At 41.4% G+C, this 103,231-nt stretch carries 108 protein-coding genes and 2 pseudogenes (1 of these 110 running past the window's edge); 74 read left to right on the top strand and 36 right to left on the bottom strand.

Annotated elements, in window-relative coordinates:
- The 9 genes from DWZ33_RS07975 to DWZ33_RS07935 all read left to right on the top strand — a co-directional run.
- Window positions 1–1,090 (top strand): IS200/IS605 family accessory protein TnpB-related protein (locus DWZ33_RS07975; RefSeq protein ID WP_147352876.1); only part of this gene is annotated, 1,090 nt, incomplete at its 5' end.
- Between the two features lie 455 nt (window positions 1,091–1,545).
- Window positions 1,546–2,163 carry an RDD family protein gene (locus tag DWZ33_RS07970; RefSeq protein WP_118454424.1) on the top strand — a complete coding sequence of 206 codons (618 nt, stop codon included), beginning with the start codon at window positions 1,546–1,548 and terminating at the stop codon, window positions 2,161–2,163.
- A 176-nt stretch (window positions 2,164–2,339) separates the two neighbouring features.
- The gene (locus DWZ33_RS07965) at window positions 2,340–2,666 is read left to right on the top strand and encodes a PTS sugar transporter subunit IIB (protein WP_022939273.1); all 327 of its coding nucleotides are present in this window, start codon (window positions 2,340–2,342) and stop codon (window positions 2,664–2,666) included.
- A complete protein-coding gene (locus DWZ33_RS07960) occupies window positions 2,667–4,010 on the top strand; it encodes a PTS sugar transporter subunit IIC (RefSeq protein WP_118454423.1) in 1,344 nt (447 codons plus the stop codon).
- 1 nt (window position 4,011) lies between these two features.
- Window positions 4,012–4,536 carry a GrdB-related putative oxidoreductase gene (locus DWZ33_RS07955; protein ID WP_182425582.1) on the top strand — a complete coding sequence of 175 codons (525 nt, stop codon included), beginning with the start codon at window positions 4,012–4,014 and terminating at the stop codon, window positions 4,534–4,536.
- A gap of 49 nt (window positions 4,537–4,585) precedes the next feature.
- Window positions 4,586–5,629 carry a zinc-binding metallopeptidase family protein gene (locus DWZ33_RS07950; RefSeq protein WP_182425580.1) on the top strand — a complete coding sequence of 348 codons (1,044 nt, stop codon included), beginning with the start codon at window positions 4,586–4,588 and terminating at the stop codon, window positions 5,627–5,629.
- Window positions 5,622–6,683 carry a M42 family metallopeptidase gene (locus DWZ33_RS07945; RefSeq protein ID WP_182425578.1) on the top strand — a complete coding sequence of 354 codons (1,062 nt, stop codon included), beginning with the start codon at window positions 5,622–5,624 and terminating at the stop codon, window positions 6,681–6,683. The genes DWZ33_RS07950 and DWZ33_RS07945 overlap by 8 nt, the downstream gene beginning before the upstream one ends.
- Before the next feature lie 10 nt (window positions 6,684–6,693).
- Window positions 6,694–7,812 (top strand): Sapep family Mn(2+)-dependent dipeptidase, encoded by a 1,119-nt coding sequence (locus DWZ33_RS07940; protein ID WP_118454420.1) that lies wholly within the window; start codon window positions 6,694–6,696, stop codon window positions 7,810–7,812.
- 147 nt (window positions 7,813–7,959) lie between these two features.
- Window positions 7,960–8,604 carry an HAD family hydrolase gene (locus DWZ33_RS07935; protein ID WP_118454419.1) on the top strand — a complete coding sequence of 215 codons (645 nt, stop codon included), beginning with the start codon at window positions 7,960–7,962 and terminating at the stop codon, window positions 8,602–8,604.
- Between the two features lie 57 nt (window positions 8,605–8,661).
- Here the strand turns inward: DWZ33_RS07935 and DWZ33_RS07930 are convergent, their stop codons facing one another.
- A complete protein-coding gene (locus DWZ33_RS07930; protein ID WP_022939266.1) occupies window positions 8,662–10,569 on the bottom strand; it encodes a BglG family transcription antiterminator in 1,908 nt (635 codons plus the stop codon).
- A gap of 190 nt (window positions 10,570–10,759) precedes the next feature.
- On the opposite strand from DWZ33_RS07930, the gene DWZ33_RS07925 reads away from it, so the two are divergent.
- The 16 genes and pseudogenes from DWZ33_RS07925 to DWZ33_RS07850 form a co-directional block, all read left to right on the top strand.
- Window positions 10,760–11,641: a YitT family protein gene (locus DWZ33_RS07925; RefSeq protein ID WP_022939265.1), complete on the top strand. Its 882-nt coding sequence runs from the start codon at window positions 10,760–10,762 to the stop codon at window positions 11,639–11,641.
- A gap of 95 nt (window positions 11,642–11,736) precedes the next feature.
- Entirely contained in the window at window positions 11,737–12,687 is a 951-nt protein-coding gene (locus tag DWZ33_RS07920; protein WP_118454418.1) for a glycosylasparaginase, read from the top strand.
- Between the two features lies 1 nt (window position 12,688).
- Entirely contained in the window at window positions 12,689–13,456 is a 768-nt protein-coding gene (locus DWZ33_RS07915) for a copper homeostasis protein CutC (protein WP_118454417.1), read from the top strand.
- Window positions 13,444–14,532, top strand: a complete 1,089-nt coding sequence (locus tag DWZ33_RS07910; RefSeq protein WP_118454416.1) for a DUF871 domain-containing protein — start codon at window positions 13,444–13,446, stop codon at window positions 14,530–14,532. Before DWZ33_RS07915 ends, DWZ33_RS07910 begins: the two co-directional genes overlap by 13 nt.
- A gap of 14 nt (window positions 14,533–14,546) precedes the next feature.
- Window positions 14,547–14,858 (top strand): PTS sugar transporter subunit IIA, encoded by a 312-nt coding sequence (locus DWZ33_RS07905; RefSeq protein ID WP_022939261.1) that lies wholly within the window; start codon window positions 14,547–14,549, stop codon window positions 14,856–14,858.
- Between the two features lie 168 nt (window positions 14,859–15,026).
- On the top strand, window positions 15,027–15,689 hold the full coding sequence (locus tag DWZ33_RS07900) for a suppressor of fused domain protein (protein ID WP_118454415.1): 663 nt from the start codon (window positions 15,027–15,029) through the stop codon (window positions 15,687–15,689).
- Window positions 15,686–16,876: a DUF4272 domain-containing protein gene (locus tag DWZ33_RS07895; RefSeq protein ID WP_118454414.1), complete on the top strand. Its 1,191-nt coding sequence runs from the start codon at window positions 15,686–15,688 to the stop codon at window positions 16,874–16,876. Before DWZ33_RS07900 ends, DWZ33_RS07895 begins: the two co-directional genes overlap by 4 nt.
- A gap of 93 nt (window positions 16,877–16,969) precedes the next feature.
- Complete coding sequence (locus DWZ33_RS07890) at window positions 16,970–19,036, top strand: ADP-ribosylglycohydrolase family protein (protein ID WP_118454413.1); 2,067 nt, start codon at window positions 16,970–16,972, stop codon at window positions 19,034–19,036.
- 25 nt (window positions 19,037–19,061) lie between these two features.
- A complete protein-coding gene (locus DWZ33_RS07885) occupies window positions 19,062–20,156 on the top strand; it encodes a BMP family lipoprotein (RefSeq protein ID WP_118454412.1) in 1,095 nt (364 codons plus the stop codon).
- A 77-nt stretch (window positions 20,157–20,233) separates the two neighbouring features.
- Window positions 20,234–21,790, top strand: a complete 1,557-nt coding sequence (locus DWZ33_RS07880) for an ABC transporter ATP-binding protein (RefSeq protein ID WP_118454411.1) — start codon at window positions 20,234–20,236, stop codon at window positions 21,788–21,790.
- On the top strand, window positions 21,783–22,898 hold the full coding sequence (locus tag DWZ33_RS07875) for an ABC transporter permease (RefSeq protein WP_022939255.1): 1,116 nt from the start codon (window positions 21,783–21,785) through the stop codon (window positions 22,896–22,898). Before DWZ33_RS07880 ends, DWZ33_RS07875 begins: the two co-directional genes overlap by 8 nt.
- Window positions 22,891–23,811, top strand: coding sequence for an ABC transporter permease (locus DWZ33_RS07870; RefSeq protein ID WP_022939254.1), 921 nt, complete (start codon window positions 22,891–22,893; stop codon window positions 23,809–23,811). The genes DWZ33_RS07875 and DWZ33_RS07870 overlap by 8 nt, the downstream gene beginning before the upstream one ends.
- Window positions 23,812–23,818: 7 nt before the next feature.
- The gene (locus tag DWZ33_RS07865) at window positions 23,819–24,751 is read left to right on the top strand and encodes a nucleoside hydrolase (RefSeq protein ID WP_118454410.1); all 933 of its coding nucleotides are present in this window, start codon (window positions 23,819–23,821) and stop codon (window positions 24,749–24,751) included.
- 45 nt (window positions 24,752–24,796) lie between these two features.
- Window positions 24,797–26,074 (top strand): amidohydrolase, encoded by a 1,278-nt coding sequence (locus DWZ33_RS07860; RefSeq protein ID WP_118454409.1) that lies wholly within the window; start codon window positions 24,797–24,799, stop codon window positions 26,072–26,074.
- On the top strand, window positions 26,055–27,374 hold the full coding sequence (locus DWZ33_RS07855) for an alpha-L-fucosidase (RefSeq protein ID WP_118454408.1): 1,320 nt from the start codon (window positions 26,055–26,057) through the stop codon (window positions 27,372–27,374). Before DWZ33_RS07860 ends, DWZ33_RS07855 begins: the two co-directional genes overlap by 20 nt.
- Window positions 27,375–27,492: 118 nt before the next feature.
- Window positions 27,493–27,768, top strand: a pseudogene (locus DWZ33_RS07850) (GNAT family N-acetyltransferase); the annotation flags it as partial.
- A gap of 209 nt (window positions 27,769–27,977) precedes the next feature.
- Here DWZ33_RS07850 and DWZ33_RS07845 read toward each other — a convergent pair.
- Window positions 27,978–28,808: a histidinol-phosphatase HisJ family protein gene (locus DWZ33_RS07845; protein ID WP_022939249.1), complete on the bottom strand. Its 831-nt coding sequence runs from the start codon at window positions 28,806–28,808 to the stop codon at window positions 27,978–27,980.
- A 111-nt stretch (window positions 28,809–28,919) separates the two neighbouring features.
- Here DWZ33_RS07845 and DWZ33_RS07840 point away from each other — a divergent pair, with 111 nt between their 5' ends.
- From DWZ33_RS07840 to DWZ33_RS17965, 4 genes and pseudogenes are all read left to right on the top strand, one after another.
- Entirely contained in the window at window positions 28,920–29,810 is an 891-nt protein-coding gene (locus tag DWZ33_RS07840; RefSeq protein WP_118454406.1) for an AraC family transcriptional regulator, read from the top strand.
- Between the two features lie 41 nt (window positions 29,811–29,851).
- The gene (gene yabP / locus DWZ33_RS07835) at window positions 29,852–30,151 is read left to right on the top strand and encodes a sporulation protein YabP (RefSeq protein WP_022939247.1); all 300 of its coding nucleotides are present in this window, start codon (window positions 29,852–29,854) and stop codon (window positions 30,149–30,151) included.
- Window positions 30,151–30,393 (top strand): annotated as a pseudogene (gene yabQ, locus DWZ33_RS18520) (spore cortex biosynthesis protein YabQ); the annotation flags it as partial. The gene yabP and the pseudogene yabQ, both read left to right, overlap by 1 nt.
- Window positions 30,394–30,540: 147 nt before the next feature.
- Window positions 30,541–30,858, top strand: coding sequence for an FtsB family cell division protein (locus DWZ33_RS17965; RefSeq protein ID WP_060694836.1), 318 nt, complete (start codon window positions 30,541–30,543; stop codon window positions 30,856–30,858).
- Window positions 30,859–30,885: 27 nt separating this feature from the next.
- On the opposite strand, the gene DWZ33_RS07825 is transcribed toward DWZ33_RS17965, so the two are convergent.
- A complete protein-coding gene (locus tag DWZ33_RS07825) occupies window positions 30,886–31,923 on the bottom strand; it encodes an HNH endonuclease (RefSeq protein ID WP_118454405.1) in 1,038 nt (345 codons plus the stop codon).
- Window positions 31,924–32,049: 126 nt separating this feature from the next.
- Here DWZ33_RS07825 and DWZ33_RS07820 point away from each other — a divergent pair, with 126 nt between their 5' ends.
- A complete protein-coding gene (locus DWZ33_RS07820; protein ID WP_022939244.1) occupies window positions 32,050–32,736 on the top strand; it encodes a hypothetical protein in 687 nt (228 codons plus the stop codon).
- Window positions 32,737–32,812: 76 nt separating this feature from the next.
- On the top strand, window positions 32,813–33,430 hold the full coding sequence (locus DWZ33_RS07815) for a manganese efflux pump (RefSeq protein ID WP_022939243.1): 618 nt from the start codon (window positions 32,813–32,815) through the stop codon (window positions 33,428–33,430).
- A gap of 28 nt (window positions 33,431–33,458) precedes the next feature.
- Here the strand turns inward: DWZ33_RS07815 and DWZ33_RS07810 are convergent, their stop codons facing one another.
- A complete protein-coding gene (locus DWZ33_RS07810; protein ID WP_118454440.1) occupies window positions 33,459–34,814 on the bottom strand; it encodes an MATE family efflux transporter in 1,356 nt (451 codons plus the stop codon).
- A 136-nt stretch (window positions 34,815–34,950) separates the two neighbouring features.
- On the opposite strand from DWZ33_RS07810, the gene DWZ33_RS07805 reads away from it, so the two are divergent.
- Complete coding sequence (locus tag DWZ33_RS07805; RefSeq protein WP_118454404.1) at window positions 34,951–35,844, top strand: LysR family transcriptional regulator; 894 nt, start codon at window positions 34,951–34,953, stop codon at window positions 35,842–35,844.
- A 37-nt stretch (window positions 35,845–35,881) separates the two neighbouring features.
- On the opposite strand, the gene DWZ33_RS07800 is transcribed toward DWZ33_RS07805, so the two are convergent.
- A complete protein-coding gene (locus DWZ33_RS07800) occupies window positions 35,882–37,876 on the bottom strand; it encodes an alpha/beta hydrolase family protein (RefSeq protein ID WP_118454403.1) in 1,995 nt (664 codons plus the stop codon).
- 178 nt (window positions 37,877–38,054) lie between these two features.
- Between DWZ33_RS07800 and DWZ33_RS07795 the strand changes: the two genes are divergently transcribed.
- The 3 genes from DWZ33_RS07795 to DWZ33_RS07785 all read left to right on the top strand — a co-directional run bounded on the left by DWZ33_RS07795 (window position 38,055) and on the right by DWZ33_RS07785 (window position 40,916).
- Window positions 38,055–38,624: an HD domain-containing protein gene (locus DWZ33_RS07795; protein ID WP_118454402.1), complete on the top strand. Its 570-nt coding sequence runs from the start codon at window positions 38,055–38,057 to the stop codon at window positions 38,622–38,624.
- A complete protein-coding gene (locus tag DWZ33_RS07790; RefSeq protein WP_118454401.1) occupies window positions 38,621–39,697 on the top strand; it encodes a PucR family transcriptional regulator in 1,077 nt (358 codons plus the stop codon). Before DWZ33_RS07795 ends, DWZ33_RS07790 begins: the two co-directional genes overlap by 4 nt.
- A gap of 97 nt (window positions 39,698–39,794) precedes the next feature.
- Window positions 39,795–40,916 carry an aminotransferase gene (locus DWZ33_RS07785; protein ID WP_118454400.1) on the top strand — a complete coding sequence of 374 codons (1,122 nt, stop codon included), beginning with the start codon at window positions 39,795–39,797 and terminating at the stop codon, window positions 40,914–40,916.
- A 61-nt stretch (window positions 40,917–40,977) separates the two neighbouring features.
- On the opposite strand, the gene DWZ33_RS07780 is transcribed toward DWZ33_RS07785, so the two are convergent.
- Complete coding sequence (locus DWZ33_RS07780; protein ID WP_118454399.1) at window positions 40,978–41,613, bottom strand: hypothetical protein; 636 nt, start codon at window positions 41,611–41,613, stop codon at window positions 40,978–40,980.
- A 52-nt stretch (window positions 41,614–41,665) separates the two neighbouring features.
- The gene (gene asnB / locus DWZ33_RS07775) at window positions 41,666–43,501 is read right to left on the bottom strand and encodes an asparagine synthase (glutamine-hydrolyzing) (RefSeq protein ID WP_118454398.1); all 1,836 of its coding nucleotides are present in this window, start codon (window positions 43,499–43,501) and stop codon (window positions 41,666–41,668) included.
- Between the two features lie 168 nt (window positions 43,502–43,669).
- On the opposite strand from asnB, the gene gpmI reads away from it, so the two are divergent.
- The 10 genes from gpmI (at window position 43,670) to DWZ33_RS07725 (ending at window position 54,378) form a co-directional block, all read left to right on the top strand.
- Window positions 43,670–45,241, top strand: a complete 1,572-nt coding sequence (gene gpmI, locus DWZ33_RS07770) for a 2,3-bisphosphoglycerate-independent phosphoglycerate mutase (RefSeq protein WP_118454397.1) — start codon at window positions 43,670–43,672, stop codon at window positions 45,239–45,241.
- A 121-nt stretch (window positions 45,242–45,362) separates the two neighbouring features.
- The gene (locus DWZ33_RS07765) at window positions 45,363–46,706 is read left to right on the top strand and encodes an MATE family efflux transporter (RefSeq protein ID WP_182425576.1); all 1,344 of its coding nucleotides are present in this window, start codon (window positions 45,363–45,365) and stop codon (window positions 46,704–46,706) included.
- Between the two features lie 91 nt (window positions 46,707–46,797).
- Complete coding sequence (locus DWZ33_RS07760) at window positions 46,798–48,804, top strand: BglG family transcription antiterminator (RefSeq protein WP_118454396.1); 2,007 nt, start codon at window positions 46,798–46,800, stop codon at window positions 48,802–48,804.
- A 218-nt stretch (window positions 48,805–49,022) separates the two neighbouring features.
- Complete coding sequence (locus DWZ33_RS07755) at window positions 49,023–49,430, top strand: PTS sugar transporter subunit IIA (protein ID WP_022939230.1); 408 nt, start codon at window positions 49,023–49,025, stop codon at window positions 49,428–49,430.
- Window positions 49,431–49,444: 14 nt separating this feature from the next.
- Window positions 49,445–49,939, top strand: a complete 495-nt coding sequence (locus tag DWZ33_RS07750) for a PTS sugar transporter subunit IIB (RefSeq protein ID WP_022939229.1) — start codon at window positions 49,445–49,447, stop codon at window positions 49,937–49,939.
- Between the two features lie 22 nt (window positions 49,940–49,961).
- Window positions 49,962–50,759 carry a PTS mannose/fructose/sorbose/N-acetylgalactosamine transporter subunit IIC gene (locus DWZ33_RS07745; protein ID WP_022939228.1) on the top strand — a complete coding sequence of 266 codons (798 nt, stop codon included), beginning with the start codon at window positions 49,962–49,964 and terminating at the stop codon, window positions 50,757–50,759.
- On the top strand, window positions 50,759–51,577 hold the full coding sequence (locus tag DWZ33_RS07740) for a PTS system mannose/fructose/sorbose family transporter subunit IID (protein WP_022939227.1): 819 nt from the start codon (window positions 50,759–50,761) through the stop codon (window positions 51,575–51,577). The genes DWZ33_RS07745 and DWZ33_RS07740 overlap by 1 nt, the downstream gene beginning before the upstream one ends.
- Window positions 51,578–51,642: 65 nt before the next feature.
- Window positions 51,643–52,443, top strand: coding sequence for a ChbG/HpnK family deacetylase (locus DWZ33_RS07735; RefSeq protein ID WP_118454395.1), 801 nt, complete (start codon window positions 51,643–51,645; stop codon window positions 52,441–52,443).
- Window position 52,444: 1 nt separating this feature from the next.
- Window positions 52,445–53,626, top strand: coding sequence for an N-acetylglucosamine-6-phosphate deacetylase (locus DWZ33_RS07730; protein ID WP_118454394.1), 1,182 nt, complete (start codon window positions 52,445–52,447; stop codon window positions 53,624–53,626).
- Complete coding sequence (locus DWZ33_RS07725) at window positions 53,623–54,378, top strand: HAD-IIB family hydrolase (RefSeq protein WP_118454393.1); 756 nt, start codon at window positions 53,623–53,625, stop codon at window positions 54,376–54,378. The genes DWZ33_RS07730 and DWZ33_RS07725 overlap by 4 nt, the downstream gene beginning before the upstream one ends.
- A gap of 12 nt (window positions 54,379–54,390) precedes the next feature.
- Here the strand turns inward: DWZ33_RS07725 and DWZ33_RS07720 are convergent, their stop codons facing one another.
- The 4 genes from DWZ33_RS07720 to DWZ33_RS07705 all read right to left on the bottom strand — a co-directional run bounded on the left by DWZ33_RS07720 (window position 54,391) and on the right by DWZ33_RS07705 (window position 57,306).
- A complete protein-coding gene (locus DWZ33_RS07720) occupies window positions 54,391–54,993 on the bottom strand; it encodes a hypothetical protein (RefSeq protein WP_118454392.1) in 603 nt (200 codons plus the stop codon).
- Between the two features lie 18 nt (window positions 54,994–55,011).
- On the bottom strand, window positions 55,012–55,614 hold the full coding sequence (locus DWZ33_RS07715; protein ID WP_118454391.1) for a VanZ family protein: 603 nt from the start codon (window positions 55,612–55,614) through the stop codon (window positions 55,012–55,014).
- A gap of 76 nt (window positions 55,615–55,690) precedes the next feature.
- Window positions 55,691–56,599: a carbohydrate kinase family protein gene (locus tag DWZ33_RS07710; RefSeq protein WP_182425574.1), complete on the bottom strand. Its 909-nt coding sequence runs from the start codon at window positions 56,597–56,599 to the stop codon at window positions 55,691–55,693.
- 158 nt (window positions 56,600–56,757) lie between these two features.
- A complete protein-coding gene (locus DWZ33_RS07705) occupies window positions 56,758–57,306 on the bottom strand; it encodes a GNAT family N-acetyltransferase (protein ID WP_118454389.1) in 549 nt (182 codons plus the stop codon).
- 249 nt (window positions 57,307–57,555) lie between these two features.
- On the opposite strand from DWZ33_RS07705, the gene DWZ33_RS07700 reads away from it, so the two are divergent.
- Complete coding sequence (locus tag DWZ33_RS07700; RefSeq protein ID WP_118454388.1) at window positions 57,556–58,929, top strand: sodium-dependent transporter; 1,374 nt, start codon at window positions 57,556–57,558, stop codon at window positions 58,927–58,929.
- Window positions 58,930–58,965: 36 nt separating this feature from the next.
- Here the strand turns inward: DWZ33_RS07700 and DWZ33_RS07695 are convergent, their stop codons facing one another.
- On the bottom strand, window positions 58,966–59,706 hold the full coding sequence (locus tag DWZ33_RS07695) for a DeoR/GlpR family DNA-binding transcription regulator (protein ID WP_022939218.1): 741 nt from the start codon (window positions 59,704–59,706) through the stop codon (window positions 58,966–58,968).
- 233 nt (window positions 59,707–59,939) lie between these two features.
- Here DWZ33_RS07695 and DWZ33_RS07690 point away from each other — a divergent pair, with 233 nt between their 5' ends.
- The 5 genes from DWZ33_RS07690 to DWZ33_RS07670 are packed head-to-tail and all read left to right on the top strand — an operon-like array spanning window position 59,940 to window position 63,912.
- Window positions 59,940–60,434 carry a PTS sugar transporter subunit IIB gene (locus DWZ33_RS07690; RefSeq protein ID WP_022939217.1) on the top strand — a complete coding sequence of 165 codons (495 nt, stop codon included), beginning with the start codon at window positions 59,940–59,942 and terminating at the stop codon, window positions 60,432–60,434.
- Between the two features lie 29 nt (window positions 60,435–60,463).
- Window positions 60,464–61,231 (top strand): PTS mannose/fructose/sorbose/N-acetylgalactosamine transporter subunit IIC, encoded by a 768-nt coding sequence (locus DWZ33_RS07685; protein WP_022939216.1) that lies wholly within the window; start codon window positions 60,464–60,466, stop codon window positions 61,229–61,231.
- Entirely contained in the window at window positions 61,224–62,030 is an 807-nt protein-coding gene (locus DWZ33_RS07680) for a PTS system mannose/fructose/sorbose family transporter subunit IID (RefSeq protein WP_118454386.1), read from the top strand. Before DWZ33_RS07685 ends, DWZ33_RS07680 begins: the two co-directional genes overlap by 8 nt.
- 1 nt (window position 62,031) lies before the next feature.
- Window positions 62,032–62,436, top strand: coding sequence for a PTS sugar transporter subunit IIA (locus DWZ33_RS07675; protein WP_022939214.1), 405 nt, complete (start codon window positions 62,032–62,034; stop codon window positions 62,434–62,436).
- Window positions 62,437–62,448: 12 nt separating this feature from the next.
- A complete protein-coding gene (locus DWZ33_RS07670; protein ID WP_118454385.1) occupies window positions 62,449–63,912 on the top strand; it encodes a sulfatase in 1,464 nt (487 codons plus the stop codon).
- Window positions 63,913–63,943: 31 nt separating this feature from the next.
- On the opposite strand, the gene DWZ33_RS07665 is transcribed toward DWZ33_RS07670, so the two are convergent.
- From DWZ33_RS07665 to DWZ33_RS07655, 4 genes are all read right to left on the bottom strand, one after another.
- Window positions 63,944–64,348, bottom strand: a complete 405-nt coding sequence (locus tag DWZ33_RS07665) for an HTH domain-containing protein (RefSeq protein ID WP_220452410.1) — start codon at window positions 64,346–64,348, stop codon at window positions 63,944–63,946.
- Between the two features lie 12 nt (window positions 64,349–64,360).
- On the bottom strand, window positions 64,361–64,453 hold the full coding sequence (locus DWZ33_RS18130) for a Fic family protein (protein WP_276330532.1): 93 nt from the start codon (window positions 64,451–64,453) through the stop codon (window positions 64,361–64,363).
- Window positions 64,454–64,701: 248 nt separating this feature from the next.
- Window positions 64,702–64,899 carry a hypothetical protein gene (locus DWZ33_RS07660; RefSeq protein WP_147352875.1) on the bottom strand — a complete coding sequence of 66 codons (198 nt, stop codon included), beginning with the start codon at window positions 64,897–64,899 and terminating at the stop codon, window positions 64,702–64,704.
- Between the two features lie 314 nt (window positions 64,900–65,213).
- A complete protein-coding gene (locus tag DWZ33_RS07655; RefSeq protein WP_022939210.1) occupies window positions 65,214–66,086 on the bottom strand; it encodes a DMT family transporter in 873 nt (290 codons plus the stop codon).
- Between the two features lie 119 nt (window positions 66,087–66,205).
- On the opposite strand from DWZ33_RS07655, the gene DWZ33_RS07650 reads away from it, so the two are divergent.
- The 5 genes from DWZ33_RS07650 to DWZ33_RS07630 are packed head-to-tail and all read left to right on the top strand — an operon-like array spanning window position 66,206 to window position 69,535.
- The gene (locus DWZ33_RS07650) at window positions 66,206–66,556 is read left to right on the top strand and encodes a hypothetical protein (protein ID WP_118454383.1); all 351 of its coding nucleotides are present in this window, start codon (window positions 66,206–66,208) and stop codon (window positions 66,554–66,556) included.
- On the top strand, window positions 66,528–67,448 hold the full coding sequence (locus tag DWZ33_RS07645) for an ABC transporter ATP-binding protein (protein ID WP_118454382.1): 921 nt from the start codon (window positions 66,528–66,530) through the stop codon (window positions 67,446–67,448). The genes DWZ33_RS07650 and DWZ33_RS07645 overlap by 29 nt, the downstream gene beginning before the upstream one ends.
- The gene (locus tag DWZ33_RS07640; protein WP_022939207.1) at window positions 67,432–68,709 is read left to right on the top strand and encodes an ABC transporter permease; all 1,278 of its coding nucleotides are present in this window, start codon (window positions 67,432–67,434) and stop codon (window positions 68,707–68,709) included. The genes DWZ33_RS07645 and DWZ33_RS07640 overlap by 17 nt, the downstream gene beginning before the upstream one ends.
- A complete protein-coding gene (locus DWZ33_RS07635) occupies window positions 68,706–69,167 on the top strand; it encodes a hypothetical protein (protein WP_118454381.1) in 462 nt (153 codons plus the stop codon). Before DWZ33_RS07640 ends, DWZ33_RS07635 begins: the two co-directional genes overlap by 4 nt.
- A 41-nt stretch (window positions 69,168–69,208) precedes the next feature.
- The gene (locus DWZ33_RS07630; protein WP_022939205.1) at window positions 69,209–69,535 is read left to right on the top strand and encodes a hypothetical protein; all 327 of its coding nucleotides are present in this window, start codon (window positions 69,209–69,211) and stop codon (window positions 69,533–69,535) included.
- A gap of 34 nt (window positions 69,536–69,569) precedes the next feature.
- On the opposite strand, the gene DWZ33_RS07625 is transcribed toward DWZ33_RS07630, so the two are convergent.
- The 10 genes from DWZ33_RS07625 to DWZ33_RS07580 are packed head-to-tail and all read right to left on the bottom strand — an operon-like array spanning window position 69,570 to window position 76,951.
- Complete coding sequence (locus tag DWZ33_RS07625) at window positions 69,570–70,550, bottom strand: NAD(P)-dependent oxidoreductase (RefSeq protein ID WP_118454380.1); 981 nt, start codon at window positions 70,548–70,550, stop codon at window positions 69,570–69,572.
- The gene (locus DWZ33_RS07620; RefSeq protein ID WP_118454379.1) at window positions 70,550–71,005 is read right to left on the bottom strand and encodes a heme-binding protein; all 456 of its coding nucleotides are present in this window, start codon (window positions 71,003–71,005) and stop codon (window positions 70,550–70,552) included. Before DWZ33_RS07620 ends, DWZ33_RS07625 begins: the two co-directional genes overlap by 1 nt.
- Complete coding sequence (locus tag DWZ33_RS07615; protein WP_022939202.1) at window positions 70,998–71,606, bottom strand: YitT family protein; 609 nt, start codon at window positions 71,604–71,606, stop codon at window positions 70,998–71,000. Before DWZ33_RS07615 ends, DWZ33_RS07620 begins: the two co-directional genes overlap by 8 nt.
- A 1-nt stretch (window position 71,607) precedes the next feature.
- A complete protein-coding gene (locus tag DWZ33_RS07610) occupies window positions 71,608–72,744 on the bottom strand; it encodes an iron-containing alcohol dehydrogenase (protein WP_118454378.1) in 1,137 nt (378 codons plus the stop codon).
- 47 nt (window positions 72,745–72,791) lie between these two features.
- Window positions 72,792–73,592, bottom strand: coding sequence for an HAD-IIB family hydrolase (locus tag DWZ33_RS07605; RefSeq protein ID WP_118454377.1), 801 nt, complete (start codon window positions 73,590–73,592; stop codon window positions 72,792–72,794).
- Window positions 73,561–74,283, bottom strand: coding sequence for a ribulose-phosphate 3-epimerase (locus DWZ33_RS07600; protein WP_022939199.1), 723 nt, complete (start codon window positions 74,281–74,283; stop codon window positions 73,561–73,563). The genes DWZ33_RS07605 and DWZ33_RS07600 overlap by 32 nt, the downstream gene beginning before the upstream one ends.
- A 12-nt stretch (window positions 74,284–74,295) precedes the next feature.
- On the bottom strand, window positions 74,296–74,616 hold the full coding sequence (locus tag DWZ33_RS07595; RefSeq protein WP_022939198.1) for a PTS fructose transporter subunit IIB: 321 nt from the start codon (window positions 74,614–74,616) through the stop codon (window positions 74,296–74,298).
- An 11-nt stretch (window positions 74,617–74,627) separates the two neighbouring features.
- On the bottom strand, window positions 74,628–75,749 hold the full coding sequence (locus DWZ33_RS07590) for a PTS fructose transporter subunit IIC (RefSeq protein ID WP_022939197.1): 1,122 nt from the start codon (window positions 75,747–75,749) through the stop codon (window positions 74,628–74,630).
- A 2-nt stretch (window positions 75,750–75,751) separates the two neighbouring features.
- Window positions 75,752–76,225 (bottom strand): PTS sugar transporter subunit IIA, encoded by a 474-nt coding sequence (locus tag DWZ33_RS07585; RefSeq protein WP_022939196.1) that lies wholly within the window; start codon window positions 76,223–76,225, stop codon window positions 75,752–75,754.
- 3 nt (window positions 76,226–76,228) lie between these two features.
- Window positions 76,229–76,951, bottom strand: a complete 723-nt coding sequence (locus tag DWZ33_RS07580; protein WP_022939195.1) for a ribulose-phosphate 3-epimerase — start codon at window positions 76,949–76,951, stop codon at window positions 76,229–76,231.
- Between the two features lie 136 nt (window positions 76,952–77,087).
- Between DWZ33_RS07580 and DWZ33_RS07575 the strand changes: the two genes are divergently transcribed.
- The gene (locus DWZ33_RS07575) at window positions 77,088–78,641 is read left to right on the top strand and encodes a BglG family transcription antiterminator (protein ID WP_022939194.1); all 1,554 of its coding nucleotides are present in this window, start codon (window positions 77,088–77,090) and stop codon (window positions 78,639–78,641) included.
- Between the two features lie 88 nt (window positions 78,642–78,729).
- Window positions 78,730–79,845 (top strand): helix-turn-helix domain-containing protein, encoded by a 1,116-nt coding sequence (locus DWZ33_RS07570; RefSeq protein ID WP_182425572.1) that lies wholly within the window; start codon window positions 78,730–78,732, stop codon window positions 79,843–79,845.
- Between the two features lie 24 nt (window positions 79,846–79,869).
- Here the strand turns inward: DWZ33_RS07570 and DWZ33_RS07565 are convergent, their stop codons facing one another.
- Window positions 79,870–81,129, bottom strand: coding sequence for a replication-associated recombination protein A (locus DWZ33_RS07565; RefSeq protein WP_118454375.1), 1,260 nt, complete (start codon window positions 81,127–81,129; stop codon window positions 79,870–79,872).
- Window positions 81,130–81,149: 20 nt separating this feature from the next.
- A complete protein-coding gene (locus tag DWZ33_RS07560; RefSeq protein WP_022939188.1) occupies window positions 81,150–81,698 on the bottom strand; it encodes a manganese efflux pump MntP in 549 nt (182 codons plus the stop codon).
- 66 nt (window positions 81,699–81,764) lie between these two features.
- Between DWZ33_RS07560 and dtd the strand changes: the two genes are divergently transcribed.
- The 7 genes from dtd (at window position 81,765) to DWZ33_RS07525 (ending at window position 86,503) form a co-directional block, all read left to right on the top strand.
- Entirely contained in the window at window positions 81,765–82,217 is a 453-nt protein-coding gene (gene dtd, locus DWZ33_RS07555) for a D-aminoacyl-tRNA deacylase (RefSeq protein ID WP_118454374.1), read from the top strand.
- Between the two features lie 8 nt (window positions 82,218–82,225).
- Window positions 82,226–83,092: a bifunctional 5,10-methylenetetrahydrofolate dehydrogenase/5,10-methenyltetrahydrofolate cyclohydrolase gene (locus DWZ33_RS07550; RefSeq protein WP_118454373.1), complete on the top strand. Its 867-nt coding sequence runs from the start codon at window positions 82,226–82,228 to the stop codon at window positions 83,090–83,092.
- On the top strand, window positions 83,089–84,051 hold the full coding sequence (locus tag DWZ33_RS07545) for a nucleoside hydrolase (RefSeq protein WP_118454372.1): 963 nt from the start codon (window positions 83,089–83,091) through the stop codon (window positions 84,049–84,051). The genes DWZ33_RS07550 and DWZ33_RS07545 overlap by 4 nt, the downstream gene beginning before the upstream one ends.
- On the top strand, window positions 84,036–84,233 hold the full coding sequence (locus DWZ33_RS07540; RefSeq protein WP_118454371.1) for a DUF951 domain-containing protein: 198 nt from the start codon (window positions 84,036–84,038) through the stop codon (window positions 84,231–84,233). The genes DWZ33_RS07545 and DWZ33_RS07540 overlap by 16 nt, the downstream gene beginning before the upstream one ends.
- A 61-nt stretch (window positions 84,234–84,294) precedes the next feature.
- Window positions 84,295–85,398 carry a redox-regulated ATPase YchF gene (ychF, locus tag DWZ33_RS07535; RefSeq protein ID WP_118454370.1) on the top strand — a complete coding sequence of 368 codons (1,104 nt, stop codon included), beginning with the start codon at window positions 84,295–84,297 and terminating at the stop codon, window positions 85,396–85,398.
- Between the two features lie 48 nt (window positions 85,399–85,446).
- Complete coding sequence (locus DWZ33_RS07530) at window positions 85,447–85,905, top strand: hypothetical protein (protein WP_118454369.1); 459 nt, start codon at window positions 85,447–85,449, stop codon at window positions 85,903–85,905.
- Window positions 85,906–86,071: 166 nt separating this feature from the next.
- Window positions 86,072–86,503: a Dps family protein gene (locus DWZ33_RS07525; protein WP_022939181.1), complete on the top strand. Its 432-nt coding sequence runs from the start codon at window positions 86,072–86,074 to the stop codon at window positions 86,501–86,503.
- Window positions 86,504–86,542: 39 nt separating this feature from the next.
- On the opposite strand, the gene DWZ33_RS07520 is transcribed toward DWZ33_RS07525, so the two are convergent.
- The 5 genes from DWZ33_RS07520 to DWZ33_RS07500 form a co-directional block, all read right to left on the bottom strand.
- Window positions 86,543–87,979, bottom strand: coding sequence for a TrkH family potassium uptake protein (locus DWZ33_RS07520; RefSeq protein WP_118454368.1), 1,437 nt, complete (start codon window positions 87,977–87,979; stop codon window positions 86,543–86,545).
- Window positions 87,980–87,987: 8 nt separating this feature from the next.
- Complete coding sequence (trkA, locus tag DWZ33_RS07515) at window positions 87,988–89,343, bottom strand: Trk system potassium transporter TrkA (protein WP_022939179.1); 1,356 nt, start codon at window positions 89,341–89,343, stop codon at window positions 87,988–87,990.
- A gap of 119 nt (window positions 89,344–89,462) precedes the next feature.
- Window positions 89,463–90,095 (bottom strand): ABC-2 transporter permease, encoded by a 633-nt coding sequence (locus DWZ33_RS07510; protein ID WP_022939178.1) that lies wholly within the window; start codon window positions 90,093–90,095, stop codon window positions 89,463–89,465.
- Window positions 90,092–90,937 (bottom strand): ABC transporter ATP-binding protein, encoded by an 846-nt coding sequence (locus tag DWZ33_RS07505; RefSeq protein WP_118454367.1) that lies wholly within the window; start codon window positions 90,935–90,937, stop codon window positions 90,092–90,094. Before DWZ33_RS07505 ends, DWZ33_RS07510 begins: the two co-directional genes overlap by 4 nt.
- Window positions 90,937–91,314, bottom strand: a complete 378-nt coding sequence (locus DWZ33_RS07500; RefSeq protein ID WP_022939176.1) for a GntR family transcriptional regulator — start codon at window positions 91,312–91,314, stop codon at window positions 90,937–90,939. The genes DWZ33_RS07505 and DWZ33_RS07500 overlap by 1 nt, the downstream gene beginning before the upstream one ends.
- Window positions 91,315–91,474: 160 nt before the next feature.
- Here DWZ33_RS07500 and DWZ33_RS07495 point away from each other — a divergent pair, with 160 nt between their 5' ends.
- From DWZ33_RS07495 to DWZ33_RS07485, 3 genes are all read left to right on the top strand, one after another.
- The gene (locus DWZ33_RS07495) at window positions 91,475–91,798 is read left to right on the top strand and encodes a cyclic-di-AMP receptor (protein WP_022939175.1); all 324 of its coding nucleotides are present in this window, start codon (window positions 91,475–91,477) and stop codon (window positions 91,796–91,798) included.
- Between the two features lie 43 nt (window positions 91,799–91,841).
- On the top strand, window positions 91,842–92,975 hold the full coding sequence (locus DWZ33_RS07490; RefSeq protein ID WP_118454366.1) for a M20/M25/M40 family metallo-hydrolase: 1,134 nt from the start codon (window positions 91,842–91,844) through the stop codon (window positions 92,973–92,975).
- A gap of 134 nt (window positions 92,976–93,109) precedes the next feature.
- Window positions 93,110–93,886: a sulfite exporter TauE/SafE family protein gene (locus DWZ33_RS07485; RefSeq protein WP_022939173.1), complete on the top strand. Its 777-nt coding sequence runs from the start codon at window positions 93,110–93,112 to the stop codon at window positions 93,884–93,886.
- Here DWZ33_RS07485 and DWZ33_RS07480 read toward each other — a convergent pair.
- Window positions 93,851–94,672: a carbohydrate kinase family protein gene (locus tag DWZ33_RS07480; protein ID WP_118454365.1), complete on the bottom strand. Its 822-nt coding sequence runs from the start codon at window positions 94,670–94,672 to the stop codon at window positions 93,851–93,853. The two genes, DWZ33_RS07485 and DWZ33_RS07480, sit on opposite strands and share 36 nt — an antisense overlap.
- 149 nt (window positions 94,673–94,821) lie before the next feature.
- Here DWZ33_RS07480 and DWZ33_RS07475 point away from each other — a divergent pair, with 149 nt between their 5' ends.
- The 5 genes from DWZ33_RS07475 to DWZ33_RS07455 all read left to right on the top strand — a co-directional run bounded on the left by DWZ33_RS07475 (window position 94,822) and on the right by DWZ33_RS07455 (window position 100,210).
- A complete protein-coding gene (locus DWZ33_RS07475; protein ID WP_118454364.1) occupies window positions 94,822–97,185 on the top strand; it encodes an anaerobic ribonucleoside triphosphate reductase in 2,364 nt (787 codons plus the stop codon).
- Entirely contained in the window at window positions 97,178–97,702 is a 525-nt protein-coding gene (gene nrdG, locus DWZ33_RS07470) for an anaerobic ribonucleoside-triphosphate reductase activating protein (RefSeq protein WP_118454363.1), read from the top strand. The genes DWZ33_RS07475 and nrdG overlap by 8 nt, the downstream gene beginning before the upstream one ends.
- Window positions 97,703–97,798: 96 nt before the next feature.
- Window positions 97,799–98,281 (top strand): 2-C-methyl-D-erythritol 2,4-cyclodiphosphate synthase, encoded by a 483-nt coding sequence (gene ispF, locus DWZ33_RS07465; protein ID WP_118454362.1) that lies wholly within the window; start codon window positions 97,799–97,801, stop codon window positions 98,279–98,281.
- A gap of 4 nt (window positions 98,282–98,285) precedes the next feature.
- Window positions 98,286–99,734 (top strand): glutamate--tRNA ligase, encoded by a 1,449-nt coding sequence (gltX, locus tag DWZ33_RS07460; RefSeq protein WP_118454361.1) that lies wholly within the window; start codon window positions 98,286–98,288, stop codon window positions 99,732–99,734.
- A gap of 8 nt (window positions 99,735–99,742) precedes the next feature.
- Window positions 99,743–100,210 (top strand): hypothetical protein, encoded by a 468-nt coding sequence (locus DWZ33_RS07455; RefSeq protein WP_118454360.1) that lies wholly within the window; start codon window positions 99,743–99,745, stop codon window positions 100,208–100,210.
- A 652-nt stretch (window positions 100,211–100,862) separates the two neighbouring features.
- Here the strand turns inward: DWZ33_RS07455 and DWZ33_RS07450 are convergent.
- On the bottom strand, window positions 100,863–102,158 hold the full coding sequence (locus DWZ33_RS07450; protein WP_118454359.1) for a DNA primase family protein: 1,296 nt from the start codon (window positions 102,156–102,158) through the stop codon (window positions 100,863–100,865).
- Window positions 102,136–102,747 (bottom strand): CHC2 zinc finger domain-containing protein, encoded by a 612-nt coding sequence (locus DWZ33_RS07445; protein WP_118454358.1) that lies wholly within the window; start codon window positions 102,745–102,747, stop codon window positions 102,136–102,138. Before DWZ33_RS07445 ends, DWZ33_RS07450 begins: the two co-directional genes overlap by 23 nt.
- Before the next feature lie 173 nt (window positions 102,748–102,920).
- Between DWZ33_RS07445 and DWZ33_RS07440 the strand changes: the two genes are divergently transcribed.
- Window positions 102,921–103,231, top strand: the 5' end (the start) of a protein-coding gene (locus tag DWZ33_RS07440) for a DUF6076 domain-containing protein (protein WP_118454357.1). Its footprint extends 805 nt past the window's final position; only the first 311 of its 1,116 coding nucleotides appear in the window; it begins with the start codon at window positions 102,921–102,923; its stop codon lies off the right edge, out of view.

The raw sequence follows: 103,231 nt of genomic DNA, 5'->3' as shown, positions 1-103,231 counted from the left end.
GGAACATGAAACTAGTGAAGCAGACTATTTGTATGAGGTACAGATCGTCAGTCCAAATATCAAACAGCTAAAACATAGAATCGGGTCATTGACCTTTAAATTAAACCGGGAAACGGATAAACTGAATCATTTGAATTTAGGTGTGAGAGCCGCTTGCTTTGGTTCAAGGAAGAAGCTGCATAACAATCTTGAAGCTTATCGGTATGAAAGAAGAAAACGCATGCTGATAACGGGAAGAAGACAGGGAAAATACAGTAACAATCTCTTCAAATATCATCTTGAATCCGGGATCATGGTTTATCGAGGCACAGAGAAAGAAGTTCATTTACCGATCCGTTTTTATCATCATGCAGATAAATTAGAAAGAGCAGTCAGATTACCGCATAATACCGCTGGTAAAGCCATAGCTTATGAACTCTATGATCATGGTGAGTATTTCATCATTAAAGCGATCATTGAGGTGGAACCCAAAATGATCGTGACCAAAAAGGAAGAAGGCAGTATCGGTATCGATATCAATGTGGATCATATCGCGGTTGCCCACATCGATCGGCAAGGCAATCTGTGCAGACAACTAATATTACCCATGAAGTTAAAGGGAAAGACAAGGAATCAGCGAAAGCATGAGATTGCGGAAACAGCGAGTAAGATCATTCATGAATGTGTACATACCCATAAACCATTAGTGATGGAAGCCTTGGACTTTAGTGATAAAAAGCGGAAGCAGCGTTATCAGCCAAAAGGACTGAATCGAATGCTGAGTGAGTTTGCTTATTCACAGATTACAGAAGCTATTGAGCGAAAAGCAGTCTATGAAGGAATAGAAGTGATCAAAATTGATCCAGCGTACACGTCACTGATTGGAAAATTGAAATATGTACGGGATAAGGGAATGAGTGTGCATCAGGCAGCGAGTTATGTGATCGCAAGAAAAGGGATCGGATATAAAGAGAAGATATTACGAGAATATCGAGTATTCGTAAAAGAAAAGCAAACACAAGCAGAGCAATGGGCAGCGGTTGGTAAAAAGATAGGAAAAGCGAGTATTAAAGAATGTCAGCTTACAGCCATATTAGCATTATTCAGATAACATAAAAAAATCAATTCAATGAATCAAAGTGAATAGACCCAAACTAGAAGAAAAGGCTGTTTACTTGATGGAAATCATTGAACTGATCAAAAGAGTTCCTGTATGGATATGTTCGGGTGCGACTCCAATACCGGTAGGTAGAAAGAGAGAGACATTGAAATACAGAAAGGAACAGCGCCGCGAGAAAGGCAGCTGGGTGTCATTATTGATGGCATGATTTCCTGAAGGATTGAAGGAAATCATTTTCTTGTTTTATGTGAATCAGCGTGCACATTAAGAATTAAATGTCAGCACAGAAGCTAAATAATATTCTTTAGCAAAATATCATTTCCTCTATGACTGAATATCATTGATATTTCATTAAAATGGATACAATTTCCTAATGCTAGGAAATTGTAGTTAAGCGTTTTCAGCTTGCTTCGTTTATAATAGAAGCATAAGCTGGAGGATGTACTATGGCAAAGAAAAAAATGGTTGTAACAAATAATTCAAGCCGCGGCGGTTATTTTATAAGAAGAGTGTTGGCATTTGGTATTGATTGGTATTTATCCGGGGTACTGGCTAATATCGCAATCTCACTGTGCTATGGCTTTTTCAATCAGGGACAGATTGAGGTACAGTATAATCTTAACGGGATGACAAGCACTCAGGCGTGGATATTGATGGCTGTCCTGTTTCTTATTTTCTTATTCTATTACGTCTGGGTGCCATGCCGGATCTGGATCGGTCAGACACCTGCTCAGCGTATGCTTCAGATCAAGGTGTTCCATGATGATCACAGTGAAGTCACTTTTAAAACCATGCTGATTCGTTTTGTGCTTGGCTGTCTTGTATTAGAAGGCACCTTCTATTTCTTCACATCAACATTCAAAACCTTGCTGATTACAAAATATCTGCCATTTGATACAGGCATGATGGACATGCTGCTGAGCGGTCCGGTAGCAGTTATCTGTGTGTTATCCTTATTGCTCGCGTTAAGAGATAAGGATCAAAGCCGTATGATTCATGACAGGATTTCACACACGCACGTGGAAGATATTTATGTTCCCGGCAAAGTTCAGAAAGCATTATAGATAATTATCGAAGCTGACAAATTGATGAAGTCAGCTTTTTTATTTGAATGAGGAAAAAAGTAAGGAAACCGATTTCCGCAGTCAGCTTTACCATTTCCTAATGCACGGAAACAGAATTGATGATAACGCTTCCTTTGCTGAGATATACTTGAATCAGCCAAAGGAGGATATGAATTATGCGTAGAGTTTATTTATTCTGTAATGCAGGGATGTCTACTTCATTGTTAGCAAGCAAGATGCAAAAAGTAGCTGAAGAACACAATTTACCAATTGAAGTAAAAGCATTCCCTGACTCTAAAATGGACAACATTATCGCAGAATTTAATCCGGACTGCATTCTGTTAGGTCCGCAGGTTAAATATCTGTATGAAAAGGTTGTCGAAAGATATGGGCATTTGGGGCACCCAATTTTTGTCATTGACAGTACAGACTATGGTTCAATGAATGGGGAACGGGTACTGAAAGCCGCTATCAAAAAAATGAAAGAGAGCGAGGCCAAATAAATGTTTGATAAATTAGAAAAATACTTATCACCAGTTGCTGACGCTTTATCTAAAAACAAAATATTAAGCGCGATCCGTGATGGTTTCTTGATTACAGTACCAATTGTAATCGTAGGTTCAATATTCTTATTAATTTCCAATTTCCCGATTACTGGCTGGTCAGAAATGGTTGCCAGTGTATTTGGTGAAGGCTGGGAAGTTTATCTTGACGCGGTTACTTCATCTACCTTTGATGTTGTAGCGCTGACAGGTGTCTTATCAATCGGTTATTGCTATGCCCGTGAAAAGGGTGTCGATAAGATTGCCGGCGGTGTAGTTGCACTGACTTGCTTTTTGATTATCACACCAAAGACACATATCGCTTATGTAAATGAAGCCGGTAAAGCATTCAGCGGTTTCTCTTTCGGTAATCTTGGTACATCAGGTATGTTCTTATCAATGATTACAGCGATTCTTTCGGTATCAATCTTTGCTTGGGCAATGCGTAAGAAACTGGTTATCAAGCTGCCTGACGGTGTTCCGCCAGCGGTTATGGATTCCTTTGCGGCATTAATTCCAGCTGCTTTCGCAATGGTTACCTTCTTTATTGTAAATATTATTTTCACGAATACTGCTTACGGAAGTGCTCATGCGTTCATCTATGAAGTCTTGCAGGCACCATTAGTAGGTCTAGGACGTTCTAATCTATTTGAAGTTATTTATCAATTCTTATCAACTTTATTCTGGTTCTTTGGTATTAATGGACCAGCGGTTACAAATACCATTTTCGCGCCGATTCATAAAGTGCTGACGCAAGAAAACTATGAAGCAGCTAAAGCAGGTATCGCAATGACCAATGTCTTTACTTCTGCTTTCTCTGATTTCTTCTGTAACTATGGCGGCGGCGGTTCTACCTTAGGCTTAGTTATTCTGATGGCCTTTACTGGTAAATCAAACCGTATTAAAACATTGGGCAGACTTTCTCTGCCGGCAGCGATTTTCGGTATCAACGAACCGATCATCTTCGGTCTGCCGATCGTATTAAATCCATTGATGGCGGTGCCGTTTATCTTCGTACCAGTGTTAAATACAATCACGGCTACGATTGCGACATCAATTGGTATTCTGCCGATTACTGCCGGTGTGCAGCTGCCATGGACAACACCAATCTTATTCTCAGGCTGGCTGGTTACCGGAAGCTTTGTAGCCTCACTGTTCCAGCTTGCACAGCTAGCGATGGATATGGCAATCTATTTCCCATTCCTGAAAATGCTTGACCGCAAGTATCTGGAAGAAGAAGCAAATACAGCGAATGAATCAGATGAACTTGATGATCTTTCATTTGATGATCTCGTTTTAGAGTAATATGAAAGTCCTATTGATATTTGACTCAGGTCTGGCGGGTGCCGGCGGTAAGAGTAATCCGAATGTTGAGCTTACAGCTAAAAAGGGTATCATCGGTACCGGTGAGATGATGGAGCCATATTTCAAAAAGATCGGGGCTGAGGTTATCGCAACCTTATATTGCGGCGTTGGCTATTTCAAAGATCATCAGGAAGAAGTAGTGAAGAAAATGACCGCAATGGCTAAGAAGCTGAACCCTGATTATGTTGTATGCGGACCTGGCTTTAATTTTGAAGAGTATTCACTTATGTGTGCGATGTGTTCTAAATCGATACTGGAAAATACCGCAATCAAGTCATGCGCGATGATGTCAGTGGAAAACTCGACAACCATTGATCAGTACGCGTCACTGATTCCAATTGTGAAAATGCCTAAAAAGGGTGGTATTGGTTTAAAGGATTCACTTGAAAATTTATGTGAATTAATCGATGCAGAAGTGAATCATCCGGAAAATGTTGAAGAAATAAAAACTAGAAATTGTTACTAAAATGAAAACCAGTCGAGCATCGGCTGGTTTTTGTAAAGAAAGGACACTAATGGAAAAACAGTATATTGAACGGCTTAAGGCTTTAGTAAATGCGATGGGTGTGAGCGGTGAGGAACAGGATGTCAGAGCCTTATTGAAAAAGGATATGATTGCGGATGAGTGGGTGAGTGATCGGCTGGGTTCACTATTTGCACTAAAGCGCAGTAAGAATCCAAAGGCAAAAACACTGATGCTGGCAGCTAGTCTTGATGAAGAAGGTTTAATGGTCAGTGAGATTCTGCCTGATGGAAAATTAAAATTTGTGACGCTTGAAGCATTATCACCGGCCAGTCTTTTACATCAGCAGGTTTGTGTATATACAAGAGAGCATCAATGCTTTACCGGTATCATTGGCTGCGATAAGATCAAATTCATGGAAACCGCAGCGAATCAGATAAAGATGGAAGACTTGAGCTTGGATATGGGAATGGGCTATGAAGAAGCATTCGATATATTTACAATTGGGGATTTAGCTTTAATTAAAGGTGATTTTACGATGCTGAATGAACACTGCGCGATGGGGAAGGCATTAAATAACCGTTTAATGCTTGAAGTGATGATTGAATTATCACAAGTGCTGCAGGAGAGTGAGCTTGATTATCATTTAGCGATGGGCGGCATTGCACAGTCGGTAATCGGCTGGCGGGGCAGCAAGACTGCGACCTATGTGATACAGCCCGACGCGGCGCTGGTATTGACTGGTTTTGATACCGCCAACTCACAGCCGGCTGCCATACGCGGCAAAGGTGTTACGGTGGGAATTTATGATAAGCAGATGCTGCCCGGCAAACGCCTGCTTCATGATTTTATGGATAAGGTTCAGCCTTGTCAGGAATATCTTGGCATTTATGGCAATGATGGTTCATTTATTCATAAAACTTTAAAGGGAACACCAACACTGTCACTTGGTATTGCTATGAGTCATCTTGGCAGCAATCATATTTTAGCTGACCTGAATGACGCGGAATGCTTAAAAAAGGAATTAGTAAAATATTTGTCAGGCTTAAGCAGTGAGGACATCGAAAGCTTTGGTTATGGGGTGTGCTATGATTGATCTGGAGATATTAAAAACATTAAGTGAAGCAGCCGGTATTTCCTCTTGTGAGGAAGCGGTATGTTCACAGCTTGAAACATATATGCAGCCCTATGTGGATCGTGTGATTCATGATGGTCTTGGGTCAGTGATTGGGATCAAAGGGGATGATGAAGCAGGTCCTAAAACGATGCTGGCTACGCATGCGGATGAGGTTGGTTTTTTTGTGAAAGAAATAGAGGCAAGTGGAACCCTTCGATTGATGCCGGTGGGGAGCTGGTGGACGCATATGCTGCTGGGGCATGATTTTAAGGTAATCACTCAAGACGGCCGACAGATTAAAGGCTTTATCGGCAGTCCGGCAACCCATGGCATGCCTTCTGAACAGCGGGCTAAGACTTTGGCAATGGAAGCAATCTATCTTGATTTAGGTGTTGCTGACAAGAAAGAAGCTGAAGCTCTGGGCATCAGAATTGGCGATATGGTGGTACCTGATACAAATTTCAGAGTAATGAATAATCCCAATTATCTGGCAGGCAAGGCTTTTGACAACCGTGCAAGCTGCGCGGTGGGCCTTTATGTGTTGGAACGATTAAAGGGGAAGAAGCATGTACCGCTGAGTTTTGCCTGTACGGTGCAGGAAGAACCAGGACTGCGCGGCGCCCGTACAAGTACAGATCTGATGCATCCGGAGCTTGCCTTCGCGATTGATACAACGCTGGCAGGCGATACACCGGCCAATGCAAACAGCTGTAAACTGGGCGGCGGAGTCGTTATTTCAATGCTGGATTCCAATACTGTTTATCATCGCGGCTTAATCCGTTATGTGGAAAAGGTGTGCAAGGAACAGGGGATTCCTTATCAATATGCGGTATTTAACGGCGGCGGTACAGATTCCGGCAATATTCATAAAAGCTTTGAAGGTATCGTTAATATGACATTATCAATTCCGATTCGTTATATGCATACGAATCAGTCGATCATTCATAAGCAGGATCTTGAAGCTTGTGTAGATTTATTGACTTATATCTTATGTACGATGGATCAGCAGACCTTTGATATGATCTGCGCTTAGTGAGGAACCTATGGAAAAAGAACAATTGTTTGCGATGATTGATGAATTAAAGGATCAGATGATTGAGGATATCTGTGCAATGGTACAGATTGATTCACAGCGCAGTGAGGCAAAGCCTGGCATGCCGTTTGGTGCGGGTGTCAATGAAGCACTCTTAAAGGCTTTATCGATAGCGAAACGGGAAGGGCTGATTACTAAAAATGTCGATGGCTACATGGGTTATGGACAGTATGGTGAAGGTGAAAACTATATCGGTGTTATGGGACATCTTGATGTCGTGGAGATAGGTGATGGCTGGCGCTATCCAGCCTTTTCTGCAACGATTGCTGAGAACCGTATCTGGGGACGCGGCGCATTGGATAATAAAGGCCCGTTATTTGCGGCTTTCTATGGCATGCTGGCATTAAAGAAGCTAGGCATTAAACCAAACATACCGATTCGTGTGATTTTTGGTACAAATGAAGAAACCGGTATGGCGGACTGCCGTTATTATTTGGAACATGAAAAAGCCCCTTTGATGGGATTTACCCCGGATAATAAATTTCCGGCAATCTATGGTGAACGCGGCCGTGCGGTTGTGCGGGTTATGGGCAGTAAAGAGCTGGCGGTTCCTTTTATCAATGAATATTTCATGAATGCCAAAGCAAACGGTGATCGGCTTGGCATTAATGTCAGTGATCAGCATTTTGGCGAAATGATAATCCGCGGCAAGAATCTGATTCTTGACAACGATCTGCTTGGGATTCAATTTGCGCTCAGCTATCCAACGTGTGATATGACTGCCATTATCGATCAGATCCGCACCAAAGCAGCCGGCATGAAGGTTGAACTGATCAGCGACAGCGGGGTTGTCCTTCATGATCCAAACTGCTGGCTGGTGCAGACCCTGAGTGAAGCTTATGCGCAGGTTATGGGCAGCAGCGTGAAGCCAACGACAACGACCGGCGGCACTTATGCTCATGTTTGTCAAACCATCATCCCTTATGGGCCTAGCTTCCCGGGACAAGTGGGTATCGCTCACCAGCCGAATGAATGGGTTGATATCGATGATTTACTAACATGTGCCAAAGTATATGCCTGGTCATTGTATAAACTGTCACAGATGAATAAAAATATTAAACCTTGGTAATTATCAACAAACTGAATCGTCTGATTCAGTTTTTAAATGCTTATAAAGAAACATGTCTTATGACAGCCATTGGCAGCTCAACGGAATCGTGATACACTGAATTTATAAGATAATGCCTATAAATACAGCGTTGTCAGGGAGGTAAAGGTGAATATTAAATTAATCTGTTTTGATTTAGATGATACATTGATCAGAGGCTGTCATTCAGTCATGCTGCCCTGTATTTTGAATGGCAAAGCGAAGGAACATGAAATTATTCAAAAACAAGAGGAGTCTGGTGAACTTGATTATATCAGCGCGGATATCCTTAGAGCTGAATTGTTTAAAGGTTTAAATGAAAAGGAAATTCAGAATCATTTTCTGGAAATAGCCAAGCCGTTAGAGAATATCGCAAAGACGGTAACACTTCTGCATCAGCGAGATATAAAATGCATCGTAATTACTGTTGGGCCGCTTCAAGTCGCTGAGGCAGTTGCGTCGATCTATAACTTTGATGGCTGTTACGGCAGTGATTATGAAGTGATTGACGGTATTTTCACAGGCCGAATTGTTGATTATATCAAAGCTGAAAATAAGGTCAGCTGTCTGCATGATTTTTGTGAAAGGAATCAGATCAAGCCTTCTGAATGCATTGCTGTTGGTGACGGCGCGACAGATATTCCCATCTTTGATATATGCGCTCACTCAATCGCGCTTAATGCCTTAAACAACGTAAAGGAAAAAGCTCAGTATGCTGTTGATACGGATGATCTTTTAGATCTTCTTCCTATTATTGATGAAGTCAGAAAATAGGTACAAGCACATTATGTGCTTTTTTTTGTAAACAAAAAGCCAGTGCCTAGGCACTGACTAATCAAAATATTTAATAAATTCATTATAATTGCTGCATTCCATCAAGCTGGTCATCTTATAGACATCATTAGAGAGGTTAATCATCCACTCAAAGAACAGCTTCATAGCTACACTTTCTGTATTGCCTGCCGCCAGCAGGAATACAATTTTCACATCATAAGGTCCCCAGCGAATTGGTTTGCGTAAAATTACAACCGAGATATTAGCCTGATAAACTGTTGAATCAAGGGCATGCGGTATCGCAAACTGATGGATAAATGAGGTTGAGGACATACTCTCTCTGGCCATAACTGAATCAAAGAATTGCTCAGAGACAGCATTTGAACGAACTAAATCATCACACATAAAGCGAATCGCTTCTTCTGAAGTTTTAAATTCCATATCGGTAAAGAAATGCTCCGGTCTGAACATCTGATTCAGACAATCAGCATAAGCTTCTTTTAAATGCTTTTGTTCCAACGCATTCAATGCTGATAAGATATAAGCCTCATCTTCTCTGGAAAAGAAAATTGAAATCTGAACGGTAGGAATCTCTAATGAATGCTTCAGCGGTACCGAACAGATAATTAAATCAGGCTTTAATTCAAGAATCTTCGTTTCTTCAAAATAGTTAAAGATGCCGATGATGTCCATATATTCAGAAAAGATCCGCTGCATGCGCAGAATCGGCGCGTTGGAAATTGCCTGTGTGGTAGGAAAAATCACAATCGCTTTGTATTTGCGCTTTGCATTCTGCCGTTCATATGCCATGCCTAAATGCAGAGCAATGAAGCCGATTTCTTCTTCGGATACTTCCAGATCAAGCCGTCTGGATAAATAATTGGCACAGGATACTCCTAATTCAAAAATCAATGGATATTTACGTTTAATTTCCTGTAAATAAAGATTATTCGCTACCAAATTCTTGGCGGCTCTTTCAATCAGGGACTGCAGGTGAAGGGTTAAGCCGACAATCAGACCCTCATCATCAGTAAAATTGATGCCGAAGTTCGTAAGAATGTTCTCAAGCATCTCTTGAGCCAGCATGTTGCAAGTGACATTTTCCGGCAAAAATTCCTTTAAGGACTCTGATGAGAAATTCGTGCCTTTTTTACCCATCAGCAAAAATGCCAGCATGACAATTTCACTTTCGACAATCTCTGTCTGATACAGCGCGGAAATCCGTTCATAGAATTCCTTGGCAATCCGATATTCAATCGATGTCATAATTTCATCCGTATTACGCATTGATTCCACATAGCGGAAGTTGAAAATGCGGTCAATCGATATTCCCACATGGACAATCAGACTAGGAAATGAGACATCATGAACTTCATAGCTGTATTTTTTAAGGATCTTCTCTAACTCCTGTTTACATTTTAATAAATCGAAATTTTTATAAATTGAAGCTATTTCATCAATATTTAAGAAGTTTTTCTGAGTCTCTTCAAGCAGCATCTGTTTATATAATTCACGAATGGAATGTTCAGGCCCTTCCAGATAAAGGTGGTTGCGGCTTTTGGTAATCTTCAATCCCTCAAAGGTATCAATAAATTCCTTGATATTCTTCAGATCATTATCTAAAGCATATTCAGAAATAAAGATTTCATCAAGTAAATCAATGATTGACAGCTTTTGATTCGTCAGGAGTAATTTTTTTAAGATGAATGTAGAACGCTCCTTAGGTGTCTGCGGAATCAGGGCATCAACTGGCTTTTGGCTCTGATGAACATTTTCTATGATCAGCCGGTAGCCTTTGCGGATATTTGATTCAATCAGCGGTAAATCATATTCATGATTCATAGCGTCAATATCGCTGCGTATTGTACGATCAGATACCTTAAGTATCTGGGAGAGTTCTTTGCCGGTGATCCATGTATTTTGTGATTCAAGTAAACGGAGCAGCTTTTCTTGTCTATCTGTCATTCTATCTTCCCCTTCAATGAAAATCTTACGTTATCATTATTATATAATAATTAAAACCATTTTTATAATGTCTTTTCCTATTATTAGGAAAAGCGGTGATGTTTCTTGAATTTCCTAACAAGAGGAAATGGATTTCCCCATGTGATTTTTAAATGAGATTATAATACAGGTGAATCAGGGGGTTATGCTCATGTCAGAGAAAATTAAGGTTCTGAAAAAAAATTTTGCGGCACGCTGTATCTATACATTGATCATGGTGCTTGCCAGTGCGCTTCTGCAGACGTATGTTATTCAGGTTTTCATTAATGCCAGTAATCTGCTGTCAAGCGGTTTTACCGGACTGGCTATTTTGATTAACCGTATCAGCGGTTTATTCGGAATGCAGTTTGATGTATCGTTAATGATTATATTATTAAATGTGCCGGTAGCGCTCTTATGTCTAAAAAGTATTTCTACAAAGTTTACGATTTTTTCGAGTATTCAATTTTTCTGTGTATCCATCTTCTTAAAGCTTTTCCATTTTACACCGCTGATCGATGATGTCATGCTGAACTGCATGCTGGGCGGTGTGTTGTATGGCTTTGCAATCCTGCTTTCATTAAAGGGGAATGCGAGTACCGGCGGTACCGATTTTATCGCTTTATATGTATCCAATAAGATCGGCAAGTCAATTTGGACACAGGTGTTTATATTTAACTGCATCATGCTGTGTATTTTTGGCGCTTTGTTTGGTTGGCAGAATGCTGGTTATTCTATTTTATTTCAATATGTTTCGACACAGACGGTCAATGCCTTCTATCATCGTTATGAGCGGGTTACGATGCAGATTACGACATCAAATGCGGAAGCGGTGGTCGATGTGTATGTCGATCATTACCGGCATGGTATCACGGTTACGCCAAGCTACGGCGGTTTCTCAAAGAAGCGCTACTACTTGCTGCATACGGTTGTATCAGCTTATGAGGTTAAGGATATTGTTTATCTGATGAAGCAGGCTGATCCGCAGCTGCTGGTGAATGTGTATAAATCAGAGAATTTCTTCGGCGGTTTCTATCAGCAGCCCTTGGATTAATGAGGGTTTCCTAATCTTAGGAAAGAGAAAAACGGTTTGTAAGGCTTGATCAGCCTATAATAAAATCAGAAGTAAAACATAAAGGAGGATTTGTTATGTGGGCGATGATTGCGACGTGGCGTATGGCGCTTGAGGGAATTACAGCCGGCGGTGAGATGCTTGAGCATGGAGCGGCTGCCGGGGAGGCATTGGAAAAGGCAATATGTGATATTGAAGATTTTCCATATTATAAATCAGTAGGTTATGGCGGTCTGCCGAATGAAGAAATGGAAGTGGAGCTTGACGCAGCTTATATGGACGGCGATACATTTGATATCGGCGCGGTTGCGGCAATTAAGGATTTTGCGAATCCTATCAAAGTGGCAAAGCGTTTATCCGCTGAATCAGTGAACTGCATGCTGGTTAGTGAAGGCGCGGAGAAGTTTGCGCATAAGGAAGGCTTTGAACGTAAGAATATGCTGACGGATCGGGCTAAGATCCATTACCGCAAGCGGGTAAAGGAAACCGCGCAGGAGCTGCGCCCGTATATCGGTCATGATACAGTAGGTGTCGTAGCCTTGGATCAGCACGGCAAGATGGTTGTCGGTACTTCTACCTCAGGTTTATTCATGAAGAAAAAAGGCAGAGTTGGTGATTCACCCATCAGCGGCAGCGGCTTTTATGCTGATTCTACAGTTGGCGGCGCAAGTGCGACCGGACTTGGCGAGGATTTGATGAAGGGCTGTATTTCTTATGAAATCGTTCGTTTGATGAAGGAAGGTCATCATCCGCAGGCGGCCTGTGAAATCGCGGTCAGCAATTTAGATGCTGAATTGAAAAAACGCCGCGGCAAGGCTGGTGATCTGAGTGTTGTGGCAATGAATAATAAAGGTGAATACGGTGTGGCAACAAATATTGAAGGCTTCTCCTTTGCGGTATGCAGAGAGGGAGAAACACCGGCAGTATATCTAGTTAAAAATGTTGACGGCAAATGTATTCATGAATTAGCGAGTGAGGAATGGCTGAATAATTATATGCAGACACGCATGGCGCCGCTGAGTGAATAGTATGAAAACATTAGTTGAAATCTGCTGCGGAAGCTATCATGATGCACTGATGGCACAAAGCGGCAAGGCGGATCGGATTGAACTTAATTCTGCTTTATTTATGGGAGGGTTAACTCCCAGCATCGGAACTTTGAAGCTGGTTAAGCGTGATGTAAGCCTGCCGGTTATCTGCATGGTAAGGCCAAGAGGGGCTGGCTTTTGTTATAACGATGCTGAAATTGAATGTATATTTGAAGATGCCAAGGCGCTGTTAGAGGCTGGCAGCGATGGCTTGGCGTTTGGTTTTTTAAAGGCAGATGCTACGATTGATCTGAATCTGACAAAACGGATGATTGCGCTGATTAAATCATATGGTACAGAGCGTGAAGCGGTATTCCATCGCGCCTTTGATTGTGTTAAGGATGCGAAACAAGCAATGAGTCAGTTGATTGAATGCGGAATTGACCGTGTATTAACAAGCGGTTTAGCGCCTACTGCCATAGCGGGTAAGGAATTGATTCATGAGCTGCAAAGTGTCTATGGTGATCAGATAGAAATTCTCGCCGGCAGCGGCATTAAGGCGCATAACGCTGTGGAATTTATTAAAACAAGCGGTGTCAGCCAAGTGCATTCAAGTGCTAAAGCGTGGGTTGATGATCCGACAACCGATAACGGTATGGTCAGCTATGCGTATCATCATGAGCTGGATTATGATGTGGTGTCTGAAACAGCTGTTAAGGAGCTGGTGAATATCATCAGGGAAGCGGAGGATCACGCATGCATCGATTAGGCATATCCATTTATCCTCAGCATTCTACGAAGGAAAAAGATGACGCTTATATGCGTCTGGCGGCCAGCTATGGCTTTACACGGCTGTTTACCTGTATGCTTTCATCAGCGGATGATACTGAAACGATGATTCAGATGTTCAGCGATTTATGTACAAGGGCTCATCAATTGGGCATGATTGTTTCCGTTGACACGAATCCGCAGATATTCAAAAAGCTTGGTGCTGATCCGCTTAACTTAAAGGTTTTTAAAGATATGGGTGTTGACATTATTCGGATGGATGGTCATTTCAGTGATTTAGAGGATATCGCGTTAACATTGAATCCCTATGGCATACAGATTGAATTTAACGGTTCACAATATCTGAATCTTGACCGCATGATTGAAAAAGGCGCCAATCCGCATAATATGACGATTTGTCATAATTTCTATCCGATGCGTTACAGCGGTTTAAGTGAAGAAAGATTTCATTTCTTCAATAGTAAGACAAAAACATTAAACTTAACGAATGCTGCTTTTGTCAGCTCAAATGAAGAAAACACCTTTGGGCCTTGGCCGGTTTATGAGGGCTTGCCGACGCTTGAGCTGTGCCGGGATAAAGCAATCAGCTGGCAGACGCGGTATTTGTACGCAACCCGTGAAATCGATGATGTTTTAATCGGCAATGCTTTCGCGAGTGAGGCAGAACTAAAAGCGATGGCGGATGCTGATCCGAATAAAGTGACAGTTAAGATTGATTTAGATGATACAATCACTGAAATCGAAAAAAAGATTGTATTTGATTGTCTGCATAACCGCCGGACAGACAGCAGTGATTTATTGATTCGCACCGTTGATTCGCGAATGAAATATCATCATGCTTCAATACCGCAAAGAGTCTGCGATAAAGCAATGTTTACGGTGGGTGATGTGGTTATTGTGAATGATGCACTGAGTCATTACCGCGCTGAATTGCAGATTATTCTGAAACCGATTCCTAATACTGGTGACCGGAATCTGGCCGGGCATTTAGATGAGGATGAAATGAAACTAGTAAGCATGATTGCTTATGAAAATATCTTTGGGTTTATTCAATAAAGGAGGCAAGAACCATGGAAGGTTTAGAAATGATTTGTTTTAAAATAATTGCTGGTGTTGGTGCCGCAAGAAGCTGTTTTATCGAGGCGATGCAGATTGCCCGCAAGGGTGATTATGAAAAGGCTGAACAGCTGATTCAGGATGGCGAAAAGGAATTTGTAAATGCACATCAGGCGCATGCTGAACTGATTACAAATGAAGCAAATGGCAATAAGACGGATGTAACCTTACTTCTGCTGCATGCCGAGGATCAGATTATGAGTGCTGAAACGATTAAAATTATGGCGCTTGAAATGATTGAAATGTGCCGTCAGTTTAATAAATAAAGCTTAAGACTCCTTATGACTTAAATAAGGAGTTTTTTTCTGCCAAGATGAAGATAAAAAGGTTATGAAATGGCATTACTGCTCTTTAAAAGCGGTTACAAGTATATGGTTTCTATGTTATAATGATTAAACCTAAAAAGCTGCTGATATGAGGAAAGGAAGAAATGTATGAGTGAAAATAATGAACCAGACTTTTGTTCATCCGGCTGGGATGCGATCAGTGAGGTATTTGAAAAATTGTATCCCGAGCAGAGAGAACCTTACCATTTTGGAACTTTAATTTCGTGGCAGCTTGGCGGCAATGATCCACTGGACGGCATCAGTGTTTATGACGGCGGTGATTTTTATCATTTTGTAACTTATGGGCTTTCTGAGCTTTATGAGAAGGAAAGTGAAAATCAGGAATACAGCGGCTATGGCTTTGAACTGACGGTAAAGCTAAAAAAAGCTGGCTTGCGTGATTCAGAGGCTGAGATTCGCTGCATGGCAGGCATCCTGCAGTCAATTGCCCGCATTACTTTTCAAAATAATGAAATTTTTCAGCCGTATGAGTATCTGTATACCGGGCAGACAACGGGGATGGACGCGGCCGGAACATCAAGGATCACTGGTTTTATCACCAAGCTCGATGATGCCGGTGAAATTCAGACACCTAATGGCAAGGTAGTATTTGTGGAATTGATCGGCATGCAGGATGATGAGCTGAAGCTGCTTGTTGAGAAGAAGATTCAGGTCGGGGATATTTTGCATCTGGCACCCAATTTAATGTGTGATTATACAAGAGAAAGTCTGGCTGATAAGCTGTCAGCGGAAAGTGAGGTTCATGTATGAGTGAGCGGCAAGATGCGGTTATAACTTTATATAGTGTGATTAAAAATGATGATTTGATCCTTGAAGCATTTAAAAAAGCATTTGCGGATTTTACAATTGATGTGCTGTATGCGGATCATGCCATGAAGCTGATTCTTCAGGATAACAGTGAGATTGAACTGCATATTATTGATGATGAGAAGGAAATGCGCGGACAGACTGACGGTATGATGAACTTTTTTGCGCAGGCGCCTTTAAATAATGAGGAATTAATGGCTAGTGTCATGCAGCAAATTCAATTATTTAATCATATAACCGGCGTGAATTTTCAGTTGGATGCTCAGGAAGCGCGGACGAATGCGATTATGGAATGTTTATTCGCGGCAGCCCGCAGCACTTCTTCAATCGTATTATATCCGTCAATGTCTTTGTTTACCCCGGATGCGAAGCTCTTGCTGTCAATTGAGGGAGCCAGTGATTTAGAAACATGGCGTCCGATTGCTCATCAAAGTATTTTAGATGAAGAAAGAGTTTATGATGCCGAAGATAAACAGAATTTTATAGATGTAACTAATGAAATTAAGAAGCGCGGTTACCCGGCGATTGCTTCGATGCTGCCGATTCAGCTTTCATTAGATACGGTTGAATTGCCAAGTGTTGAGACGATTGCGAAACGTCTGCTTTGTATCTTTGCGACATCTGTGATGGCAGAGTGTGAACTGATGGAGGATGGCAGTTACGCATTTGGTCTTCAGGAGTTTACAAGACTTAAAGATCAGTTTGCATTTGTTGGCGCTTTAAGTGAGCGGGAAAAGGCATTTGTGATGGAGGCGGCTGAGGAGCAGGAGGCAATCCAGTTTTCATGGCGCTATGAATGCGCGGCGGTACTGCTTTGGGCGCTGGGCCTGTATGGCTTGGACGCCACTTATGAAAGTGTATGCAATGTCAGTGAAATGTCAAAGATCATCCGCTCTTATTCATCTTTTGATGAATTATGCAAGGCGGCAAAGCTTAGAAGCAAGCGTGAAATCTTAAATATGCATACCCGGGCTTTATATTATGATTGGACATGTGTGGAAGCCCGCATAAAACATATTGAATTAGAAAATCTTGAATCAGGTGTAGTGCAGGAGCATCATTATGCTTTGAACTGGCTGTGTAATGCCAATCACACCCGCGACTGGGATCAGATTTCATGTAATACATAATCATAGAGCTTGTTAATAATAAAACTAACTTATAGTTAAAAATGAATCAAAAATGAGTTAAAATATACTTACATATTGAAGATAGGAGATCTTATGGATTTTGAAGCATATTATCGGAAAACATATGCGGCTTGGCTCGGCAAGATCATCGGTATCCGTTTAGGGGCGCCGGTGGAAAACTGGACGCATAAGCAGATTATGGAAACATATGGAAAGCTGGATCATTACCCGGTCGATTATGGTGTTTTTGCCGCTGATGATGATTCCAACGGGCCTTTGTTTTTCGTCAGGTCTTTGGATTATAATCCAAACAAATCGATTTCCAGTGAGGAAATGGGAAACTATGTATTGAATATCCTCAGTGAAGGTCATGGCTTCTTTTGGTGGGGCGGTGATGGTATCGCGACGGAGCATACGGCTTATCTGCGATTAAAAGAAGGTATGAAGGCTCCTTTGAGCGGTGCTTGGCAGACGAATGGCAAAGTTATGGCTGAACAGATCGGCGGTCAGATTTTCAGTGACTGCTGGGGTTATGTCAGCATGGGTGACGCTCAGCTGGCAGCGGATCTTGCTGAGAAAATGGCAAGTGTAACTCATGATTTAGACGGTATCGAGGGCGGCCGCTTTGTTGCGGCATGCATCGCGCTGGCTTATACGCATGATACGTGTGAACAGATCATTGAAGAAGCCCTGCGTTTCATTAAACCGGACAGCCATTATGCTAAGCTGGTGCGTGAAATTACGGCCATCTATAAAGCTGGCAAAACGGCTGATGAATGCCTGAAATATATTCAGGAAGTACATGGTTATGATCAATACGAAGGTGTCTGTCATATTCTGCCTAATACGGCTATTATGATTATGGCGATGCTTTACGGCGAGAATGATTTCTCTAAAACAATGACAATGCTATGTACTGCAGGCTGGGATACCGACTGCACATGCGGCAACGTCGGCTCGATCATGGGAGCGCTGGCGGGCATTGAGGGAATTGATGCCAAATGGATCACGCCAATCAATGATTTAATCTTATCAAGCAGCTTGCTTGGTTCTGAAAATATCGATACTATTTCGCATACCGCTTTGCGTTTTGCCGCTTATGGGGCAAAGCTGCATCAAATAGAAATACCGGAAAAATATCAGGCAGAGCTGGATTCTTCCAGACAGCTGTTTAGGTTTTATCTGCCTTATGGAACCCATGCCTTTAAGAGTGAAAGCACCCGATATTTTGAAAGTCAATGTATCGTTGACGGGTCAGCTTTAAAATGTGTGCTGAATAACGCCTTTCCTAATACGGTTGGCAAAGTCTTGCAGAAAAGCTATTACCGCAGCTGTGATATTTATGACGCGAGGTATCAGCCAAGCTTTTCACCTAAGGTTTATCCAGGTGAAACAATCCGCTTCACACTGTCTAATCCACAGGAATTACCCTTGTCAGTTTCCGTTTACGCGCTGGGCAGAAAGCAAAAAACACAGTCAGCGTTCGTTCCTCTTGTGAAAGAACGTAAAGATTACACATTCAGGATTGAACCTTCCGATGACCTGATTTTAGAGTATGGTTTGGAACTGAGGGTGGAAGAACGCATCCTTCACAGCAGTTTTCTGATTCATGAAGCAGCGGTTGACCGCAATTTTGATGTGCTTATTGATTTTAAAAATGAGGTCAATGAAGACTATGGCCTGGACTATGGCGAACTGCGTTTTATTGAGGTAAGTCAGTGTACAACGCTGAGAAATAGGGCTAAAATCGACAATGGCAGCCTTGTGGTCACCGACGATTTTGTACTCTTTGGCGATGCTCTGGGATCAATTGGCAAAATGGAATTAGAATTAGAACTACACGGAACTGTTCAAATCTGTTATGATGTACAGGGCTGGATGCATTATCAGGCAATCGAACTGAAAGCGGATACAATGAATTTGATTGAAAAGGATAATGTAGAAAAGACAGTCAGCGCAAAAAAACTAAAAAAAGATACAAATGATTGCAAATTTTTATTGAAGCTCGATAGAAATAATGGTTTAATTATAGTAGATGGGGAGTCTTATAGGGTGGCAATGAAAGCAGTTACAGGGTCAGGCTGTGCAGGGTTATATGTACCGGCCGGTTCCAGCTGCATTATACATAGTTGTCAATTAGTATCTACTAATTCTCAATAAATTTTCATTTAGGAGGACAAAAGGAATGAAAAAATTTTTGAAGTATTGCTTAGTTGCTGTTATGACGCTAGGCCTGGCAGCATGCTCATCAAGTAATGGCGGTGAAGTTGACGCACCAAAAGATAACGGTGATACGCCATCTGGTGACGAAAAGCTGAAAGTTGCATTAGTATTGCCTTATATCGGTGACCAGTCATATTTCGACATCACGAATAATGGTTTGAAACTTGTTGCGGAACAATACGGCGATAAGGTTGAAACAAAACTGGTAGAAATGGGTACTGATGAAGCTGGTTGGGCTTCTGCTTATCTGCAGACTGCACAGGATGGCTATGATGTTATCATTTCAGGTAACTTCCAGTATGAATCATATATGCTAGAAGTTGCGGAACAATTCCCAGACATCAAATTCTTCAACTTTGACTATTCTGATCCAGAATTAAACAATCTGCCTAACGTTTACGGTGTTGCTTATGCTTCACAGGATATCGGTTATCTGGCTGGCGTAGTTGCTGCTGTTAAATCACAGAGCGGTGTTGTAGGCTGTGTCGGCGGTATGGAAATCGGCGGTATCAAACAATTCTTAGGCGGCTTCTATCAGGGTGCCAGAGATGTTAATCCAGATATTAAAGTATTAAGCGGTTTCGTAGGTGATTTCCAGGATACTGCAAAGGCTAAAGAAATTGCATTAAATATGAATTCACAAGGCGCAGACGTAATCTTCCATGCTGCCGGCGGTGCTGGTAATGGTATGATCGAAGCTGCTGCACAAGCTGACTTCTGGGCAATCGGTGTTGATGCTGACCAGCATGTTACATTAGCTAATCAGCCGGATCTTGCTGACCACGTATTAACTTCAGGTCTGAAGAACTGTGACCAAGCTATCCTTAGAGCGGTTGGACAAATCCTTGACGGTACAGCTCCATTTGGTACACTTGAAGTATTAGGTTATGCTGAAGATGGTGTTGGTGTTGCTGAGAATGATTTCTTCAAAGCAAATATGACTGATGAAGAAATGGCTACATTCAAAGAATTTGCTGACAAATTAAAAGCTGGCGAAGTTGATGTTGTTGACTGTCAGGCTGATGAAGCTGCATGGGCTGAATTAACTTCTAAATAATTAATTATTCAAACTGAATGCAAGAATGCTCTAATAATGAAGTTAGAGCATTCTTTGTATAAAAAGAAGGTGAACAGATGAATGAGACAATCTTAAAATTAGAGAATATTACGAAGATCTATTCGAATGGTGTTGTTGCGAATAGGGATATCAATATTGAATTCAGAAAAGGTGAAATTCATTCCATTGTTGGTGAGAATGGCGCCGGTAAATCAACATTGATGAAGATTATATTTGCCATTGAAAAGCAGACGAACGGTAAAATTTACTACAAAGGGAATGAAGTGCATTTTAACGATTCAATGGAAGCGATTAAGAATGGTATCGGTATGGTTCATCAGCATTTTATGCTGATTCCTTCCTTCACGGTTGCGCAGAATATCGTATTGGGCAGTGAACCTAAAAAAGGTGTGTTTATTGACATGAAGTCAGCAATTGCACAGACGCAGGAACTGGCTAAGAAATATAATTTTGATGTTGATGTTACACAGAAGGTCAGCTCGCTGACGGTTAGTGCCAAACAAAAGGTTGAAATCTTGAAAACGCTGTACCGCAATGCGGAGCTGATTATTCTTGATGAACCGACGGCTGTATTAACACCGCAGGAGACTGAGGCATTGTTTGAACAGCTGAAATATTTTAAAGAAACAGGTCATACGATCGTCTTTATTTCTCATAAGCTGAATGAAGTTAAACAGATTTCAGACCGTATTACGGTTATCCGTAACGGTGAAACTAAGGGAACGCATGACGCGAAGGATGTTACAATTGATCAGCTGACAGAACTGATTATCGGCAGAAAGCTTGAAAATTCATATGATGAGTTTAAAAAGCCGGTTGAGGACGCTAAGGTAATTCTTGATGTTGCCAATCTGAATTATGCTGAAAAAGGTGTTAAGAAGCTGCAGGATATTAATTTCTCAATCAAGCAGGGAGAAATCCTCGGTATTGCTGGTGTTCAGGGTAATGGACAAGAGGAATTGATTCAAATTATTACCGGTCTGCGCAATAAGCAGGAGGGTGTAATTAAGATTGATGGTGTTGATGTCGGCGGCATGAGTATTTATCAGAAACGTGAAAGCGGTCTTTCTTATATTCCTGAGGATCGTATGCGTGATGGTATCGCGGCTGAAGCTAGTATTGCTGATAATATGATTTCTACATATTACGAACGTAGTGATTTAAGTGGTAAAGTCTTTTTAAAAACCAAGAATATCCATAATGAGGCTAAGCGCCTGATTGAGAAGTTCTCCGTTAAGACGAAGTCTGAGAATGATAAAATCGATTCATTATCCGGTGGTAATATTCAGAAAGTTGTAGTAGCCCGTGAGTGGAATACTAATCCGCATTTGATGGTAGCTGAACAGCCGACACGCGGTATTGATATCGGCAGTGCCAACTATATTCATCATCAGCTGATTGATATGCGTAACAATGGTTCTGCGTTGCTTTTAGTCAGTGCTGACTTAAATGAAGTTATGGCGCTGAGCGATCGCTTGCTGGTCATGTATGAAGGTGAGATCGTAGCTTACTTTGATAGTCTGAAAGGCATTACGGAAAGTCAGCTAGGTCTTTATATGCTTGGTGTTGAGCACCAGAGTGAAGAAGAGATCAGGGGGGCTGTATATGAGTAATCCACTGAAGAATGGTGTAGCGAAAAAGAAAATTAAGTGGACGGATGATCTGCCTTTTGAAATTATCCGTATGCTGCTTTCTATTGTTATCGCTTTATTTGTAACTTTTATTGTTTTGTGTTTTGTATCAAAGACACCGGTTGATGATTTTATTCAGCTGCTTACTTATCCGCTGCAGGGTAAATTCTATTTCGGTTATGTATTGATTAAGATGGTACCGCTGACGTTTGCCGGTTTGGCTACCTTGCTGTATTTCAGAACGGGTTTGTTTAACCTGAGTACAGAAGGTATCTTCTATATCTGCGGTGTTGTATGTACCTATTTTGCGGTTGGTTCGATTCCTTTGACAGGAAATGGTTTCATCGATTCAGGGATTTGTATTCTTGCCTCTGGTATCGTGGGAGCGATTATTGCCTTGCTGCCAGGTTATCTGAAAGCTAAATATAATGCGAATGAAATGGTTATTTCATTGATGATGAACAGTATTCTGTTTGGTATCGGTTTCTATCTGATTAAAACTTATCTGGCTGTTGAAGGTGTTTCAGGCAATGCATCAGCACCATTTGCAAGTTCTGCCAAATTAGCGATTATCATGGATGGAACGCAGGTGCACAGCGGTTTGATTTTAATGCTGATTGCTGTGGCAGCAATTTATATTCTGTTATTTAAGACAAAACTAGGCTATACGATTCGTATGACTGGTTTAAATGATCGTTTCGCAAAGTATTCAGGAATGAGTTCATTCGCGTTATTCATGGCTGTGCATCTGATTGCCGGTTTCTTAGGCGGTGCTGGTTCAGCCATTGAGTTGCTGGGTACTTATAAACGCTTCAGCTGGACACAATTGCCAGGCTTAGGCTTTACCGGTGCGTTGATGGCAATGCTTGGAAAGAACCATCCGATCGGTGTATTGATTGCGGCTTTTGGTATCAGTTATCTGCGTGCCAGCGCGCAATTATTAGCTAACTCAAGTCCGGTTATCGATGTTAAGCTGGTATCCATTGTTGAGGTTATTCTATGTCTGCTGATTTCTTCACAGTACTTCCTGAAGAAGTGGCGTGAAAAACAGCTGCTTAAAAATGAAAAGGAGGAAATGAAAGATGAATAATATTGATATTGTTTCAACCTTCTTTACTCCAGCGTTTATTTTCGTTGTTATCCGTGTAGGTGTGCCTTTGATGTTTGCGTCAATGAGTGCCTATGTTGCTTCAATTTCCGGTATTCCAAATATCGCGGTTGAAGGTATTATGATCATGGCTGCCTTGTTCGGCGTGTATTTCAGTGCAATGACAGCGAGTGCATGGCTTGGTTTATTAGGCGCTATTGGTATCGGTATTATCATGGCTTTGGTAATGGCCTTCTTTACAATGAAGATGAAGGCGAATCCAATCATGATTGGTATTGCCCTGAACTTGTTTGCGGCTGACTTCAGCGTATGGCTGCTGTTAGTATGGACGGGTTCCAAGGGCACAACGGCTGCATTGCCTTCAAAGGTACTGCCAACGATTGACATACCAGTGATTAAGGATATACCGATCCTCGGTGAGATTATATCAGGACATTATTTCTTAACTTATGTCTGCATCGCACTTGCGATTTTGATTTGGATTCTTGTTTATAAGACACCATTTGGTCTGCGTATGAAGGCCTGCGGCCTTGATGAGCATACCGCTGAATCAGTAGGTGTTAAGGTTCAGAAAGTGCGTTTAATCGCGATTATCCTTTCAGGTATTCTGGCGGCAATGGCTGGTGCTTATCTGTCTATGGGTTATCTGTCCATGTTCTCAAGCAACATGACGGCATCCAGAGGCTGGATCGGTATCGCTGCTGAGGCGGTTGGTCAAGGCAACTTCCTGATTGTTGTGCTTACAACTATTGTCTTCGCGATTGCTCAGGGTGTAGTAAACCAGCTGATTCTGACAAATCTGCCAGCCGAGCTGGTAAATATCATTCCTTATGTCTGCGTATTGATTGGTCTGGTTATGCTGTCTGTCCGTGAATACCAGAAAGCTAAAAAGTAGGTAATTCATGACACGTAAAGTAATTATTGACTGTGATCCCGGACACGATGATATCATGGCTATTCTGTCATGCCTCGCACATCCGCAAGAAATTGAAATTCTCGGTTATACGACGGTATGCGGCAATAACTTAACGGATCAGGTTACTAAAAATCTATGTTCCGTACTTACTTATTTGGGTATTGACGGTAAAGTGGCAAGGGGTTATCAGGAGCCGATCCTGCTGAAGCCAGAGCCGCAAAGCGCTCATGGTCAAAGTGGTTTAGACGGTCCTGTACTGCCTGAGCCAACGGTTATGCCGATTCAGGAGCACGCGCTTGAATTCATGCGCCAAAGTCTTGAGGAATGTGAAGATCAGGTTACGATCATCGCTTTAGCACCGCTGACGAATGTAGCGATGCTGCTTAAGACTTATCCGCATCTGAAAGAAAAAATTGAATGTATCACGATTATGGGCGGCAGCCTGTATTCGGGGAATATTATTGAACGAGCTGAATTTAATCTGTATGCCGATCCGCATGCAGCTAAAATCGTATTTGAAGCTGGCGTACCGCTGGTGCTGAGCGCTATTGAAATCTGTAATGAGGTAGCGATTAAGCACAGTGAGATCGATGCTTTAAAGGGTCAGGGCTATGTCAGTGATCTGGTTCATGACCTGCTTCAGTTCTTCTCTGAATGGGGCCGCAAAAGAAATTACACAACATCGCCGATTTTTGATTTAGTACCAGTGATGCATCTGCTGCATCCAGAACTGTTTCAGGCGAAGATGTGTCCTGTGCATATCGTGACGCATGGCAGCTATACACGCGGCATGAGTGTCGTAAATGAACAGGAAACCGATCCGGATAAATGCAATACATTAGTATTAATGCATGGTGATCGGGATAAGTTCATTGAGTATTTTTTAGAAGATATTAAATACTTAGATAAAAATTATTAAACAAACCCGGATCATTCCGGGTTTACTTATTTTGAAAGGAGCTTTATGAAAAAACAATGTATCGAGTTGATTGACAGTCAGTCAAATGAAATTCTTGAATTAAGCAAAAGATTGTTTGAAACACCGGAATTAGGCTTTAAGGAGCATAAGACTAAAGCGTTGATTCAAGACTATTTGAAAAAAGAAGGCTTCACCATCAGCAAAGAATATTTTGAGACAGGGTTTGAAATTACCATTGGTTCCGGCAAACCGCATATCGGTCTGATATGTGAATTAGATGCGATTCCTACTCAGGGACACCGCTGTGCTGATCCTGTTGATCACGCGGCTCACAGCTGCGGTCATTCAACACAGGTAGGTATCATGCTGAGCGCGATTACTGCTTTAAAGAAACTGGATGCGGTGAAGAACGGCGGTACGATTACGCTGTTTTTTACCCCTGCAGAAGAATTCTGTGATTTGGCTTACCGCAAAGAACTGCAGAAAGCCGGTAAAATAAAAACCTTATCAGGCAAGACCAACATGCTGCTTGCCGGCTGTTTTGATGATATTGATTTATGTATTCATATGCATGGCATGGGCGAGTATCGCGGTTATAAATTTTCTGTTGATTCCACATTGGCCGGCTTCCTGTATAAGGAATATAATTTCATCGGCAAGGCTTCACATGCCGCTGTCTGCCCGGATCAGGGTGTGAATGCGTTAAATGCTTTCGCATTATTCCAAAGTGCTGTCGGCATGCTTCGTGAAACCTTTGTGGATGAAGACAAAAACCGCGTTCACGGCATGATAACTAAGGGAGGAGATACCGTTAACTCCATTCCATCACATGTTGTTTATGAGGGATATGTGCGCTCCTTCAATACTTTGAAGCTGCAGTCAATCAGCGATCAGCTGACGCATACCGCCAAACACTGCGCGCAGGCTTTAAATGGCGAATGTGAAGTACATGATATGCCGGGCTATCTGCCATTCCATCAGAATCATGATTTAAGCATGATTATTTATAAAAATATGCTTGAATTCACTACCGAGGATCAGATTTTAACTGATGAAAAGAGTGTCGCGGCGGGTGATATCGGTGACCTTGGCTGCTTCATCCCAACCATTCAATTCGGCTACACCGGCTTTAAGGGAACGATGCATGGCAAGGATTTAGAAGTCATCAGCGAACAGGAAGTTTACATTGAGCCGGCAAAGATTGTGGCAATGAGTGTGCTTGATCTGCTTCAAGATCCTTCTTTAGTTGATAACATTAAGAAGAATTTCAAACCGGAAATGACGATGGAGGAATATAAACAATATGTCGGTATTACAGACTGAACAATTTAAGCCTACCAAGGAATCGGTGATGAGTCATCAGGTGCCTGAATGGTACAATGACTGCAAGCTGGGCATTTTTATTCATTTTGGACTCTATTCAGTACCAGCCTACGCGCCGCTTGGCAAGCAGTTGGGTGAGGTTGAGCTTGATGAGCGATGGTATGCTTATAATCCCTATGCGGAATGGTATCTCAATTCATTGAGAATTGGTTATGGCCCTACTTATGAGCATCATGTAAAGACCTATGGCAAGGATTTTGATTACAACCAGTTTACAGAAGGCTTGACCTGTGAGCATTTCAATCCTAAGGCATGGGCTGATTTATTCAAAGAAGCAGGTGCCGGTTATGTGGTACTGACGACGAAGCATCATGAGGGTTATTGTTTGTGGGACAGTCAGTATACGGATTTTAATTCAGTGAAGACAGGCCCTAAACGTGATATCCTTAAGGAACTAAATCAAGAACTGAAAGCCAATGATTTACGCTTAGGTGTCTATTACTCAGGAATCATTGACTGGCAGTATTCGAAGCAGCCAATGATGAGTCAGTATCAGGTTGATCATCCGGATAATGATACTCAGGAATATGCTGATTATGCCTTTAATCAGGTAAAGGAACTGATTGATGAATATAAACCAAGTCTGATCTGGAATGATATTCTATGGCCCTATGCCGGGATGCAGCGGCTTCCTGAACTGCTGGCTCATTACTATAACACCGTCGCTGAGGGTGTCATTGATGACCGCTGGGGTGAGGGCTATCACGATTATACGACAAAGGAATATAAGATGGGGGAACGTTCACTGAGTGAAAAATGGGAAATGACGCGCGGAATCGGGCATTCCTTTGGCTACAATGAGCTTGAGGGCGAGGATGAATTAATTTCATCCAGAGAACTGATTGAACTCTTGATTGATACTGTTGCTTATAACGGCAATCTGCTGATCAATATTGGGCCTAAAAAAGATGGCAGCATCTGTCCGCTGCAGGCACAGCGTTTAAAAGAATTAGGCGCTTGGCTTAAAATACACGGGGAAGCGATCTATAAAACACGGCCTTACAAGCTGCAGCATGAACCAATTGACGGCGGTGAGATTTATTATACATGTACTGATGAAGCCGTTTATGCGTTATGCACGAAGCTGACAAGCAGACATCTGGAATTACTGCCGCAGGGCAGTCACGCTGAACTGATCACACCCATTCATGCGAGCTTGCAGATGGACGATACACTGGTCATTGATATCGAGGATGCAATTGAAGATCTGAGCGCGTTAGTGATTAAATTTAAAAGGTAAAAACCGACATTGAGTAACTATGGAAACACCTATTCTGAGAACAAAGAGACTTTTGTTAAGACCTTTTTGTGAAGATGATACAGAGAATGTATTTACTGGCTGAAAGAGTGATCCAAAGGTCGCTAAATATATGTTTTGGTGCAGTCATAACGATCTTGAGAAAACTAAAAAATGGATACCTTTTGAAATAAATCAGTTACCCTCTGATTATTGGTATCGCTGGGCCGTGATTTTAGCGGAAAGCGGTGAATTAATTGGCATGGGACTTATTTATTATGAAGAGGAATATAATTTGTTTGAGGTCAGTTATAACTTTAACCGCCAATATTGGGGCTATGGATATGCCACAGAAACAATGAAGGCAATTCTTGACTTTGCGATACTCTTGAACTAAAGGTTATTGTCGCAAGATATGGAAAGGCAAACAAAGCCTCAGAGAAAGTCTTGACAAAATTGGGTTTCAGCTTTGTCAAAGAGATTGTTTTTGAAGCAAATGAAGGACGCGTATCCTATGAAGGTGTTGAATGTCAGCTTAAATTTGAATAACCAGCTTAATCAAACCATTAGAAAAAGCAATCAGTGGTTTTCCTGATTGCTTTTTTGCTATAATTGATGAAAAATTGGCTGCATATTTTGATAAGTGCAGAAGGTTTCAAAACCAAGATTTTTTAATATTCGTTTTGCTTCATCAAAGCCGGCACCTAAATGCTCAGGCTTATGGCTGTCACTGCCAATCGTGATAATCTTACCGCCCAGCTCATGATACAGCTTTAAAATATCAATAGAAGGCGTTGTATCTTTTAAACCATAACGGCCATAGGAGGTATTAAATTCAATACCCTTGCCATTCTGGATAACAATACTCAGAATTTTCTCAATCAATGGCTTAATTTTCTCAAAGGGATAAATACCTGCCTCATCATATCTGGTAATCAGATCCATATGAGCCAGTACACAATAGTTCTGATAGTTTTCCACAAGGTGAAGCATCTCCTCATAATAACGTTCATTATATTGCTGCTGACTTCTGCCGCGCTGAAAATCCTGTGTCCAGAATTCTTTATCCTCTACCTGATGAACCGATAATAAGATAAAATCAAATGGATAGCGTTGAAAAAGCTGTTCAAATTGATCAATCGTGTGCATTTGAATACCAAATTCAAGACCGGTTTTAATCGTTATTTTATCCCCATATTTTGCCTGCATATCTTTAATTGCCCGCATATATTTAGGATAATCAACATTTGCCAGCGGATCGTTGTGCCGGTAGACAATTTCTTTGCCGCTGTCCCAGTCAACCTTAATACCATAATCAACATGATCAGTGATACAAATCTCATCCATTTTCATCGCGATGGCGTCTTTAATTACATCCTCTAATGGATAACGGGAATCATCACTGAAATCCGTATGTACATGATAATCTGCAAACATAGCCTGCCTCCTTGTAATGTTTTACTTTATTGCTATAATTATACTGTGCAATTCAATAGTATCATATCGTTTTTATATCAAATTTAATAACAATCCTGTGAGGTGAAGTATATGACAATTGAACTAAAGGATGATCGATCAGAAAAGGTACACTATGATTCACTGAATTATCCAATCTATATCCGCAGGGCAATGCTTTCTCAGTGTCTGAACTATACAGCGCCGAGTCACTGGCATGATGATATTGAACTTATCTATATAATAAGCGGCTTCATGGATTACAATGTGAATGGCAATATAATCCGTCTGCATGAGGGGGAAGGAATATTTGTCAATTCAAGACAGGTACATTATGGCTTTTCAAATGAGCAAAAGGACTGTGACTATATCTGTATTTTATTTCATCCGCTGCTGCTATGTACAACATTAGCATATGAGCAGGAATTTGTTTCACCCTTAATTAATAATGACGCACTGCCTTATGTCAAATTGAATAAGCATACTGACTGGCAGTCTGAAATCCTCAAACAGATTTATGCTGTCTATGAAAACAGACATAAAAATGCATCCCCTTTGTATTGTCAGGCTGCTTTTTCTGCCATTTGGTTTTATCTTTGCGATAATCTGCCTGTTGAAACAGTGCTGAAGAAACAGTCAGGCAATCTGACTATCATCCGCAACATGGTTGGTTATATTCAGAAAAATTATGCGGAAACGATAACTTTAAAAGAAATAGCAGCGGCGGGTTCAGTTGGAGAGAGTAAATGCTGTCAGTTATTTAAAAAGTTTTTCACACAGACACCGATTGCTTACCTAAACCAATATCGATTGAATAAGAGTCTTGACTATCTGCGGGATACTGATTTTACGGTGAGTGAAATTGCTTTAATTACAGGCTTTGGCAGTGCCAGCTATTATGCAGAGACATTTCGTAAATATTACAAACAAAGTCCTTCTGATTTTCGCAAGCAGCAAATCAATCAGACAAAATTAAACACATAAGAAAGTGAATAATTTCATAGGATATAGCAGGAGGGATATCTATGAATGATACAGCAAATGGCTTCCACTTTGAAACCAATCCTTACCATAACCTGTCGCTTAAAGACAGAAAAGTATTAGAACTTTCAGGTGTAAAATTAATTGACAGCTTTGACGCGAATGAATTTTTAATGGATACATCACAGGGCTGGATGGTTGTGCATGGTAAAGATTTAACCCTTGCCAAGATGGATACTGATCATGGCGATGTAATCATAAAGGGTGTTATTGATTCAATTGAATACATCACCAATAAGAAAGGAAACGGCAAGGAATCACTGATCAGCAGGCTTTTTAAATAATGCTTTTGCCGCAGCAGCTGCAGTCATTGATTGCGCATTTTCTCGGCGGTGTTATGTTTGCCATGATTTTCAGCCTATATTCATTGATCAGCGCTCGTTTCTCAAGGCTTGCCCGCTGTTTTTGGACGACACTGTTAACCTTGTCTGCAACGTGTGTTTTTTATTATTGTCTCTATCAAATTAATGGCGGTGAAACCCAGATTTACTGTATAGCGCTCTTTGCGATTGGCTTCTACTGCTTCTATAAATGGATTTATTTACTATTTTTGCCCTTTTATATTAGATTTATATCACTTTTTAAACCAATTGTTCACTCTGTCAGGCTTGTCAAAAAGAAAATGTATGCTATAATAACAAGTAGGGTAGGCTTAAAAAAGGGAGGACAAGAAATGGATAATGCGAAAGCATCCGGCAACAAGAAGCGTAGCAAATTACTGTCTCACGCAAAGAACGTTGTTCTTATTGCCTTTTCATGTATCTTTATTTACAATGTCTTCAATGAAGTCATGACAACTAGAGAGTTACAGCAAAACCTTGCGGAAGCACAGGTTGTGGCGAGTGAAATAGAGGCTGAGCGTGCTGATCTTGAAGAAGAAAAAGAGAAGCTGCAGAATCCTGACTATGTGAAGCGTTATGCGCGTGGAAAACTGCTGGTTTCACAAGATGGTGAACAGGTATTTTCACTTGAACCATCAGACGGAAAGTAAATTAAAGAAAGACCCTGTGAGGTCTTTTTATTTTTGCTTTCTAAAGTAGTTTTTCTTGTGATATTTGAAAAATTCAACCCGGCTCTGAGTGCAGTAGCGTTCCTTTAACCGAATGGCTGTGTTAATGCCATACGCTTTAAAATGCGGATCATTTAATAATTCTGAACAGATGATCAGCTGACCGTTTTCTTCAAAGCTGATATATCCCTGATCAAACAAATAATCATGATTGCGGCACAGCAGCAAGCCGTTGTTGTTATCCATCGCTTCATAAACATGGGCACAGTCACGGAATGGCTTAATATGACTGGCAATCAGCATCTGCGGCAGATGGATACCGCAGATCGCGCAGCAATGGTTAAACTCATTGAACAGGCAGTCCTTGAAAAAAGTCTGCAGCTCTTTCGATTCATCACGATCAACAGGAATCCCCATCGCAGGCAGGATATCCAAAATCACATCACAGCTGTCATAAGCAATCATTTTATAATCAGTGTTGCGCATTTCCAGCTTTTTCTTAGCGCGGTAAATGTCACGCGTGTATAAAGCACGGACACAGCTTGAAATAATCGGCCGTTTATTTTCATAATCTTCAAGAACCCATTCAATATATTGTTTCAGGTTAGGATTAAAACGGCACAGGGCTTCGTCTACTTCAATAAATAAGATACTGTTCTGCATCAAATAGACAAGATCCTCACAGCCAAGATCAGCCATCAGATCAATCGGATGAAAAGTAAGATCCAGATAGGATAAAAGGACTTGACGATATTTCATTTCACGGATGCAGCATTCAAACAAGGCGGCGGCTTCACATTCAGATTTCTCATAGCTTTTCGCATAAACAGTTGCCGGCTGTGACAGATCGATGCCGTCCTCCAGCGTTTTAAGGTTGCCGGTGGCCTGAAGAATTCTAATCACTTCTTCAATACTGTCCCGGCTGGTTTCACAAAACTGTAATTTTAACTCTTTTTCCAGTTGTGAGATCAGGGAACGAATTGAAGTTTTATTAATTTCCAGCGTATCAATCAGATTTAAAATACGCTTTATGATATTCTTGTTCATGAAAATCACCTCTTTTACCTATTATACATCAAATTTTGATATTCTTTTTCATATCAGTGACACTATGTGCGTGATTTCGACAAAACCAAAGCGCTACAATAGTAGCAATTGAAGGAGGATTTCGAAATGAAAGGTCCAGGTATTAAAGATTACTTAGAAATTTTAGAAAAGAAAAAACAAGATGCAGCCAAGGCGGGGTTAAAAACGATCGAAATTTCTTCCAAAGGGCTGCATGCGGAGGTGTCACCAAATCACGCGACGATGCCGACATGCTGTCAGGCGATGTATAAGCTGGCATTGACGGGGGATGAAATTCTGAGAAGACCAAAAGGACAGACAGGATTTGGTTCACATTTGGTAATTCTATATCGTACAGATGAATTAGACAGCCGGGAACGTTTATTCCCAAGTAAGAAGCGCGGAAGACCAAGCAAGTCACCGGAAGAAAAGGCATTGGCTAAAAAGCAGAAAATGAAACGCAGTACAGAGGATTTGAGTAAATTGATCCGTTCATGGCTGGATGAGCATGGTTGGGATTATACAGAAATTAAAAATGAAATATTAGCTCAGCATGAGAATGAACGCTGGGTGATCAATGTTCAGGGAATTAAAAGGGGAAGAAAGCAGACACTGCCTAGTAAAGTCACCGAATTAATTACAAAGATTCAGGACCCTTCAATTCATTATAGTCTGGCATTTAATGATTCACCAATGACCCGCAGACAGTGGAACGAGATTTCTCCAGTGGTGAAAAAACAGCTGAAGCTCAGTGTATTATTAGCTGATAAACAAGGAAATATACAGGAATTATAAAAAGCAAGTCAGACTTCGGTCTGGCTTTTATATTCACACAACGCTGTCTTAGCTATAAACTAGGTTGAGGTGAGTTATGATTGAATGGTTATTTCTCGTCATGGCCTTGAGCTTTGATGCGTTTCTGGTAAGTATCACCTATGGATTGGATAACATGAAGGTGAACCGTTCTGCCTCAGTGATTATCGCTTTTATTGGTACGCTTTTTTTATTCTTGTCTTTAAGCTTCGCGGCGTTGATTCAAAGCTTATTGAATGAACAGCTGGCATTAGCGTTAAGCGCGGGTCTGCTGATGCTTTTAGGCTGCTGTTCCTTGTTTAAGAGTCTTTGGAAAAGCTGGCTGGGAAGATTAAAACGACAGCCGATGTGTGTGAAATTTAAGAATATCGTATTGCTGCTGGAGATTGCGGAAGATGAAAAGAAGGCAGATGTGGATAATTCCAATACGCTTTCAGTAAAAGAGGCGATTATGCTTGCAACAGCCTTATCCATGGATTCCTTAGCCAGCGGTTTTGCCTATGGTTTATCGATCACACCCTCGATCAGTCTTTATCTGGTGAATTTTATTGTCTGTGTATTGTTTGTACAGCTGGGATTGCTGATTGGCAAGGTGATGAAAGGACGTCTGCGCTGGGATCTGTCATGGCTGAGCGGAGCCTTTCTGATTCTGCTGGCCTTTTCCAGACTGTTATAATCAAGCCGGCAGCGCATGCTTTCTTGTTTTAATTTGCGCTGACTAGCTGAGCTTTTTGATCGGCAATGATCCAAGTGCCTTTGCGGTAGAAGAAAAGTGATAAGGCTGTGGCAATCGTCCAGCCGATCGGCCATGCGAACCAGATGCCGGCTGCCGCAAAGAAGCGTGAAAGCACAGCGGCTAAAATTACCCGCAGCAGTAAATCGGTAAATGTCGCTGTCATGAATTGTGACATCATACCGGCTCCGCGCAGAATGCCGTCGGCAACCAGTTTAGCGGATACGATGAAGTAGAAGGGGGATAGGATACTTAGAAATTGAACACCCGTATCTATCGCCAGACCTGTTGAATGATCCATAAAGATATAAATCAGCCAGCGGCCGGCACACAGATACAGCAGCACGAGCGGCACACAAATCAGCCAAACCATTCTGATGCCGGCATGAAAGCCTTCCTTGATTCGCTGCGGCTTATCAGCACCGAGGTTTTGCGCTGTATAATTAGAGATTCCGTTGCCCAAGGTAGTAAATGAGGTAATGACCATGTTATTCAGTTTAACTGCGGCTGAATACCCGGCGATCACACTGGCTCCGAAGCTGTTGATGACACTTTGAATGAGTATGTTGCCCACAGAGATAAAGCTTTGCTGGAGGATGCTTGGAACGGCAATCCGCGCGATTCTGCCAAACATTTCCCATGAATAAAGCTGCGTATGGCCTTCCGTTTTAATTGCGGCAAGCCGTTTTAATACGACGGTAAGCGCGAGGATACAGCTGATTCCCTGACAGAGAAAGGTTGCCCATGCGACACCGGCCACCCCCATCTGGAATGCTTTGACGAAAAGGATATCGACGGCAATATTGGATAATGAGGAAACCGCCAGAAAAATAAAGGGTGTCCGTGAATCACCCAATGCTGAGAAGATACCGGTTGAAACATTATAGAAAAACATAAAAGGAAGCCCTAAGATATAAATATCCAGATATAATTTTGAAGCTGCGATTATTTCTGAGGGTGTATGAATCAGCTCTAACAGCAGAGTACAAAGGGTCAGACCGCCCAGCATTAATAAGCCGCATAAAACAGCACTGGCAATTAATGTTGTGGTGACCGCGGTTTTCATATCACGATAGTTTTTAGCACCGAATAGCTGTGATACAACGACCGAACAGCCAATGTTGCAGCCAAATGCAAAGGCTATAAAAATTAAGGTTACTTCATAGCTGTTGCCGACCGCAGCCAATGCCTGTTCACCGATGAATTTGCCCGCCACAAAACTGTCAGCGATATTATACAGCTGCTGAAAGAGAATACTGCCAAACAGCGGCAAGCAGAATTTCCACAAGACACTTGACGGCTTTCCTACGGTTAAATCGTTATTCATACCCATCATCCCTTCGTTATTTTATATAAAAGATTGAACCCTAACCAGCTTCGTATTATACTCTATATAGTATCAGATGAATAATATATAGTTGATATAGCTGATATCATAAATAGTTATATCCGGGAGGTTGCTGATGGCTGTTAATTTTGAATATTACCGTATCTTTTACTATGTCGCAAAATATCGCAGCATGACACAGGCAGCGGCTGCATTAATGAGCAGTCAGCCCAATGTAACCCGGGTGATCAATAATCTTGAAAATGAATTAGGCTGCCGGCTGATCATCAGAAATAACCGCGGCATCACGTTAACGGCTGAAGGGGAGCAGCTTTATAAACATGCTGCTATCGCCTTTGAACAGCTGCAGAGAGGTGAGGCTGAGCTGTCGCAAAATGCTGGTCTGCAAAGCGGCATTCTCTATATCGGTGCCAGTGAAACAGCGCTGCATGGTTTATTGCTGCCCATCCTGCGTCAATTTCATGAGGCTTATCCGGCTGTGCGTTTGAAAATCTTCAATTATACGACCCCGCAGGCCATCAATGCGTTAAAAAGCGGTCAAATTGATTTTGCGGTGGTGACATCACCTACTAAAGTCAGCGGTTCACTCCAAGAAATTAAACTTAAAACAATTCATGAAATATTGATAGCTTCATCATCTTTCACATCATTAGCCAATAAAAAGCTGCATCTAAATGAACTGACGCAATATCCGCTGATCAGCTTGGCTCAGAATACCCGTACCTATGAGCTTTATAATAAATTCTATCTGGATCATGGCTTGGAATGGGAACCTGATATTGAAGTTGCGACCTCTGATTTAATTCTGCCAATGGTTAAAAACAGTCTGGGTTTAGGTTTTATTCCGGCTGAATTTGCTCAGGAAGCGTTAAGTAAAGGTGAAATCATTGAAATACAATTAGTTGAAAAAACATTAGACCGCACGATTTGTCTGATCCAGGATACCCACCATGGCTTAAGCATCGCGGCCAGAGCAATGCGTGATCTGCTTGTTGAACAGGTAAAATAAAAGCTGTGTTTCAGAATTTTAGAACACAGCTTGTTTTCTATTTACAATATCGGTCAAACCAATGAGTCAGCTCTTTTAACCGTCTCAGCCGATGCTTTGGTTTACCGCTTCTTGATAACTCATGATTTTCACCTTTAAATAAGCACATTCTCGTCTCAACATGATGAAGCTTTAAGGCATGAAACATCTGCATGGCATCACACATCCAGCATCTATAATCCTCATCAGATTGAATAAATAAGGTAGGGGTGACACATTGATCCGCATATTTTAAAGGTGAAAAGTCCCACATCTTTGAAACATCTTGCCAAGGTGTCGCGGCCATTTGAGTCATGTTATGATAATAGCCAATATCAGTCGTTAATGATTTACTGATCCAGTTAGCTATTGAACGCTGACTGCCCGCGCAGCAGAAACGATTTGTATGGCCGATGATCCAATTGGTCATGAAGCCGCCGTAGCTGCCGCCGGTTACCGCGATATGCTGATGATCAATCGCTGGATATTGTTTTAATACCTCATCAGTAAAGGTCATTAAATCATTATAATCAATGGTACCATAGCGGTTTACCATATGCATGAAGCGGTTCCCGCGGCCGTCACTGCCATGCGGATTGGCAAAGAATACAAAATAACCCTGTGATGCCCACGCCTGCATCTCATGAAAGAAGGTTTCGCCATAGACCACCTTAGGCCCGCCGTGAATGTCTAGAATCGCCGGATATTTCTTATTCGGATCATAATTATAAGGCTTCAGCACCCAGCCGTCTACCCGTTCCTGATCCTCATTGATAAAGGAAAGCTTCTCAGGCTTGGCTACATAAGTATCCGCTAAGGCAGCCGTATTGATATCACTCAGTCTTATTTCCTGATTCTGTTTCAGCTGATAGACTTCCTGAAGCAGCATATTACGCATACCGATAAATACTACTGTTTCATCAACTATATCAAAGCAGTCAACACTGCCTTCCTGCTGAGTCAGCGCCTTGCATTCACCATCTAATGTTAATTCATACAGATTAGACGCATTATCCACCGTTGCGATAAAGTATAGCTTATCGTTGACATATTTAAAACTGGTACCGCCGTAGAGCTTCGCGTCAGAACCAACGCTAGAGCCGATGCCCCAGTCAGGATCAAAGAAACATGTCAGTTCTTTAGTATGGAGATCACAGGTAAAGAATTTATCATTTTCATTTGTACCCCATGTTTTTAAATCTGTGCCGGTAAAGATTAAACAATCCTTACTTAATGCGATATGACTGACATTATATTGATTATCTGCCAATAATGGTTCCGTTTCCTTAGTATCAAGATTGACTTTAAGAATGACTGAATAAGGCTGGCGGATATCCTGATACTCACTGCCGCATAGGATCAATGTCTTCTTATCCTCACTGAGTGCCATTTCGTTGACATTCATTAAGGTTGGTGAGAGCAGGCTGTGTTCGCCGGTTTGCAGATTGACCAGAAAAGCCTGTTTGCGGTGCTTGTTGATAAAGCCCTGATTATTGAACCAGTAAGGCAGTTCATCAAGTACCTCATAATCTTTTTCTTCATTCAGTGCCTGAATCGTCTGTTTTAATTCATCACCGCTCAAAGCAGAGAGATCCGGTTTATTCAGATCCACATTGGCAATCACAACCGCATAGTGTTCATCGATGAGTTTTAAAGAGGTAACGGCAAGCGGTAAGGTAAAGGCTAAAACCGCTTCACCGCCGTTTAAATTTAAACGGTAATAGGCACTGCACTCCTGATGCTCTGCGTTTGCTTTCTTAACAAGCCCGTCACGGTCAGCAGGAAATAAAATAGTGTCTGCGGATTCTAGGATTATACCGCGTTCCTTGCCGCCGCCGCTGCATTGCATAACCTTGTTGTTGATTAAGTCAGCCATCCAGATGTGATGCTGATAGCTGTTGTGATCCAAATCAGCCTGACTGACAACAAACAGACAGCGCTTCCCATCTTCAGTAAGTTTAATTTCTGATAAATATTGATAATTAGAAAAATCTTCAAGTTCTATTTTTTTCATAAAGCCTCCATTTGTTTTTCATTTTACATCAAATCATGTCGAAAGTGAATGATTTTAAGCTGAACAGAAGCATTCAGTTTCAGCTTTTATGAGTAAATGCAGAATCAGCAATCGAAGTTCGACGGCTTAAATGCTATAATACACTTAAAGTAAAAATACTGGAAAGTGAGTGCGGAAAATGGATATCAATGAATGTATCGTCTTTATGAATATTGCGGAAAAGTTAAAGTGCAACACAAGACATAGCTGGACAAGCAGCGGCCGTCATGAAAGTGTGGCAGAGCATAGCTGGCGGATGGGCTTATTGGCAATGGCTGTGGCTGATGAATTCAGCGAGCTGGATATGAATAAGGTTATCAAAATGTGTCTGATTCATGATCTTGGTGAAGCAATTACCGGAGATATTCCGACCTTCTATAAAACCGCAGCGGATGAAGTGGTTGAGCTGGATGCGATCGATCAGCTGTTAAGCACAGTCAGCGGTTCTTTTAAGGATACTTTAAAAGCCTTGTTTGAGGAGATGGATGAACTGAAAACACCGGAAGCGAGATTATATAAATGTATCGATAAGTGTGAGGTAGTGCTCCAGCATAATGAGGCGGCGCTGGATACATGGATTGAGCTGGAATATGAATTAAATCAAACACACGGTCAAAAGGAATGCGAAGAGTTTGCCTATATGAAAAGGCTGCGTGAAAAGCTGAAGCTGGATACTTTAGCCAAGCTGAATGAGCTGTCCGCGCAATGAGCATCAAGATTTCAGAATTACTGCAGCAGCCTGCGTTTTCCGCTTTTCGTATCGCCGCCGGTATCAATGGTCTCAATCGTTCTGTCAGTAAGGTAAACATCCTTGATTTTGAATATGACGCACTTAGTGATTCAGAACCCTTCGGCCTTTTTGAGAAAGAAGCCTTTGTATTAACGAGTCTGCTGTTTGCGAAGCATCACCCGGAAATGATTCTAAAATCCATTAAGCTCTTGATTCAGGATGGCGCGTCTGCCTTGGCAATTAAGGAGATTTATTATCATGAGCTGCCGAATGAGGTTATTGAATATGCGAATCAGCAAGCATTTCCAATCTTGATGTTTAAACGTGAAGGCGGTTATTTTGAGACTTTAATCACTGAGCTGAGCGCATTGATTGAAGCGCGGGGAAATGAAGAATTAAACGAACAAAAACTAAAGCTGCTGATGAATGAAAAATTATCCGCTGGCAGTCAGCGGGTCTTGGCTGAAGAGCTATTCCCTAATCTATCCGTTCCTTTTAGTGCCGCTTATGTGAAAAAGAAGATGCCGCCAGCCTATCTCAGAGCCAGTGATTGCTTCTGTTATGCATATGAAGAAGGCAGCTTTTTAGTGGGCAATCTGCATCCGGAGAGCATCCGGGAAAAAACACAGCCGATCGGTTTTGGCAAGCGCCATGACAATTTAGATGAAATAGATCTGGCTCTCAAGGAAAGCCTGTTTGCCTATGAATATGCAGACAAGTTTAAGCTGCCTCACGCATCTTTTACGGATATCGGCATCTTTCAGCTGATTTATCCATTAAGAGATAATTTATGGGTGCGTAATTATTGTGCTGATATAAAATCAATGATTGAAAAAGAAGGTAGTCATGAGGATCTTATGCAGACTGCGCAGGCATATGTTATGGCTCAGGGTGATGTTGTAAAGGCGGCAAAGCTGCTTCATGTGCATAAGAATACAGTGCGTTATCGTCTGGGGCGGATCAAAGAAGCACTTACAGCTGATCATGAACCTGAGTATTTTGAATCCCAGCTGATGTGGTTTGTGTTAATGAATGAAAATACTAAAGATTAGTTTTGTATTTTAACCAAAAAATGTTGATTAATTTTTTATTTTGACCATTGAGGAATTCCTTTCAATTGTTTATGATAATGTTGCGAGGTGGAAATATATGAAAATTAAACCATTTAAAGTAGAGGAATGGATGAATGAATATGAGGATGACGCGGTTTATAATATTGCGGAAACATGTGTTGATTCAATTTCGCTTGATGAATTATTAGCGCTGACTGGCATCGATCGCAATACTTTTTTAGATGATCTGGCTTCACAGCGGCTTACCTATGGCGCGATTCAGGGTGCGGCGCCTTTTAAAGCGGGAATCTGCGGCAGATATCGTAATATCCAGCCTGAAAATGTACTGTCAACACATGGTGCGGCGGGCGCGAATCATTTAGTCTTTTATTCGCTGATTGAGCCAGGGGACCGGGTTATTTCTGTATTGCCGACGTATCAGCAGCTCTATTCAATCCCAGAGGCTTTTCATGCGGATGTGCAGCTTTTACATTTAAAGAAAGAAAATGATTATCTGCCAGATGTGGAAGAGCTGCGTCAATTGGTGAATGAAAAAACTAAAATGATTTGTCTGAATAATCCAAACAATCCTACCGGTGCGCTGATTCCTTTAGATATTTTAAAGGAGATTGTAGCGATTGCCCGTTCAGTTGACGCCTATATCCTCTGTGATGAGGTTTACCGCGGTCTGAATCAGGATGGCAGCTATACCGAAAGCATTGTAGATTTATATGAAAAGGGAATCAGTGTAAGCAGTATGTCGAAGATTTTCTCATTGGCCGGTGTCCGTCTTGGCTGGGTTGCTTCAAAGGATAAGGCGGTAATTGAGGCATGTTTATCACATCGTGATTATAATATGATCAGCTGCGGGATGCTGGATGAAATGATTGCGGCAGCCGCATTAAAGCATGCCGATAAGCTGTTGGAACGCAATATTCAGCTGATTCAAAACAATTTGGCAATCCTTGATCAATGGATTGCTGAAAATCCGCATTTTTCTTATGTAAAACCTAAGGCTGGCACAACATCACTGATTTATTATGATTTTGATCTTTATTCCTATACTTTCTGTAAACAGATGTATGCCAAAACCGGTGCCTTTGTAACACCGGGTGACTGCTTTGAACAGCCGCATAGCTTCCGTATCGGTTATGCCTGTGAGGAACAGGTATTAAAGGATGGTTTGGCAGCCATCACCCGTTTTGCGAATCAGCTATAATAATAAAAAGGAAGGGATTCAATCATAATGCAATGTGCATAATGATGAAACCTTCCTTCTTTTATTTACGTTTACTTTTGATGAAGCCATAAATTCCCAGCAGCAGAATTACTGCCGAAGCCGCTTCAACAATAAGCTTGATCGTATCATAGAGACTCATTCCCGCATTCGCTGACTGAGCTTTAACATCCAATTCAAGCGGATCGTTTTCAACTGTCTTTTTCAGTGACGCGTCTTTTTCTAACAGCGGTTTAATGCCATCAAGGCCAAGCACCTTATAACCTGCGTCATTATATGCCTGATAAGCGGCTTTCTGCAGATCAGATCGCAGGGCAGTAAAGTCATAAAAGCGATCATCGGCTTCGCCGCGCAGTCCTGTGTTAAATTCATCTGCGGTGATGACAACATTTGCTTTCACAAAAGTATCCAGTATCTCCAGGATTTGATCAAAGCCCTGATTCAGTATTTGGATTTCTTCTTCAGAAAAATCATTTTCAATAATTACCTGCCGGGCGGCTTCAATGAAGCTCTTCGGCATTTTCGGATATTCCGTGGCATCACAGCTGCCTAGCTTAAAGACTGATGTTTCATAGCGTTCAATCAATGCCGTTTCATCTTCCCGCAGGGCTTCTTCAGCATGCACTGGAAGCATAAAACAACTAAGCAGTGACAGGCTCAATAGTATTTTTCTAAACATGAAATCACCTCACCTTAAGTTTACTTAAAGGTGACAGTCAGTGCAAGTGAAATCACTCACTAATTTTAATATGATACTTTTTAAGCCAGTAATTGATTTGGAGGAAATAAGCAATTGTCTGTGGTGTCGTCATCAGCTGACCATACCATGGCTGAGCGGTTTCATCGGTTAACAGCTTTCTTGCCGCTTCCGGTTTAACAATCTGCCACAGCGGGGCATTGCAATCATTTAATAAGTCATCGAGCATTTCCCGCAGTTTTTGTAAATAAGCGGGATGATGAGTTTTAGGATAAGGACTCTTTTTACGCCATAGAATTTCATCAGGCAGATAATCCTTCATCGCAACCCTCAGCAGTCCTTTTTCCCGGCCTTCATAATCTTTTAGTGACCATGGCACTGTGTAGAGATATTCAAGAATACGTGTATCACAGAAAGGTACCCTGACCTCTAGGCCGTTTGCCATGCTCATGCGGTCTTTGCGGTCAAGCAGCGTCTGCATGAACCAATTAACATTCAGATTCATCATTTCTTTCATGCGGGCTTCTAAAGGGGAAGTACCAGGTAATTTATCTGTCTCATCACATGTCTGCTGATAACGCGAATGCACATAATCATTGGCAGTTAAGCCCTTCAGCCATTTATCCTGCATAAAGGAAGCACGGTATAAGGTACTCTGTGACCATGGGAAGCCGTCAGCTTCACGGATATCCTTGTCTCGATACCATGGATAACCACCAAAGATTTCATCCGCGCATTCACCGGATAAGGCTACCGTTACTTGCTTTTTGATTTCTTTCGCAAAAAGCAGCAGTGAACCATCAACATCGGCCATACCCGGCAGATCTCTAGCATCAACAGCTGAGAACAGGCTCTCAATCAAATCGTCGGTGCCAAGGGTGATCGTGGTGTGATCGCTGTCCAGATATTTGACCATCTTGCCAATGAAATCAGCATCACTGTTCGGCTGAAAATGACTGGCTTTAAAATATTTAGCGTTATCTACATAATCAACAGAGAAGGTCTTTAACCTTTTGCCGCGCTCTTTCATATAACGGGATGCGACTGAGGAAATCAGACTTGAATCAAGACCGCCGGACAGGAAGGTACCAATGGGTACGTCTGACACTAGCTGACGCTGGATGGCATCCACTACCAGCTCACGGACTTTTCTGATTGTCTGTGCTTCATTGTCCGTATGCGGCTTATCCTTTAGGGTAAAATAACGATGCTTATCGATTTCACAGCCCTTTACATAAGCATACTCACCGGGTTTAAGCTCTTCTACATGCTTAAATACACCATAACCCGGTGTTCTTCCCGGCCCAATCAGCATAATTTCGGCAATACTGTGCGCATCAATTTCAGCATCAAGCAGCGGATGAGCCAGCAATGCCTTGATTTCAGAGCCAAATAGGAATGTATCTTGCACAACAGCATAAAACAGCGGTTTTACACCCACCCGATCACGGGCCAAGAATAAACGCTCCTGCGCGTCATCCCATACCGCGAAAGCAAAGATGCCGTTAAAATGGTCTACACATTTCTCTTTCCATGCGACATAGGCTCTTAGAACCACCTCTGTATCACTGTGTGACTTAAATTCATAACCAAGCTCAATCAATTCCTTGCGTACCTGATTTGTATTGTATAATTCTCCGTTATAAACGATGACGTAACGCTTTTTATCTTCCGTAAAAAACATTGGCTGCTGGCCATTTTCTGGATCGACAACAGCCAGCCGTGTATGAATCAGCGCCACATGCCGATTTGTATATACACCCTCATCATTAGGTCCGCGGTTCTTTAATGTATTCATCATTTCACGGAAAATCGGCTTTTGATTCGTAATATCATGCCGGCTGTCCAAGACACCTGCAATACCACACATAAATTCACACTCCTTCTGACGATATTATATTCGCCGCTATTGCAGTATATGCGCGAATCAGCTTACTGAGTGCCGATTATGCAAATTAATTCACGAATTTAGATAGTTTATAATGCCATTTATCTGAAAAAATGGTATATTTATTAGGTAAAGAAGGAGGAAACTCAAATGAGTAAAAGACCGGTAGTATTAGTAGTAATGGATGGTGTCGGTATTAGCGATAAAGATTATGGCAATGCGGTTAATAACGCATATACGCCTACACTTCATGAATTAAAGGCAACATCTCCAAATACAGCAATTAAAGCCCATGGCTTAGCAGTTGGCTTGCCAAGCGATGGCGATATGGGAAATTCAGAGGTTGGTCATAACGCATTAGGCTGCGGACAAATTTACAGCCAAGGCGCAAAATTAGTAAATGAATCCATTGAATCCAAGGATATCTTTAAAACAGATACATGGAAGGCATTGGTTGATAAATGTAAAGATCATGGCAAGATGCATTTCATCGGTTTATTATCTGATGGTAATGTTCACTCACATATTAATCATTTAATGGCATTAATTGAACAGGCGAAGGCTGATGGTATCAAAGAAGTTCGTGTTCACGCGTTATTAGACGGACGTGATGTACCGGAAACCAGCGCATTGATTTATTTAGATCAGATTGAAGCATTCTTTAACACTGTCAATGATGATCATTTCCATGCCTGCATCGCATCAGGCGGCGGCCGTATGAAGATTACGATGGACCGTTATCAAGCAAACTGGCCAATGGTTGAAGCTGGCTGGCATACGCATGTATTAGGTGAAGGCAGACAATTTGCCAGCGCTAAAGAAGCCGTAGAGACTTACCGCAGTGAAACTGGTGTGATCGATCAGGATCTGCCTGCTTTTGTTATCGCGAAGGACGGCAAACCAGTCGGCACTATCGAAGACGGTGACAGCGTTGTATTATTTAACTTCCGCGGCGACCGCGCTCAGGAAATCTCACTGGCCTTTGACAGCGAAGTATTCACCGAATTTGACCGTGTCCGCAAACCGGATGTAATGTATGCCGGTATGCTGCAATATGACGGTGATTTAAAGATTCCTAATAATTTCTTAGTTTATCCGCCAAAGATCAAACATACATTATCTGAATATCTTGTAAAGAACAACATTCGTTCTTACGCGATTTCAGAAACACAGAAATATGGTCATGTAACGTATTTCTGGAACGGCAACAACTCTCAGAAATTCTCAGAAGAACTTGAAGACTGGGTAGAAATCAAATCTGATGTTGTACCATTTGAACAGCGTCCTTGGATGAAGTCTGCGGAAATTACGGATACTTTAGTTGAAGCGATTGAATCAGGCAAATATGATTTCCTGAGAACGAACTTCCCTAATGGTGATATGGTTGGTCATACAGGTAATTATGAAGCTACAATTATCGGTGTTGAAGCGGTAGACTTATGTCTTGAAAGAATCATGAAGGCTGTGAAGAAGGTTAACGGTATTCTGATCGTAACAGCTGACCATGGCAACGCTGATGAAATGTATGAAAAACCTAAGAAGGAAGGCGACAAGCCGAAGGCTAAGACTTCTCATACATTAAATAAGGTTCCATTTATTATTTATAATAAGGATGTTGAAATTGCTGAGGGTGACTTTGGTCTTGCCAATGTAGCTTCAACAGTTGCGAAGCTGCTTGAGCTTGAACCAGATGCTCACTGGCTGCCTGCAATCATTAAATAACGAATAAGTCATATCGAAAGATATGGCTTTTCTTTTGCTTTATGCATAAGTGTAAAAATTAGACTTTAAAAATCCCGATGATAAGAGTATACTAATAAATTATTCAGGGGTGATGTGCAGCATGGAACGAAAAAATAGCGGAATGATGAGCGAGGGTGTCATTCGGAAACAGCTTTTAATATTTACAATCCCGCTGCTGATTGGTAATCTTTTTCAGCAGCTTTATAATACGGTAGATTCAGTAGTGGTCGGTAACTATGTGGGGCCGCAGGCTTTGGCTGCCGTTGGCGCAAGCAATCCAATCATTAATTTACTGGTTGGTTTTTTTATGGGACTGTCAACGGGGGCCGGTGTTATTGTCTCTCAATACTACGGTGCTAAGAATAAAGAAGGACTGCATGATTCAGTGCATACATCAATAGCGCTGGCTTTCTGCAGCGGCTTGATTTTAATGGCAATCGGTTATTTGCTGTCACCGTGGATGCTCTCAGCGACCGGTACGCCGGCAGATGTGCTGGATAGTTCAATTCTTTATCTGCGGATATACTTTTTAGGAATCGTACCGGTCATGCTTTACAATATGTGCGCCGGTATCCAGCGGGCAATCGGTGACTCACGGCGGCCGTTGATTTATTTGTTCGTCAGTTGCGGCATCAACATTGTGCTTGATTTAGTCTTTGTTATTTATTTTAAAATGGGGGTAGCCGGCGTCGCGTGGGCAACCTTAATTGCTCAGAGTGCTTCCTGCCTGCTAGGTTTGTTTCATTTAATTACCGTAAAAGATGATTATCGAATTAAACTGAAAGAAATTCGTTTTGAAAAACATGTCCTGCTGAGAGTTGTGAAAATCGGGCTGCCGTCTGGTTTTCAGCAGTCAATTATTTCCTTTTCTAACCTGCTTGTGCAGTCGCAGATCAATTCATTTGGTTCATTTGCGATGGCTGGCTGTTCCAGCTATAACAAGATTGATGCCTTTGCCAATCTGCCGATACAAAGCTTCAACCTGGCAATTACAACCTTTGTCGGTCAAAACATGGGAGCTAGGGAATATGAGCGGGTTAAAAAGGGGATTCGTATTTGTATGAGCATGACACTATGTGCTACGATTCTTCTTTCTTTGGGTATTTTTACACAGGCTGACCGTCTGCTTTCAATCTTTTCAAGTGAATCACAGGTTTTGTATTACGGGCATTATATGATGAGCATCTTAGTACCTGGTTATATCTTTCTCGCAGTTTCCAATATCTTATGCGGAGCCCTGCGCGGTGCCGGCGATGCGATTACACCGATGCTGATTCTTACCTTCAGCTATTGTGTAGCCCGTCAAATTTGGATTTTCTTTGCGATGCCGCATTTTCAGAATATAGCGGTAGTATTCTGGGGCTATACATTAACTTGGATTTTGGCGATGGTTTTATGTACCGTGCATTACTTCAAGAGCGGCTGGATGAAGAAATACGCATAAACACGTTCGCAGTGATTTTTGATTGGTAAAAATTTATAATCAGCTTTTTACGTTAATCTATGATAAGATAAAGGGTGAAAGAGGGTTAAATATGAAAATCACAAAAGGCCGCCATTTATCCATATTATTTGCAATCATGAATCATGATGGTGTAGTGACTTCTGATGATCTGGCAGATTTTTCCCTGTCATCAGCAAGAACGGTTAAATCAGATATTGCGGAATTAAATGATGAATTATCGAAAGAGGAAATCGCTCATATCATATCTACACGTTCCAAGGGTTATTATCTTGAGCCCATCGATACAGCTAAATATTTAGCGTTTAAAGAAATGGTGTTAAAGGAATATGGCTTCTTCCGAAATGAGGATATGGAAAAAATAGCCAGAAGAATCATGATGGCGCAGAATCTGCTTTATCATGAATATACGCTGGTCGATGATTTAGCGGATCAGCTTTTCCTTACAAAGTCCGCTATTAAAAATGATCTTGCCTGGGTTACGTCTTTCTTTGCCAGTTATGATGTTGAGTTGGTTTCAACACCTGGGAAGGGATTAAGTCCTAAGGGCAGTGAAGAAAATATCCGTTATTTGATGGTTGAGGTATTCTGCAGTCAGTATCATGATATTTCATTACAGTATGATGTGAAGGAATTTGAACATATGTTCTATGATGACCATCAGTATTATGCTGATCTTCGTCATGCCTTATTGAAAATACTCAGAGAGAGCTGTATGTCTGTGCTGGATGTCAATACTAAGAAAATGGCTACATATCTTTGCCTGATGCAGAATCGGTTAATAAGCGGGCATGGTGTTAAAATTGATTCCAAGACAGCTGCACATATTAAAACTTTATATGAATATAAGATTGCGGAACAAGTGTTTAATACTGAATATATCGTCAATTATAATGAGGATGAAAAATTACAATTTGCGAAGATGCTGATGTGTTATCGGGATATTGATCTGTCCAATAAGGATGATCTGGCGACTATTCCTGTTGATCATATCTCACAGACAAGTGATTACCTGGATAAATTGATTGCATGCATGAAAAATGAATTGGGCGGCAATTTATTTGAATTGGAATTATTTGATGTGTTCCGCACGAGTTTTGAATCATTGCTGATGCCGATTTATCTGCGCTCTTATTATGATTCGAATAAGAAAATGCGTCTGGTTACATATTGTGATGAGCTAGCGGAGGCGGATAAATCACCGCTGGCAATGCAGATGGCGCGTGTCATGCTTACTATTTCCCAGGAAATTCTGAATGATGAAATTGATGCCAGTGTGTTTACACCCATATCGTTATTAATTGATTATATGCTGAAACGGATTAATTATCAGTATACGAAACGCCGTCTGGCGGTGATCTCACAGGCTGGCCGGGCTGTCGCGCATGCCCGAGCGGATATGCTGCGCAAATCCTGCGGCAATATGATTGATACCCTGCATATCTACAATCAATATGAAATGCGGCGGATCAATTTCAGCGATTATGACTGCGCTTTAATTGAAACACCTTCAACCTATAATTATTACCCGATTCCTTTTGTCACATTTACTGGTCTGGGAATCGAGGATGAAACAATGAATTTATTTAATGAGGTATTTATTAAGGGGTATTCTACGGATGTTGTTAAACATATGAGTAATATAACCTCTACTTATCCTAAATTTGACTGCGATGTTTATGTAACTTTTATGAAGCTGATGTGCTATAAGCATGCGGTAAATGGCAAGGCGGAGGAAATGTTTGATTCCTTATTCAGCTGCGGTCAAAATCTCAGCTATTATAATAAGTCTTCGCAGGTGGCAATGATTTTCTGCCAATATAAGCATACGCAAAAGGAATTTATTGAAATTTATCAGCCGGCTACTAAAATGATTTGGGATAAACCCTATGAAGTTAAATATATTATTGTGGTAAGTCTCAAGCATGATATTAAGATTACTGATTTAAAGCTGGTGAATAAAATTCTTTTCTATTTATATTATCGTGTGAGATACATTCAGATGGCTTTTGAAAGTGTTGATGATGCTTACCGCAGCTGTTTCATTGAAGCTGTTACGAATAAATTCTTATCTAATTAATAAACCGAAAATAGTGCTTGAATGATATAAAGAGTTATTTTTTGAATAAAATTGATCTATAAACCGTGCCTCATTGTGATATGAGGCTTTTCTTTTGCACTAATGAGAGTGAAAAGGGAGGCAGTTTCACTAATGTTCAGCAAAATGTAAACGTTAACATTTTTATAAGTCAATGGTATTCTTTACTCAGCAAATGGAAAACGAAAGGAGCGGGCGCTGTGCTGAAGCTATTCTTATCATCGCATGGTCATCTGGCCAGCGGTATGAAAACCTCATTGGATATCCTGTTAGGAAACAGTGATCAGGTGAGTGTGTTTGATGCTTATGTTGATGAATGTTCGGTTCAGGAAAAACTGGACGCGTTCTATGCATCAGTGAGTGAGAATGATGAAGTTATTTTATTATCGGATATGTATGGGGGCAGTGTTAATCAAGTAATGTTTACTTATCTGCATAAACCCAATACCCGTTTAGTGGCGGGTGTAAATCTGGCTTGTGTCCTTGAGCTTTCTATTCAGGAAAGTGTCAGCGATGAACAGCTTGAAGAAATTGTGGAAAGATCACGGGAAATGCTTCGGGTTGTCAAGGATGACAGTGTAGAAACTACGGAAGAAGATTTCTTTTAAAAGGAGGAAATGAAATGATTAAACTAATTCGTTTAGATGAGCGTATGATTCATGGACAGGTAGCGATTAAATGGTCAAGACATACCGGTGTGGATCGTATTATTGTCGCTAATGATGCCGCCGCATCAAATCCTATCGTGCAGAAGTCATTGATGATGGCAGCGCCGCCTACCGCTAAGGTTGCGATTAAGTCGGTTGCTGATGCTATAAAATTACTTTCTGATCCGAAAGCAGCCAATCACTCAATTTTATTGATTGTGGCTTCACCGGAGGATCTGCTGGCAATGGTTAAGAATGTGAAAGATATTCCGTTGATCAATGTCGGCAATTATGGAAGAATCGCGCCGAAGCAGGGTGATGAACAGCGCAAGACTTATGGAAGTAATTTATATGCGTATCCGTCAGAGGTTGAGCTTTTCAAACAGATTCTGGATATGGGAATTGAAACAGTCTATCAGACAACACCAGAAGATATTCCTGAAAAGCTGAATAAAGTTTTAGGGATTTAATGAACTATAAGGAGGAACTATCATGGTCTCATCAGCATTGCAAATATGCCTAGTCTATTATATTGTCTCACTCTTGGACCCATACATTCTCTCATGGCAATGTATTAACCGTCCAATCGTTGTTGCCCCGCTTGCCGGTCTTGTTTTAGGTGATTTCCATACCGGTATTGTTATGGGAGCCGCGCTTGAATCAATCTTCATGGGTATTTCCGCAATCGGCGGTTCAATTCCTGCCGATGCTACAACAGCAAGTATTATTGCGGTTGCTTATACTATTTTAACAGGTTCTACGGCTGAAGCCGGTCTTGCTATCGCATTGCCAATCGGTACCGTTATGGCTTCAATTGCCAATATGTTTACACCTTTATGGGCTTCATTAGCCGCTTATTGGGAAAAGCTTGCCGCAGAATGCAATCCTAAGAAATTTATGATACAGACAATGGCGGTGAATATGATTACCCCATTAATCAATACTGTTATCTTATTCTTTGCGGTAGCATATGGTGTTGAAGGTCTTCAATCATTCCTTGTATCACTTCCGGCATGGGTTATGACTGGCTTAGGTGCTTCTACAAGTATGATGCTGGCGGTTGGATTTGCTATCTTAACATCAATGATCTGGAACAAAGAGGTTGGCTGTTTCTTCTTCTTTGGTTATGTATTAGTTGCTTATCTTGGTATGGGAACATTGCCAATCGCTATTATCGGCGGTGTTATCGCTATTACGATGTTCTTCAGTGAAAAACGAGTTATTGATTTGAAAAATAGTTTGGCGGCGAATCCAAACACAGTAAGTAATGATGAGGAGGACTTCTTCTAATGGAAAAGAAACAATTATCTCAAGATGAAAAGAAAGTATTAAAATCGATGTTCTTCCGTTCTCATCTTGTATTTTCAACCTTTAATATGGCTAAGATGGAGGCTAATGGTTTCACATGTACCATGGCACCAGCCATTGAATCAATCTATAAAGATGATCCTGAGGGTAAAAAAGAAGCTTACATCCGTCATCAGAACTTCTTCAATACACATGCGGTTCCTTTCTCATTTATCGCAGGCTTAAGCTATGCGATGGAGAAAGAGCATAAAGAAAAGAATTCAATTGATGGTCAGACAATCGAAAGTATCAAGGCTGCCTTGATGGGACCAACAGCCGGTATGTTTGACAGCTTATTCTTTAACTGTCTGCGTATTATTGCGGCTGGTATCGCTATCGGTCTTTGTTCAGAGGGAAGTATCCTCGGTACTTTGATTTTCATTCTGATTTATGGTGTTTCACAATCAGTCGTTAAATATTTCTTTGTTAACTGGGGCTATGTATTTGGTACATCCTTCATCGATATGGTTTTCTCCTCTGGCTTAATGGGTGCTTTATCTAAATCAGCTTCTGTATTAGGTCTTACAATGGTTGGCGCAATGACGGCTTCAATGGTGAATGTACCGCTGAATCTGACATTGAATATCGGTGAAACTTCACTGGTTGTCAATGATGTATTCCAATCAATCTTCCCTGGTTTATTAGGTGTAATCTTATTGTTTGGCTTAGTTACATTAATCAAAAAGGGTGCGCGTCCTACACAGCTGATTCTGGGCATTCTTGCATTTGGTATGATTGGTGCATTTATCGGTATTTTCTAGGATATAAAAATTGAGCTGTGGATAAAAATTCCCAGCTCTTTGCTATTTAAAGTGAGGTGAGGAAAATGAAATTATTATTTCAGGCTGATGATTTCGGCCTATGTGAATCAACGGCCTGCGGTATCCTCAAGGGGATTCGTGAAGGGGTAATCCGAAATACCGGATTGTTTGTGAACATGCCGGCCAGTGAATATTCCGCAAAGCTGATTAAGGATGTAAAGAATGTCTGTCTCGGCATCGATTTCAATTTGGTAGCCGGCAAGCCAGTCAGCGATCCGGCGTTGGTTCCTTCCTTAGTTGACGCGAAGGGTGATTTTATACCGTCTGGTGAACGGATGAAGAAGATGAAATCATTAAGCGATACAATGCGGGCTGATTTTGAGACTGATCCCTATCCGTATGATGAAACGGTGTTGGAGATTGAGAATCAGCTGAAGCGTTTTATTGAATTGGTTGGCCGCAAGCCGGGCTATCTCCATGGGCATTCTTTGATTACAAATAATATTGTCAAAGCAATCCAAGCGATGAGTGAAAAGTATGAGATTCCAGTATCCTTCAATGTCTGGAAGGAAAAGGAACTTTATATGCTGCCTTGTGAGTGGACACCTAAACCCTTTCCGATTGAACAGCAGCTGGCAACAAATGTAGAAGCAAATCTGATGTCTGTACTCCCGCAGGTTTTGGATCATGAGCTGAATGTGTTTGTCTGTCATGCTGGTTTTGCGGAAGAAGAGCTGTTTAAGTATTCTTCCTATACGATAATACGATTGAAAGATCTGGCAGCTGCGACCTCGCCGGATGTGAAGAAGTTTATTGAAATGAATCAGATTGAATTAATTACTTATGATGATTTAAAGGAGAACTAAAATGATTATCAAATGTAAAAGAATTGTGACTGAAGATGGTATTGTTGACGGTTATCTTGAAATTGAAGGTAAGAAAATCAAGCGGATTACCCAGCGTGAGATCGGTCCGGTGGATGTAGATGCTTCACAATATCGAATCATCCCGGGTATTTTTGATACGCACAATCATGGCACGATGGGTTATGCGATGATGAGTGCGGTCAGTGATGATGAGGCTAATGTGCGCGGCTATTTAAAAGGCTTAGCTTCACAAGGCGTTACGGCGATTCTGCCGACAGCTGAATTTGAGTTATTCCCTGTTATTGCGAAGGTTTCAAAAGAAGAAAATGACGGTGCGAAGATCATCGGTATTCATTCAGAAGGCCCTTATCTGAATCGTGTCGGTGAAAAGGCGATTGATACCGGTCATCCAGATATCAGTTTAGATCATCTTCAGGCGATGATTGATGCGGCTGAGGGAACCTTAAAGCTGGTAGGCTTAGCACCTGAGCTTGAAAACGCGGATAAGGCAATTGAGTTTTTGACTGAACGCGGTATCCAGGTAGCATTTACCCACAGCAACTGCGGCTATGATGAAGCGATTGCCGCGTTCCGCAAGGGAATTACCGTGACAACACATACCGCAAATGTAATGAGCGGCATTCATCACCGTCGGATGGGCGGTTTGGGCGCTTGTCTGCTTGATCCTTATGTAAATAATGAGATTATCTGTGATCTGCTTCATGTATCTAAGGAAATGCTGCAGATTATGTTTAAATGCAAGCCGTATGATAAATTTATGATGATTTCTGATAATGTGCCGATGGCCGGCGCGCCGATTGGTAGATATATGATCGATAAAGATCTGGCAGTTAACATTGATGAAAAGGGCTATTGTCTGACAGATACCGGGCGCTTATGCGGTTCAACAAAGCCGGTATTATTCGGCATCCGCAATCTTGTAGAGGAATTAGAGCTGCCGCTGGAAACAGTCAGCAAAATGGCATCACTGAATCCATGCCGGGTATACGGTGTCGGTGATACAAAGGGTTCACTGCGTGTAGGCAAGGATGCTGATTTTGTAATTATCAGTGATGATTATCAGGCTTTACAGACATACAGTGAAGGACGTAAGGTCTATGATCATGAAATTGATACCCATATCTTTAATCAGGCATTTCTTGATGTCATGAGCGCAAAATGAAACTGTTAGCTTCTGATTGGGATGGCACACTGCGCCGTAATTTAAAGGTTGATGCTTGTGATTTAGATGCGATCAAGTTATTTCGTGAACAGCAGCATCGCTTTGGAATCGTGACAGGCCGCAGTGTCGGCATGCTTAGGAATGAACTGGCTCATTATCATGTGCCTTGTGATTTTATGATCGGCACGAACGGCGGGGTAATTACCGACGCTGATTTTTCAATCATCTGGCGTCATGATATTGATTTTGATGCCGCAATGGAGCTGATTGAACTATTGAAAAGCAAACCAACGGTCATGTTTGGCATCAGTGACGGTGATGATTTCGGCAATCTTCAGTCTCCGGAAGACGAGGGTGAATCAACGCTGATTGGTATTCAGCCAATTGATCCGCAGCAAATCATCAGCAGAAAGCAGATTAATTCCTTCTATCTGCGTGATGAAACGAAATCAAAAACCGGTATATTGTATAAGGAGCTGAGTGAACGTTTTAAAGGACGGATGGCTTTTCATTACAATGCCGGAACGATTGATGTTTCAGCTGCAGGTGTCAGCAAGCGCACCGGTATCATTGAGCTGATGAAGCTGTTTGGCAGTCATGAGGTTTATGTTATCGGTGATGGTCATAATGATATTGAAATGATTGAAGCATTTCAAGGCTTTAGCGTTGAAGGGGCACCGGATGAGGTAAAGCGCAAGGCAGTTCATTGTTATCATGGACTGGCTGACTGTATTGAAGATCTATTAAAATAAAAACGGCAAGCCTTAGAGGGGCTTGCTGCTTTTGTATAGAATTGGGCCTTCTGCTTCAAAATAGATCAGCAGGCAATGTCCGTATGCATCGGTAATTTTCAAAGCTTCCTTATTTTCATTGTCATTAATAATGCTCACTCGTTCAGCCTTGGCACTTGCTGAATCAATTTCAGAGGCAGCCAGTGCTTCATGAATGAACTCAATGTTAGCCTGATAATCATAACGGTAAGCGGTTTGTACCGCTTCAATCTTGGCAAGACTGTCCGCTTCTTTGGCTAGTATGACATAACCAAATTGGTCATCATCAGCAATATAGGTACACATATAATAATTATCAAATTCTTCGTTAACGCTTAAATCACTATTTAATATCGTATATTTTGTGAAGTCTCCATAGATCCAAATGGGGTTTTTAACCGTATCTTCTGTCCAGCCGTTAAGCAGCTCTTTAAAGATTGCTTTCTTAAGCATTTTAAATGCTGAATCATTTTGGGCTGAATAATAAGTCTCAATGAAAGGATCCTGCCTGCTTTGGATTTGAGTAACAACAGTTTTTGATTTCTGACAGCCGCATAAAGCAGTAATGCAGCATATAATAATTATCAGCTTTTTCATATTTTAGCCTTTTGCCGATTAAAATCCATAAAGGATTTTTGCTAAACCTAATTCATTATAGAGAAAGAATCTGCCGGCAAACATCGCCAGTATGTAGAATAAAGGTTCTAGTCTGGAAAGATTCTGCAGCTTGCCCTTAAGCAGTCTTTCAAGGATCAGCTTGTAAAGCAGATAACCAATCAGAGCACCTAATGTATTCATAATCAAATCATCCACATCACTACTGCGTTTATTTAACAATTGACTGCACTCAATCATTAATGAAAACAAAGTACCGGATAGGGTACAAAGCAAGAAATTAGGGCGCTTAAAAAACAGCGGCAGCAGCATGCCAAAGGGGATAAACAAGAGTATATTCTGCAGATAGCCAACCCAATCAATAGTCATCGAGAAGGGTTCAAAATTGATAATATCAGCGGTATGGGACATTTTATAAACTAATAAATCATAAAGTGTGCCGGTATTTGTAAGATGGTAGACAGCAAAAATATAGCACGCGAAAATGAAAGCCATGATAAAATGCTCAAGCTTTTTAGGCTTTTTGCTGAGGAGTGCATAGACGATGAAAAAGGGAAGCATCGCGGCTGCTAATTCATATAGATTGATTAATAAATTTTTCATAGTGTCACCTGCCTGTTATGTCTGTAAGTGTACACTATAATTCTGAAAAATTTATGACAAATTCATTTAATATAAATTACATTTCTTGTAAATAGGCTTTAATTTTAGCATAGCTCTGCTCAGAAAGGGCAGGGCCTTTGGTGCTGACTGTTTCAGCCGCCACATAATTAGCAAAACGAATAGCTTCTGAATCATTCATTCCTAGCTTTTTAGCGCAGATCCATGCTCCGATATGTGAATCACCGGCACCAATCGTATCGATGACATCAGCTTTAAATCCTGCAATCAGTTTTTCCTCATCATTATTTTTCAAATAGGCGCCATCACTTCCGCAAGTAATAATAACGGTATTATGCGTAAGCTGATACAGCTTATCCGCGGCTTCATTTACGGTTTTTGAGCTGGTATAGGCAAGCGCCTCGTCATCGTTGAGATGCAGGATTGGCCGCAGCTGAAACATCGCCTGCAGCCGTTCGGGCTGAATCTTGTCAATGCGGGCACCAGGGGCAAAGATAATTTCAGCATGTGCTGATTCATTCAGATATTGAATTAATGCTTCCCCGGTTTTTTCCTCGATTTCAAGTCCGCAGACATAGATCATATCCCAATCCTCATGCAGATCTTTCAGCCATTCAATGTCAAAGAGATATTCAGCACCATGATGGGAAATAAATGTGCGTTCTCCATGTTCATCAACTAAACAGAGGCAGCAGCCATTATCTAAGCTTGGGATGCACACAAAGGGCCGGCGGTTTTGCGCAGCCAGCAGCTGTTTTATGCAGTCCGCAAAAAAGCCTTCACCACATGGTGAACAATGAATATATGGTAAAGATAAATGATGGGCAATGCTTGAAGCATTATAGGAACAGCCGCCTAAGGCAGCATTCATTGCAGATGTGTTAATATCTTCTTTTAAGCTTGGCAGATGGGGAAGTTCAACAACCATATCCAGTACCGTTGAACCGATAAATAATGTTTTTTTCATAACGTTCCCGCCTTTCACAGCTATCATTTTAACACAGATGATAAGTATTAGCGCTCATCTAATCAATAATTGATGAAATCACTGATTTGACTGGCAAAAAAATACCGCCCCGCTGATATGAAATCAGCAAAGCGGTATTAAAAAGTGAAGCAGCAATGCTATTGATTCATTGCTTCCCATTCTTCCCTTAAGATACCATAGCTCACTGAATCATAATAGGTCCCAGCGACAATACGTGCTTTTCTGTATCTTGCCTCAAGCTTTAGTCCCAGCTTTTCCGCGAGTTTTACCATCGCTTTATTGCCCGACCAAGTTGTAAGACCGATTCTTACAATTTCATCATGCTCAGCAAATAGTCTGTCTATCCACATTTTAAGGGCTGTAAATCCAATTCCTTTATGCCAGTAATCTTCATTGAAAATAACGATGCCAATTTCCATCCAATTGGTTTCTTTTGACTTCCAGTGCCAAGTAACTTGTCCAATTAGTTCATTAGTATCCGCATTGGCAATCATTAAATTATGGCTTTTATAGGTGCCGGCTGTCAGGTCATTTCTTAATACTTCAATTCTTTGCAGAAGCTCTTCTTCAGTTTCGTGTTCAAAGTAAGGCCCATTAAATTCATGAAATTTACGTGATGGTTTATTAAGGTCATAATAACTTTCTAAGTCTGATAATATTAAAGGTCTAAGTATAATTTTTGTCATTGTTTCTCCTCTATTTAGTGAGGGTCAAAGTGTGATATCCCTCCAAGTCTGATTATTAGTTATAGCTGCTGTTTTTTTCATTTTGATCATTCCTTTCTTAATATATTTATTATAACGCTAAAGGTAAGAGATTCAATCAATATGAAAATACTTACTTTTGTGTTTATGCCTTTTTATGGCCAATCTTTTTGACAAGGCTTTAAAGATTGGGTACAATCTATATATTACACGAATTAGAAAGAGGATTTTATGGAACATACAAGAGAAAAATTGTCCTCCCGTTTAGGCTTTATCTTCCTTTCAGCGGGATGTGCAATCGGCTTAGGAAACATTTGGCGGTTTCCTTACATAACAGGCAGATATGGTGGCGGCGCTTTTGTGCTGATTTATCTGTTCTTCTTAGTTGTATTAGGTATTCCGGTTGTGGTAATGGAATATTCAATCGGCCGCAGGTCGCAGCGCAGTATCGCGAGAGCTTTTGATGTATTAGAGAAAAAAGGTCAGAAATGGCATTTGTTCAGCTATGCGGCAATGGCGGGGAACTATTTATTAGTCATGTTTTATACGACTATCTCCGGATGGATGCTGGCATATTTTCTTAAAATGGTCAGCGGTTCATTTGCAGGCTTGGATCAGGCGGGTGTGGCAGATACATTCTCAGCGCTTCAGCAGGACCCAATTCAAAGTGTCTTATTTATGGCAGCGATTATTTTAATTGGTATCGTAATTTGTTCATTAGGCTTACAGAATGGCGTAGAAAGAATTACGAAAATCATGATGACCTGTCTTTTAGCTGTAATGCTGCTTTTAGTTGTGCGTTCAGTGACCTTGCCTAATGCATTAGAAGGGCTTAAGTTTTACTTGATTCCTGATTTTGATAAGCTGCGGGAAGCCGGTATTTACAATGCAATCTATGCAGCTATGGGACAGGCGTGTTTTACCTTAAGCGCGGGAATGGGCGGCATGATGATTTTTGGCAGCTATCTTGATAAAAAACGTACCTTAGGCGGGGAAGCATTAAATGTCATGCTGCTGGATACCTTTGTAGCAATTACCGCAGGTTTAATTATTTTCCCTGCTTGTTTTGCCTACGGTGTACCGGCAGATCAGGGGCCGGGTCTGGTTTTTGTAACCTTGCCTAATATTTTTAATGCAATGCCATTTGGTACCCTATGGGGCAGTTTATTTTTTATCTTTATGAACTTTGCGGCAATCACAACGATTGTAGCTGTATTTGAAAATATCATGGCTTTCAGTATGGACTTATTTCATTGGACAAGAAAGCGCGCCTGTATCGTTAATTTTGTACTGATTACCCTCTTGTCCATTCCATGCGCGTTAGGCTTTTCAATATTGAGCGGCATTCAGCCATTCGGGGCTGGTTCGGCAATCCTTGATTTGGAAGATTTCCTCGTCAGCAATGTCATCATGCCTTTAGGTGCCGTCTTGATTATCTTGTTCTGTACGACAAAACGCGGCTGGGGCTGGCAGCACTTCATTGAAGAAGCGAATACCGGCAAAGGGTTTCATTTCCCGCAGTGGACAAGATTTTATATCAGTTATATACTGCCATGCGCGGTATTGTTTATCTTCATTATGGGAATCATTGATAAATTTGCATAAAATAACAGCTGACCTACCAAGCGTAAGTCAGCTGTTTTAATCGGCGATCATTAATTCGTAACAAGTAAACTCAGGAAATGCCTTGTCTGTGATTACCTTAAGTGAAGCTGTATCGGCATCCTGAAGGGCAAACATGGATTTTTTGCCGAATTTAGAATTATCTGCTAATACATAGGTTTCTTTCGTACAGCCGAGGATGGCTGTTTTTAATTCGCACTCATTATCATCAGGAGCTAATATGCCAAGCTTTAAATCAATCGCGTTGGCGCCGAGAAAGGCTTTGTCATAGCGAAAGCTTTTTAATAAACGCACGGTTTCTTTACCCATCACCGCGTTAGAGCGCATCGACATAAAGCCGCACAGCAGGAAACAATTAATGTTTTTTTCTTTAAACTTCTGGGCCTGCAGGATTCCATTAGTAATAACCGTAATTGAGTTATCGGTAATGAAATCAATCATTGACAAGGTGGTTGACCCGCTGTCGATAAAAATCAGTTCATTAGGCTGAATCAGAGAGGCCGCTTTCTGAGCAATCCGTCTTTTTTCTGAGAGATTGACATTATGCCGCTCCTTGATTGGGGTTTCCGCAGTAACGGTATCAATGCTGCGGATACCGCCATGGTAGCGCTGAATCAGCTGATTGCTTTCCATGCGTTCAAGATCTCTTCGCAAAGTCGCAGGCGATGCATCAACCGCTGTTTCTATCTCCTGAAAGGATAATTTTTCTTTTCCTTCTAATAAATGAAGGATGATGTCTCTTCGTTGTTGATATTTCATAACTATTCCCCTTTTCATAAGCATTATATCATATAAATAACCAAAATAAATGATTATTTGATTATAAAAATGCTTAAATAATCAAAAATAGTGTTTATTTAATCATGTAAGCCCTTGTATATGATGTTTTCTGTACTATAATGAAGATGTAACCAGCGAAGCTATGAAGTGCACATTCATAATTCGCATCTGATTACATCGAGAAACCAAACGTTTGGATAAGGAGAAAGAATATGGAAATTGTAATGGCTCGCATTGATAATCGCTTACTTCATGGTATTACTGCTTCACAATGGGCACCACGCTCACAGGCTCAGCGGCTGATGGTCATCGATGATGAAACAGCTGGCAATGAAATGATGAAAGCCAGTATGAAATTAGCGCGTCCGGCTGGTATGGCATTATCAATTATTGCTTTGGATACAGCAATCACAAATATTAAAAATGGTAAATATGGCAATGAAACGATTTATATAATCACCAAAAAGCTTCAAACCTATCAGCGTTTAATACAGGAAACAGGTGTAAGGATCAAGGCGATCAATATCGGAGCTACCGCTCAAGTAAGCGCTGAAGCGATGAAGGAGAGGACGGTTTTATCTAAATTTGCATCCTTTGATTCAGAGGAAATGCGTATTGCCCAATCACTTTGTGAACAGGGAGTACATTTATATGTTCAATATTTGGCGGCTGATACACCGCATGATTTCTCTGAATATCTTAAGTAATCAATTAATTAACAGGAGGAACAGGGATTATGGTTTTATCACTATGGCAGAATCTTGCCTTAATCATTCTCGCTTTTATGGTGCCAGTCGATAAATATGGTTTTACATTTGGACTTCGCTGGCCGGTTATTACAGCAATGATTGCCGGTGCTATTGTCGGCGATATGAATACTGCATTAATCATCGGCGGTACTTTGCAGCTGATGTCATTAGGTGTCGCATCGATCGGCGGATCAAGTGTGCCGGAATATGGTGTAGGCGCTGTCATCGGCGTAGCTATTGGGGTATCGTCAGGCAGTGTTGAAAGCGGTCTGGCAATCGGTATTCCGGTTGCGATGCTGATGGTTCAATTTGACGTGATCGCTAAGATCTCTCAATCCGTAATCGTGCGTCTGTCTCAGGATTTCTGTAATAAGAAAAAGTTTAAAGAAATGAATCTCATTTTGATGTGCGGACCATTTATTATGGGACTTACTGCCGCGGTGCCGGTAGGAATTGCCTTATTGATTGGCGCTGATGTTGTAAATGCGGTTTTAGCAGCGATGCCGCAGTGGTTTACCGGCGGTTTAAGTATCGCGTCTAAAATGCTGCCGGTAGTTGGTGTTGCGCTGCTGCTGAATTACATGCCAGCTAAAAAGTATCTGCCGGCAATCTTGCTTGGTTATTTCTTAGTGGCATTCATGAATATATCGATGCTTGGGGTAGCTATCGTCAGCGCGATTATCGCCATGGTATTTTATGCATATAAGAATGAAAGCAGCAATGCAGTTGTGAATGGAGGACTTGAAGATGAGTAATCAGACACCAGTTTTAACAAAGAAGGATATCCGCAAGGCCGCGATGCGCTGGATTCCGATGGCGGTCAATACATATACTTATCAATATCAGCAGGCTGGCTCAATCGTGTATTCACTTTCACCTGCACTGCGTAAAATATATGCGGATAATGATGATCATTATGTGGCTTCATTAAACAATCATTATAATTATTTTAATACGCATCCTTGGCTTGCAACTTTGATTCTAGGAGCTGCTTTAGGTATCGAGGATAACGGCGGTGTTGATTCATTGGAGGCTGTACAAAGCTTCAAGGTAGGTATGATGGGCCCGGTAGCAGGTATCGGCGATACATTGATTTGGGTGCTTTATCCGACAATTATTGGTTCAATTGCCGGTTACATGGCGTTAGAGGGCAGTGCAATTGGTGCCGTAGCATGGCTGATTCTCAATATTCTCTGTATCTTCTTAAGAGTAAAAATGTTTGAATGGGGATATGAATCAGGTTCCAAGCTGATTACTACATTAGGGGCTAAGCTTTCTCAATTTACAGAGGCAATGTCAGTAATGGGTTTGATTGTTGCCGGTGCTTTGATTCCATCTGTCGTGAAGGTAAGCACGCCGCTGACCTTTACAGCCGGGGAAGTAACCAAGGAGATTCAAGGTGTCTTTGATGCTATTCTGCCGTTTATGCTGCCTGTTTTATGCACCTTTATTGCTTATAAGCTGATCCGTTCAGGAAAGGTCAAGGTTACAGCGCTTATTTTAATCATTGTGGTATTCTCAATGGTCTGCGCAGCCTTTGGATTGTTGGCCTAATATGCGAAGAATTGTATTAGCGTCACATCATCAAATGGCAGATGGACTGAAGGATACTTTACAGTTTCTAAGCGCCATGGAAAATGTATCTGCCATCAGTGCTTATATCGATGAGACATTGATTGAAGATCAGATTGATAAGCTGTTTAATGAATTTGATGAAGAAGATGAAATCTTTATTTTAACGGATATGCTGGGCGGCAGTGTGAATCAGAAATTCTTTGGCAGAATGAATGATCATGTACATGTTATCTGCGGCATGAATCTGCCGTTGGCTTTAACCTTGGCGCTGCAGCCGGAAGGCAGACTGACCGCGGCACAGGTGGCAGATATTGTGGCAGAAGCACGGAATCAGTTAATTTATATGAATACTTATCAGCAGTCAGAAAATGATGACGATGAGTAAAAGGGGGAAATTATGCGTACAATTATGATTCTGCATGATACATTAAGAAGAGATATGCTGTCATGCTACAATCCGGATACGGATGTAAAGACGCCCAATATGGATGCGCTGGCTGCCGATTCAATTGTTTTCGATAAGCATTTTACCGGTTCTATGCCATGTATGCCGGCACGGCGTGATATAATGTGCGGCCGTTTAAATTTCCTTGACCGCAGCTGGGGGCCGATTGAGATATTCGATGAAACATTGCCTAAAACTTTAAGTAATAAAGGTATACGTTCGCATATGATTACTGATCATGCCCACTACTTCAGAATCGGCGGTGAGAATTACTGTCAGCAATTTTCAACGTATGAGTTCTTCCGCGGTCAGGAGAGCGATCCATGGGTTTCCCTGATTGACGATCCTAAGATGCCGAAGGATTTCTTCGGTGAGGTTAAACGTCAGTATGAATGCAACCGCACGAAGCTGAAAGGCGAAGCGGATTATCCAAGTGTGAAATGCTTTAAGGCTGCGATGGATTGGGTAGATGCCAACCAGGACAGTGATGATTTCTTCCTGATGGTAGAAACCTTTGATCCACATGAGCCTTTTGACGTACCAAGGGAATATCTTGATTTATACCATGATGATTATGATGGCCCGCATTTTGATTTGCCTAAGTATCATAAAATCGATGAAGAAACAGAAGAGGCTATGGAGCATCTGAAACATCGATATAAGGCACTGATTACCATGACGGATAAAAATCTGGGATTATTTATTGATAAGCTCAAAGCGGCAGGCATGTATGAGGATACCATGATTATCTTGACAACTGACCATGGCTATTGTCTTGGTGAGCGTGAATTTATCGGTAAGAATTATATGCCGTACTATAATGAATTATCCAATATACCCTTAATTATTCATTTGCCAAAGCATGAGCATGCGGGCGAACACCGTAATGAAATCACGCAGAATATTGATTTAATGCCAACCATTTTAGAATATCATAAAGTTGATATTCCAGAACGGGTAACAGGTAAATCATTATGGCCGCTGATTAACGAAAAAAAGCCGGTTAAAGAGTATGCACTCTACGGCTGTCATGGATTAAGTGTCAATCTGTTTGATGGCAGATATACTTATTTCAGAGCACCAAGACGTGATGACTGCTGTTTTGAATATACGACTTCACTGACCACGATACGCAATTGGCTGGGAAAAGAGATTGCGGAAAAGATTGAATGCGGACACTTCATGAAAGATGTAGATCTGCCGGTGTATAAAGTTCCGGCAGTTAAGAATGCAATTGTCAGCGATAATCAATATCTGAAACAGGATGCTTTATATGATATTGAAAGTGATCCGAAGCAGCTTCATTCAATTTCTGATGGAACGCTTATTAAAGCTATGGAACAGAAATTAAGCAAAGCGATGAGCGAGCATTTCGCACCAGATGAACAATGGCTGCGTTTAGGTCTGGATAAATAACATAAACCTCCCGGTTTTGATCTGGGAGGTTTTATTTTGGCTTAGCATCAGATACGTGCCAGCTGCCGTTTTTAGTGGCTCCAACGCGTTGGATTTTGCCTTCAGCTTTTAAACGGGCAAGCAGCCGTTCAATTTGCCGTTTTGTTAGAGCCAGCTGTTCAGCAAGCCGGTCAGCTGTTAATTTAGGATCATGCCTCAACAATAGAAGAATTTTTTCTTCATTTGTTCCGACATTTACACCGACATTTATACCGACATCTTCCTCTGTTTTAAATTCAATAAGCGCGGCTTTAATAATATTCAGCATAAGTTCAACAAAAACAGTTGATTCACCGGCTGTATTAGCAGCATTAAGCGCATAGTAATATCCTTCTTGCTGTTGGAAAATCAGGGTTTCAATTGGCAGCCATGCAAAAAACGTTTTCCATTTTTGCAAAATCAATGAATGCTAAAGACGTCCGGTTCTGCCATTGCCATCAGAAAAAGGATAGATAAATTCAAATTCATAGTGAAAAATACAAGATTTGATTAATGGGTGCATAATTTAAGATTCGATGATAGTGTCTCGGTTAAAGTGAGATGCCGGCAAGCTCACCAATTTCAATTACTAAAGTCGTAATTTCTTCATTCATTGTAAAGGGCGGCTCATATTGTTCAGACATTGCAGTACCCCCATTTAATTATCTGTATAAATTAATTAACATTAAGTATTAGCAATTTTGAAGCAGGCATGCTTAAAAGCGAACTAAGCCGTTTTCTTCTTGAATAGATTTTCAAAAGTGAGTGTTATTATTCCTCTTTATTATGTTTATAAAAACAGTATAAAGAAAGCAGAAACAAGACGATTGCCATTAATCCTCCGTAATTTAAAGGAAGGCTGTTACTATACATGGTTCCGCCCGAAAGACCATTAGGGGATAAAGATGCAAGGCAAATAACTAAAGCAGCACCTACTAAAGCTATAACTCCACTTAAAAAATACATCATAATCAACTCCTTTTGATGACAAACCTTAAATTAACAATAAGCATAATAACTAATCATTAATACAGTGATGATTTCTAACTTAATTCTCACTTAAATATGTCATTCCGTCAATATATAAATGTCCTATCTCTAAAAATTTCGTAAAATAACATTATATGATAATTGCTGAACAGCTAAATATAATCAATGATGCGGAATAGATTAATAAGATGGCATGTAAGTTCAGTTAGGCATCAGATGAGAATTTTGCCGCCGCTAGGCTTAGAGCAATAAATACGAACCAATTGTTAGAATTATTACGCAAAAAAAGCGAACTAAGCCGCTTTCTTCTTGAATAGATTTTCAAATATACCTTCCGAGACAAATACCGAGGTCAGCATCAGGCAGCCGCCGATGACAATACGGATGGTCAGCGGCTGGCCGAGTATGACAACACCAGCCAAAGTGCCGACGGTTGATTCCTGTGACAGCAAAATCGTAGCCGTTGATGCCGGTACATGCTGCTGACCCTTCATCTGCAGGAGAACAGCCAATGCACTGCTGAAGATAGCGACAAACAAGACTGAGAACCAGCCGACATGAGGAATTTCGGTCTGTGCAGTGATCGGCATAAAAATAATAGAACAGATTGCCATCATAAAGAGCTGGATGGCGGTAATGGCAACCGGATCACCAAACTGGGCTGCACGATTAGCAAATATGATTTGAAGAGCAAAGAAAACAGCGCCCAGAATCAGCAATAAATCACCAGGCATGATTGTTAATGCGGAAGTAAGAGAAAGTACGGCAGTACCTACTAATGCAAAGCAGCAACCGATAAAAACCCTGCGTTCAACTTTTTGTTTAAAAATGATAAAAAGCAGTAAAGGAACAAAAATTACATTTAAAGCAGTTAAAAATGCTGAATTGGCAACTGTTGAGCTTTGCTGGCCCAGAGTTTGAAACGCAAAGCCTAAAAAATACATTAAACCCGTAACAGCGCCGCTTAATAATAAATCTTTATTCTTCCACCATTTATTTTTTATTGAAAAAGGAAATAAAACCAGACCGCCGATCAAGCCGCGCATAAACAGCAAGGGGAAAGCCTGCCAGCCAGCATCAAGCGCACCTTGGACACCGACAAAGCCCAGTCCCCAGATTACAGCGGTTGATAATAGACAAAGTTTCGCTTTTGTTTGTGTATTCATTATGATCCTCCCAAAACTGTTCCTATTTTCTCATAAATAGCGGTTATTGGAAAGTAAAAAATAAAATTAAATTTAAAGATAAGAGCTTACAGCGCGTATATAGAACTAGGAGGCGTTGTATGGAGGAGAGTAAGCTTTGGCAGTTTAAACATCAGATTAAAGAAGAGGTTAAAGATTTATTGAATGATGATGAATGCTGGGAAATGATGGCAATGCTTTATTTAATCATGCAGGAGGAATTATTTGTTACCTTATTAAAATACAGCAATTACCAAGGCTCATCCAATGACCTTTTAAGCTTGATTGAACAGGAGGATGAGATGAAGTTAATTATTAAGACAGCGATGATTGAATTTATTAATGATGCTGCCGCTCGTTCATCCATCTGCAAGGCATTGGTACTGCTTAAAGATCAGCTGACACACATACAGGTATTGATTGATGAGAATGAAAAAGATCAGCAAGGCTGAAACACTGCGTTTGGATCATGTCAGTAAGCTTTATGGCGAGAAAAGGGGTGTATGCGATTTATCCTTTACTGCCAAGGCCGGGCATATTATCGGTATTTTGGGTACAAATGGTTCAGGCAAGACTACAACGTTTCGCATGCTGCTTGGCTTGATTGAAAAAAACAGCGGGCATATTTTTTATGGCAAACAAGAGCTGGATCATCAGGATAAACGATTATTTGGTTATCTGCCGGAGGAGCGCAGTATGCTTAGAGATTTGAGCGTAAAGGATCAGATTGCCTATCTCGCTCGATTGAAACGGATGGAGCGTTTAGAAATTGAAATGGCTTTGGATCAATGGCTGGCAGAATTAAAAATTGAACAATATCGTTCACAGCGAATCATTGAATTATCAAAGGGCAACCAGCAAAAGGTACAGGTTATTTGTTCGCTGATTCATGATCCGAAGATTTTGATATTTGATGAACCGTTAAACGGACTCGATCTGGATAATGTGATTTTGTTTAAAAATCTGTGTCTGAAATTGAAGCAGCAGGGTAAAACGATTCTGATCTCATCCCATCAGTACAATAACATTGAAGATCTATGCGATGATGTTGTTTATTTATCACAGGGTGATTGTTTATTTAAAGGCAATCTTCAGCAATTAAAACAGCGAAGCGCATTCCGCATCTTTTCACTGTGCAATGACTGCGCGGGCGATTTTATTGATGAGGCAGGTGTCATCAGTGTCAGCAGAGAAGGCAATTGGACAACGCTTAAAGTTGAAAGCCAGCAGGCCGCAGACCGCTTGACACGCAAGTGTCTGCGTAATAAGATTACTGATTTTCGCTGTGAGACAGTGGCTTTGCAGGATTTAATCAGGGAGGCATTAGATGGGCGAGCTGGTTAAATTCTCATTGAAACGTCGTTTTGTGAATACGGCAACGATCTTATTGAATGTGATGCTTTGTCTGGTATTGGGTGCCGCCTTTTTCGCTGATAAGCTGGTTGATTTGATTAATCCTCAGCTTTTTGAGGAACGAGTGATCTATTTATGCAATCTTGATGAGCGGATTGTTGACAGCTTGTTTGAAAGTGAACAGAGCGGTTTGAAATTTATTGTCAGTGAGGAAGATCCTAAACACTTGATCACAGAAGATAATCGGGCGATGGTGCTGGAGTATCAGCAGGGATACATCCTGCATACACTTTATAAGGCTGACAGTCTGTTGGTTCATTCACTGTCAGCATTGCTTTCACAGACGCATCAGACGCTGGCCTTATTGTCTTTAGTTACAAGCAGTGAAGAATTTGAGAGTATTATGTCACCGATTCTGATTGAGAATCAAGTGCAGAATGAGGGGATTGAAGTTTCAGAAGACCGTCAAAACTTGATTTTTATGGTTATTACTTCAATTTATTTCACAATGCTGAGCTTTTCCACAACGGTTGCGAATGAAGTTATCTATGAAAAATCGACGAAAACATTAGAGCTGATTCTTACATCAGTCAGTGCCAAAGCGCATTTTTTATCGAAGATGGTGGTTGGTTGGCTGGCGATTTTTATCCAGATGCTGTTGGTATGCGGATATCTGCTGCTTTGGTTTATCATCCGCAATAGTTTCGATCAGGGGAATCAGCTGCTGCTGTTCATTGAAAAGGCGGGTCTTTTGAATAACGGCTGTAAAACCTTTGCGGAATTGTTGGGACAGATTCATTTAGAGCCCTCTTTCATTTTAAAGCTGCTCTTTATTCTGGCTTTCTTATATACAGGGATTTTGTTTATTCAAATGATTTTAGTGATTCTGTCCAGCTTTATAGCCAATGTTGAAGAAGCCGGCAACATTCAGGCGCCCTTTTATCTGATTTTGATGGGTGTGTATTATTTTGCTTTATCGGTGAATACTCCTTATCAGATGAGTGAAGGCATTGGCTTTATTTTATCCTTCCTGCCTTTTTTCTCAATGTTATTTATGCCCTGCCGGCTGCTGATTCAAAATGTATCAATGTTTGAGTTAATGCTGTCTTATATGATATCGTTTAGTGCCATATTCTTCGTTGTGAAAAAGGGCAGTGCTGTGTATCAGCGCGGTGTTCTTGATTATTCAAGCAAGGGGGCGCTGGGTGTTATTAAAGGGATCCTTGATCATCCCGGAAAGGAGAAATCATGAATCGAAAAGGAATGAAAACACTGGAATTAGTAAGTTTGATTCTGCTTAGTCTATTGATATTGATGCTGCTTACTGGCTGGCAGTCGATGCCGGATACCGTCGCTTTATTAAAAGATCAGCGGGGACATACGATTTTAAGCGGCAGCCGCTACTTGCTGGTATTTTTCCTAGCTGTTACGCTTTTGATATATGGTTTTACGCAATGGCTGAAAGCCAGTAAATACATTGACCGGCGGCTGGAAGCTTATCCTATGGATTCCTTGACCCGCTACTATAAAAAGGAGCGTATTCTTTATGGTTTGATGACCCTGCGGTGTGAGCTTTTGGTATTAATCGCATTGATTGAATTAAATATTATCGCCCGTGTCAATGTGACACCTTCAGTTCTTTTCATGACTGTTATGCTGGCTGCGACTTTGTTATATGAAAAGTTTAGTTTAAAGAATCTGGTAAAATAAAGGCTAAACATGATAGAATGATAGATAGCTGGAGGGATATTATGAACAAACGTCTGGGCTATCTGATCTATGTTGCGGTTATTTTAGGACTGAATGTTTTTGCTTATGTCACTAAGATTGATTTAAGTATGTTTTGGCTTGGCGGTGTTTTGGTTCTGCTGCTTGTGACTTTACGCAGTGACAGTCAGCGGCCTAAATATAAATTAAATAAATTTCAGGATGAGCTGAGCGATAAAATGGAAGCAAAGGCTCTTGATGAAGTTAAAAATAAGGAACAAAGCAAAAAGCTGAAGCTGACTGGCAAACAATGTCTGTATCTGATTTGGCCGTTGCTGGTCAATTGCGTAGTTGTTTATTTTTGGTTTTAACCATTAAAAAAGCCCGTCGTGTGATGGGCTTTATTTATATAATTTGATTCTTGCATTCACCGGCTTGAAAATCAAGGCAGTTCTGCAAGGCTGTACGGGCCAGTGCTTCTTTAGCATGTACCGTTAAACCGGCAATATGCGGGGTTATGATTACTTTTGGAAACAAGGCGATCAGACGCTTGATTTTTGGATCATCAATTTCAGCGGCTTGTTTACCAAAAAGGTTTTTTTCGTTTTCAATTACATCGCAGGCATAACCGCCAAGCTGGCCGCTTTCAATCGCGTCGGCAATCGCGTCAATGTCAGCCAATTCACCGCGGGCGGTATTGATTAAAATACTGCCCTTTTTCATTTGCTTCAAACACTCGGCATTCATAAAGTGATAGTTTTGATCCGGAAAATAGGGCAGATGCAGGCATAAAATATCACTGCGGGCAATGACCACATCTAATGAAACATTATTCAGATCAGCTCTTGGATATTTGTCATAAACAATTACATCAGCACCTAAGCCCATAAAGGCTTTGGCAGTTTCAGCACCAATTGCACCGGTGCCGATAACTCCGACTACACTGTCGCGGATCTCTGTAAATAAGGTTGGCCGTTTAGGAAAATAGCCGCCTTTGCCTAGATCAGCAATTTCAAATAAATTTCGATTCATTGCCAAGGCTAAGGCTACAGTTAATTCACTGATAGCGTTGGGTGAATAGGCTCGTACATTTGCGACATGAACACCATATTGTTTAGCTAAATCAATCTGAATGTGATCATAACCGGTTGATTTAGTGATCAGATAATGCACGTTATATCGCTGCATCAAGGAAAAGAATTCATGCCCGCATGGGCGTACCCCTAAATTGTTGGTAATGACGGCAAAAACATCAGTAAGCAGACCCGCATTTTCTTCATTCAAGTCTTCATGAAGAATAGTTAAATCGAAATGAAATTCCTGATCATTTAGCTTTGTCAGATATTTAATATCACGATCACTTGCATTAATAGATAAAATTTTCATCAATCATTCCCTCCTAAAAGTGTTTCTAAACCTTTTAAAATCAGCTGATGATCCTCCTCAGGCTTCAAACCGGAGACGGCGACAGCGCCGATGCAGCCTACCTTTTTCACAAGGATGGGGAAAGCACCAGGAGTTAAGGTCATATCATGCAGCGAACACCCGTATTTACTGGCCAGCAGATTTTCATCTCCCTTACATTTAGTATACATGAATTGGGTTGAATGCGCGAAGTGTAAGACCGTATTCCGCTTACGGCGCAGCCAATTATCCTTATCAGCAGTACAATGATCAGTGCTGAAATGAAAGAGCGTTCTGCCGTTGGCATAAATATCAGCACATAAATCAATTTGATGTGCTTTCGCATACTTATAGAAAAAAGTACCCAGCGCAAAAGCCATGTCAGCTGTAAAACAGTCAAAAACCGCATTTTCTTCATTTAAACAGCTCTTATCCATTAGTAATTCCTCCTTCAGAAGTATTTTTAGTCATAAATGAAACGATCGTAATAATGATCAGCAATGAACCGCCTGATAAGATCGAAGTCATCAGGTTCTTCGTAAGCAAGCCGCTGAATAGAATGATTGAGCCGTCAATACAGAACATAATCACTCTTAAAGGCACACCTTTCAGTACCTTTTGAATCAATAGACTCAATGTATCAGTGCCGCCGGTTGCGGCTCCTACTTGAAGGCAGTTACCGATGGCTGTACCGACACAGCATGCTCCTAATACCGCGCATACATAAATGTTATCAGTAATATAAGGGATACTTAGATGCGGTACCTGACTGATTAAAAAGGGTGACATTAAGGCAGCAAATAATACTTTAATTCCAAATCCGCGGCCTAAGAAGATCGCGGAACAGATTAAAAGCGGTCCGGTAATCGAAAGCGTAACTAATGAAGTTGGCAGCTGTAGAAAGTTGGAAATAATAATCGCCAGGCCGGTCAGTCCGCCGGGTGCCAGTGAATGTTGAGAGAAAAAGATGTTAACAGCAATGGCAATCAGCAGAGAAGAGGCCGCGATGCGGATAAATTCAATAAGCACTCGTTTCATATCAGTTCAAGATTGACGCTATCAATCGCTGCTCTCTTTCATTCATTTCAAAGCGTGTTTGATTTTCATAATCATGGCGAATATTTTCTAATGCTTCCGCATCCAGCGAATAATCTTTTAATGAGGTAGGCAGTTTGATTGACGCGAGAAATTGAATCATGATTTCATAAGCATCTTCGCCGTTTTCATTTGCGGAACCGTTGGGCTTCACACAATCAATGATTGTTTTCATCCGTTCATTATAAGCAATTTTTGCGAAATGCGGGAAAGTAATGGCAAGTGAACAGCCATGATTTACCTTGTAAGCTCGGGAAGAAATAATTTCACCATAGAAATGCGGAGCGTTGCCGCCGCCGTTAGACAGACAGATACCGGCATATAGATCCGCTAAAGCCATTTGTTCACGATATTCAATCTTGTTTTCACTCATTAATTTAGGCAGAACTTCACCGATAATTTTCAGTCCAGTTAATGCCATTTGTTCACACAGCGGTGAAAACTGTCCGTTATAGTATGATTCCGCAAGGTGACAGAAGGCATCAAAGCCTGTGGAAGCGGTCAGTGAAGCTGGCAGGCTTAGCGTAAGCTTAGGATCAATAATTGTTTCTTTCGCAAAGAATTCCTGACGGAATACCGTTGTTTTTTTATTGTTCATATCACTGATAACGGCTGCCTGGGTTACATTGGAGCCTGTTCCGGCGGTAGTAGGTATTGTGATTAAAGGTACAACATTAGATTTGAATGATGGCTGACTCTTAAACTTATAGTTTGAATCGTAAAAAGCTTGCCAGTCAGCATTGCCATCTATTGCGTAATAAGCAATTACTTTAGCGCTGTCAATTACACTGCCGCCGCCTATCGCAGCTATGCAGTCAGGATTAAATTCATGGGCAAGCTGAATGCCTTTTAAAATATCCATTTCAGTAGGATTGGGCCGAACTTGATCAAAGATCTGTACGGTAAAGCCTTGTTTTCTTAATTGTTCCTGTGTATTGTTTGCCAGCTTTTCAAAAGTTGGATTATCTGTCTGCATTACCAGCAAACAGCGTTTTCCATATTGTCCAGCTAATTCACCTAGTTTTTCAAATTCATCGACACCAAAATGAATTTTGGTTGGTTGATTATGTGTAAATTTCATTGTATAACCTCCATTTTTAAGTAAGAAGCTGTCTCAATGAGACAGCTTTATTCAATCCAATTCAAACGTTTAACCGCCTTATAGAAGCCATCATCAGTGATCGATTCAGCGATGAAATCAGCTTTAGCTTTTACACTTTCCTGACTGTTACCCATCGCGATACCGTATACGGCTTCAAACATGGGAATGTCACTAGCGCCGTCGCCCACTGCGGCAGCCTGGGATAAATCGATTTCTAATAATTCACAGGCCTTACGCAGTGCCGCCCCTTTATCACAGCCTTTTGGGGTGATCTCACAAACCTTTGGCAGCTTTACATATGATAAATCAGGGACTATTTCATTCAGCTCATTGCCTTGTTTTGGATCATCCAGAAAGACTAACAGCTGAATCAAAGCTTCCTGCTCATAAGCCTTGATATCGGGTACCCAGTTATAATTGCGAATAAAGCCCTGTTTGATTATTTCATCATCATGAGTCAAATAATCGTGTTCATCCGCATCAACAAAGCGATAGCTTAATTGTTTTTCATTAATATAAGCGAGTAATTGCTTTAATGCTGATGGTTCAATTAATGTAATTTGCCGTTTTCCGCATAAATCGATAATTGAACCAGACAAAAGCAGCAGGCCATTTGCTAACTCAATCAGAGAAGCGGGCAGACAGGCTGCTTCCTGAGCTGAACGGGCTGTATTCAAAATAATCTGTACGCCATTGTTTTTTAGCTCATGAAGTGCGTACATCGTAAGATCAGATATACTGTGACTCTGTTTGTTGTAGAGTGTGCCGTCGATATCAAGAAACAAAGCTTGCGGTCTATTCAAGGTTAAACTGGCAAGCCGCTTCATCGATGGCCTTGCGCACCTTTTTAACAGCGGCAGCAATACCGTCAGGGTCTTGATATAACGCGGTTGAGAAAATCAATACATCTGGATTACATTCTACGATCGGTGCCAGATTATTGACACGGATACCGCCGTCAACGGCTAATTCACAGGCAGGATTGCATTCATCAATCATTTTGCGTGCATTCTTCACAAGATTTAATGCACTGCGACGCCATGCCCAAGTCTTTTCACCCGCTGGCGGCTGACCGGCACCATGAATCACAATATGCAGGCGGTCAATATCATAAATAGCTTCATCAACAAAGCATAAGGGTGTATAGCAGCCAATCGTCAGACCGATTTTCATATTAAATTCATGACACCAATTAATAATGTAAGCCAAAGGCGCACCAATAAAGTTCTCCACCGGCAGAATCAGCATTGTAGCACCGGCTGCCGCGATTTTTTCAATAAATAAGCGATCGCATTCTTGGGCATATAAGTGACATTCTATTTCTTTATCAGTAATACTGCGGACGGCCTTAATAATTAAGTGTCCGCCCACGAGCTGCAAATTTCTTAAATCAAGCATATCAGCCGCATCTGAATGACAAATATCAGCACCTGCGTCTAATGCTTCTTTCATATTTAAGCATACATTGCCATAATCGAAGCTGCCGGCCATACCGGCGGCAATTTTAATATGTTTCATTGTTCATCCCTTCTATTTCTGCTGCTGAGCATATACTTCTTCAGCCTTATCCATCAATGCTGGAATATTACGGATTGCCTTATCAATCGGTACTTTAATAATTGGCTTGCCATTAAAACGGTCAGCATTGGCAACCGCAATTGCGTGCGCGAAAATGACAACGTCAGCTGCTTGACATACATCCTTAGATAAACGGTCGGTCATATTATAACCTCCCTGCATTTCAGTAAAGCATTCATGGCCACGCGCCTCAGCTTCTTTCTTTAGTGCGGCAGCTACCATTTTACTATGAGCAACACCTGCCAGACAGGCAGTGACAACAACTAATTTCATAACGTTCCTCCTTATAGAACAGACATCATTTCATCTTCGGCATCTGGATCAAAGTCTTTGCGTTTCCAGAAAGTCTTTAATAGAATGATCAATACACAAGTAACAGTCGTACCAGCAACAATCGAGAGAATATAGGCTGGAATGTTGCCGACAAAGAACCAAGACGGCAGACCCATCGCCGGTACAGATAATGTTTGGCCAAAGAAACCGCCAATCGTTGAAGCTGTTACAACACCACAGAAGCTGGCAATGGTACAGCGGATAATATCATTTAATACAATTGGCAGTGCTAATTCAGTATAACCGCCGATAAAAGTCAGCAGGATTCCTGATTTAGAATATTCACGTTCACTCTTTGTAAATAAGCGAGGCTTGATCATACTGGCAATCATCAGACCTAAAGGCGGCACCATGATCGCGGAAATGCGGGCACCATAGAAAGTCGTAATTCCTTCAGAGAAGGCAGCACCGGCAATAGTAGAAGCAATTTTAGATATCGGGCCGCCGTAATCAATACCATCAAGCACACCCATGATGGCACCCAATACAGCACCCTGTGAAGAATCAAGATTAGACAGACCTGCGGCAGCCCATGAAGTAAATGCTGAAATCGGGCCAGTCAATACAGCCAGCAGGAAGACACCAACAATCAGACAGGCAATTACCGGCGCAAACATTGACCAAATCTGTTGGAACATTTTACTTGGACGAATTGCTTTCACAAGGAATAAGGTCAGATAACCAACCATAAAACCAGAAATCAATGCACCTAAATAACCAGAACCATTTGAATTAGCAATGTAGGAGCAGACAAAGCCAGGCGCCAGCCCCGGTTTATCGGCAATTGAGTAGGCAATATAAGCACCAAAGAATGGTACGAAGAAATTCATACCCACACTTCCCAAGGTTGTACACATATTGAAGAACTCAACATCAGGGAAGACCCGAATCAAAATACCAAGAGCTTTGAGAATACCACCCAGCATGATAAAGGGCAGCATGTAGGAAATACCGGTTCGCATATGCGAGAACGGATCTTTAAACATATCTTTCAGACTTTCTTTTTGGGTTTCATTAGAACCGCCGACTTCAACTTCAAAATCCAGGTCTAAATCATTATTATTTACAGCCATTTTTAATTCTCCTTTTCTATCCCGTTTAATAGATTAATAAATTCATCGGCAGATTTCAGATCAGCCAGCGCCGCTCGGAAATCATCCTCAATGGTAAGCGTCGCAATCTTTGAAAGAATTGCCATATGCTCATTATTTTCACCCGTGTGATTATCACCGCTGACTGCAATCAGGAAAAGATAACGCACAGGTGTTTCACCATCACCGTCCCAGTCAAAACACTGCTTATTTTTTAAGAAGCATAATGAAGAAGAAAGTACGGTGCTGGTAATACCGTGCGGGATGGCAATTTCCATGGTGCAATAAGTAGAACATAAATCCTCACGTTCACGGACTGCCTGTTTAAAATCATCAATATTTTTAATTTTGCCTGCCTGTGCCAAACGCTCACACAAGGCATCGATACATTCCTCCTTGGAATTAAACTCCGTATCGATCATGACAAGCTTTTCATTAGTTACATCAGTTAATTTCATAATTTACTCCAATCCATAACGCTTAACGGCATCATCAATCGCTACTCGGCACTTTCTTACGCCGGCGCTGATTCCTTCAGGATCTTCATAAAGCGCCGTTGAGAAGATTAATACATCTGGGTTACAGGCCACAATCGGATCAAGATTATGCGGCCGGATACCGCCATCAACCGCTAATTCACAAGCGGGGTTGCATTCATCGATCATTTTGCGGGCCTTTTTCACAAGCTGCAGAGCACTGCGGCGCCAAGCCCAAGTAGTTTCACCCGCAGGCGGAGTTCCAGCTCCGTGAATCACGATATGCAGACGATCAATATCATAGATGGCTTCATCCACAAAACACAGCGGTGTATAACAGCCAATAGTTAACCCAACCTTCATATTGAATTCATGACACCAGTTAATAATATAGGCAAGCGGTGCTCCAAGAAAATTCTCCGCCGGTATAATCAGCATCGTACAGCCGGCATTGGCAATTTTTTCAATAAAGAGCCGGTCACATTCCTTTGCATATAAATGACATTCTATTTCTTTATCGGTAATACTGCGAACTGCTTTGATAATCAGATGTCCCCCAATCAGCTGTTGATTTTTTAAATCAATCATGTCAGCGGCATCCGCGTGACAGATATCGGCTCCGGCATCTAATGCTTCTTTCATATTGCGGTTAACGTAACCAAAATCGAAAGAGTCAGCCATTCCGGCTGCAATTTTAATGTGTTTCATACCAACCCTCCATTTGTAATAGCGCTATCTACATTTTTAATTTACAATGACTGAAAACGCTTTACAAGGAAATATATGTACAAAACCTTGCACTAGCTCAAGTGAAATTGTAGACTTAAAGAAAGAGAGGGATCTTATGGAACAGCTGTTAACGTTAAAAATATTTAAAATCTTATGTGAAAGCAATGAATATATTACATCTCAAGCCCTTGCGGATAAGTTAATGATTTCCAGCCGCAGTGTTAAAACTTATATGGGGCAAGTAAAACGTATTTGTGAAGAAAAGCAGTGCGAGCTTTTATGTGTTCGGGGTAAGGGATATTTTATTAATGAAGTAGCTGAGAAAAAACTATCGATTGGGTCAATGATTATCTATGAAGAAAAAGAAGAGCCTTCCAAGGATGAAAAGCTCTATTTTCTGTTATATTTGCTGATGGTCAAACAAAGTGAACTGTATATTTCTGATTTAGAAGTTTACTTTCATATTTCCCGTTCTTCGATTAAACCAATTATTGAAGCTGCCAAAGCTTGGCTGAATGTATATCACATCGATCTGTTAGTATCACGCAAAAACGGACTGAAGATTTATTATGGGGAGAAACGGCTGCGGCTGGCAATTGCGCATCTGATTGCGGAGTCAATGAATGCTGCTGATGATCAATGTCCCCTGGATCTTACCCAAATCCTTAAAGCATATACTGATCGTATCCCTTTTGATGATGTAAAACAATTCATCACGCAAATTGTTAAGCAATATGATTTATTTATATCCAAGTATGATCGTAATTTCTTGAGAATCTTCATTTTAGTGGCAATTGTGCGGATCAGTGAAAGTCATTTTGTAACAATGACTGAGAATAAACTGAAATTAATTAATACAGCTGAAATGAAGCCATATCTTAATTATATGAACACGCTGGCTGAGGATTTATTCAAAATCACATTGCCGCAGGATGAGCGAATCTATCTTTTTGTTCTTCTGCTATCGGTAGCTACTACAAATCATGAACATGTGGATAAAATTACCGTGCCATTATTAAAGATGCCTGAATCTTGCATCGATGAAGTGACGCACTGTCTGAAACAGCACTTTGCTTTAAATGAAAGTTCTCTAAATGAATTCAAGAATGATTATAATTCATTGATCATGCGGGAAGCAATCTACAATGTCCGTGATAATAACCCGACACGCGATGATTATTATGCCCTCTCGCATTTGAACTTTTATGTCATTAAAGAAGTTGCCAAGGAGATTTTAGCTGTTTCAATGAATTACTATAAGATTACTTATACAAACCGTTTTATCCATAATCTGACTTATATCATTGATTACTGTATTGAAAAGAACAAAGTCAGTCTGCGTACAGTCGTAATTCATGACTGCAATAGTTTTGAATATAAAACGCTATTTTCTATCTTGCTGAAAAAGATACCCTGCATCAGTATCTTGAAAATCATTCCTTATCAAGTTGAGGGCAATGATGATTTGCGTGATTATGATTTGATTCTCACGACGGTGCCGATGCAAACAACCAGTGATCATTTGCTGACAATCTCCAAGCTGCCAAGGGAAAAGGAACTGGCGTTTATCAATGGCAGGATTTTAGAAATTTATGAACGGGAGAATTTCAAACGGATCGTCAAAGATTTTAAGAAATATACAGGCAAGCCATTTAACTTTGAAAGCTGATTCTGTAATTAATTGATAAATTCTTTTATTTATAGAGCAAAAGACTAGGCTTTTTCAGTTACAATGAAGGTAGAAGGAGGGATCAATGATGGAGAAGCTGAACGAACGTTTAGTCTATTTGCGTAAAAATGCCAACCTGACTCAGCAGCAGCTGGCGGATAAGCTGCATATTTCAAATAAAACAATCAGTCAATGGGAAACTGGCAGAACATTGCCGGATATTGTAACGCTGGTAAGACTTGCTGAAATATATGATATGAAGCTTGATGAACTGCTGAATCAAAAGAATCAAAACGCAATCCCAAATGAAATAATGACGAAGACGCTATTAATGGGAAATTATAAGGATTACTTGCTGTTTGCTTATTGTCTGCTTATTGGCGGAACACTGCTGTTTTACGGCATTTATTTCTATCTTCATCATTTCTCCATACCCTATGCGATAAAATTAATTTTTGATTTATTTGCCTTGGTTATAGCTCTGCGGATTTATCAGCGCTCACAAGCCTATCAGATCAGCCGTAAACAGGCATCAACTGGTTTATTTAATGTATGTTCTCTATGGGTGATAACACAGCTGTTAGTCATGCCGTGCGCCAATTTACTGCTTCAAAAGCTGATAGCTCATGACACGGTTCCTTATGTATATCTAACATTCAGCGATTATATACGATGGCTGCCGATTCTAGTTACGATCAGTATGTTTGTTTTACTGTTAATGAATACTGTGCAAATCAGTATAAGCAAACAAACGATCAAGCATTCGATGACCCAACTGCTTATTATCTTTACAGTAATACTTAGCAGCTGTTTTGGACTGTATCGGGCAGCTGTAAATCGCGTAGATACGGTTACATTTGACACTCAGCAAAGCTATGATACTTTTAAAGATCAATATCAATGGCTGCTTTATGTCTATGATTTAGATATTGCCTATTCAAATGATTTAAAGGTCATTGACCCAACCGGTTTAGATAAGGCAATTGAATCAATCGATCGTTTGATTGAATACCGCGGCATAATTGGCTTTAATGATGAAGTGCGAAGCGTGTATAAAAAAGATCCGGTGACTAAAAGCCAACAGGGACAGCCTCTGATTTCGACAATATTGCTGCTGCTTGACGGCTTGAGTATCGTTTGGTTTTATAAAATCAAACGCAGGGAATCTGAATTGGGAAGTGAACAGGTTATAGGCATAAAGTAAAAAGATGGCTGTACTGTGCCATCTTTATTTTTTCTTTAATAGATCCAGCCGATTCGAACGCGGCTGCTTTTTCAGCTTTTCATAATTATTTGCCAGTGTTTGTTCATAGGTACCGGATAACTGTGGATGATAAAACTGCATACCGGCAATTTTATCCGGCAGATATTGTATTCTATTCCAAAGATCTGGCCGATCATAAGGATATTTTTTATCAGCTGCCAGATTTACCGGTGTAAATTTCAGGTAATCAGGGACTGGCAATGGCTGCCGCTCTAATTCAGACATTACCTGATCGATAGCGGCTTCTGCCGATTTAGATTTTGGTGATAAGCATAAATCGATAATAGCAACACTCAACGGTATCCTTCCTTCAGGGAAACCCACTCGTTTAGCGGCATCAATGGCGTTAATCACTCTTGCTACCGCCGCGGGATTGCCTAATCCGATATCCTCATAAGCAATCACCAATAACCGCCGCTCAATCGAATCCATGTCACCAGCCATAATCAACCGGCCAAGATAATAGAGAGCAGCATCAACATCACTGCCGCGGATCGCCTTTTGAAAGGCGCTGACGGCATCGTAATGGCCATCGTCTCCCTTATCGAAACCTATGTTGGGGAATTGGCTGTATTGTCCAACTAAAGCTTCATTAATCTCGCCGGTTTCACACGCCAGCGCGCAGATTTCAAGAATATTCAGCGCATAGCGGATATCGCCATTGGCATGACGGGCAATAATTGTTAATGCCGGATCAGTGATAGTAACGGAGTCATTAAGTCCTTTGGGTGAATGAATGGCATTCATCAAAGCGGCGCTGATATCCTCTACGGTATTTGATTTTATCTCAAAAAGATGGGTGCGTGAGCGGATTGCCGGATTAATTGCGAATAATGGATTGGAAGTCGTAGCGCCAATCAGCGTGATCAATCCATTTTCAACATGCGGCAGCAGCAGATCCTGTTTATCTTTATTTAAGCGATGAACCTCATCGATAATAACAACCAGACCCGGTGAGAATTTAGCTTCATTGAAAATAATTTCCAGCTCTTTCTTATTACCGGTAACGGCATTAAATAATCGATAAGGCAGCTGTAATTCATTGGCGAGCACCATTGCCAGCGTTGTTTTGCCGCAGCCCGGCGGCCCATAAAAAATCATTGAAAAAAGACGCTTCTGTTCAATGCAGCGTCGAATTACACCATTTTTACCTAAAAGATGCTGCTGACCGACAATTTCATCAATGGTTGTTGGCCGCATGCGAAAAGCTAAAGGTTCGTTCATTAGGATCACCTGAACCTATTTTACCCCAAACTGCTGATTTGGTCGATAATTATTTTTATACCGATAAAAATCAGCAATAAACCGCCAAACATCGTTGCCTTATTCTTTAAGATTTTATTCAATTTCTTCCCTAATATAGCACCTGCGAAGCAGAGGCAGAAGGTTACGGCCATAATATAGAGGATAGCAATGATAATGTCAACTTCTAAAAAGGCAAGACTTAAACCGGCAGCCATCGCGTCAAGACTGGTGGCAACCGCAAGCACCAGAATATTTTTAATATCCAGACAGTCATCGGGTTCCTCATGGCTGCGGATCATTTGGATGCCTAAAAAGGTTAAAATTAAGAATGAGAGCAAGTGGGATACAGCTGTCAGTCTTTCATCAAAAATACAGCCAAACATAAAGCCTAAAAAAGGCATCAAGCCTTGAAAGAATGCGAAAAAGAACGCAATTTTAAACGCGTTAGGCAATAAGTATCGCCGGATAACCATGCCCTTGGCAATTGATACCGCAAAGGCATCCATCGCTAAAGCCAGACCCAGTAATAATAAATCAAAAGAAGACATAGGTTCACCCTTTCAAACTGTTGGTTAAATCATGTATAATAGAACTGAACTTAAGGAGGATATAAGATGCGGGTACTTCTGCAGAGAGTTACACATGCCAGCTGTACGGTTGATCATCAATGCAATGGACAGATAGAAAAGGGTTATTTGGCATTAGTTGGCATAACTCATGAAGATAATATAGATATCATTGAGAAAATGGCTTTGAAAGTCATCAATTTACGGGTATTCAGCGATGCGGATGATAAGATGAATTTATCTTTAAAGGATATAGGCGGCAGTGTGCTGTCTGTCTCACAGTTCACATTATATGCAGACTGCCGTAAGGGAAGACGTCCGGGATTTGAAAAAAGCGCCAAGCCGAATCAGGCACAGCCGCTTTATGAAGCATTTAATGAGGCGCTGCAGCATGAAGGAATTAATGTCGCAACCGGTATATTTGGTGCTGATATGAAAATTGAACTATTAAATGATGGTCCGGTTACCATTATGCTGGACAGTGATGAAGTTATCAGATAGGAGGCAGCATGGAAGAAAAATTAATTTATGGCAAACCAATTGCCGATCGTACTAATATGGAAACTAAAGCTTTTATCGATGAAATGAAAAAGCAGGGAAAACGGTGTCCAAAGGTAAATGTTGTATTGGCCAATGATTCACCGGCTTCACTTTCCTATATTTCAGGGTTTGAAAAATTGTGCGCCAGCGTCGGTATGGCATATACCTTAACCGTTTTAAAGGAAAGTGTTTCGCAGCAGGAGCTGAATGATGTGCTGGATACGATCAGCCGTGATGATGAAACCGATGGTATTTTATTACAGATGCCGCTGCCTAAGCAGATTAATGCCGATGAAGCAATTCTGCATATTGATCCTAATAAAGATCTGGATGGATTTCATCCAATGAATGTGGGTAAGCTATGGATGAATCAGCCGGCATTTGTACCATGTACCGCTGAAAGTGTAATGGCCTTTATTGAGGCAAGCGGCATTGATTTAAAGGGCAAGCATGTGGTTGTTTTGGGCCGCAGCAATGTGGTTGGCAAACCAGTGGCAGAATTATGTCTGGCCGCGCATGCGACGGTAACGATCTGTCATTCCAGAACCGTGGATATTGAGAAAGAAGCCTCAAGGGCTGATGTGCTGATTGCGGCAATCGGCAAGGCGCGTTTAATCAAATCAGATTGGATCAAACCAGGTGCGGTAGTTATCGATGTAGGTGTCAATCGTGATGAAAATGGTAAATTATGCGGCGATGTTGATTTTGATGATGTAATTGATAAGGTAGGTAAAATCTCACCTGTACCGAAGGGTGTCGGTGTAGTTACTAACGCGATGCTGCTGCATAGTGCAATTGCCGCTTATAAAATGAAAGAGATGGGGAAAAACATATGAAACTGATTTTAGATTTAGATACTGGCATTGATGATGCAATGGCGATAGCTTATGCCTGCGCGCATCCTGATGCGGAATTGATTGGTATAACGACAACCTTTGGAAATGTGAAAGTTGAGGATGCAACCCGCAATTCATTAACCATTCTTGATTATTTGGGTCATCCTGAGATTGAGGTGTTTGAAGGAACGGCCGCGCCAATCGGCTCAGACAGCTATACACCAGAAGGCGGCAGTGTGGTTTTTCATGGTGTAAACGGTCTGGGTGAAGTAGATTTTAAGTTTTCTAAGCGGGTTAAAAGTGAAAAAACAGCGGTAGAATTTATCAGTGAGGCGATTGAAAAATACGGTCAAGAGCTGACATTAGTGCCTACCGGTCCGCTGACAAATCTGGCGGAGCTGCTGAGCAAACGCAAAGATTTAATTGGCAAGTTTAAGGTTGTGCTGATGGGCGGCGCATTAACGGTACCCGGCAACACGAATCTATTTGCGGAAGCGAATATCTACGCAGACCCACAGGCAGCTAAGCAAGCTTTTGAAAGCTCACAGCCAATCACGATGGTCGGGCTTGATGTTACCTTGAAAACACTGCTGACTAAAGCTGATACCGCACAATTCAGAAAACTGAGCCAAGCAGGCAGCCTGTTTGCGGATATGATTGATTACTATATCGATGCCTATTTGAAATATGATAACCTGAACGGCTGTGCTCTGCATGATCCTTTGGCGGTCGGCATCGCGATTGAACCAACGCTGGCTAAGGTGCATCCAATGCATTTAACGGTTGAAACTGAAGGCCCATCGGCAGGCAGAACGATTGGCAATCATCAAAAAGTAAATGCTCCTGATCCAAATGTAAAGGTATGTTTGGATGTAGATGCGAAAGCATATATGATAACCTTTATGGAATTACTGTCATCTGCACTGACAAAAGGAGAGGACTCATGGAATACGATTTAAACTATATTGTTGAGATGAAAAAAGAACACCCATGTCATAAAAGCAAGCAATGGAAGATTATCCGCATGGGTGCCGATATCCGAATTAAATGCTTAGGATGTGGGACTAGTATCCTTTTCCCACGCTCAGAATTTGAGAAAAAGCTGAAAAAAGTTGTCGAACATGCGAAAGACAGCGAATGATAGCTTGTATCTGCGCATAAAAAAATGTAAACTATAATGGTAATTGAGAGAGGATGATTTTATGCCGTTAACAGCGGGGATTGTTGGTCTTCCAAATGTCGGAAAATCAACATTGTTTAATGCGATTACTAAAAGTCAGGTAGAAGCGGCCAATTATCCGTTTGCGACAATCCAGCCAAATGTCGGTGTGGTTGAAGTACCGGATGCGAGAATTGATCGCTTAGTAGAATTATTTAAACCTAAAAAAACGATTTATACAACATTTGAATTCACGGATATTGCCGGTTTGGTAAAAGGCGCGAGCAAGGGTGAAGGACTAGGCAATCAGTTCCTGTCCAATATCCGTTTATGTGATGCGATCTGTCATGTTGTCCGCTGCTTTGAGGATGCTGACATCACTCATGTTGAGGGCAGCGTTGATCCAATCCGTGATATTGAAATCATTAATCTGGAATTGGTAATGGCCGATCTGCAGACGGTCGAAAACCGTATTGGCAAAATTGAACGTAAGGCGACAATGGCTAAAGAAAAAGATGCGATTGTAGAATATAATATCTTAAAAAAGATAAAAGAGGTCTTACTGGAAGGCAAGCCTGCCCGCAGCCTTGATTTGGATAAGGATGAAACATTGCTGGTTAAGAATTTCGCATTGCTGACGTTGAAGCCGATGATTTATGTCGCTAATATGTCTGAAGAAGAAATTGGTGATCCTGAGAATAATGAAAATTATCAAAAGGTGAAAGCTTACGCAGAAGCTGAAAATAATTTGGTTATTCCTATCAGCGCCAAGATTGAGGAAGAATTATCTGAAATGGATAAGGGAGATAAGGATATGTTCCTTCAGGATCTGGGGATCAGCGAGAGCGGCTTGGATAAGGTTATCAAGGCGGCTTATAACATTCTTGGTTTATGCACCTTCCTGACAGCCGGTGAAGACGAATGCCGTGCGTGGACTTTCCATAAGGGAATGACTGCTCCGGAATGTGCCGGTGTGATCCATACGGATTTTCAGCGTGGTTTTATTAAGGCTGAAGTATACAGCTTTGAGGATATTGACAAGTATGGCAGTGAACAGGCTGTTAAAGAGGCTGGCAGGCTGCGTATTGAAGGTAAGGAATATATCGCTCAGGATGGCGATGTAATGCATTTCAGATTTAATGTATAAACAAAGTTAGAAAGCAAGCGTGTCTTGCTTTTTTTCGAGGAGGCAGCTATGCGTAATTTTATCGAAGCATTAACGAGTGAAAGTAAAAACCCGGCCCTGCCGGAAGCATTGAATTATTTTGGCAAGCTGATCGGCAGCTGGCAAATTGATTATGTAGAATGTGATAATTCCCGTGCAATCAAGGGTGAATGGCATTTCGCATGGACACTTGAGGGCATGGCTGTACAGGATGTAATCATTCTGCCGGGTTATGAATACGGTACATCACTGCGGATTTATAATCCCAATACATGCGCTTGGGATGTTGCTTATGGCTACACTGGCAAAATCTTTCGGCTTGAAGCAAAAAAACAAGAGGATATGATTGTACTTACCAATATTGATGATGAAAACAGAAAGTGGATTTTCACGGATATTGATGATCATCAATTTCACTGGCTGAATGTTACCCTAAAAGAAAATGAATGGCATATCAATGCGAAAATAGACGGACAGAGAGTACGATAAGCAATCTTTAATTCCACCTCTGAAGTCTGCTGATGTTGTTTCTTATAAATAAAATAAAACGATTAAATTTATGAGCAAATGAATTGTCAGCTTGATGATTATGGTGTTTAATATAGACATAAAGTTAAACAAGGTTAACTTTAACCATAGAGGAGGAACTAAATATATGGAAAACAAATTAAATAAATTATTGGCAGACTTAGTCGTTGAATATCATAAGCTACAGAATTTTCACTGGTATGTGAAAGGTAAAGACTTCTTTGCCGCTCATGCTAAGCTGGAAGAATTTTATGATTATATCAACGAGGCTGTTGATGAGGTTGCTGAAAATATTCTGATGGTTGGCGGCAGCCCTAAGGCAAGCCTGAAGGCTTACTTGGAACTCGCAGAAATCAAAGAGGCAGATGAAGATCACAAGAAGGTTAAAGATATTTATAAAGATGTGCTTGCTGATTTCAGTTATTTGCTGGCGAGTGTAAAGGATATTAAAGCCGCTGCCGATGAAGAAAGCAATTATCTGATTTCTTCATTGATGGATGAATACATCAAGCAATTCAGTAAATCTATTTGGATGATTCGTCAAGTCGTTGAAGATTAAATAATAAAAAGCATTGTTCTTAGTTTGAACAATGCTTTTTTATTTACGCCATGAGCTAGGTACGATCAGCAGCAGCAATGGGAATAATTCAAGCCTGCCAGCCAGCATATCAAAAATCATGACTAGCTTGGACAGGGCATTGAAATCGCCGAAATGGCCGGTAGGTCCAACTAACTGAAGACCGGGACCGACATTGTTTAGGGTAGCGGCTACGGCTGTAAAGTTAGTGATTAAATCAAAATTATTCAGGCAGATCAGAATCAGCGAGACGATAAAGATCAGCATGTAGGCCGCAAAATATGTATTAATTGAACGCAGGACACCGTGTTCGACGGGTTTGCCTTCAAAGCGTATAACTTTTATGCTGCGCGGATGTATGATTTGTTGGATTTCTTTTTTCATCGTTTTAAATAGGATGACAAACCGCGACACTTTAATACCGCCGCCGGTACTTCCCGCACAGGCGCCAATAAACATCAAGGCTACCAGCAGCCCCTTGGAAAATTCAGGCCACTGGTCAAAATTAGTGGTGGAAAAACCGGTGGTTGTAATGATGGAGGCTACCTGAAAGGCAACATGTTTAAGTGCCTGCGCAAAGGTTTCAAACATCGGCCGCACATTCCAGACAATCAATGCGGTTACCGCGGCAATGATGCCTAAATAATAACGCGCCTCTTCACTTTTTAACGCCTGTTTCGATTTTTTAAAAAGCAATAGGAAATAGACATTAAAATTAATTCCAAATAAAATCATGAAAAGGGTAGTAATTACCTGCACATTGGATGAAAAACTTGCCAAACTGTCTGCTTTATGACCAAAGCCACCGGTGCCGGCAGTGCCAAAGCTGATAATCAAGGAATCAAATAGCGGCAGTCCGTTAAGCATTAACAGGCAGATCTGCAGCAGTGTCAGAAAAATATAGATACCGTACAAAATTATTGCGGTTGACTGAATTTTAGGTACAAGCTTACTTACCGAAGGCCCGGGGCTCTCCGCCCGCATCAGATTCAGATTATAAGCGCCTGATAACGGCAGAATCGCGAGAATGAAGACTAACACACCCATGCCGCCGATCCAGTGTGTAAAGCTGCGCCAAAATAAGCTCGTCTGTGACAGCAGTTCGACATTCGGCAGAATACTGGCGCCGGTTGTAGTAAAACCAGACACGGTTTCAAATAAAGCATCCACAAAATTGGGAATTTCACCGCTGATTATGAATGGTAAAGCACCAAATAAACTGAGAACGATCCAGCTTAAGGCAACGGTAAGAAAGCCTTCACGCGTATAAAGCTTTAAGCTTTTTGGCTTTTTTAGAATCAATAAGCCGCCGCATAAAAAACAGATTAAAGAAACAATCAGATAAGCCAAACCAACTTGCTCATGATAAATGACACCGACAATACATGGAAGTAATAAAAAGCAACCCTCAAAGCAGACGACACTGCCAAGTATGTAACGTATAATTTTATAATTCATAAAGAACCCTAACGCAGAATATCACAGATATCTTTTAAACCGCTGTTCGTCGTAACAACGATCACCTGATCGCCAACCATGATCATATCCTGACCGCGCGGAGTGATTGTTTTTCCCTTGCGGATGATTGAACAAATCAGCAGATTGCTTTTCAGTGATAATTTATCAAAGGTTTTGCCGATGATTGGGGAATCTTTCTTGATATTGAAAGCGAGGGCTTCCACCTTGTCATTGACAATTCGGTACAATGTTTCGATATTGCTGCCCATTGAATTCTGCATCGCTCTTACATACTGCAGAATATATTCAGCGGTGATATTTTTAGGACAAATGATACTGCCGAGGTTTAGATGAGCAATGATTTCTGTAAAGGAAATTCGGTTGATCTTTGTCACGATTTTTGCTTTAGAACATGAAGCAACATAAAGTGATAATAAAATGTTTTCCTCATCAACATCAGTTAATGAGACAAAACATTCCGCGTACTCGATGCCTTCTTCCTGCAGCAGTGTTTCATTCGTACCGTCGCCTTGAATGATAACGGCATCAGGCAATAAGATACTCAGTTCTTCACAGCGCGCTCTGTCCCGCTCAACAATTTTCACATGCAGGCCAAGCCCTAATAGCTGTTTAGCTAAATGATAAGCGATTTTACCGCCGCCAACAATCATACAATGCTTAATGCTTGTCGTTTTAATGCCGATTTTCTTAAAAAAGTTATAGGTCTGTTTGGGCGAAGCGACAAAGGAAATCGTATCTAATTCCTGTAATACAAAATTACCATCGGGAATGATTACCGCATCCTCACGTTCAACCGCACAGATTAATACATCGCAGCGCAGCTTTTCCACCAGCTCAAAAATATGCAGCTGATGCAGTACACTGTCCTTAGGAATCTGTATTTTAAGCAATTCGACCCGGCCGCGGGCAAAGGTGTCAATTTCAATTGCCGAAGGAAAAAGCACCAGTCTGCCGATTTCTCTGGCTGCCGCCATTTCAGGATTAATAATCATTGAAATGCCTAATTCATTACGCAAAAAGGCAGTTTCATTATCATAGATTGGATTGCGGACACGCGCAATTGTTTTACAGTTTCCAGCCTTTTTGGCGATCAGACAGGAAAGCAGATTGATTTCATCTGAATCAGTAACCGCGATAAATAAATCCGCGTCTTCAATGCCGGCTTCACTTTGTACACTATAACTGATGCCATTGCCGACAATACCAATCACATCATAGGAAGAAGATGCTTTTTCTAAAGCAGTACGGTTAACATCGATCAATGTAATATCATGACCTTCTCGATTAAGCTGTTCAGCTAATGTGGAACCCACTTTTCCACAGCCTGCGATGATTGTTTTCATATCCTACCTCTTGTATGCATTTTATCTGATTGAACTATAACACAATTCAGGCTGAAACTTCAAGCCGGGGCCAAGCTAATCCGGATGAAATAAAAACAAACCGGACATGCCCGGCTTGTTTAAAATTCTTTATGCTGGTAAATCTTGGCTGCCATCAGATAAGAGAGCAGCAGAGCAGCAATGCCCAGTATCGGCATGATCGTACAAAACAGCATAATCGTACTTTCTGATATGACAGGCATTGGAACATTACTTTGAGTGATAAGGGCTGTGAAAATACTAGGCAGAATAAAGATGAGAATCAAAGCGATTCTGGCCTTATCAGGGCCAAACTTATAATTCAATACCAGAATCAGTGAGATCAGAATCATGATAAGTCCAAAAAGTACACTGTATGAAGGTATCAGCAGATAGACTTCACTGAAATTCTGCATAATAACCGCTGTAAATAAATAGCTTAACAATGAGGCTGCGAAAAACAGTAATGATAAAATAATCGTTACAAAATAGCGGGCAATAACAATTTCACTGCGTTTCATCGGCATGGTACAAGCATAACAATCCCAATTAGATAATTTATCATAGGAGAAAGTCACATAGGCTGCCATGATTGAAATTGGCATTACCATCATCGCACCGCTTAACGGTGATCCGCTGCTTAAGCCTAAAAACAGAAATAAAGCAAAAATCAATAAGAGTGATTTACCATAGCTTTTTAAAGTTATGAGATCCTTCAGTATTAATCCTTTCATGCCAGCTCATCTCCTTTCACATAGAAAACCATTAAATCATCAATCGATATCGGATCACAAACCGCTTCCGGATATGCCTGATGAATTTCTTGACGATTATCAATCAGATATTCACAGCCAAAGGTATTCCGCATTAGACGCAGCTTATGAGCATCTTTTAAGATTTCTTCATTTTGAGTTTTTAATACACCGTAATTATCCTTTAATTCATCCTTATCCTTTTCAAAAAGAATTTTTCCCTTATGGATAAAGATAATGCGGTCAGCAATCTTCTCAAGATCACTGGTAATGTGTGAAGAAAAGAATATTGAATGATCTTCATCTTGTATAAAATCGAGGAAAATATCGAGAATATCATTGCGGCTGATCGGATCAAGTCCACTGGTTGCCTCATCAAGAATCAAAAGCTTAGGGTGATGCGCAAGGGCGGCTGCGATGCTGACCTTCATCTTCATCCCTTTTGATAATTGCTTCATAGCTTGGTTGATCGGCAGCTCCCAATCGGTACAATATTGATAAAACAGCTGTGAATCCCAATGCTTATAAGTATTTTTTAGAATAAGATCGATATCTTTGGCACTTAAACCCTCATAAAAGAAGTTCTGATCAAAGACAACACCTATTTCTTCTTTTATTTCATTGCTGATGGGCTTGCCAAACAATTTGATTTCTCCCTGATCAATCATGATACAGTTTAAGATACTTTTAATCGTAGTCGTTTTGCCGGCACCATTTTCACCTATAAAGCCGACAATGCAGCCAGCCGGTACAGTAAAACTGACATTGCTTAGCTGAAATTGTTCATATTTTTTATTTATATGATTTACTTCAATGTGGTTCATTATGAAACCTCCTCGTAGCATAAATCTAATATTTCAATTAATTCCTGTTTGCTGATATTGGCGGTTTGGGCAGTATTTACAGCCTTTTGCATCATTTCTTCAATTTGGCGGTATAGCTCTTCACGAACTATTTCTTTATTTTTGAGTGAAACAAAGCTGCCGCGGCCTGCCTGAGTTGTTATAAAACCGCTTTTTTCTAATTCTTCATAAGCTCTTTTTGTCGTTATGACACTGATTCTAAGTTCTTTCGCGAGAAAGCGAATGGAAGGTAATGCTTCACCTTCTTTTAATTCATTGTTTAAGATAGCCGTTTTGATCTGTGCACAAATCTGTTCATAAATCGGCTTCTCACTTGAATTGCTGATATATATTTGCATCGATTCAACCTCACTGTTCATATATGACATATACAGTATATACACGCATACACAGTTTTGTCAAGTTCTCTTAAGTGACAAATCATTCATTTGTATTTGAGATATGAACGTGTTAAAATAATCATAAGATAAAGAGTACTCAAAGAAGGAGGAAGAATCTATGAAATTAATTATTGCTATCATGTCAAATGATGACAGCCCAGCTGTTTCATCTGCATTAACCAAAGAGAATTATTCGGTAACTCGTTTAGCGACAACCGGCGGTTTCCTGCGCGCAGGCAATACAACGCTGTTGGTCGGCTGTGAAGATGACCGAGTGGATCACGCTATTGAAGTAATCGGTGAGTATAGCCGCCGCCGTACAGAAATCGTACCTTCTACCGCGTCTTATGATATCGGCCGTTATGCTTCTTTCCCTGTTGAAGTGCAGGTTGGCGGCGCTACGATCTTCGTCGTTGATGTAGAAAAATTTATTAAGTTATAGTATCAGAGAAGCCGGCATACGGCTTTTCTTTTGGAGGAAAATCATGTTAAGTGAAAATTGTTTAGCATTTATTGAGCAGCATGAAAATGATTTGCTGCAGCTGATTGAAACATTATGCGGCATCTGTGCCCCAAGCAATCAAGAGCATAAAAGAACCGTGTTTGTTGAGCAATGGCTTAAAAAGCAGGGCTGTGAACATGTAAAGGTGGATGAAGCGGGTGATGTTTTATACTTTTATCAATGTGAAGAACATGAACGCTGGATGCTTGGCGTGGCTCATATGGATACCGTGTTCCCTGACTTAGAACCAATGCCGTTTTCGATTGAAGGCAATCTGATGAAATGTCCGGGCGTTGGCGATGATACAGCTAATTTAGCGGTGCTGATGATGTGCGCGAAATATCTCGCTGAATATAAACCGGCAATGAAACAGGGACTGCTGCTGGCGGCTGATACCGGTGAAGAAGGATTAGGAAATTTAAAGGGCTGCAAACAGATACTGAAGGATTATGGTAATCGGATCGATCAGGTATTGGCGCTTGACGGCACGTATGAAGAAGCGGTAAACAAAGCCGTTGGCTCACTGCGTTATAAGGTAAAGGTTAAAACCGAGGGCGGTCATTCGTATGGCTGTTTCGGCAACCGCAATGCCATTCATCAGCTCGCCTCTTTAATCAATGTTCTCTATGCTTATAAAGTGCCAACAACCAGCAAAACAACGTATAATGTCGGCAGTATCAGCGGCGGCACAAGTATCAATACAATCGCGCAAAGTGCGGAAATGCTGTTTGAAATTCGCTCAGACTGCCAAGCGGATATGGCGGCATGTGATGCATATTTTCATTGCGCTGTAAAAACACTGGCGGCCAACGGCGCTGAGATTAAGGTACAGCTGCTGGGGGAAAGACCGTGTATGGGTGATGTAGACAAGGAAAAGCAGCAGGCACTTGAAGCATGGGCAAAGACTTTAATACAAAGCTATACAAATAAAGAAATCAATTTTCAAAGCGGCTCCACCGACTGCAACATCCCATTTTCAATGGGCATACCTTCCATCTGCTTTGGCGCTTATTTGGGTGACGGCGCTCATACCCGTGAAGAAGCAATTGAAATCGACTCGTTGAAAATTGGCTTTAAGCTTGGTATGGAAGCCTTATTAAAGGAAATTAAGCAATAAATTATCATTTCAGCTGATCATTGTATGAAATTATGTGCAATTTTAACATACTCACTGAGAAATCACTTAAACGGCGTTGGAACTGTTTTATTTCTGGAGTATAATTAATGTTGCTATAAGGAGGAAAAAGCGCAATGATCGGTATTATTTACGCAATTGTAATTTTTATCGCAACCTTTTTGGGCGCCTGTGCCGGCCTGGGCGGCGGCGTTATTATAAAACCTGTATTGGATTTTATTGGTGCTCATGATCTTGCTACAATATCATTTTTATCGGCATCCGCAGTCTTTACGATGTCGGTGTATTCTACCTTTAAACAAATCAGAAATAAAGTAAAATTTGATTTTATCATGATCCTGCTGATTTCCGTTGGTGCGATTGTCGGCGGCAATGTTGGTTCAACATTATTCAACAGCATGCTTTCCATTATGGATGAGGGACTGCTGAAAGCCATTCAGGCGATTTTGCTGGCTGGACTGCTAATCATTGTGCTGGTTAATATGAATGGTAATTTTAAGACGTATCATATTAAGAATAAGCTGGTCATGCTGATCATCGGCTTAGTCCTAGGAACACTTTCTTCTTTCCTCGGTATTGGCGGCGGCCCGATCAATGTTGCGGTTTTTGTCTTCTTCTTTTCAATTGAAATGAAAACGGCGACCGTCTATTCTATCGCGACGATCTTATTTTCACAGGCATCAAAATTATTTACGATTGCGACGACCAGCGGTTTCGCCATCTTTGATTTAAGTCTGTTATTCTATACTTTACCGGCAGCTGTATTGGGCGGTATCGTGGGAACCTTTGTCAATAAAAAATCGGATGAAAAAATCATCCGAAATATCTTTAATGTCACAGTTGCATTATTAGTTGTTTTAAATATCTACAATGCTGTTACGGCTCTGCTGTAACAGTTTTAATTTGCTGATTGATGGGGAGACAACCTCGGGATGACAGAATTTCTCAGCTGCCGTCCGCTGTCCGAAGCTGACACATTCATCAAAAGGCAGATCACTTAAATAAGCACTCATGAAGCCAGCCGCAAAGGTATCGCCGCAGCCAAGGGAATATCCCGGCTGATCCGTACATGCCGGCTGTTTTTTTATGCCGGAATAATCATAGATTACACCATCTTTATCACAGGTAATTATGACCCACGAAAAGCGCTTTTTTAATCGTAATATCGCGGTTTCTAAATCAGGGTTCAGCTTTGCGGCTTCCTCACGGTTAATGATTAAGCCATGCATGAAATTGTCACCAGAAGGGATTGAACCTGAGAAAATGACCTTGTTTGGCATCGGCAAGAGCTTTTCGTTGTCGGTCAGCACATAGGGCTGAGGTATCTGCAGCGGTGACTGAAATAGAAAGGTTGGTGAAATAGTTGATAGCTTCATGTGCTGATGGCGGTCAGAAAGAAAGGCAAAGAGCGGTGAAGGGGCATCGACGACTGTTTCATGTAATGTAATATACTTACTATTTAGTGTGTTATGGATCAATTGGGCAAAATCATCATTACCGAGAATCGTATAAAAATGAACAGGAAAATCAAGCAGCGCGCAGTTTCTTGCTGTGTTGCACATGCTGCCGCCGACCGATACCGACATGCTTCCTTTGTTGCATTGGTTAAACTTCAGCGCTTCTTTAGCGGTAAATACTTGATCGATCATTGATGTGCCGATGATTGCTAATTCTTTCATTGAATGACCTCTTTTCTTATTTAAAGGATAACATATTTTATTGAAAATTGAATCGGGATTTTTTCATTTCTTACATTTCAGCTTGCCATTGTATTCATTGAAGCAACCCTTTATAATTGTACTACATGCGTTGCAGGGAGGATGAAATTATGATTACAAAAATAAAGAAACGTGACGGCCGAGAAGACCTTTTTTCTCCGGATCGGATTACCCGCGCAATCTTTTTGGCTGCCAGTACAGTAGCTAAAGAAGAGGGGACAGAGGCTGATTATAATACTGCTGAATATCTGACAGACCGGGTTGTAGGGCTGTTAAGCAAGGAATTTAAAGATGTTGTGCCAACCGTGGAACAGGTACAGGATGCGGTTGTTAAGGTGCTGATTGAAACCGGTCATGCGAAGACCAGTGAGAAATATATTCTGTATCGTGCGGAACGGACAAAAATCCGTAATATGAAAACTCGTTTAATGAAAACGATTGAAGAAATTACTTTCTCTGATTCTGATGAAAGTGATTTAAAGCGTGATAATGCCAATATTGACGGTAATACAGCTATGGGAACTATGCTGCAGTATGGCAGTGCGGTTTCTAAAGAATTCTGTATGAGTCAATTGATGAATCCTGAACATGCGGCGCTGCATGAGAATGGGGATATTCATATTCATGATATGGATTTCATGAACATGGGAACGCTGACTTGCTGTCAGATTGACTTAAATCAATTGTTTAAGGGCGGTTTTTCTACAGGTCATGGTTTTTTAAGAGAACCGCAGGATATTATGAGTTATGCGGCATTAGGTGCAATCGCGATTCAAAGTAATCAAAATGATCAGCATGGCGGACAGTCAGTGCCGGCTTTTGATTTCTATATGGCACCGGGAATCGTTAAAACTTTCAGAAAGAGTTATATCGATAATGTGAAAAAGGCTGTTGAATTGATGGTTGATGCCAAGGCTGATCCAAGTGCAGATTTAAAAGCGCTGCAGGATCAGGAGGATTTATATCCGCGCTTAGAAATGAATCCTGAATATCTTGCGCGTCAGAAAGCAATCTTGACTGAGAAGTATGGTCTTGAACCTGAGGTTTTAAAGAAAATCGAGGATTTTGCTTACAGTGAAGCATATGCTGAAACGGATAAGAAAACTTATCAGGCGATGGAAGGCTTTATTCACAATCTGAATACAATGCATTCAAGAGCCGGTGCGCAGGTACCTTTCTCAAGTATTAATTTTGGTACTGATATTTCACCAGAAGGCAGAATGGTTTCCAAAAATCTTGTATTAGCTCAGGAGGCAGGTCTTGGTAACGGTGAAACGCCGATTTTCCCTATTCTGATTTTTAAGGTTAAAGAGGGTATCAACTATAATGAACAAGATCCTAACTATGATCTGTTCAAATTAAGCTGCCGTGTTTCCGCAAAGCGCCTGTTCCCGAATTTCTCATTCCTTGATGCACCGTTTAATAAACAATATTATATTCCGGGCCGTCCAGAATCAGAAGCTACCTACATGGGCTGCAGAACCCGTGTCGTCGGTAATGTATGCGGTGAAGAAACCGTAAATGGCCGCGGTAATATCTCCTTTACATCAATCAATTTGCCGCGTATCGGTATCAAGCATGGCGTTGTAACCCTAGGCCGTTTTGATGAAGCTGGTTTCTTTGCGGAGCTTGACAGTAAGATTGACGCCGTTTTTGCGCAACTGTTGGAAAGAATGATTATTCAGGGACATAAGCGGGTTAAAAACTTCCCGTTCCTGATGGGACAGGGCGTATGGCGCGGTTCTGAAAATCTGGATTGGAATGATACGCTGGAAGAGGTTATCAAACAAGGTACTTTAACGGTGGGATTCATCGGTCTTGCGGAATGTTTAAAAGCAGCTATCGGTGTGCATCATGGTGAAAGTGAAGAAGCGCAGAAGCTGGGCTTAAAGATTGTTTCACATATGCGTGAGAGAGCGGATCAGGCTGCTCAGCAGTATAAATTGAATTTCTCATTGATTGCGACACCAGCTGAAGGACTGTCTGGCCGCTTTACCCGTATGGATAAAAAGCGCTACGGCATCATTGAAGGGGTTACTGATCGTGATTATTATACAAACAGCTTCCATGTGCCTGTTTATTATCACATTAATGCATTTGAGAAGATTAAAAAGGAAGCGCCTTATCATGAGATGACTAACGGCGGTCATATTACATATATTGAAATGGATGGCGATCCGCTGAATAACCTGGAAGCCTTTGAAGCAGTTGTACGCTGTATGAAGGAAAGCGGTGTAGGTTATGGAAGTGTCAATCACCCGGTTGACCGCGATCCAGTATGCGGCTATTCAGGTGTGATTGAAGGTCACTGCTGCCCAAAATGCGGCCGTGATGAATTAAAGAGTGAAGTTAAGTTTGAGAAAATCCGCCGTATTACCGGCTATCTGGTTGGTACTTTGGATCGTTTCAATGACGCGAAAGCTGCGGAAGAAAGAGATCGTGTCAAGCATGTCGTAAGCAGCTCACATGAGTAAGCTGCGGCTGGCAGCGCCCTGCAATATTGACAGCATTGTTGATGGGCCGGGGCTGAGAATTGTTGTTTGGACACAGGGCTGTCCGCATCACTGCCCATTCTGTCACAACCCGCAGACGCAGTCATATGAAGATGGCTTTGAAGCTGACAGTGATGAGATTGTCAAATTCATTCAGGCTTCACATCTGCAGTCAGGCATTACGCTGTCAGGCGGTGAGCCGTTTGAACAGCCGCTTGCCTTAATGCCGATCGCGCAGGCCGCGATTGAGTTGGGTTTAAATGTCTGGGCATACAGCGGCTATACTTATGAAGAGATTATAGCGGATGAAAATAAATTTGCTTTATTAAAACTGGTCGATGTGTTAGTAGACGGCAGATTTGTCAATGAGTTAAAGCATTATAAGCTGCGCTTTAAAGGCTCAAGCAATCAGCGCATCATTGATGTGAAAAAATCATTGGCTGAGCATCAAGTGATTCTAAGTACCTACGATGAAGTAAATCAGCAATTAGGCAGTTAGTATATAACAACTGCCTTTTTCTTTGGGAATAACGATTAAGGCTTTTAAACAAAGGTAAAAGTGGTATAATAGTAAAGCTAACGGCGAGGTGAAATCATGTTTAGAATCGGACAATCTACGGATATACACAGACTGGAAAAAGGGCGTAAGCTAATTCTTGGCGGTGTGGAAATTGAGCATGAGCTGGGACTGTTGGGGCACAGTGATGCCGACTGCCTGCTGCATGCAATCAGTGAAGCAATCTTAGGTGCATTGGCGTTAGGGGATTTGGGCAGTCATTTCCCGGATAATGATCCGCGTTATAAAGACGCTGATTCGCTGATGCTGCTTCATGAGGTAGTACAAATGATGAAGGCAAGACAGTATGCAATTGGCAATATTGATGCCTTGATTCTAATTGAAAGACCTAAAATGGCACCGCATATCGAGAAGATGCGCGGCAATATCGCGCGGGCGTGTGAATGCTCAATGGATCAGGTCAGTGTTAAGGCAACCCGCGGTGAAAAATTGGGTTTTATTGGACATGAGGAAGGCGCAGCCGCACAGGCAATCGTCCTGTTAGAAAAAAAGGAAGGTTAAACGAATGGAAAAGCGAGTTAGAGTAAGATACGCACCAAGTCCTACGGGATTTTTACATATTGGCAATGCCAGAACAGCAATGTTTAATTATCTGTTTGCGAAGCATTATCATGGCGATTTTGTTTTGCGGATTGAAGATACCGATGTTGAGCGCAATGTTGAGGGCGGTGAAGAAAGTCAGCTGCATTATCTGCGCTGGTTGGGAATGGAACCTGATGAATCACCGTTGAAGCCAGGGAACTATGGTCCTTATCGGCAGATGGAAAGGCTGGATCTATACAAAGCAGTCATTGATGAATTATTAGATCGGGGGCTGGCTTACAAGTGCTTCTGTACCAGTGAGGAGCTGCAGGCAGAGAAGGAAGCTCAGGAAGCGGCTGGCATCGCACCGATGTATAACCGCAAATGCGCTTATTTAACCCCAGAAGAAATCGCCGAAAAAGAAGCGGCGGGACTGCCTTATGTGATCCGTCTGCGCGTGCCGGAGGGTAAGCATTATACGTGGAAGGACATGATTCGGGGTAAGATCAATGTTGAGTCTAAGGATATCGGCGATTGGGTTATTGTGAAATCTAATGGCATTCCAACCTATAATTTTGCGGTTGTCGTTGATGATCATTTAATGGAAATTACCCATGTATTCCGCGGTGAGGAGCATATTTCTAATACACCGAAACAGCTGATGGTTTATGAAATGATGGGCTGGGAAGCTCCTGAATACGGTCACATGACTTTAATTGTGAATGAACAGCATAAGAAGCTGTCGAAACGTGATAACAGCATCATGCAGTATGTTTCCCAATATGATGAAGCCGGCTATCTGCCGGAAGCAATGTTTAACTTCATGGCTTTATTAGGCTGGTCACCTGAGGGTACGGAGGAAATATTCACTAAAGAGGAATTGATTGAACAATTCTCTGAAAAACGTTTATCCAAGGCACCTTCGATGTTTGATAAGCATAAACTGGCTTGGGTAAATAATCGTTATATTAAAAAATTGACACTGGATGAATGCGCGGCCTTATGTATTCCTTATTTGAAAAAAGCTTATGACTGCAGCAATATCAGCGATGAATGGCTGAAGCAGTTAGTGGCACTGTATCAGGAACAGTTATCCTATGGACAGGAAATTGTAGAATTGACAGAAATTTTCTTTAAGCAGTCCATTACCTATAATGATGAAGCGAAAGAAGTTCTGGCATGGGAAACTGAAGCCGCGGTATTAACTGAATTTAAGCGTCAGCTTGAGATGCTTGAGGATTGGAGCGTTGATGGTTTGGCAGCGGCAATCAAACAGGTTCAGGTTAATACTGGCATTAAAGGAAAGCCGTTATTCATGGGTATCCGTGTCGCGGTTACAACGTCTCTGCATGGCCCGGATCTTAAAAACTCAATTCTGATGATTGGTAAAGAGGAAACATTAAAACGTGTAAACCAGTGTCTGAATGCCTAGGAGGGTTTATGAATCAATCTTATTATGAAAGCGTAAGCAATCAGTTTGACCGCTTAAGAAAAGCACTTCAGGAAGACGGCCAGACGGTTAATATGTGCGAGTGTATGTTCCTTGGGTATGCATTGGATTGTATAAAGCTGGCTGATGAAGAATTTCAGTTTGAACTGGACGGCAGTGAAAGCAGCTTGCTTCAGTTTGATGAAATCCTGCATGCGGCACATTTAGCTTATCAGACAGGTGAGTTAAAGGAAGCGGATATGGCTGAATTCTCAAAGCTGTTTGCAGGGTATGCGGGTACTGTTTTGATTCAGCAGCTGGGCGGCGTTTGGACTTATGCGCAGGATGCGGCAGAACATGTAGGCCCGGCTATCGATTTTAATGGCAATCATTTATTTATGGTCGGAAAAATGGCCGATTGTATTATCAAGGATGAGCCTTATTCAAGATTTTATCAATGGATCAAGGAAAATCAATAAATAAGAAGCGTTGAATGAGACAGGCAGTAATTTATTGCCTGTTTTTATTGTGATGGGAAAGCATTAATAATGGTCTAATTAAATCATAGCTAAGGGGAGGACAGCTTGTGCCGAAGATTGTTTCAAAAGATTTATAATACTCAGTAAAACTTTCAGAATTGTGCCATAAAGTCAAAGAACCATTAAAAAAGGATATAACGATCATGAGTGTTGAATATTATGAGCTTTGTCAGAATCTATATAAAGAATTTGAAATGTCAGAACAAAAAATCAGAGAAGGTAAAACAAAGAACGCAAGAAATTCTCTTAGCATTATGAAGACGAGATATACTTAGTGAAGAACTGTCCAGAATAGCACCCCATCGACTTTGCGATTAGGTGGGCTTGCAAGCGAAACCGTGAAAATAGTTACCTTTCCGCATACCACTATCACCATTCTGTAAATCACGGAATGATGATTTGTGTTCTGCTTATGGTAGTGTTTTTCACCGTTTGCACAACCGTTGATTGGGTATAGCCAATTTTAATGCCCAGCCAGACCATCAAATATAAAAATGAACTTCGATTTTTTTCGTTCGTGCGTTCCTTCGTTCCACAGGCTGTACCCTATCAGGAACGCATGAACGCACGAACAGAAGGTTTTGAAGTTTCATTACAACTCCATAGGTGAAAGCAGGACATAAATGCCCATATATCCCCGGCACCGTTTTCCGCCGCCGATGTGCAGGTTATTGACTGGCTCCAAATGGTAGCGTTTTGCGTTCTGGCTGAGCTGGTTTGCGAAGCTCTTTGGGGACAGTGGGTTTTCTGCGTTGTCTTCGCACCATCGTTTATAGGCTGCATACAGATTTTTGGTGCTGGCTTCATAATCGGCCTTGAATGCCACATAACCCTCAGAATCGAGAAAGTCCAGAATGTTGTTGGCATCCCGAACTGCGGAAGAGATATTGTCCTTGGCTCTCTGGCTGATGGTGAAGTGGTAGTGATTGGCGATCAGCCACCGCAATCCCTCCAGCACCCAGAGAAAGATCTCCTCTTTTTCGGCAATCAGTTTCTCGGCAAGAAACGGGTCATCAAACCGATCCGCAGGCTTGTCCTTGGTGGTCAGAATGATCTGGCGGTGAAAGAAACCGTCGCTGCGGTCGTGAAGCGCAGTCAATGCCCCGTTGCCAAAGCAGAGGAAGCGTACATAAAGCAGCCCTTGATAGCTCTGTTCTTTCTTCCGTTCCAAATCCATCCGCAGTTCTGCTGTCACAATGGATTTTACATAGTTGGTTTTGGTCAAGGCGTTCATATCCAGATCATCGTCCACCATCAGCAGCTTACCCTCCAAATCGGCTCTGGCGAAACGATTAGTTTCTACTTTCTGAATGGAAGTGGTGTTCATATTGAGCCCGAAAATGGCGTTCATCACCACACCGATCCGGCTTTTGCCCTCGCCGCCCTTGCCGATCAGCATGAGCATTTTCTGGCCCTTGGTAGAGGGAATCAGGCAGTAGCCCAGATATTCCTGCAAAGCGGGAATATCCTCCGGCTCCAGCAATTCCGAAAGGAAACGCAGCCAATGTTCCGGTGCCGGAGCATCAGCCCGATAGGATACCGACAGGCGGTTGCTGCAATACTCTTTTTCCTCTGTAAACGTGCCATCCAGAAAACAAGTGCCGTTTGCTACATGGATGCGGTCACATTGCAGGGGCAAAGGGTCTGTATATGCCGCCAGCTTCAACGCTTTGATTATCTGCTCCACCGTCTGTGCGACCTTGGCATGGAGCCAGGGCGAGATTTCCTCATAAATCGTTCGCTTTAATTTGCTTTCATCCGGCAACGATCCCTCCACAGTATAAAAGCGGTCGTTGATACAGCGCATTGGATGCCGGGACAGGAAATCCCGGCAATATTCCGGCTCGATGATTTTCCCTTTCTCATCAATCCAAACAGGGGTGTTCATGGTATTGCTCCTCTCTCAGGCGGGCCTGTAATTTGCGGATGTATCCGTCTGCCGTTAGTTCGCTTACGACTTCGCCTCGTTCATAGGAATCGCCTTGCAGCAGGATGTCCAGCTGATCCTCTGCCCATGGCAGCCGGTGGCAGGCTTCCACAAACCGCTCGTCCAGTACATCTTCCGGCGCTTGCGGTGCATACCGTTTTTTCCAATCCAGGAGAAGCCGCCGATACTTGTTCAAAACAGAAAAGCACAGCTGCTCGTTCTTACGAAGCTGCTGTGCTTTGGTTTTGTGTTTCTTTTTCCGGCGAATGGCTTCCGGCAAGGGCTTGTCCGGTGCAAGTTGAAAGTCAGACGCCAGTTTTCGGGCCGCATCATACAGCCGAAGGTCAAACAGTTTGGCGGTCAGATCGATCACATCCCCATGCTCCCCACAGGCGAAACAGTGGTAGTGGTCATCCGATACATATAAGCTCGGATGACGGTCGTTGTGGAACGGACACAGCGCCATGCCATGGTGGTTGACGTCGATTCCATACGCCTGCGCTGCTTCCTGTGCGTTAATACTGGCTTTCACCACTTCAAACAGATTCATACAGATTCCCTCCATTTCCTTTTTGATAGGGCAGTTTTTTCACCCCTCTGTATAGGTTATGGGGAAAATCGAAAAAAACAGGCTGATGGCATGACAGGCCGTTTTCAAAAAACATGACAAGAATTTAATTGTGTGCTATTATGAAAATAAAAAAACATGACAGGAGGGAGAAGATGGATCAGATTATCAACCATGCGGTTTTATCGCTGGATTTCTGGCAGGACACCGTGACCTATGAGGGGTGTACCATGCCCACAGGAACCATTGGCTACGAGGTGCTGAACATCCCGAACAGTACCATTAAAAAGCTGGATACTCCCTGCAATGTGCTGAACCAGCTGCTTCAGGGGATGAACACCGGTTCTTTGGATATGGAGCTGCTGCCGCAGGTGCAGCAGGCCGCTGGCGAGATCATCTCCTTTTTGCAGGCCACACCACCGTTCTCCCGCCTGAATCGAAGCTATTTTGAGCAAAAACTTGCAGC

It is taken from the genome of Dielma fastidiosa (assembly GCF_003475485.1).
GTDB classification, from domain to species: Bacteria; Bacillota_I; Bacilli_A; order Erysipelotrichales; family Erysipelotrichaceae; genus Dielma; species Dielma fastidiosa.
The sequence above is the reverse complement of the archived record's forward strand: the minus strand, read 5'-3'. Positions and strand labels throughout refer to the sequence as shown.

Coding starts and splice junctions, on each gene's coding strand:
- DWZ33_RS07660 (WP_147352875.1), bottom strand. CDS start 64,899: ATGATGTATTTTTTAAGTGGAGTTATAGCTTTAGTAGGTGCTGCTTTA.
- DWZ33_RS07905 (WP_022939261.1), top strand. CDS start 14,547: ATGGAAGGTTTAGAAATGATTTGTTTTAAAATAATTGCTGGTGTTGGT.
- DWZ33_RS07525 (WP_022939181.1), top strand. CDS start 86,072: ATGGAAAACAAATTAAATAAATTATTGGCAGACTTAGTCGTTGAATAT.
- DWZ33_RS07885 (WP_118454412.1), top strand. CDS start 19,062: ATGAAAAAATTTTTGAAGTATTGCTTAGTTGCTGTTATGACGCTAGGC.
- DWZ33_RS07895 (WP_118454414.1), top strand. CDS start 15,686: ATGAGTGAGCGGCAAGATGCGGTTATAACTTTATATAGTGTGATTAAA.
- DWZ33_RS07960 (WP_118454423.1), top strand. CDS start 2,667: ATGTTTGATAAATTAGAAAAATACTTATCACCAGTTGCTGACGCTTTA.
- DWZ33_RS07510 (WP_022939178.1), bottom strand. CDS start 90,095: ATGAAAGGATTAATACTGAAGGATCTCATAACTTTAAAAAGCTATGGT.
- DWZ33_RS07950 (WP_182425580.1), top strand. CDS start 4,586: ATGGAAAAACAGTATATTGAACGGCTTAAGGCTTTAGTAAATGCGATG.
- gpmI (WP_118454397.1), top strand. CDS start 43,670: ATGAGTAAAAGACCGGTAGTATTAGTAGTAATGGATGGTGTCGGTATT.
- dtd (WP_118454374.1), top strand. CDS start 81,765: ATGCGGGTACTTCTGCAGAGAGTTACACATGCCAGCTGTACGGTTGAT.
- DWZ33_RS07560 (WP_022939188.1), bottom strand. CDS start 81,698: ATGTCTTCTTTTGATTTATTATTACTGGGTCTGGCTTTAGCGATGGAT.
- DWZ33_RS07580 (WP_022939195.1), bottom strand. CDS start 76,951: ATGAAACACATTAAAATTGCAGCCGGAATGGCTGACTCTTTCGATTTT.
- DWZ33_RS07505 (WP_118454367.1), bottom strand. CDS start 90,937: ATGAACCACATTGAAGTAAATCATATAAATAAAAAATATGAACAATTT.
- DWZ33_RS07865 (WP_118454410.1), top strand. CDS start 23,819: ATGACACGTAAAGTAATTATTGACTGTGATCCCGGACACGATGATATC.
- DWZ33_RS07800 (WP_118454403.1), bottom strand. CDS start 37,876: ATGAAAAAAATAGAACTTGAAGATTTTTCTAATTATCAATATTTATCA.
- nrdG (WP_118454363.1), top strand. CDS start 97,178: ATGAGTAAGCTGCGGCTGGCAGCGCCCTGCAATATTGACAGCATTGTT.
- DWZ33_RS07590 (WP_022939197.1), bottom strand. CDS start 75,749: ATGGCTGTAAATAATAATGATTTAGACCTGGATTTTGAAGTTGAAGTC.
- DWZ33_RS07670 (WP_118454385.1), top strand. CDS start 62,449: ATGCGTACAATTATGATTCTGCATGATACATTAAGAAGAGATATGCTG.
- gltX (WP_118454361.1), top strand. CDS start 98,286: ATGGAAAAGCGAGTTAGAGTAAGATACGCACCAAGTCCTACGGGATTT.
- DWZ33_RS07735 (WP_118454395.1), top strand. CDS start 51,643: ATGAAATTATTATTTCAGGCTGATGATTTCGGCCTATGTGAATCAACG.
- DWZ33_RS07820 (WP_022939244.1), top strand. CDS start 32,050: ATGAAAGGTCCAGGTATTAAAGATTACTTAGAAATTTTAGAAAAGAAA.
- DWZ33_RS07485 (WP_022939173.1), top strand. CDS start 93,110: ATGATCGGTATTATTTACGCAATTGTAATTTTTATCGCAACCTTTTTG.
- DWZ33_RS07575 (WP_022939194.1), top strand. CDS start 77,088: ATGGAACAGCTGTTAACGTTAAAAATATTTAAAATCTTATGTGAAAGC.
- DWZ33_RS07745 (WP_022939228.1), top strand. CDS start 49,962: ATGGTCTCATCAGCATTGCAAATATGCCTAGTCTATTATATTGTCTCA.
- DWZ33_RS07570 (WP_182425572.1), top strand. CDS start 78,730: ATGGAGAAGCTGAACGAACGTTTAGTCTATTTGCGTAAAAATGCCAAC.
- DWZ33_RS07890 (WP_118454413.1), top strand. CDS start 16,970: ATGGATTTTGAAGCATATTATCGGAAAACATATGCGGCTTGGCTCGGC.
- DWZ33_RS07750 (WP_022939229.1), top strand. CDS start 49,445: ATGATTAAACTAATTCGTTTAGATGAGCGTATGATTCATGGACAGGTA.
- DWZ33_RS07595 (WP_022939198.1), bottom strand. CDS start 74,616: ATGAAATTAGTTGTTGTCACTGCCTGTCTGGCAGGTGTTGCTCATAGT.
- trkA (WP_022939179.1), bottom strand. CDS start 89,343: ATGAAAACAATCATCGCAGGCTGTGGAAAAGTGGGTTCCACATTAGCT.
- DWZ33_RS07785 (WP_118454400.1), top strand. CDS start 39,795: ATGAAAATTAAACCATTTAAAGTAGAGGAATGGATGAATGAATATGAG.
- DWZ33_RS07445 (WP_118454358.1), bottom strand. CDS start 102,747: ATGAATCTGTTTGAAGTGGTGAAAGCCAGTATTAACGCACAGGAAGCA.
- DWZ33_RS07565 (WP_118454375.1), bottom strand. CDS start 81,129: ATGAACGAACCTTTAGCTTTTCGCATGCGGCCAACAACCATTGATGAA.
- DWZ33_RS07825 (WP_118454405.1), bottom strand. CDS start 31,923: ATGAACAAGAATATCATAAAGCGTATTTTAAATCTGATTGATACGCTG.
- DWZ33_RS07955 (WP_182425582.1), top strand. CDS start 4,012: ATGAAAGTCCTATTGATATTTGACTCAGGTCTGGCGGGTGCCGGCGGT.
- DWZ33_RS07650 (WP_118454383.1), top strand. CDS start 66,206: ATGGAGGAGAGTAAGCTTTGGCAGTTTAAACATCAGATTAAAGAAGAG.
- DWZ33_RS07880 (WP_118454411.1), top strand. CDS start 20,234: ATGAATGAGACAATCTTAAAATTAGAGAATATTACGAAGATCTATTCG.
- ispF (WP_118454362.1), top strand. CDS start 97,799: ATGTTTAGAATCGGACAATCTACGGATATACACAGACTGGAAAAAGGG.
- DWZ33_RS18130 (WP_276330532.1), bottom strand. CDS start 64,453: ATGCACCCATTAATCAAATCTTGTATTTTTCACTATGAATTTGAATTT.
- DWZ33_RS07635 (WP_118454381.1), top strand. CDS start 68,706: ATGAATCGAAAAGGAATGAAAACACTGGAATTAGTAAGTTTGATTCTG.
- DWZ33_RS07860 (WP_118454409.1), top strand. CDS start 24,797: ATGAAAAAACAATGTATCGAGTTGATTGACAGTCAGTCAAATGAAATT.
- DWZ33_RS07610 (WP_118454378.1), bottom strand. CDS start 72,744: ATGAAATTTACACATAATCAACCAACCAAAATTCATTTTGGTGTCGAT.
- DWZ33_RS07475 (WP_118454364.1), top strand. CDS start 94,822: ATGATTACAAAAATAAAGAAACGTGACGGCCGAGAAGACCTTTTTTCT.
- DWZ33_RS07900 (WP_118454415.1), top strand. CDS start 15,027: ATGAGTGAAAATAATGAACCAGACTTTTGTTCATCCGGCTGGGATGCG.
- DWZ33_RS07545 (WP_118454372.1), top strand. CDS start 83,089: ATGAAACTGATTTTAGATTTAGATACTGGCATTGATGATGCAATGGCG.
- DWZ33_RS07740 (WP_022939227.1), top strand. CDS start 50,759: ATGGAAAAGAAACAATTATCTCAAGATGAAAAGAAAGTATTAAAATCG.
- DWZ33_RS07455 (WP_118454360.1), top strand. CDS start 99,743: ATGAATCAATCTTATTATGAAAGCGTAAGCAATCAGTTTGACCGCTTA.
- DWZ33_RS07815 (WP_022939243.1), top strand. CDS start 32,813: ATGATTGAATGGTTATTTCTCGTCATGGCCTTGAGCTTTGATGCGTTT.
- DWZ33_RS07910 (WP_118454416.1), top strand. CDS start 13,444: ATGCATCGATTAGGCATATCCATTTATCCTCAGCATTCTACGAAGGAA.
- DWZ33_RS07605 (WP_118454377.1), bottom strand. CDS start 73,592: ATGAAGCGGCTTGCCAGTTTAACCTTGAATAGACCGCAAGCTTTGTTT.
- DWZ33_RS17965 (WP_060694836.1), top strand. CDS start 30,541: ATGGATAATGCGAAAGCATCCGGCAACAAGAAGCGTAGCAAATTACTG.
- DWZ33_RS07720 (WP_118454392.1), bottom strand. CDS start 54,993: ATGAAAAAGCTGATAATTATTATATGCTGCATTACTGCTTTATGCGGC.
- DWZ33_RS07695 (WP_022939218.1), bottom strand. CDS start 59,706: ATGAAATATCAACAACGAAGAGACATCATCCTTCATTTATTAGAAGGA.
- DWZ33_RS07690 (WP_022939217.1), top strand. CDS start 59,940: ATGGAAATTGTAATGGCTCGCATTGATAATCGCTTACTTCATGGTATT.
- DWZ33_RS07630 (WP_022939205.1), top strand. CDS start 69,209: ATGAACAAACGTCTGGGCTATCTGATCTATGTTGCGGTTATTTTAGGA.
- DWZ33_RS07615 (WP_022939202.1), bottom strand. CDS start 71,606: ATGAAACGAGTGCTTATTGAATTTATCCGCATCGCGGCCTCTTCTCTG.
- DWZ33_RS07795 (WP_118454402.1), top strand. CDS start 38,055: ATGGATATCAATGAATGTATCGTCTTTATGAATATTGCGGAAAAGTTA.
- DWZ33_RS07925 (WP_022939265.1), top strand. CDS start 10,760: ATGTCAGAGAAAATTAAGGTTCTGAAAAAAAATTTTGCGGCACGCTGT.
- DWZ33_RS07810 (WP_118454440.1), bottom strand. CDS start 34,814: ATGAATAACGATTTAACCGTAGGAAAGCCGTCAAGTGTCTTGTGGAAA.
- DWZ33_RS07655 (WP_022939210.1), bottom strand. CDS start 66,086: ATGAATACACAAACAAAAGCGAAACTTTGTCTATTATCAACCGCTGTA.
- DWZ33_RS07875 (WP_022939255.1), top strand. CDS start 21,783: ATGAGTAATCCACTGAAGAATGGTGTAGCGAAAAAGAAAATTAAGTGG.
- DWZ33_RS07920 (WP_118454418.1), top strand. CDS start 11,737: ATGTGGGCGATGATTGCGACGTGGCGTATGGCGCTTGAGGGAATTACA.
- asnB (WP_118454398.1), bottom strand. CDS start 43,501: ATGTGTGGTATTGCAGGTGTCTTGGACAGCCGGCATGATATTACGAAT.
- DWZ33_RS07620 (WP_118454379.1), bottom strand. CDS start 71,005: ATGGATAAGAGCTGTTTAAATGAAGAAAATGCGGTTTTTGACTGTTTT.
- DWZ33_RS07520 (WP_118454368.1), bottom strand. CDS start 87,979: ATGAATTATAAAATTATACGTTACATACTTGGCAGTGTCGTCTGCTTT.
- DWZ33_RS07530 (WP_118454369.1), top strand. CDS start 85,447: ATGCGTAATTTTATCGAAGCATTAACGAGTGAAAGTAAAAACCCGGCC.
- DWZ33_RS07705 (WP_118454389.1), bottom strand. CDS start 57,306: ATGACAAAAATTATACTTAGACCTTTAATATTATCAGACTTAGAAAGT.
- DWZ33_RS07550 (WP_118454373.1), top strand. CDS start 82,226: ATGGAAGAAAAATTAATTTATGGCAAACCAATTGCCGATCGTACTAAT.
- DWZ33_RS07625 (WP_118454380.1), bottom strand. CDS start 70,550: ATGAAAATTTTATCTATTAATGCAAGTGATCGTGATATTAAATATCTG.
- ychF (WP_118454370.1), top strand. CDS start 84,295: ATGCCGTTAACAGCGGGGATTGTTGGTCTTCCAAATGTCGGAAAATCA.
- DWZ33_RS07480 (WP_118454365.1), bottom strand. CDS start 94,672: ATGAAAGAATTAGCAATCATCGGCACATCAATGATCGATCAAGTATTT.
- DWZ33_RS07840 (WP_118454406.1), top strand. CDS start 28,920: ATGACAATTGAACTAAAGGATGATCGATCAGAAAAGGTACACTATGAT.
- DWZ33_RS07450 (WP_118454359.1), bottom strand. CDS start 102,158: ATGAACACCCCTGTTTGGATTGATGAGAAAGGGAAAATCATCGAGCCG.
- DWZ33_RS07765 (WP_182425576.1), top strand. CDS start 45,363: ATGGAACGAAAAAATAGCGGAATGATGAGCGAGGGTGTCATTCGGAAA.
- DWZ33_RS07585 (WP_022939196.1), bottom strand. CDS start 76,225: ATGAAATTAACTGATGTAACTAATGAAAAGCTTGTCATGATCGATACG.
- DWZ33_RS07965 (WP_022939273.1), top strand. CDS start 2,340: ATGCGTAGAGTTTATTTATTCTGTAATGCAGGGATGTCTACTTCATTG.
- DWZ33_RS07675 (WP_022939214.1), top strand. CDS start 62,032: ATGCGAAGAATTGTATTAGCGTCACATCATCAAATGGCAGATGGACTG.
- DWZ33_RS07760 (WP_118454396.1), top strand. CDS start 46,798: ATGAAAATCACAAAAGGCCGCCATTTATCCATATTATTTGCAATCATG.
- DWZ33_RS07855 (WP_118454408.1), top strand. CDS start 26,055: ATGTCGGTATTACAGACTGAACAATTTAAGCCTACCAAGGAATCGGTG.
- DWZ33_RS07710 (WP_182425574.1), bottom strand. CDS start 56,599: ATGAAAAAAACATTATTTATCGGTTCAACGGTACTGGATATGGTTGTT.
- yabP (WP_022939247.1), top strand. CDS start 29,852: ATGAATGATACAGCAAATGGCTTCCACTTTGAAACCAATCCTTACCAT.
- DWZ33_RS07845 (WP_022939249.1), bottom strand. CDS start 28,808: ATGTTTGCAGATTATCATGTACATACGGATTTCAGTGATGATTCCCGT.
- DWZ33_RS07680 (WP_118454386.1), top strand. CDS start 61,224: ATGAGTAATCAGACACCAGTTTTAACAAAGAAGGATATCCGCAAGGCC.
- DWZ33_RS07945 (WP_182425578.1), top strand. CDS start 5,622: ATGATTGATCTGGAGATATTAAAAACATTAAGTGAAGCAGCCGGTATT.
- DWZ33_RS07730 (WP_118454394.1), top strand. CDS start 52,445: ATGATTATCAAATGTAAAAGAATTGTGACTGAAGATGGTATTGTTGAC.
- DWZ33_RS07870 (WP_022939254.1), top strand. CDS start 22,891: ATGAATAATATTGATATTGTTTCAACCTTCTTTACTCCAGCGTTTATT.
- DWZ33_RS07725 (WP_118454393.1), top strand. CDS start 53,623: ATGAAACTGTTAGCTTCTGATTGGGATGGCACACTGCGCCGTAATTTA.
- DWZ33_RS07715 (WP_118454391.1), bottom strand. CDS start 55,614: ATGAAAAATTTATTAATCAATCTATATGAATTAGCAGCCGCGATGCTT.
- DWZ33_RS07490 (WP_118454366.1), top strand. CDS start 91,842: ATGTTAAGTGAAAATTGTTTAGCATTTATTGAGCAGCATGAAAATGAT.
- DWZ33_RS07540 (WP_118454371.1), top strand. CDS start 84,036: ATGGAATACGATTTAAACTATATTGTTGAGATGAAAAAAGAACACCCA.
- DWZ33_RS07500 (WP_022939176.1), bottom strand. CDS start 91,314: ATGCAAATATATATCAGCAATTCAAGTGAGAAGCCGATTTATGAACAG.
- DWZ33_RS07780 (WP_118454399.1), bottom strand. CDS start 41,613: ATGTTTAGAAAAATACTATTGAGCCTGTCACTGCTTAGTTGTTTTATG.
- DWZ33_RS07805 (WP_118454404.1), top strand. CDS start 34,951: ATGGCTGTTAATTTTGAATATTACCGTATCTTTTACTATGTCGCAAAA.
- DWZ33_RS07790 (WP_118454401.1), top strand. CDS start 38,621: ATGAGCATCAAGATTTCAGAATTACTGCAGCAGCCTGCGTTTTCCGCT.
- DWZ33_RS07930 (WP_022939266.1), bottom strand. CDS start 10,569: ATGACAGATAGACAAGAAAAGCTGCTCCGTTTACTTGAATCACAAAAT.
- DWZ33_RS07915 (WP_118454417.1), top strand. CDS start 12,689: ATGAAAACATTAGTTGAAATCTGCTGCGGAAGCTATCATGATGCACTG.
- DWZ33_RS07970 (WP_118454424.1), top strand. CDS start 1,546: ATGGCAAAGAAAAAAATGGTTGTAACAAATAATTCAAGCCGCGGCGGT.
- DWZ33_RS07495 (WP_022939175.1), top strand. CDS start 91,475: ATGAAATTAATTATTGCTATCATGTCAAATGATGACAGCCCAGCTGTT.
- DWZ33_RS07640 (WP_022939207.1), top strand. CDS start 67,432: ATGGGCGAGCTGGTTAAATTCTCATTGAAACGTCGTTTTGTGAATACG.
- DWZ33_RS07645 (WP_118454382.1), top strand. CDS start 66,528: ATGAGAATGAAAAAGATCAGCAAGGCTGAAACACTGCGTTTGGATCAT.
- DWZ33_RS07940 (WP_118454420.1), top strand. CDS start 6,694: ATGGAAAAAGAACAATTGTTTGCGATGATTGATGAATTAAAGGATCAG.
- DWZ33_RS07600 (WP_022939199.1), bottom strand. CDS start 74,283: ATGAAACATATTAAAATTGCCGCCGGTATGGCCGGCAGCTTCGATTAT.
- DWZ33_RS07700 (WP_118454388.1), top strand. CDS start 57,556: ATGGAACATACAAGAGAAAAATTGTCCTCCCGTTTAGGCTTTATCTTC.
- DWZ33_RS07685 (WP_022939216.1), top strand. CDS start 60,464: ATGGTTTTATCACTATGGCAGAATCTTGCCTTAATCATTCTCGCTTTT.